Annotated in this window: 62 protein-coding genes and 5 pseudogenes; 34 read left to right on the top strand and 33 right to left on the bottom strand. The window is 49.2% G+C overall.

Annotated features, from left to right (window positions below):
- Positions 1–149: 149 nt before the first annotated feature.
- Positions 150–887, bottom strand: a complete 738-nt coding sequence (locus K5Y32_RS22420; protein ID WP_222185881.1) for a metallophosphoesterase — start codon at positions 885–887, stop codon at positions 150–152.
- Positions 888–1,406: 519 nt separating this feature from the next.
- On the opposite strand from K5Y32_RS22420, the gene umuD reads away from it, so the two are divergent.
- Together umuD and umuC are read left to right on the top strand one after the other, a co-directional pair.
- Positions 1,407–1,856, top strand: a complete 450-nt coding sequence (gene umuD / locus K5Y32_RS22425) for a translesion error-prone DNA polymerase V autoproteolytic subunit (RefSeq protein ID WP_222185882.1) — start codon at positions 1,407–1,409, stop codon at positions 1,854–1,856.
- A gap of 8 nt (positions 1,857–1,864) precedes the next feature.
- A complete protein-coding gene (gene umuC, locus K5Y32_RS22430; protein ID WP_222185943.1) occupies positions 1,865–3,136 on the top strand; it encodes a translesion error-prone DNA polymerase V subunit UmuC in 1,272 nt (423 codons plus the stop codon).
- Positions 3,137–3,651: 515 nt separating this feature from the next.
- Here the strand turns inward: umuC and K5Y32_RS22435 are convergent.
- Positions 3,652–4,527, bottom strand: coding sequence for an RHS repeat domain-containing protein (locus K5Y32_RS22435; protein ID WP_222185883.1), 876 nt, complete (start codon positions 4,525–4,527; stop codon positions 3,652–3,654).
- A gap of 574 nt (positions 4,528–5,101) precedes the next feature.
- Here K5Y32_RS22435 and K5Y32_RS22440 point away from each other — a divergent pair.
- The 4 genes from K5Y32_RS22440 to K5Y32_RS22455 all read left to right on the top strand — a co-directional run bounded on the left by K5Y32_RS22440 (position 5,102) and on the right by K5Y32_RS22455 (position 13,436).
- Positions 5,102–6,310 carry an AAA family ATPase gene (locus K5Y32_RS22440; protein WP_222185884.1) on the top strand — a complete coding sequence of 403 codons (1,209 nt, stop codon included), beginning with the start codon at positions 5,102–5,104 and terminating at the stop codon, positions 6,308–6,310.
- On the top strand, positions 6,307–7,290 hold the full coding sequence (locus K5Y32_RS22445; protein WP_222185885.1) for a ParB family protein: 984 nt from the start codon (positions 6,307–6,309) through the stop codon (positions 7,288–7,290). The genes K5Y32_RS22440 and K5Y32_RS22445 overlap by 4 nt, the downstream gene beginning before the upstream one ends.
- Positions 7,291–11,080: 3,790 nt before the next feature.
- On the top strand, positions 11,081–12,154 hold the full coding sequence (locus tag K5Y32_RS22450; RefSeq protein ID WP_222185886.1) for a RepB family plasmid replication initiator protein: 1,074 nt from the start codon (positions 11,081–11,083) through the stop codon (positions 12,152–12,154).
- Positions 12,155–13,187: 1,033 nt separating this feature from the next.
- Positions 13,188–13,436, top strand: a complete 249-nt coding sequence (locus tag K5Y32_RS22455; protein WP_222185887.1) for a hypothetical protein — start codon at positions 13,188–13,190, stop codon at positions 13,434–13,436.
- Positions 13,437–13,644: 208 nt separating this feature from the next.
- On the opposite strand, the gene K5Y32_RS22460 is transcribed toward K5Y32_RS22455, so the two are convergent.
- From K5Y32_RS22460 to K5Y32_RS22495, 8 genes are all read right to left on the bottom strand, one after another.
- On the bottom strand, positions 13,645–14,133 hold the full coding sequence (locus tag K5Y32_RS22460; RefSeq protein WP_222185888.1) for a DUF4174 domain-containing protein: 489 nt from the start codon (positions 14,131–14,133) through the stop codon (positions 13,645–13,647).
- Positions 14,134–14,284: 151 nt separating this feature from the next.
- Complete coding sequence (locus tag K5Y32_RS22465; protein WP_222185889.1) at positions 14,285–15,526, bottom strand: Zn-dependent hydrolase; 1,242 nt, start codon at positions 15,524–15,526, stop codon at positions 14,285–14,287.
- The gene (locus K5Y32_RS22470; protein WP_222185890.1) at positions 15,523–16,014 is read right to left on the bottom strand and encodes an L-2-amino-thiazoline-4-carboxylic acid hydrolase; all 492 of its coding nucleotides are present in this window, start codon (positions 16,012–16,014) and stop codon (positions 15,523–15,525) included. Before K5Y32_RS22470 ends, K5Y32_RS22465 begins: the two co-directional genes overlap by 4 nt.
- Before the next feature lie 15 nt (positions 16,015–16,029).
- The gene (locus K5Y32_RS22475; protein ID WP_222185891.1) at positions 16,030–17,187 is read right to left on the bottom strand and encodes a branched-chain amino acid ABC transporter substrate-binding protein; all 1,158 of its coding nucleotides are present in this window, start codon (positions 17,185–17,187) and stop codon (positions 16,030–16,032) included.
- A 25-nt stretch (positions 17,188–17,212) separates the two neighbouring features.
- Positions 17,213–17,935: an ABC transporter ATP-binding protein gene (locus K5Y32_RS22480; RefSeq protein WP_222185892.1), complete on the bottom strand. Its 723-nt coding sequence runs from the start codon at positions 17,933–17,935 to the stop codon at positions 17,213–17,215.
- A complete protein-coding gene (locus tag K5Y32_RS22485; RefSeq protein ID WP_222185893.1) occupies positions 17,928–18,695 on the bottom strand; it encodes an ABC transporter ATP-binding protein in 768 nt (255 codons plus the stop codon). Before K5Y32_RS22485 ends, K5Y32_RS22480 begins: the two co-directional genes overlap by 8 nt.
- Positions 18,692–19,795: a branched-chain amino acid ABC transporter permease gene (locus K5Y32_RS22490; RefSeq protein WP_222185894.1), complete on the bottom strand. Its 1,104-nt coding sequence runs from the start codon at positions 19,793–19,795 to the stop codon at positions 18,692–18,694. The genes K5Y32_RS22485 and K5Y32_RS22490 overlap by 4 nt, the downstream gene beginning before the upstream one ends.
- Positions 19,796–19,804: 9 nt before the next feature.
- Complete coding sequence (locus tag K5Y32_RS22495; protein WP_370635135.1) at positions 19,805–20,755, bottom strand: branched-chain amino acid ABC transporter permease; 951 nt, start codon at positions 20,753–20,755, stop codon at positions 19,805–19,807.
- A gap of 170 nt (positions 20,756–20,925) precedes the next feature.
- On the opposite strand from K5Y32_RS22495, the gene K5Y32_RS22500 reads away from it, so the two are divergent.
- From K5Y32_RS22500 to K5Y32_RS22535, 8 genes are all read left to right on the top strand, one after another.
- A complete protein-coding gene (locus tag K5Y32_RS22500; RefSeq protein WP_222185895.1) occupies positions 20,926–21,852 on the top strand; it encodes a LysR substrate-binding domain-containing protein in 927 nt (308 codons plus the stop codon).
- Positions 21,853–22,000: 148 nt separating this feature from the next.
- Positions 22,001–22,735, top strand: a complete 735-nt coding sequence (locus tag K5Y32_RS22505) for an amino acid ABC transporter ATP-binding protein (protein ID WP_222185945.1) — start codon at positions 22,001–22,003, stop codon at positions 22,733–22,735.
- 16 nt (positions 22,736–22,751) lie between these two features.
- Positions 22,752–23,420: an amino acid ABC transporter permease gene (locus K5Y32_RS22510; RefSeq protein ID WP_222185896.1), complete on the top strand. Its 669-nt coding sequence runs from the start codon at positions 22,752–22,754 to the stop codon at positions 23,418–23,420.
- Between the two features lie 13 nt (positions 23,421–23,433).
- Positions 23,434–24,225 carry an amino acid ABC transporter substrate-binding protein gene (locus K5Y32_RS22515; protein ID WP_222185897.1) on the top strand — a complete coding sequence of 264 codons (792 nt, stop codon included), beginning with the start codon at positions 23,434–23,436 and terminating at the stop codon, positions 24,223–24,225.
- Between the two features lie 2 nt (positions 24,226–24,227).
- On the top strand, positions 24,228–25,526 hold the full coding sequence (locus K5Y32_RS22520; RefSeq protein ID WP_222185898.1) for an NtaA/DmoA family FMN-dependent monooxygenase: 1,299 nt from the start codon (positions 24,228–24,230) through the stop codon (positions 25,524–25,526).
- Positions 25,527–25,729: 203 nt separating this feature from the next.
- Positions 25,730–26,002 (top strand): AbiEi antitoxin N-terminal domain-containing protein, encoded by a 273-nt coding sequence (locus K5Y32_RS22525; RefSeq protein ID WP_222185899.1) that lies wholly within the window; start codon positions 25,730–25,732, stop codon positions 26,000–26,002.
- 97 nt (positions 26,003–26,099) lie between these two features.
- Positions 26,100–26,360, top strand: a complete 261-nt coding sequence (locus K5Y32_RS22530; protein WP_370635131.1) for a DUF905 family protein — start codon at positions 26,100–26,102, stop codon at positions 26,358–26,360.
- Between the two features lie 307 nt (positions 26,361–26,667).
- Positions 26,668–27,381: an RES family NAD+ phosphorylase gene (locus K5Y32_RS22535; protein ID WP_222185900.1), complete on the top strand. Its 714-nt coding sequence runs from the start codon at positions 26,668–26,670 to the stop codon at positions 27,379–27,381.
- Between the two features lie 31 nt (positions 27,382–27,412).
- On the opposite strand, the gene K5Y32_RS22540 is transcribed toward K5Y32_RS22535, so the two are convergent.
- Both K5Y32_RS22540 and K5Y32_RS22545 read right to left on the bottom strand, forming a co-directional pair.
- The gene (locus tag K5Y32_RS22540) at positions 27,413–28,054 is read right to left on the bottom strand and encodes a DNA-binding protein (protein ID WP_222185901.1); all 642 of its coding nucleotides are present in this window, start codon (positions 28,052–28,054) and stop codon (positions 27,413–27,415) included.
- Between the two features lie 348 nt (positions 28,055–28,402).
- Positions 28,403–31,885: an autotransporter domain-containing protein gene (locus K5Y32_RS22545; RefSeq protein ID WP_255602795.1), complete on the bottom strand. Its 3,483-nt coding sequence runs from the start codon at positions 31,883–31,885 to the stop codon at positions 28,403–28,405.
- 361 nt (positions 31,886–32,246) lie between these two features.
- On the opposite strand from K5Y32_RS22545, the gene K5Y32_RS22550 reads away from it, so the two are divergent.
- The gene (locus K5Y32_RS22550) at positions 32,247–32,888 is read left to right on the top strand and encodes a glycoside hydrolase family 19 protein (RefSeq protein WP_222185902.1); all 642 of its coding nucleotides are present in this window, start codon (positions 32,247–32,249) and stop codon (positions 32,886–32,888) included.
- An 89-nt stretch (positions 32,889–32,977) separates the two neighbouring features.
- Entirely contained in the window at positions 32,978–33,697 is a 720-nt protein-coding gene (locus K5Y32_RS22555) for an FRG domain-containing protein (protein WP_222185903.1), read from the top strand.
- A 230-nt stretch (positions 33,698–33,927) separates the two neighbouring features.
- On the opposite strand, the pseudogene K5Y32_RS22560 reads toward K5Y32_RS22555, so the two are convergent.
- The 3 genes and pseudogenes from K5Y32_RS22560 to K5Y32_RS24970 form a co-directional block, all read right to left on the bottom strand.
- Positions 33,928–34,662, bottom strand: a pseudogene (locus K5Y32_RS22560) (tyrosine-type recombinase/integrase).
- 47 nt (positions 34,663–34,709) lie between these two features.
- Positions 34,710–35,003 carry a hypothetical protein gene (locus K5Y32_RS24965; protein WP_255602796.1) on the bottom strand — a complete coding sequence of 98 codons (294 nt, stop codon included), beginning with the start codon at positions 35,001–35,003 and terminating at the stop codon, positions 34,710–34,712.
- 52 nt (positions 35,004–35,055) lie between these two features.
- Complete coding sequence (locus K5Y32_RS24970; protein ID WP_255602797.1) at positions 35,056–35,256, bottom strand: hypothetical protein; 201 nt, start codon at positions 35,254–35,256, stop codon at positions 35,056–35,058.
- Between the two features lie 12 nt (positions 35,257–35,268).
- On the opposite strand from K5Y32_RS24970, the gene K5Y32_RS22570 reads away from it, so the two are divergent.
- Positions 35,269–35,490 (top strand): hypothetical protein, encoded by a 222-nt coding sequence (locus K5Y32_RS22570; protein ID WP_222185904.1) that lies wholly within the window; start codon positions 35,269–35,271, stop codon positions 35,488–35,490.
- A gap of 219 nt (positions 35,491–35,709) precedes the next feature.
- On the opposite strand, the gene K5Y32_RS22575 is transcribed toward K5Y32_RS22570, so the two are convergent.
- The 6 genes and pseudogenes from K5Y32_RS22575 to K5Y32_RS22600 all read right to left on the bottom strand — a co-directional run bounded on the left by K5Y32_RS22575 (position 35,710) and on the right by K5Y32_RS22600 (position 42,698).
- Complete coding sequence (locus K5Y32_RS22575) at positions 35,710–37,440, bottom strand: caspase family protein (RefSeq protein ID WP_222185905.1); 1,731 nt, start codon at positions 37,438–37,440, stop codon at positions 35,710–35,712.
- A gap of 29 nt (positions 37,441–37,469) precedes the next feature.
- Positions 37,470–38,465, bottom strand: a complete 996-nt coding sequence (locus K5Y32_RS22580; RefSeq protein ID WP_222185906.1) for a DUF2971 domain-containing protein — start codon at positions 38,463–38,465, stop codon at positions 37,470–37,472.
- 290 nt (positions 38,466–38,755) lie between these two features.
- Positions 38,756–38,981 (bottom strand): annotated as a pseudogene (locus K5Y32_RS22585) (IS3 family transposase); the annotation flags it as partial.
- Between the two features lie 28 nt (positions 38,982–39,009).
- Complete coding sequence (locus K5Y32_RS22590) at positions 39,010–40,992, bottom strand: DUF3732 domain-containing protein (protein WP_222185907.1); 1,983 nt, start codon at positions 40,990–40,992, stop codon at positions 39,010–39,012.
- The gene (locus tag K5Y32_RS22595) at positions 40,992–41,486 is read right to left on the bottom strand and encodes a three component ABC system middle component (protein WP_222185908.1); all 495 of its coding nucleotides are present in this window, start codon (positions 41,484–41,486) and stop codon (positions 40,992–40,994) included. Before K5Y32_RS22595 ends, K5Y32_RS22590 begins: the two co-directional genes overlap by 1 nt.
- On the bottom strand, positions 41,487–42,698 hold the full coding sequence (locus tag K5Y32_RS22600; RefSeq protein ID WP_222185909.1) for an ABC-three component system protein: 1,212 nt from the start codon (positions 42,696–42,698) through the stop codon (positions 41,487–41,489). It abuts the gene before it with no gap.
- Positions 42,699–43,624: 926 nt separating this feature from the next.
- Between K5Y32_RS22600 and K5Y32_RS22605 the strand changes: the two genes are divergently transcribed.
- Together K5Y32_RS22605 and K5Y32_RS22610 are read left to right on the top strand one after the other, a co-directional pair.
- Entirely contained in the window at positions 43,625–45,457 is a 1,833-nt protein-coding gene (locus K5Y32_RS22605) for a hypothetical protein (protein ID WP_222185910.1), read from the top strand.
- A gap of 306 nt (positions 45,458–45,763) precedes the next feature.
- On the top strand, positions 45,764–46,636 hold the full coding sequence (locus K5Y32_RS22610; protein ID WP_222185911.1) for a hypothetical protein: 873 nt from the start codon (positions 45,764–45,766) through the stop codon (positions 46,634–46,636).
- A gap of 183 nt (positions 46,637–46,819) precedes the next feature.
- Here the strand turns inward: K5Y32_RS22610 and K5Y32_RS22615 are convergent.
- Positions 46,820–47,560: pseudogene (locus K5Y32_RS22615) on the bottom strand (helix-turn-helix domain-containing protein).
- A 634-nt stretch (positions 47,561–48,194) separates the two neighbouring features.
- Here K5Y32_RS22615 and K5Y32_RS24980 point away from each other — a divergent pair.
- The 5 genes and pseudogenes from K5Y32_RS24980 (at position 48,195) to K5Y32_RS22635 (ending at position 51,911) form a co-directional block, all read left to right on the top strand.
- The gene (locus K5Y32_RS24980) at positions 48,195–48,326 is read left to right on the top strand and encodes a hypothetical protein (RefSeq protein WP_255602798.1); all 132 of its coding nucleotides are present in this window, start codon (positions 48,195–48,197) and stop codon (positions 48,324–48,326) included.
- Positions 48,325–48,586: pseudogene (locus tag K5Y32_RS22620) on the top strand (transposase); the annotation flags it as partial. The gene K5Y32_RS24980 and the pseudogene K5Y32_RS22620, both read left to right, overlap by 2 nt.
- A gap of 316 nt (positions 48,587–48,902) precedes the next feature.
- Positions 48,903–49,952: a hypothetical protein gene (locus tag K5Y32_RS22625; RefSeq protein ID WP_222185912.1), complete on the top strand. Its 1,050-nt coding sequence runs from the start codon at positions 48,903–48,905 to the stop codon at positions 49,950–49,952.
- Between the two features lie 14 nt (positions 49,953–49,966).
- Complete coding sequence (locus K5Y32_RS22630; protein ID WP_222185913.1) at positions 49,967–50,752, top strand: hypothetical protein; 786 nt, start codon at positions 49,967–49,969, stop codon at positions 50,750–50,752.
- A 103-nt stretch (positions 50,753–50,855) separates the two neighbouring features.
- Positions 50,856–51,911: a hypothetical protein gene (locus K5Y32_RS22635; RefSeq protein ID WP_222185914.1), complete on the top strand. Its 1,056-nt coding sequence runs from the start codon at positions 50,856–50,858 to the stop codon at positions 51,909–51,911.
- Positions 51,912–52,092: 181 nt separating this feature from the next.
- Here the strand turns inward: K5Y32_RS22635 and K5Y32_RS22640 are convergent, their stop codons facing one another.
- The 3 genes from K5Y32_RS22640 to K5Y32_RS22650 all read right to left on the bottom strand — a co-directional run bounded on the left by K5Y32_RS22640 (position 52,093) and on the right by K5Y32_RS22650 (position 56,951).
- Positions 52,093–56,181, bottom strand: coding sequence for a hypothetical protein (locus K5Y32_RS22640; RefSeq protein ID WP_222185915.1), 4,089 nt, complete (start codon positions 56,179–56,181; stop codon positions 52,093–52,095).
- Between the two features lie 93 nt (positions 56,182–56,274).
- Positions 56,275–56,571 (bottom strand): hypothetical protein, encoded by a 297-nt coding sequence (locus K5Y32_RS22645; RefSeq protein WP_222185916.1) that lies wholly within the window; start codon positions 56,569–56,571, stop codon positions 56,275–56,277.
- Positions 56,572–56,801: 230 nt separating this feature from the next.
- Positions 56,802–56,951, bottom strand: a complete 150-nt coding sequence (locus K5Y32_RS22650) for a DUF4236 domain-containing protein (protein WP_255602799.1) — start codon at positions 56,949–56,951, stop codon at positions 56,802–56,804.
- Between the two features lie 23 nt (positions 56,952–56,974).
- Here K5Y32_RS22650 and K5Y32_RS24985 point away from each other — a divergent pair, with 23 nt between their 5' ends.
- The 10 genes and pseudogenes from K5Y32_RS24985 to hxlB all read left to right on the top strand — a co-directional run bounded on the left by K5Y32_RS24985 (position 56,975) and on the right by hxlB (position 63,794).
- Positions 56,975–57,067 carry an ATP-binding cassette domain-containing protein gene (locus tag K5Y32_RS24985; RefSeq protein WP_370635132.1) on the top strand — a complete coding sequence of 31 codons (93 nt, stop codon included), beginning with the start codon at positions 56,975–56,977 and terminating at the stop codon, positions 57,065–57,067.
- A gap of 213 nt (positions 57,068–57,280) precedes the next feature.
- Positions 57,281–57,445 (top strand): annotated as a pseudogene (locus tag K5Y32_RS24990) (ATP-binding cassette domain-containing protein); the annotation flags it as partial.
- Between the two features lie 251 nt (positions 57,446–57,696).
- Positions 57,697–57,870 carry a hypothetical protein gene (locus K5Y32_RS22660; protein WP_222185917.1) on the top strand — a complete coding sequence of 58 codons (174 nt, stop codon included), beginning with the start codon at positions 57,697–57,699 and terminating at the stop codon, positions 57,868–57,870.
- A gap of 471 nt (positions 57,871–58,341) precedes the next feature.
- Positions 58,342–59,310, top strand: coding sequence for a sugar-binding transcriptional regulator (locus K5Y32_RS22665; protein WP_222185918.1), 969 nt, complete (start codon positions 58,342–58,344; stop codon positions 59,308–59,310).
- Between the two features lie 329 nt (positions 59,311–59,639).
- Positions 59,640–60,089, top strand: coding sequence for a PTS galactitol transporter subunit IIA (gatA, locus tag K5Y32_RS22670; RefSeq protein ID WP_222185919.1), 450 nt, complete (start codon positions 59,640–59,642; stop codon positions 60,087–60,089).
- Positions 60,090–60,107: 18 nt separating this feature from the next.
- Positions 60,108–60,401, top strand: a complete 294-nt coding sequence (locus tag K5Y32_RS22675) for a PTS sugar transporter subunit IIB (RefSeq protein WP_222185947.1) — start codon at positions 60,108–60,110, stop codon at positions 60,399–60,401.
- A 27-nt stretch (positions 60,402–60,428) separates the two neighbouring features.
- Positions 60,429–61,682: a PTS transporter subunit IIC gene (locus tag K5Y32_RS22680; RefSeq protein ID WP_222185920.1), complete on the top strand. Its 1,254-nt coding sequence runs from the start codon at positions 60,429–60,431 to the stop codon at positions 61,680–61,682.
- Between the two features lie 24 nt (positions 61,683–61,706).
- Positions 61,707–62,351: a ribulose-phosphate 3-epimerase gene (gene rpe, locus K5Y32_RS22685; protein WP_222185921.1), complete on the top strand. Its 645-nt coding sequence runs from the start codon at positions 61,707–61,709 to the stop codon at positions 62,349–62,351.
- 114 nt (positions 62,352–62,465) lie between these two features.
- Positions 62,466–63,218 carry an SDR family NAD(P)-dependent oxidoreductase gene (locus tag K5Y32_RS22690; RefSeq protein ID WP_222185922.1) on the top strand — a complete coding sequence of 251 codons (753 nt, stop codon included), beginning with the start codon at positions 62,466–62,468 and terminating at the stop codon, positions 63,216–63,218.
- Between the two features lie 15 nt (positions 63,219–63,233).
- Complete coding sequence (hxlB, locus tag K5Y32_RS22695; RefSeq protein ID WP_222185923.1) at positions 63,234–63,794, top strand: 6-phospho-3-hexuloisomerase; 561 nt, start codon at positions 63,234–63,236, stop codon at positions 63,792–63,794.
- Between the two features lie 191 nt (positions 63,795–63,985).
- Here hxlB and K5Y32_RS22700 read toward each other — a convergent pair whose 3' ends face one another.
- From K5Y32_RS22700 to K5Y32_RS22735, 8 genes are all read right to left on the bottom strand, one after another.
- Entirely contained in the window at positions 63,986–65,494 is a 1,509-nt protein-coding gene (locus K5Y32_RS22700) for a sugar ABC transporter ATP-binding protein (protein ID WP_222185924.1), read from the bottom strand.
- 20 nt (positions 65,495–65,514) lie between these two features.
- On the bottom strand, positions 65,515–66,495 hold the full coding sequence (locus K5Y32_RS22705; protein ID WP_222185925.1) for a substrate-binding domain-containing protein: 981 nt from the start codon (positions 66,493–66,495) through the stop codon (positions 65,515–65,517).
- A gap of 30 nt (positions 66,496–66,525) precedes the next feature.
- Positions 66,526–67,560 (bottom strand): ABC transporter permease, encoded by a 1,035-nt coding sequence (locus K5Y32_RS22710; protein WP_222185926.1) that lies wholly within the window; start codon positions 67,558–67,560, stop codon positions 66,526–66,528.
- On the bottom strand, positions 67,557–69,005 hold the full coding sequence (gene xylB, locus K5Y32_RS22715) for a xylulokinase (RefSeq protein WP_222185927.1): 1,449 nt from the start codon (positions 69,003–69,005) through the stop codon (positions 67,557–67,559). Before xylB ends, K5Y32_RS22710 begins: the two co-directional genes overlap by 4 nt.
- 917 nt (positions 69,006–69,922) lie before the next feature.
- On the bottom strand, positions 69,923–70,234 hold the full coding sequence (gene imm45 / locus K5Y32_RS22720; RefSeq protein ID WP_222185928.1) for an Imm45 family immunity protein: 312 nt from the start codon (positions 70,232–70,234) through the stop codon (positions 69,923–69,925).
- Between the two features lie 248 nt (positions 70,235–70,482).
- The gene (locus K5Y32_RS22725; protein ID WP_222185929.1) at positions 70,483–70,779 is read right to left on the bottom strand and encodes a barstar family protein; all 297 of its coding nucleotides are present in this window, start codon (positions 70,777–70,779) and stop codon (positions 70,483–70,485) included.
- A complete protein-coding gene (locus K5Y32_RS22730) occupies positions 70,776–83,267 on the bottom strand; it encodes a hemagglutinin repeat-containing protein (RefSeq protein ID WP_222185930.1) in 12,492 nt (4,163 codons plus the stop codon). The genes K5Y32_RS22725 and K5Y32_RS22730 overlap by 4 nt, the downstream gene beginning before the upstream one ends.
- 12 nt (positions 83,268–83,279) lie before the next feature.
- On the bottom strand, positions 83,280–83,716 hold a 437-nt coding region (locus K5Y32_RS22735; protein WP_222185931.1), incomplete at its 5' end, for a ShlB/FhaC/HecB family hemolysin secretion/activation protein.

An 83,716-nucleotide genomic window follows, 5' to 3' on the forward strand; every position in this document is an offset into this window, starting at 1 on the left:
CTGAAAGATTGGCAACTGTGAAATATCGTTAGTGAAGTAATTAAGCACTGTTTCAATCAAGTGGCAATTACTGGGTGATAAGAGACAGATGAATTCATTACGCCTTTCTCATTAGACATGTCCCCCCCACTCCCTATTCGGCTCTACAGTTAAACCGATACATGATGACTGGTAAGTTTATTGTCAGCAAACCTGTGCACCATTAGCGCCGGAGGATCGTAAACGGGTGGGACAGCATCTGTACCGAACCAAACGGGATTGGCCGGACAGACAGAGCCGCATATGTATGCTGGAATGCCCGCAAATAATCCCGCTACCGGTCGATGAACATGTCCTGAAGCGATGGCCATAATCCCACCAGGCATACGATTTATACGTTCAGTCAGCTCATTGAGCCCGTTGCACATTGTCTTATCAAGCGAGGGTATGCCCGAAGCAAAAACGGGGTGATGCAGAAATATTAAAGAGGGAATATCAGCAGCATCACAGAGTTGCGTCTCCAGCCATCCCAAGTTGCCGGATACGCTACCATAATCCTCATTATCAATTGTAGAATCGAGGCCAACTAATCGCAGACCGGCACCATGATGAGTAAAATTGAGCATGCCATCCGGAGCATCATCCGCCCACTGCCTCTCCCCCCAAACGGCTTTCATTTGTCGACGATCGTCGGAATTACCAGGAAGCAGTAGCGTAGGATAAGGTTGTTGCTTCAACCACGACGCTATTTGCAAATAACCCTCAAGCCAATGACCATCAGTAAGATCGCCAGTGAGGACTAATACATCGGGCCTGAGATGAGATAGCCACGTTAGTACTCTGTAAAATCGATGAAGATTGTCATTATCTGGCGAGGCATGAATATCTGAAACCTGAGCTATTAACATATATTCCTCATCAGGTAGGCAAAGGGGTACAGATGAAGAAGGCCTTGAAACGCCGAATCTGCGCAGTTGAAGCATACATTCTGCTACGTTGTTGGATCATGGTTCTCACTCGCGTGGCTCTGGCTCCGACGAAATTACCTTACAAACGCATACCGCTTTCAGCAACTCCCCTGCCCCAATCCTCATGCCCAGCAATTGCTCACCACCCTTCAAAAATAAACTTCTTAACTCCTGACACTTTCCAGATCCAACTCCGCTGTTCCTAAGCACTGTCCTGACTACTCTATAAGAGATAATCATTGGCCAGGCAGATACCACGTATCGAAATGTATAAAAAAAAGATCACTACCATCAGCGATCTGCGTACTCATGTGACTTACTACCGCATCGCTCCTCTTGCCAGATAAACGCCCATCCATAATACTGTACGTATAAACAGTATCAGTTCGGAGGGCCTTTTATGTATGACAAACACACATCAGCTATGATTTTTATGCCTTTATATCAGAGTGCCGAGCTATGAAACCGGCCACTTACGCGAGCGGATTAACGCTTCTCTGGGCACCAAATTATAGTCCACCCCTGAAAATCCCATTTTTTGCCGACGCTTGTTCAGCAGGATTCCCCTCCCCTGCTCAGGACTATGTTGAGTCGGAACTCGATCTCAATGAGTTGTGTATACGTCGGCGTGCTTCCACTTTCTTTGTACGTGCCAGTGGCAGTAGTATGGAAGATCTTGGATTATTTGATGGTGACGTCATGGTTGTCGATCGCGCCGAAGAAGCCAACCATAACGATATCGTTATTGCTGAAGTTGGTGGAGAGTTCACTGTAAAGCGTTTGCAATTACACCCTCGCCTCGCATTACTGCCGATGAACCCTGCGTACTCCGTGATTTATCCTGATGAACTGCAATTACTGGGAGTGGTTACCTGGTTTTTTAGCAGCACCCGAGCCCGCCGGAGGTAAACATGCCAATGTTTGGATTGGCGGATGTTAACTCATTCTATGCCAGCTGCGAGGCTCTCTTTCGTCCAGACTTACGCGGTAAACCCGTTGTCGTTCTTAGTAATAATGATGGATGTGTGATCGCCCGAAGTGCCACAGCAAAAAAATACGTCAAAATGGGCGCACCGTGGTTTCAGATTAAGGGGCAAGAATACCCCGAAAAGATTTATGTTTTCAGTAGCAACTATGCTCTTTACCACTCGATGTCTCAGCGTGTAATGACCGCTCTTGAAGAGATCACACCCAGGGTTGAGCAATACAGCATTGATGAAATGTTTCTGGATCTAACCGGCATAGACGGGTGCGAAAACTTTGAAGATTTCGGCCGACGTCTGCGTAAACACGTGCTTGATACTACGGGACTAACCGTAGGCGTGGGTATGGGCCCCACAAAAACACTGGCCAAATCGGCTCAATGGGCAAGTAAAGAGTGGAAACAATTCCGCGGAGTACTGGCGCTAACGCCCAGCAATCCAAAGCGCACCACTACTCTTTTAGAAAATCAGCCTGTTGAGGAGATTTGGGGAGTTGGCCGGCGAATTGCCAAAAGACTAAATCTGCTGGGGATTGAATCCGCGCTCCATCTCTCACGCGCTCATCCCAAATTCATCCGCGACAACTTCAGCGTTGTTCTGGAGCGGACTGTGCGAGAGCTTAACGGCGAATCCTGCATACCTTTGGAAGAGCTTCCTCCAGCCAAGCAGCAAATCGTTTGTAGTCGTAGTTTCGGTGAACGCATCACAACAAAGTCTGCCATGCAGCAAGCACTTTGCCAGTACGCAACGCGTGCAGCAGAAAAACTACGCGGTGAACGTCAGTACTGTCGCCATGTCAGCATGTTCATTCAAACGTCACCCCATGCACACAATGAGATCTATTATGGCAACACTGCAGGTATGAAGCTTTCGCTTCCTACGCAAGATACCAGAGAGATCATTGATGTTGCGATGAAGTCCCTTGATCAAATCTGGCTTGAAGGAAAAAGGTATATGAAAGCCGGCGTTATGCTCGATGATTTTACGCCTAATGGAGTGAGCCAGTTGAATCTGTTCGATGAAAATCAACCTCGGGCCAACAGCGAAAAGCTCATGAAGGTTCTGGATGGCATCAACCAGTCCGGACTTGGCAATGTGTGGTTTGCTGGTCAGGGTGTCGATACAGAGTGGAAAATGAAACGTGAATTGTTGAGTAACGCCTGGACTACGAATTGGAACGAGATCCCTGTAGCCAGAGTGTATTAGAGCCTGACAGCACCCTATAAGATGGGATGCCCATTGAGTGAAAATATCCGGTCGCCAGTTTAGGTGTACCTCCGCACTAGCAGATAACAATAAAGATTATTCACACTCCTGAACCCTATGACGCTGAAGGATATTCAATGCATCAGCGTCATGATGATAATCATTTTCATTGAGCGCTAAACATAACACCCGACCTCATTCGAGTTCCCAAGAAACAAAGGAAATCTAAATGTCGTAAAGTGGGTTCACACCATGAACTACATACCTGCAGTGTTTCCAATGTGAGAATCAATTCATCAACCACCATTGGCCTGGAATGACACTCATCTTCCAGGCCTGTTCAATCTGTTTGAAATTGTAAGAATGCTGAATGTTGGCGGGGCATTTTTATAGTCAGCTCCCTTAGCTACCTAGTGCTTTTGATTGGTTTCGAAACGAGCTAGTACTTTTACCTCCCAACGTGGCGCCATCACTCACATAACTCCATCTGAAATAGTTCTGTTCTACGTCTAAGATCACTCCCAATAGGTGATAGATGTTATAAGGGTCGCATCATGTTTCTGAACAGAACTAACACCAGACTTGGCATTTGGAGTTGTTATCGTTATACGCTGGTGTGCCAATATGCATTTACCCAATTCATTCCACTCCTGGCACGTGGTCACTGTTTTCTCAATGGTAAAATAGTTCGCTGTAGAAGTTAAACTGAACTCTCTACCTGATTGATCATAGGAATAAATGTCCAATACTGACGCTGAGCGTTTCTGAAGGAGGCGTCCACTGGCATCATACTCATAGATTGTTTTAGCATTATCTGAACGAAGATTACCTCTTCTATCCGTGCTAAGTAACCGCCCAGTCGCATCGAAACGGTAAGATGTCTTCGCTACTCCAATTTGATTTAGATTTCCTGTCATTGCCTCAAATCTTTCGCCTGACTTACTTATTACTCCATTTTTCCCTAATAAGATCACGCCCTCAACTTGCTGGCTAAAGAGTTCGGTTTTCTTTTTTGAGCCTGTATCAGTCATGGCGTTATCAAACTTCAAATTTGTTTTCCAGCCATACTCTTTTTTATTAATTTCTGCAGAGTAGGTCGCCGTTAGCACTCGACTTCCCGTTTGGTAGTTCTTTTCCTTAGCGAACTCTGCTTTTATCAATTCTCCGCAACGGCTGAAAATAGCTGAAACTGAACTGTGGGTGAAACCATCACGGCTTTCGATCGTTAGTTCCACTGATTTAGGAATGTTAGCTGAAGGCTGCTCATCAAAGAGAATGAAATTATTCATCTTGTTATTTTGAACTTGCTGAGGTGAACACTCAGCGCTGCTCGCGTCGAAAGCGAAAAAAGATAGAAGAGAAAGTTGAGCTGAAGCCTTTATCATTGCCATGAATCCATCCTGAACATTCCATTTAATAGGGCATTGTATCTGTAAATTAACTACTGCCAAGATTGGTTATAGGTTGTAGAAGCAGAAAAAAATATGGAAACCCGCGGTTTATTTGCCACCATACGATTGGACGAGTGAGTACAGCAATTACCTTGAATGTACATCATTCTGATGAAAGACTTTTAAGAAATCATATCCAAAGGTTTAATAGGATAACAAGGCATCTCTTCGCTTCAACGGGCGGGAGAAAGGCAGATGCTCAAGGGAATTTCAATCTGAAATAAAAAACAAAAACATATATTTTTCATCAACTTAACATTGAAATGTTCATGGGTAATTTTGCGATTTTTCATCACGTAGTCGGCGTTAAGTGAAGAGGGGGAGGGTGCAGCAAATCGCATCACCATTGTCTAATTGGGGTTAGCTTATAGAAGGAAGAAGGCTGCTAATTGAGCAACGATGAGTGAGAACAACATCTCATGCTCGGTACAACTTTTTAAAGAATGTCGTTAAAAGTTGCACGCATCATCATAAGCTGTACACTGGCTGCAAAAGTTACCAACGGAGCGGAGTAATGAAAAGTAATTATGGTGGGGTAGACGTAACAGCGCGTAGGGCAAATGCCATGCTTCGCAGCATGAGTGATGACATTACTGATAGACGTAATGAATACGGCCTCGATCAGTATTACCAGACATTCACGCGAAATTCGGTAGCTAATCTACCTAAGCTCAGCCGCCGTGCTGTCGAACAAGCGGTAGAAGAAATGGAATCTAAAGGGCATGTATTTGGCAAAAAGGACGCCGGTAATGCCAAGCACTATGCCTTAACCATCCAGGATGTGGTTGATATTTACGCTCATCGCAAAGTGCCAAAGTATCGCGATATTCATGCAGGCGAAGGTCCGTTTGTCGTGTTCGTGGTTAACCTTAAAGGTGGCGTGTCAAAAACAGTCACCACGGTCACCCTTGCTCATGGCCTGCGTGTTCACCCGGACCTATTACAATATGACCTGCGTACGCTGGTGATTGACCTCGATCCTCAGGCATCCAGCACCATGTTCCTTAATCATACGAATAGTATTGGCTCAATCGTCGAGACAGCAGCTCAGGCTATGTTGAACGATCTGGATGCTGAACAAATCAAAGAAGACATCATCAAGCCGACCATCATTCCCGGCGTTGATATCATCCCAGCTTCGATTGATGATGGCTTTATTGCCAGCCAATGGAATGACCTGGTTAATCAGCATTTACCGGGTGTTCTTCCCTCTGACGTATTGCGCCGGAATATTATTGATCGTGTTGGCCAGGACTATGACTTCATCTTTATTGATACGGGTCCGCATCTAGATGCCTTCATGCTTAACGCCATTGCCGCCAGCGATTTACTGTTAACGCCTACGCCGCCGGCACAAGTAGATTTTCACTCCACGCTGAAGTATCTGACGCGCCTGCCCGAGATGCTTGAGCAGCTTGAGGAGGAGGGCATCACTCCCCGTATCAAAGGTAATATAGGTTTTATGTCGAAAATGACGTCTAAGCGGGATCATGAAATGACGCATGGTCTGGCTCGTGATGTGTTTACTTCCTACATTCTCGACGCCTCACTACCGCGCCTTGATGGCTTTGAGCGTTGCGGTGAGAGTTTCGACACCATTGTCAGCGCAGATCCTCACTCTTATCCGGGTAGTGCTGAAGCCCTTAAGAATGCGAAACGCGAAGCTGAGCGTTTTACGCAAGCTGTATTTAAGCGAATTGAGTTTGTAAGAGGTATTAAGTGAAAAAAGAAATGGTAAAACTTGGCCGCCAATTCGGTAAAACAGGCTTCTCTAAAACGCTGAATGAAATCGATGGCGAGCGCGTTTTCACTTTAAAATCAGGTGCAGAAGCAAGCTTTACCCTTACAAGGGTGCTTCATGATGATATCGAGTCTAACACCTATGTGGATGCATCGATAAACGGTCGTGACCAAGCGTTTCTGACCCCGGAATCAGTTAGTGATATCGCGCGAACGATCAAGTTACAGCAGTTCTTCCCGGCTATTGGCCGCGAAATGAATGGACGAATTGAGGTTCTGGATGGTTCACGCCGACGTGCAGCCTGCATCTTTAATGGCACATCGTTTGAAGTGCTGGTTACACGTGACGAAATTAGCCTTGCAGATGCGCGTCAGCTTGCCATCGATATCCAGACAGCCAAGGAGCATACGCTTCGTGAACTTGGAAAGCGTCTTCAGCTGATGTATCCGGATGATATGAATAAGTCTGACATTGCTGAAGCTGAAGGGCTCTCAGCAGCCAAAGTGACTAGAGCATATCAAGCCGCAGCTGTACCAGACGAAATGATCGCCGTCTTTCCATCAGTTAGTGAATTGTCCATCAATGATTATCAGACATTACTGGATATTGCTGACAAAGCTAAGGCCCAGCATATAACCATCGATCAACTCACTGCAGCGGTGCAAGAACGCATAGATAATGATGTCTCTTATGCACCTGAAGACCCGAGTGTAAAAGCGAAAATCATCGCTTATTTCCGTGCAGAAAATGCCGGGGTGAAAAACAAACGCGGTCCCAAGCAAGTCGTTACGGAAAAAATAGCTGACTTTAAAGACAAGAAACAGTTCGCCCGCAAGAAAACCGACAGTGAAAAAAGATTGGTCACATATGAGTTTTCACGCCTCCCGGCGACCTATCAAGCAGAACTAGATGCTGCTGTTAAAGCTGTAATAGCACGTATGCAAGCTGAAGGTGATAGCTAACATCCATCCCAAGAGGCAAAGCTTTATGACTGAAGCTGTGCCTCTTTCAAACTTAACCAGTAAAATACCCCTCCCAAAAACAACCTAACTTATTGTCACACATAGGAAAACACAGAATATTTCACATTGAAATTCCCATAGAACTCATCTAAAAAACATTTAAGAAACAAGTTCAGAGTTATGTGAAAAGGATAGCGGGAAACATGGAGTGATCTGAGGAGTAACTTAAAATCTGCGCGTCATGGCCATCTCCCAAGCTTTAATTCCATATTCACTCAGCTATGTCGATCGACCCTTCATAAAAATTCCCGTTGTGCCTAACTGCGGCACATTTAGTCTGAGTCTGGCAATTCAGCGCTGCATACGGACGGCACTTGTTATAGTGCTGCCGTCACTTAACACGCGTGCTCTTATCGTAAGCATTCTCACTGATAACTTTGCTCACTCAGGCATTCACTTAATCTTCCATTTGAACTCACCTTAGATCCGTTCAATTTTGCCTGACCCTGCTGGATGAGCTTAAGTTACACGTCATGTTCAAAAAGCCAAGCAGGTGAATGACAGCCCCTGAGCAGTTCTTATCGTCACCAGATAGCCACCTAACAGCACGATACTGTCCGAAATATATGCGACCTGAAAACCTGAAATCCGTTAAGCAGCGGCGATAGTCCGGCTAGCATCCGTGTAATCATTTACACAGGCCAGGCAATTAATACGACGACAGCTGACGAGGGCTTTCATGATGGCCCTAATCAATCTAGCCAGGTTAAATACAAGAGGAAGCCATTTAGTCACCAGCCCATTATGGCGCCACCTAAGCTTCTTATTAAGCGTTAAAATAATCAGTGCGTTATCTCGCTTGTGAGTAGCCCATAGCTCTGAACTCATCAAAAGCCACCAAGTACAGCGAAAACCAAAGCGTCGGCATTCGAAATACATTTCATTCAAGTGTCTTCAAAAAGGTACAAGCAGCTGGACGCTATGACTTATAGCGGCAGTTGTACATGGACAAATCTTTGAGCCTGACGGTAAGTTACTGCGACAAACCGGTCACACATATAAACGCCACTGCTTACCGTGATTTATCTGTCGTGAGTGCTTTTGGACCAGAGCCATCTGAAACGCCTCTTTAGCTAGTATGACTTCGGCAAGCAGATTCATGAGCTGGGCATTGTTTTCTTAAAGTGACTTAATGCACTTCACTTAATAAATTCGATGGCGCCAAACTTCTTACACCGGATAGAGGAGGCACTGTCTGAAAAGGCGAGCTTACAGCTAGTTACTCTGGCTTCAGCCGCGTGGAAAATGCTTATGATCTGTTCGCTGGAAAAACATCTCTTCTTGGGGATAGCCTCACAATCCTGATGCCGATATGACTAACACAGGAAGGTATCAGTCAAAGTGCAGTAGGTCATGCATACCAAAGCCGATACGAACGACATAAGTTTTGCTGCTGTGAAATAAAATCGTCTGATTAAGCACCAGGAGTGGATAGTTTAGATGGGGTGGGGGGGAGTATCGTGGAAAAGAGCTGAAGGTTGATTTAAACACAATTCTGCCACATTTCTTGTTCTGGATTAGTATTTCGCTGTAAGAATCCCTTAAAAACAATAGTTTATTAGCGCTGACGTCGCTACGTGAATTTTAGCAGCTTCGCTGCACCAATCCTCTGCAGAATTCACCAGAACGCGACACAAATTAGTGTGTAAAATTGCCCCTAAACATCATTTTGTCATTTAAAGCTGTAGCAACATGTCAGGTTATGCTCAGTGCTACGGTCAACTTGAATTCACCAGTTTCCCGGCACAAGCGTTCATTTCACTCTTTGAGGTTGTCAGGGTACATCGTCTCAAGAACATATGATTTGGAACGGCTTCAATTCAGGGGATAGTAAAATCCCTGAGGTTTAAACAATGGGGAAGGTATGGAAGGCCATTACGGCTTCGCTAGAATTTTAAATCTTGGTTCTGTTGAGCATTGCCATCATGTGCCAGCCAGCACTTGATTGTGGTGATTAGGCTATAGACTCGGACAATCGTCTCAGGTTGATTTAGTGTTCACGAGGTTTAGTGCCTGGGGTTTTATTCAAACTAAAGGCCCTCAGCTCGCTGATTATCCATGAAAAACTTTACAGTCTGCTCTCCAATTGCATCATTTGACGTACTTAGATATGAGACTTTTAGTGGAAAATTCGTGTTTAATACCTTTGGAAATTAATTTTTAAACGGCCTATTACTACAGTCTTGCGGTACAACTGATGCTTTAAAGCCAGCAAGAAGAAGTGTTACTGAGTAAAATAATGTTGGGGATGTATAACAAAAAATGTTCCAATGTAGAGTTGGAAAGTTTTCTAACCCACTAAAAAGAGAAGTATATTATACTTTTTTTACGTATTTACATCAGTAAGTTACTGATTATTTCCTCTTGTTCTAACAGATCCAAGTCATTACTCATTTTCTGTTTCAACAGCCTTTCACTACGCTATTCTCTCAACAAATTCTGCTTCTACCAATTTGAAGATTTCACTCGATGCTTAATGGATTCCTCCATTAATGGCCGTTAATCTGATCGATGTGTAGCTGAGTATCTAAACAAGGGATCAATTGAAATTGGACATGGAATTGAGAAGGTATGAGAGGGCACTCAACACTATTAAATGCAGCCACTTGTTACTACTCACAGGGAATGTGAAAGGCTTGACGAGCTAGATTTTGTTGAAAACCGAAGTGTATGTCATGGGTAATCTTAATCCATATGACTACTATAGCGAGTAAGTTACTCACTATAGCGGTCTTTAGCGTTGCACGATCTACTCACACCTAAGCAAACCCATACCAACTCATTGGAATGAAGACGAATGTGGATACTCACTACAATAGTCATCTTCTCTCTATAGCAGTCATCATGAATTGCTGTTGAGAGTCAACAATACGTTTAAGATCCAGAAGCCAGGCATCAGTACTGTTATATGAGCTCTGTTTGAAGCGTTATTTAGTACAAGCTCAGTAGAAATCCTCAATCATTACAAGCACAAACCACAGTATTCCCCGTAGGTACTCACTGTATCAATGCGATGACCAGTCATCATTGAGGCCAGTTCTTACCCTTTGAGACGTATGACTGGATATGGCTTACAGGCTTATAGCGTTCCTTTATTTATTCCCATTATCCACAGGCCAGATCCAATAATTTGATCCTAATATGATCCCATTCAGATCCTAAACAGATCCCGACAACGCCACAGGCCTTGCTATCAGTGGGCTAAACGCCTGTCGATGACTGCTGTAGTGAGTGTAATGACCAGTATAACGAGCATCTTGACTGCTATAGAGAGCAGAGATGACCAATATAGAGAGAACATCATGACTGCTATAGTGAGTAACGAGCTGATTTGCTTGTTAATAAGCCAGATAGTCGAAATCATGGTCTAACATCTGCTGCTCTTAGGTTCGGTCAAACGACGACGTTTTCTGGGTTCTAAGTTTTAAATAGTTATGCACCGTAAACAGCACGCAAAATGGGCAATTTATTGGTTTTAAAGTTATCAACTGGATAGATCCAATAACAGATCCTAATAAGAACCTATATGTTCCAAATAGATCCCGGATCGCTCTGATGCCTTGCTGGACAAGGCTTTAGCGTAGATCGCTGACTGCTATAGAGAGTAGAAAGACTACTATAGAGAGTAATTAAACCGCTATAGTGAGTAGAATAACCGCTGTAGTGAGTGATAGTATCCACTGTAACGAGTAACGGCGACTATCGCTTGTTCAAATCACGGATTTTCCAAATGCCGAAAAAAGAACAAGAAATCAATCTGATAGCTGATGCATTCAGTGAAACAGACAAACGAACCGGTGAAGTTGTTCACCTGACACCCAACAGTAATAATACTGTTCAGCCTGTTGCATTGATGAGGCTGGGGCTATTTGTTCCCACGCTTAAATCCACTGCAAATGGTCGTAAAAATCAGATGTCTACAATGGACGTCACCGATGAGCTGAAACAGCTGACGATCGTAAAGGCTGAAGGATATGAAAATATCAAGATCACGGGTGCACGTCTTGATATGGATAACGACTTCAAAGCTTGGGTCGGGATCATTCATGCCTTTGCGAAGTATAAAGTGCTGGGAGATAGCGTAACGCTTCCCTTCGTTGATTTCGCCAAACTCTGTGGTATCCCATCATTACGCTCCTCTGCGAAGCTTAGAACGCGTCTGGAAGCCTCTCTGACGCGAATTGCAACGAATACCATCCACTTCGCCAACAAAGAGGGTGAGTACTACGTGACGCACTTGGTTCAGTCAGCAAAATACAGTGTCAAAAATGATACTGTGACCCTGCAAGCCGATCCTAAGATCTTTGAACTCTATCAATTTGATCGCAAGGTATTGCTTCAGCTACGCGCCATCAACGAATTAGCGCGTAAGGAGTCTGCACAGGCACTTTACACCTTTATCGAGAGCTTACCCCCAGATCCCGCTCCGGTGTCCATGCAGCGCCTCCAGGCTCGGTTAAATTTGACCTCTCGGCCTAATACTCAATACGCCACTGTAAGAAGGGCTATGGAGCAGCTTAAAGAGATCGGTTATCTCGATTACACAGAGTTCAAAAGAGGATCGACGATCTACTTTTCGATTCACTACCGTCAGCCGAAACTCAGACCTGCAAACATCCCAATCAGTCTTCCTGAACTTGAGGACGATGAACTGGACAGTGAAGTTGAAATCGTACCCGCTAAGAAGCCGGTGAAGGCGAGGGCGGCTCAAAAGGCCAAGAAGGAACCGGCCGGCAAAATGGTGATGTTGTCAGAAGAAGAACTGGCCATGTTGGAAACCATCAGGAAGGGCAAGAAGAACTAATCTCTAAAACGCATGAAAGGGCACTCCAAGGTGAACGCATTTTTTTCTGGTAACCAAGACCGCTATAGCGAGGTATATACTCGCTATAGCGGTCTTGTCGTTACTGTACAACCTCAGTGTGACCCAAGTCACACTCACTACAGCAGTCATTTAAGCGCATTAGTAGGTTTTAAAAATTCGATGATTCTCTCGCTATAGCAGTCATTAGTGTGAGAAATGATCTAAACCGCTGTAGTGAGAAAACTGCGATTTTTGTCTTATAGCAGATGACCACTGTAGTGAGAGAGAATGCATATTAGTGAATGAATTCACATACCGCCCTGGTGGTTGCTAACCTCGCAGGCCTTATATGATAAGGCGTTAGTGATCACTAACATTAAAATTAATTTTTTTGCTTAATCAGATTTCTTCATACCACTATCTAATTCTAAGTCCCTATACTCCTTTCATACTCTTTATAGCAGTCATTCATTCCACGTTAATTTTACTCTCTACAGCGGTCAACTGTGATTTTGGCCATTATTACTCACCATAGCGGTCATCACTCACTACAGTAGTCATTGCATACATTAGTGATCTTTTGACCATTACTTATCAATCTGCATGGATCAGCAAAGGAGATCAAAAGATCATGTCTCCTACTGGCAGTGCTATTTGTCGTTAAAGTCATGCTGAGGTTAAAGCCAAAATAGTAGTAACACTGTCACTTGTGTGTATATCATTCAGAGCCATCATGACGTTGCAGGGAGGTACCTTACTTCTGCTATGCGATTTCTAACAAGAGATGTTTGGCTGTTCCATCGCTCTCGAATCCGTGTGGTCAACAACGACTGACCAATGTTCAAACAATGAGAAAAGGCTCATTCGAATATTTAAATGCTGCTGGTTTGAGCATGGTCATTAGCCAGGTAATAATCCGATCTAAAGAGATTGAAAATGAACGGTTTCGTTAATAGTCTCGAACGGTAAGACTAAATGCAGGTTCCACTGCCATTACGTTTGTACCTTTCACACAGAAAAGGATTAAGCGCGTATGTCGAAAAACACAAAGCAGTCATCGAAGAGCGTTACTCACGTAGCTGCACAAACACTTAAAGATCCCAACGCTTCTGCTATCCAAAAAAGTCTCGCTGGCTCAGTACTATCACAATCACATACTCAGAAAGAAACGGGCGCTGACATGGAAGCAAAAGCTTCTCAGGCACTCAAAAATCCAAACTCAAGCGACATCACCAAAACGTTAGCTGGGTCGGTTATCTCGCAGTCCAATAAAAAGCGGTAATTTACTTTGGTTTGATTGGCTTATGGTCATGATAAAACGGTAATGGAAAAATCTTCAGTCAATCATCAAACCAACGGCAGAAAAAGCGCCACAGGAAAACCTTAAGTGGATATAACTCCAACCATCGCATTGCTGGGTTTGAGTGATATTTTCAATTTGCATATACACGCCGCAATCCAAAGCAAAGCGGTTATACAGCTTTGCTTTATTAATTAAGATTGGCTTTGCGCATCGGCATACTGTCGATAGTTGATAGCATCGTTTCCACACTTATAGGCATATCTCTCTGAAGTTTGGCACCGCCGTCTTTCCCGATGAGAACAACCTGGAAACTTCTGGCTTGAAACTGTGCCCGGAGTTTTCCTTGTGAAGAAGGCGATGTGTCACTGAGAACAATAATATCGCGATCCGCCAATGCCGCTTTAGCCTTTTCAAGCATCATAATCTGTTGGCGGTAACTGGAATCACCCTGAGAAGGTGCAAAGATCACAATAGGGCGCTTACGCCATTGATACTGATGTAAATCTGCTGTTTCCGGTGATAATAACTGGAAAATACTGTTTGCATCTGCATGAGAAGCACTGCTTAAAAACAGTGAGAGTGTGACCATCAACAAGCAAAACATTGATGGTGAATCGAAGAGGGTGCTAGCCTTAGTTTTTCCTTGGGCTGATATACAAGCCAAAAAACGCATCATTTAATCTCCCATTCACCAATATATTCGACGAAGCGTGTGAAACACCCAGACTCAACTTAAATTGAAGTTGCTGCTGCATCCTAAGCGTAGCAAGGCAACAGCAAAAACTTTACGCTCTTTAGTTAATCCTGGAAAAAACACATAGATATCGCTAGCAGGCTTTTTCGTTCGCGGCAGTCAACAGCGTGTGCAGCAGCACGTTTGCGCCTTTTTCAGACCATATGGGATAAATTTCTTCCGCTTCGTTATGGCTGATGCCTTTTACGCAGGGAATGAAAATCATTGCGGTGGGTGCAACCCGATTTATATAGCAAGCGTCATGACCCGCACCGGAAACCATTTTGCGATGCCTGTAGCCAAGTTCCTCTGTTGCCTGTGAAATACGCTCTAAACAAATGTCGTCGAATTTGATCGGCGCATAATCAAATATTTTATCAGCGATAAAGGTTAAATTGCGGACGCTTAACTTTGCCAGCGCATGGATAAGTGCCTGCTCCATTTCCTCCAGCATTGCACTGTCGGGATGACGAAACTCCACGCTACAGGTGACGCAACCCGGTACTACGTTGCGTGAGTTAGGGGTTACATTCACCATTCCGATGGTTGCGCGTCCGTCTTCCGCATAATCATTCCCGATGTTTTCTACGGCCAGCGTAAGTTCGGCAAAACCGCAGAGCGCATCATGACGCAGCGACATCGGCGTTGTTCCTGCATGTGCAGCAAAGCCGGTTAACGTGATATCAAACCAGCGTTGTCCCATAGCTGCATGCACGACACCGATGTCAGTTTGTTCTGCTTCGAGTACCGGGCCTTGTTCAATATGCAGCTCGTAACAGGCATGCAGTGGAAAGGACTTTGCAGGACGCGTGCCCTGATAACCAATTTCAGTAAGCGCACTGCCAAAGCTCACGTTCTGGCTATCTTTTCGACTCAGCGCAAAGTCAGTATCAAATACGCCGCTCCAGACGCCGGACGCCAACATAGCAGGTGCAAAGCGGGCACCCTCTTCATTGCTCCAGTTGACTAAAACCAGATCGCGCTCGGTTTCGATATTCAGATCGTTAAGCGTACGCAAAACTTCAAGCCCCGCCAGTACCCCGTAAATCCCGTCGTAGTTTCCGCCCAGCGGCTGCGAATCAGCATGAGATCCGGTCATTACAGGCAACAGCTCCGAATTCTTGCCCGGGCGACGAATGAACATGTTGCCCAGCTCATCGACCTCACAGCTGAAGCCATCTTTGACAGCCCACTCCCGTAAGGTATCACGGCCTGATTTGTCCTCCGGGCTCAAGGCCAAGCGGCTTACGCCGCCGCCTGGTGTTGCTCCGAAACTGGCAAAAGTCCTCAAGGACTGCCAGAGACGATCGCCATTGATGTGAATGGGCGCCGTCATGCCTTATCCTCTTTTTTGACCCGATAACGAAAATCACATCGAGGTGCGCCAGACATGATGGTAGTGGTGCGCGTTAGCGCTACTTCTGGCGCATAACCTACAATGAATTTGTCGTCACGCGCACAGGAGAGCAGGTGACCAATCTCACCCAACCCCATTTCGTGATACATCTCGGCATAACGACAGCGCGTCACGTCATAGTTGTATTGCTCGGCATCGTCATCAATGACCTTGACCTCCAGCGCATTGTCCTTTTCCCAGAGATATTGCAGGGCGACAAAACCGCGTAAGTCAGCCTTTACGGGCTCACTGGCAGCAAACTGCTGACCAGCCTGAATTGCCGCATTCTCAATGGCTTCGCCGATGATACCCTGCGCCCGATCTTTACCTATTTCACGCACCAGAATGTCATAAATGGGTTTGATAATTTCAGCTTCAATTTTTCGGCGGGCGAGGATGCCCAGCTCTTGTTTTTGATTACAACTCATCACATTGTCTCCGCTTTATTTCGCCGCGCCGCCCAACACGGTTTGTGGCTGCCATTTGCCATTGACTACTTTGTAAACCGTAAAGGATGGATTTTTCAGGTTACCTTGCTGGTCAAAAGCGATGTTGCCGGTTACTCCAGCGTAATTTATGGCGCGCAATGCCGGCAGATAATTACTGGCATCGGCTGAGTTGGCTTTTTGCATTGCGGCGATCAGCACGCGCGTAGCGTCATAGGCGAACGGCGCATGCAGTTCGATATGGGTGTGATAGCGATCCTGATAAGCTTGCTCAAACGCTTTGCCGCCTGGCATTTGTTCAACCGGCAGGCCCGGTTCAAGCGCGACAACGCCTTCACCCTCTTTTTGCGCCAGCGTCAGGAAGGTCTGGCTGACAAATCCACCCGCGCCCATCAATGTGGCACTCATACCCAGCTGTTTGATGCGGCGCGCCAGCGGAGCGGCTTGGCTATCCACACCACCAAAGAACACCAGATCGGCATTTTTACTGCGTATCGCCGTAAGCACGGCACTGAAATCAACGGTTTTATCGTCAACATACTGGCGATCGACAATTTTTACGCCCTGGCTCTCAAGTGACTTGATGAACTCATCAGCGAGGCCCTGACCAAATGCGGTGCGGTCATCAATCACCGCAATGCGTTTAGCTTTGAGGGTTTGAATAGCATATTGTCCGGCATAATCACCGCCATCATCATCATGCCCCATCACGCGAAAGCTGGTATCAAAGCCCTGCTGAGTATAAGCATGGCCAGTGGCGACGGGCGCGACCTGCGCGATACCTGCATCGTGGTAAATGCGGGCAGCGGGAATGCTGGTACCGGTGTTCCAGTGGCCGACAACACCCGCAGCACCGCTATCAACCAATCGCTGAGCAACGGCGACAGCAACGCGCGGGTCAGATTGGTCATCTTCCGATTGCAGCTTAAAGGTCACCGCTTTACCGCCGAGTGTGGGATGGGTTTTGTTCACATCATCAATGGCCAACCGGGCACCATTTTCCAGATCTTTACCGATTCGCGCAGAAGGGCCAGTTAAAGGGCCGGCAAGGCCGATCAGTACGGTTTCATCCGCATGCGCAGTTGAGAATGTTGAGACGGCAGCGCTGGCAAACATTACTGCTGCGCTCAATGTTTTGAGATGCATCATTTTCATTGTGGTTCCCTGATGTTGGTAGAAGCTAAACGGGTATCTCACCCAAGTAAATCTGTTGAATACGATCGTTCTGTAGCAGCTCAGCAGAGCGACCTTGATAAGGCAGGGTGCCGCTATCCATCACCCAAGCTTGATCAGTTACTTCAAGTGCTAAACGCGCATTTTGCTCAATCAATAAAAGCGTGATCCCGGAATCGCTTAGGGACCTAATCACCTGGAAAATGTTCTCAACCATAATCGGTGCCAGGCCCATTGAGGGTTCATCGAGTATGAGTAAACGGGGGCGGCTTAATAATGCACGGCTCAGCGCCAATAGCTGCTGTTCGCCGCCAGACAAGAGACCCGCTAACTGATGTTGCCGTTCGCCAAGGCGAGGAAAGCGTGAAAAGAGTTTGGCTATCTCATGCTTTACCTGTCGGGTATCCCGACGTAGCCAGGCGCCCATTTGCAGGTTTTCCAGTACAGTCAGCCGGCCAAAGATGCCGCGACCTTCCGGAACCAGCACAATGCCTTGTTTTAAAAGCGCTTCCGGGCGCAGGCCCTTAATCGATGTTCCATCCCAGAGGATGTCGCCATCGAATGCTTCTAAACCTGCAATGGCGCGAACGGTTGAGCTTTTACCTGCGCCATTTGCACCGATCAGCGTCCCATGCTCACCTTCGTTGAGGTCAAGACTCAGTTCACGTACGGCCTGAATCCCGCCGTAACGGACGTTTAAATTTTTGATCTGCAAAAGCGGTTCAGACATGGGCGTTCCCTTCCAGATAGGCACGGATCACCTCAGGATGGCGTCTGACATCCTCAGGTGGCCCTTCAGCAATGACTTTGCCGTAATCGAGTACCGCCAGACGATCGCACAGACTCATGATGAGTTTTACATCGTGCTCAATGATCAAAATGGTTTTGCCATCATCTCGAATACGGCGCAGCAGTTGTCCAAGCGCCATTTTTTCGGCTGCGTTCATGCCTGCTGCCGGTTCATCCAATGCGAGAAGTTTGGGATCGGTCGCCAGCGCCCGAGCGATTTCCAGCCGACGCTGGTGACCGTATGCAAGATCGCAGGCGCGGTAATGGGCATACTGTGCAATGCCGGTGTATTCCAGCCAGTGCCAGGCGAGCCGCTTTGTCTCGGCTTCTTCAGCTCTTGCCTTGCGGTGACGGCTAATGGCGGCCCATATGCCATTTCGGGTGCGAACGTGGCGGCCGATCATGACGTTTTCCAGTACGCTCATCTCTTTAAATAAGCGCAGATTCTGGAAAGTACGTGCAATGCCGGCAGCAGTGACTTTTTCAATCTTTTGTGGCGAGTACATCTGGCCATCAAGGGCAAACTCACCGCTGTCCGCGTTATAGAGTCCGGTAATCAGATTAAAGCAGGTGGTTTTGCCGGCACCGTTTGGCCCAATCAAACCGTAGATTTGATGAGCTTCAACCTGCAGACTGACATCATTGACGGCAATTACGCCGCCAAAGCGCTTTTTAAGATGGCGAACCGAGAGGAGACTCATTCTTTCCCTCCTACATGTCGTGCAGGCCAGAGTCCACCGGGTCTGAACAGCATCACCAGGACCAGAGCCAGACCATAAAACAACTGGCGCAAGATCTCGGGATCTACAATCACCGTACCAAACAATGCTTCCTGCAACGGCGTTGCCTGACTGCGTAAGATTTCCGGTAAGGCGGAGAGCAAAATCGCCCCCAGAATCACGCCAGGAACATGACCAATACCGCCTAAAACCACCATCGCCAGCACTACGATTGATTCCTGCAGGGTGAAAGATTCGGGTGACACAAATCCCTGGAAAGAGGCAAACATTACACCTGCCACACCACCGAAGGAGGCGCCTAGCGCGAAGGCCAGCAATTTGTAATTGCGAACGTTAATTCCCATGGCGCGGGCTACGTCTTCATCTTCACGAATAGCATGCCAGGCACGCCCAACACGGGAATGTTGCAGCCGCAGGCAGACAAAAATGATGGCAACAATGATTAATGCGAACAGGTAATACCAGAAAAATAGCGCCGGAACTTTGTAACCCAACAGGTGATAAATGCCGCTAAATTTCAAGCCAAACACACTGAGCGTGTCGATACCGGAAATACCTTTAGCCCCATTGGTGATATTGATCGGGCGATCAAGGTTGCGCATCAGGATGCGAATGATCTCGCCGAATCCCAACGTCACGATGGCCAGATAGTCGCCACGCAATCCGAGAGTCGGGGCACCCAGTAAAATTCCGCAAATACCCGCTATAAACGCGGCTAAGGGTACCAAGAGCCAGTAAGGTGTATGCAACCCCGTGCTAAAAAGCGACTGCAGCGCTGGAAAGGCTTCAAGCAAGTGCGGTGAAGCCAGCAGGGCGGCGAGATAAGCACCTACCGCATAAAAAGCAATAAATCCCATGTCGAGCAGGCCAGTAAATCCCACCACGATATTCAGTCCCAGCGCCAGCATGATATAGAGCAGGGTAAAATCAATCACGCGCACCCAGTAGTTTCCACCGGCTGCGGTTGCCAGCCATGGCGCAAGAAGTAATGCCACGATCAATAAAACCAGTCCGCTGTTAATGCGCCCTTTTGTCAGACGCTCTGAAGTTATAACTGTCATAAAAATGCCTTACGCTCGCTGCGCCACGCGTTCGCCCAGCAATCCTGCTGGACGGAACACCAAAACCAAAATCAGCACGATGAACGCGAAGATGTCCTGATAGTTGCTGCCAAAGACGCCGTCGGTCAATTGACCTAAGTAGCCTGCACCCAGTGATTCAATCAAACCGAGCAACATTCCTCCCAGCATCGCTCCACGTAAGTTGCCGATCCCGCCCAACACTGCGGCGGTAAAGGCCTTAATGCCGGGTAAAAAGCCCATTGAAAAACTAGCGCTGCCGTAATTACTCGCCATGATCACGCCAGCTAAAGCGGCAAATGCACCGCCAATGGCGAACGTGAGGGTAATGATACGGTTTGGACTTAGGCCCATCAGACTGGCAATTTGCGGGTTCTCAGCCACGGCACGCATGCCGCGCCCAAGCCGACTCTTCTCAACCATCAGCCATAATCCTCCCATAGCCCCAAAGGCAAGGAACAAGCTCACTATGCCGGTTACGGTAATGATGGCTGGTGGATGCTCTGCGCTTCCAGCCGTTACCGCGATGGGATCCATTGGCAGGATTTGTGGGAACATCAGCGGATTGCGGCTCCAGATAAGCATCGCAACGGTTTGCAGCAGCACCGAAATGCCAATACCGCTGATCAGAGGTGCCAAACGTGGTGCATGACGCAAACGGCGGTAGGCGAAACGTTCAACTGCCATCGCCAATACGGCACATACAGCCATGGCGAACAACGTGGCAAAGATCAGGGCGCTCAGCCCTGATATCTCTGGGAAGTGATGCGTTAGCAATTGCATGCCTGACAACGCAGTCAACGCTCCCGTCATTAAAATATCGCCGTGAGCAAAGTTGATGATGCGCAAAATGCCGTAGACCATCGTATAACCCAGGGCGATAAGGCCATAGATGCTGCCCAGCATCATGCCGTTAATCAGTTGCTGAATAAGTGTATCCACAGTACTTGTCCGGAAATTATGTTTTGCGTGCATAACATCCGTTAATTGATTTAAATTGTGAAATACAGATATATTCTTACTTATGGCAAAATTAAATCCGCGCAATTCATTGTTTTTATTGATTTTAAATATTAACCATTGAGCCGGATTATTGAGATAAATTCGGATATATGAAAAAAACAGAACAGTTGAACGATCGTGTCTCAATGGAAAGCAGCACATTATCGGACGATCCCCCTCTCAGAGCGGTCAGAGTTTTTGAGGCGATCGCCCGCTTAGGCAGCATCATGGCCGCGGCACAGGAGCTGGCAATTTCACCTTCAGCAATTAGCCATCAGCTTAAGGTTCTGGAAACCTACCTGCAGTTGCCTCTGACGCATCGACAGGGACGCAGACTCATTTTGAGCCAGGAAGGGCGAGACTATTATCGTTCCATACGCTCTGCTTTTACGGTCTTGCGGCAGGCGACAGGGCATCTGAAAGAAATGAATCGTTCACGACAAGTGACGATCAGTCTGATTCCGCTGTTTGGCATGGGCTGGTTTATTCCACGCCTGCCACGTTTTCTGCAGGCCAATTCAAACACGGAGATAAATGTTATTTATGCCAATCATCGTAACTACCTGAGTGATGCCTCAGACATGTCGATTCGATTTGGCAGCGGCCAATGGACGGGATATCAGGCAGAGAAATTGATTTCAGGAAAAATGGTGCCGGTATGCAGCCGTGAGTTTCACAAATTGCACGGTTATATCGACTCGCCGGAACAGCTGGCACAAACCTCACTTCTGCATGATGAAGAACGTACGACCTGGCAGCAGTGGTTTACCCAGCAAAACGTGAAAAAGGTTCGGCGAGATGGTCCAATGTTCGAGGATGGGCTACTAACGTTGGCTGCTGTTCGTGCAGGCATGGGCTGTGCGCTGATGCGTGAGCCGATGATTGCACCCTATCTTACGTCTGGGGAATTGGTGAAAATCTGCGATACACCGATTGATGATGGACGAGATTATTATCTATGCGTACGTCAGGATGTTGAAATGAGTCCTGAAGCGCTGCAATTACAGCAATGGCTGCGTTTGCAGGCGCAGCAATAAAAAATGTAAAAGAAGCGAGTCATATTTATCATGAAACTCGATAGTTCATATGTATTTGGCGCATATCCTTCGCGGTATTAAGCATTTTGTCTGTCCGAGTGAGATGCCGATAATCGGCATCTCACTCTCCGTATGTGCCGAAAACTTAATGATAACTGTGTCAGAATTAAGCAAAGCCTATCGTGGCTTCACTGCACTTGACGATATTAGCTTTACTATAAAGCCTCGTGAAGTTGTATCTATCATCGGCCCTTCCGGCTCCGGAAAATCCACTCTGCTGCGGACCTTAAATCTGCTGGTACTGCCTGACGCGGGGCAAATAACAATTGGCGATGAGTCGGTAAATGCAAAAAATCTGCATCGCATAAATATAAACCGTCTGCGTCGGAAAACTTCCATGGTCTTTCAGCATTACAACCTTTTCCGCAACAAAACGGCTTTGGAAAATATCACCGAGGTTCTGCGCTTTGCTAGAAAGTTAGGTCGTAAAGAGGCGGATGAAAAAGCGCTGGAATATCTTAATCGTGTGGGCCTGCATGACAAAGCCTCATCCTATCCTGCCATGTTATCGGGTGGGCAGCAGCAGCGCGTTGGTATTGCACGCGCACTCAGTCTTGAACCCGAAGTCATTCTTATGGATGAGCCTACATCCTCACTCGACCCAGAAATGCGGCGCGGCATTTTGAAACTTATTGCGGAAATAGCGTCGCAAAATATCACCATGGCTATCGTCACCCATGAGATGAATTTCGCGAGAGATATTTCAAACCGACTGTTTTTCATGGACCAGGGAAAACTTATTGCGCAAGGCACTCCGGATGAAATCATTCATGGTCATGCAGGTGGTCGCATTGATGCCTTTGTAAACGACTTCGAAATTTAAATCAGGGACCCAGATTATGAATTTTGACCTGATTTATATGTTCAAGCTTATACCTGCCATCCTGGGATATTTGCCTATCACACTGCTAATTTCGGGTGCCTCAATCATTGCTGCAACGTTGATAGGGCTGTTATTAGCAGTAATGTTACGCGGAGGGAAATTTCTACAAGCAGTAGCTCGCCTGTATATTTCCTTCTTCAGGGGTACGCCAGTTCTGGTGCAGCTATTGATCATCTACTTTGGTCTGCCACAACTCTTCCCGATACTGAATTCGGTAGGACCGGTCTATGCAGTGATCGCCGGGTTAAGCTTTAATACGGCCGCTTACCTTGCAGAAATATTCCGTGCTGGTATTGATTCAGTTGATCGTGGGCAGATTGAGGCTGCGTTAGCCAGTGGATTGAGTATGCCCGTGGCGTGCTGGCGCATTTTATTACCGCAAGTTTGCCGCAACGCCGTGCCGGCTACCGGCAACATGTATATCGGGCTTATCAAAAACTCTTCTCTGGCTTTCACTCTCGGTGTGACCGAACTGCTTTCTGCTGGAAAGCTGGAGGCGACATCCTCACTCAAGTTTTTCGAAGCTTATACCGCAGTGGCGTTGGTCTATTGGGGACTGACATTTTTGTTGTCGCTGCTGCAGAGGCAACTGGAAATCCATCTCGGCAAACCCTATCAACATTAATTCAGGAGCCACAATGAAGTTAAGCGGTTTAGTAATGTGCTTGTGTGCCACAGTGCTTTTAAGCGCCTGCGATCAAAACAAACAGGCAAATGATACTGCCGATGTATTGCGTGTAGGTGCAACACCTGATGGCTATCCGCACTACTTCAAAGAAGGCAACGAACTTAAGGGCTTCAGTGTCGATGTGCTCAACGCGGTAGCAAAGAAGGCCGGGCTCAAAGTCGAATGGGTCACATCCGACTGGGTGGGCGTGCTGGGCTCTCTGCAAACCGGCAAAGTAGACACCGTAGGTAACTTTGCGGACACCCCAGAGCGCAGGAAAGCCTACAACTTTTCCACACCTTATTATTACTCAGCTGCACAACTGGCGGTGAGTAAAAATAATAACAGCGTACATGGACTCAGCGACCTGACGGGTAAGACGGTTGCAGCAGAGCTGGGTTCTAATTATGCCAACGTGCTTAAAGAGTCTGATCCTGAGCATAAAATCAATCTGGTAACCTATGAAGGCCGGGACGTGGTGGTCAATGCCGTGGCGCAGGGAAAAGCTGACGCCTTTATCTCAGGGCAGGTGATTTTATTAGGGCAAATCAAGCAGAAAGGTTTACCACTGAAGGTGGTGGGAGAACCCTTTGGTGTCAGGCAGGTTGCTTTGCCATTCCGTAAAGATGCACAGGGAGACAAACTGCGCCAGAAGGTTGATACCGCATTAAGCCAATTGCGTGACGATGGTACGCTCAAGTCGATCTCGGAAAAATGGTTTGATCAGGATCTCAGTCATGCGCCATCTGAAGGAAAAAGCTGATCATGCGCTCTCTTCATCTGGCCTTATTTCTTGAAACGACCGGCTGCCACTATGCCGGATGGCGCATGCCTTCATCTGAGCCAGTGCCGCATCCGGCAGACTTCAATCTTCTCAAAGCGTTAGCTTTGAAAGCTGAACAAGCAAAGTTCGATCTTGTATTTATGGCTGATAAATTATCGATTGATGATATTTATGGCCAACGCTTCACTGAAGCCGTGACCCACAGGGTTACGGAACGGCCTGACCCTTTTGCCGTACTCTCGGCACTGAGCGCAGTGACGGAGAATATCGGGCTTGCTGGTACCGTCTCAAGTTCCTTCGCCAGCCCTTTTGCTGCAGCACGCACATTGGCGACACTTGATCATCTTTCTAATGGCAGAGCAGGGTGGAACGTTGTGACATCCACCAGCGGCGGTGAAGCACGCAATTTCGGTGTAACTCTGCTGAGCCATGAGCAGCGCTATCATAAAGCCGAAGCTTTTATCGAGACCGTATATCGCTTATGGGATAGCTGGGAGCCTGACGCTATTGTCGGCGATCGGCTGAACGGGATTTATGCCGATGCCACAAAAATCCATTACACCCACATTAGTAACGACTGGTTTAACGTACAAGGTCCACTGAACCTTTCACGCTCACCGCAAGGCCGTCCTGTAACTATCCAGGCTGGTGGATCCGGGGCATTTACCGAACTTGCTGCACATCGTGCTGACGCAATCTTTGCATCTGAAAAACCGAGCCTGGCGGCTGCGCAAGCCTATTATTCCCATATCAAGGACCGAGTAGTTGCGCATGGGCGCACAGCTGAGAGCCTGAAAGTGTTACCCGGTCTGCAACCGGTGCTTGGTGCATCACAAAAAGAAGCGGATGAGTTGCTGGCAGAACTGACTCAATTGCATCATCCGCTGGCAACCCTGACTCATCTCTCCAATACCATGGATTATGACTGGTCTCAGCATGCGCTGGATAAAGGCGTGCCAGATATCCTCTATCATCTAAGGCGGCGCGAACGTTTCGCCCCGATGCTCGAACATGCGCGTCAGCAGGGTATGACGCTGCGGCAGTTCACCAAATGGATAGCGCAAAGCGGATTCATCGTAGCAGGCACACCAGAGAGCATTGCAGAACGTATTGCACTTTGGTATCAGCAACGGGCAGTCGACGGGTTTGTAATTATGCCGCCATGGCCAGGCGCTGCGGATGTATTTTTCACTCAGGTGGTTCCCCTGTTGCAGGAGCGAGGCATTTTCAGAGAGGAGTATGCCAGTGACACGCTGCGCGGGCATTTAGGATTGGTGTGAGCAACGAGGTTCAGCTAAGCATTCGTCGTTGCACCCGAAAGGGATCTATCACTCTGAAATAATTGAATGATCCTCCCAATCCAACCCTCCGAACATCCCTACCTCTTAGGTTTAAAAAATTAGCTATAGAGTCACTAATAACTTCTTTAAATTGATATTTTTAAACCATTGGCGTGGTTTGAATTTAAAGATACAAAGGTATTATGACTACCGTAATATCTTCAATAATAAACCATCTGTTAAGTACCACTCCGGTTGGAGTGGTACTCACCTCTACATGGCTAACAGAGCAGGGATACAGCCTGGAGTTGCAAAATCAGTCCCGCAAAAGCCACTGGTTCAGGTCAATAGGGACGGGAGCAGTGATTCGCGAAGCCGATCAGGTGGACTATCTGAGGGCAATTTATGCACTTCAGACGCAGCTAGGGATGACATTACATCCCGGGGCCAAAACGGCGCTGGCGCTGGCGCTTTAGGGCAGGGCGCATTATCTGGGCCTGAACGATAAACGTAAGATGCTGTTCGGACCGCCAGCAGTGAAACCCGAACGGTAATAGTATTGTAACTAAATCAGTGAAGACATCAGATGGACAATTGAAACACCCAAAAGAAGCGATAAAGTTACCATCAGACACTTTCACGCGAGAGCAGGCCGAAGCCGTTCGCTCTGCATATCAGAATGTCAAAATTGAGGACGATAAGGGAATGCACTTCCGCATTGTCATTCGCCGTAGAGATGGTCAGCTGATTAAGCGGGTGTGGAGTTCCAACCAACAGGAGGCGATGGGTCTAATCGCTATCTGGAAACGGATGGCATCCCGTTGTAACCCATAGCGCCGATTATTAACAACTACAATAGAACCTCCACCTGCTGATCTTTGCCAGAGAGGGTAAAGGTCAGCATAGGTAATTTAGCCTTCACAAACACCACTTAATAAACATCCCCAGTTGTAACTCCGTCTATGAACCACAGCCCTCGCTAACTCGCTAACTCGCTGAGACGAAGAGACTTATTGGGATATAATCATTTCTGACCTAAGGGTCACCACTCTCTGAAGGGCAAGCACTCCAGAGAACAAACCTAAACCAATATGGAGTAAAGCCTATGGCTTGATCTGTTCGATAAGAAGGAGAAAGAAAGATGGATAAATGGATTTTCGAACCTGAAAAGGTTGCGAGTGGCATTGATGCACTAAAGGTGCAAGGTCGTAATGAGCTCATCATTGAACTTGAAGAAAGTTCGGTTGTTAAGCGACACCAGTGGAAGCGGTACGCAAGTGCTATCAATTTCACTGCGCCAAAGGATGTAAGTGACTGCGGTCGTTTTAACCCTCCCGGGGGAAAAATTGCCGTGTGGTATGCATCCGATGCAGCGTTGACAGGTATGGCAGAAAGCTATGGCCGCACGTTACAGTTGCACGGTACGGTGCAATATCCAGAGAGCCTTATGGATGTTCATGTCATCTGCTCTGTGGATTTAACGCGAAGAGTGCGGTTAATTGATGTGGTGAAGCTCTGTGAGCTCCTGCACATTCCGCTAGATAGTCTTGAAAGTGAGAGCTATACCTTTACGCAATGGCTGATGGAGCGTCTCTATACTGAATTTGGTGATGAATACGATGGGATTGCGTATGACAGCCGTCACAAACGCTATAAAAAGTGTTTCGCTTTTTGGTCACAACCAGGAAGTGAAGTGCCATTTAAAGACACACCCAATGGCATAGTGACCCTCTCAGCATACAAAGAGTATGACAAAGCCATATTCCCGTCAGACATGAAAAACAGGGAATACATTACTGGCGAAGAAATGCTGGAACTCATCTTAAACTTCGAAATTACGGCTGAGCCGCAGTAACTGAAAGAGGGGCAGTGCTTGCCCCTCTTTTTTAGCTTGCCATATCAGAACCGAACAGCTTGGCATTTCGAATCAAAATGTCCATTTCGGTCTTGTCGGCACCCCTTTTCAGGATTTCAATTGGCGCGAGACGCTCACCGTTGCCGTGTACATCAATAGGTGCTTTAAGTAGGTTTAAAATCATCATTGGATGAATGCCAGGTTTAAAAGCTCCCATCACTTCTTCCAGTCCCGGTAGCATACCTGAGTCAGTGAACTGAAAGCGTGGATAGATAAAGTCGCCATTTTGCTTAAAGGCAAGGAGCTTATTTTTCTTCACGCGCGCATTTACGCCCTGTCGCGTAATGCCCAGAATGTCGGCCACGTCATGTACTTTCAGCGTCCCGCCCATATCCTGTAATTGAGCATAAAATTTCTCAAGGCTCTCACGACGGCGGCGATTCTTGCGAAGTTGGCTGTCCGGAACACGTGTGTTCTGCTCCAGCATAGTTGTGTATAAACGCTGAAAAAGCGTCTTGTCATCCAGGCTGACTGCGTTCATTGCCTCTGATTTATCTTCAAACTCAGGCATGAGGCCTAACGCAATGTTGTTAATTCGTTTGAGAAGATTGAGCTGATATTCATTAAGGCCAGCAGTAGGAACCTGATCTTTATCGATAGTTGCATTGATCATGTTGCACCTCCATTTGACGAACATTATATGCTCAGTTTACCAGTGCGTCAATTTGATGTGGTTAACTGGTAAACTGATGTGGTAGTGAAGGAGCAACTTAGGCAGAATCGGTAAATTTGGAATAATAGACTTCTACACACAGAAGTTCATATGAACATCAAATGGCAGCTTTCGACCGCAGTGAATCGCCACGAATAATCTAGACACTTTTGAGCCGTTGTGGAGTGGCTCCGGGCCCATAGACAAATCTGCCTTATATTTGTAATGCGCCCGATCGTGCAATCACCCATGTGCCCTGAAGGAAAAGGACATCGTACAGAGGCGCAGATATGTCGTTTAATAGCACTCTCAGAAACCAATATTCACACGAATCATCACCATTTGATCGCGCGTACGCTGCGCATCAAGCCCCAGCATGCCCTGATAGGCAAACCCGGGTGTAATGTTGTAAGGCATTAGAAAATCAATGCCTGTGCTCACGGTCATGGTCTGTCGGCTCGCCTCCGTCAGCGCCAGGCGCCATGTATCGTCCGCAGTGTCAGCATAACCGACGCGCGCGGTACCGCTGTCGCTGAGCGTCTGTGCATACTCGACACGGCCCTGCAGGCGCAGCACGCCCCAGCGGGCTGGCACCGAGCGTTCGCCACGCAGGCCGGCGGCTGTCACGACTTGCGTAACCGACTGTGAGGCGTAGGCAAGGCTGTATGCGCCCGCGCCAGACTCACTGAAGCCGTCTAACCATGAGCGGGTGTACTGCAGACGGGCGTAGGGTGAAACGAGGCTGTCCGGCGTAAGGAATTCATAACCCGAGGTGAGGGACGAAAAGGCCTGACGGCCCGATCGGGAGCCACGCGCCACGGCATCGGTGCCCGCTACCGCCCGTCGGCTGTCAAAGTCCAGTACGCCGTGTCCCATCAGGCCATCGACAAAGAACGGTCCCGGGTGATAGCTGCCGTAAAGAGCTGCGCTGAACGCGCGGCCGTTGGTCCGTGTACTGCTGTCGCCAACATCGCTGACGTCCCGACCAAAGCCTACCCCCATGCCTCCGGTAAAGGACCCGTTGAAACGGTAGTCCGCGCCAGTGGTCACACCCACGGTAGTGTGGCTAAAGCGCACGCCATCAGCGTTGTCACCCCCGAAGTCAACATAGCCGCCGGTCCACCAGGAAAGCCGCCGAGGCTGTTGCGATGCAGAGAAAGGAAGGGCAGGAAAGGCCGGCCGGGCCTGAGCGTCGTCCTGGCCGGATTTCTGCTGCTGTTGCCAGGCCTGTCCCCACATGCTCTGGTCCGTATTGTGCTCCGGCCCGGATGATGGCATGGAAAATCGAACGCCGGTCATGTCAGTAGGAAGATCGACCCCGCGGTGTAGCTGTTCCAGACGTTCACTGAAGTTGCGCAGCTGCGCGCGGGCAAAATTCTGCGCAGCCTGGTACTGCGCGCTCACCATGCCGATGACGTCAGTATCTTTAGAGGGGTCGGGGCGCGCGGTAATGTTCAGGGTTACCCGGGCAGGTGACGTTACCCCGGCCACGCTGGTGAGGACATAGCGGAGGGTGACGGTGCCACTGGCCTGCGCGGCGGCAGTAAACAGCAGCTCATAGTCGGTATCGGAAGCACGAACTGAAGCCTTACCCAGGCTGCTCTCTGGCTGGTCCAGCAGTCGGGCGCCGGTAAATGGGCCTCCGATCGCCCCGCTGGTCAGGCCTACTGTGACCGACTGGCCAGCGGAAACCGTGGCGGCGTGGTCAGCCGCAGTCGGTGCCGCAGCGGCAATCACCAACTTATATACCTGCTCAAGTTTCAGGCCCGTCGCGTCGGTCACCTGCACGCTGAACGTGCTGGTTTCGGTGACCAGCGGCACTCCCGAAAGCTGGCCGTCAGCAAAGCTCAGGCCGCGCGGCAATGAACCGCTCAGCTGCCAGTGATATGGCGCTGTGCCGCCTGAGACGCTGAGTGCCTGAGAGTATGCCTGCCCGGCCTTACCCTCTGGCAACGATCCGCCCGCAGGCAGAAGCTGTAGAACCAACGTCGGCTCGATGGCACTTACTGTCAGCGAGTAGTTGGCCGTCCCGCTGGCGCCCAGACTGTCAGAAGCTGTGACCTGGAAACTGTAGCTGCCCGCAGCGGACGGCGTGCCGGTCAGGACACCCGTTGCCGCGTTCAGCGTGATCCCGGCTGGCAGGAGGGTTGCGCTAAAAGCATAGGGCGCGCTGCCGCCAGCGGCCGTCAGCGTCTGGCTCCAGCTGCTGCCAACCGTTGCCGGGGGAAATGCGCCACTGGCGGGTGACAGTGTCAGCAGTACTGGCGTCACGGTGAGCGACACGCGGGCGGAGGCGGAGGTTCCGCTGACGTTCGTGGCGGTATAGGTAAAGCTGTCGCTACCTGAATAGCCTGTGGCCGGTGTGTAGGAAACTGCGACCCCTGAGGTTGCAAGGCTGCCGTGAGCAGGTGGACTCACGATGCTGACCGACGTCGCCGCGCCGCCGGAAAGAATTAGCGGAATCGGATTATTGCTGCTGTTGGCGGCCACGGTGGCCACACTGTCGCTGACCACCGGCGAGGCGGCGGTGACGTTGAGGGTGTAGCTGAAGCTTCCGGTGGCGCCGTTTGCGTCCGTTACGGTGACCTGAAAGCTGTAGCTGCCGATGGAAGAAGGGGTGCCTGACAGCGTGCCCGCTGATGCATTTAGCGAGATCCCGGCGGGCAACGAGGTGGCCGACCAGGCATAGGGAGCAGTCCCTCCGCTGGCCGTCAGACTCTGCGACCAGGCGCTTCCGGCGATAGCTGCCGGCAGCGGGCCCGCCGCAGGTGTGACTGCCAGCAAAGGAGGGCTTACGGTTAATGACACGATGGCATCAGCAGAGGTGCCTCCACCGTTGGATGAATGCCAGGTAAAGCTGTCACTGCCGGAGTAACCAGCCGCAGGCGTATAGGTCACCGTGCTGCCGCTAACAGCGGCGCTGCCGTGGATCGGCAAAGAAACGATGGTCACAGCCGTTGCCGCGCCACCGCTCAGTGAGATTGGTATCACATTATTCGTACTGTTTGCGGTTACGGTGTGAGCGCTGTCAGACGAGACCGGCGGGGCATCTGCGCGTGTAACGCTGATCGTGTAAGCGCGGGTTGTACCGTCCTGGGCGGTGACAACCACCGGAATACTGGTCGTGCTGGCGGATGCCAAACTGACGGACGGAGAGGCCGAGCCGGACGCAACCGTCGTGCCGTTGACGGTGACGGTGGCATGGCTTTCGGTGACAACGGGCGTGACGGTTACCGATGAAATACTGCTGGCGACAGAGGCACTGTAACTGCTGGTTGATGCACTGAAAGACGGTGAAAGGGTGCCTGAAGAAAGCGAAAGCCCTGTAAGCGTCGCGTCTCCTGAGGCAGTAGAGACGCTGCTACAGCTGAATATTAGGTTGCTTATTTGACCGTGCGATGTCGTGGCCCGCACGGCCATGCCGTTGGTCTCCAGGCTGCCCGCCGGTACGGTAATTGTCACCGTCTCAGCGGTGCTACTGGTTGCGTCGGCGGCGTTATAAGTCTGGAAACTGCTGAGGTTGTATCTGGCAACACTAACGCTGTCGGCGTTAGTGGCATTTCCGGCATATGCCGAACCGCTATCGGTAAAGCTCAGGGTCAGGGCGTCACCGGGGGCAAAATCGGAAGCGGGGTAACGGTTCGAACCGAAGGACAGTGAGGTTGAACCCGACAGGGCGTTTACCGCGGCGCAGCCGTTGGAGAGCGCGAATGCCTCCGGTATTACGCAAAATAGCGCACATGCGGTCGTCAGGCCGACACATGCCCGCCGTAAAAAATCAGCACACCCCATAGTTCACCCGGAAAAGTTTTGAAAGTTTTTTTAAGATAATTCCTATAAGTGTAAATTAACATGACATTTTAATACCATAAATAGTGGCTGACGAATTTAAGCGTGCCGGGCGCAGTACAGCGGATAAACAGTGGAAACAGCCAGTTGTGACGGCTTTAGGATTAATAAGTTTTGTTAATGGGATTCTTGTTGGTTTTAAAAACTACGGATGCGGGTGCTGCTGAAGGCAACCTAATCAAATGACAGGTAAAATAGATCGGCATTCAACCGATAACAAATATGTACCGAATTCAACCTTCAGGCTTTAGTCGAGGGTGACTCTGCAGGCTTGGATAACACCAATTTCTGAGTACATACCCATTTGAATAAAGAAGATTTCAGCCGAGCCGCGAGTATTTCTGCCCAGCTGGCTGACAGATGTTTTGACCCTTTACAGGCTGCAATGAAAGAATTCAGCATCAGCACGCCCCTGCAGCAGGCTCATTTTATTGGCCAGCTTGGGCATGAATCGCTTAGTTTCAAACGGATAATCGAAAACCTGAACTATTGCGTCAAAAGGTTGGATAAATTTGGGTCGCGGCTTAGCATTACACAACGCGAGCAACTGCGCCGGAAGGATAATGCCCCAGCCCTGACACCTGAACAACAACGGGCTATTGCCAATATCGTTTATGGTGGGAGATACGGTAACTGCGGCGCAGATGATGGGTGGCGCTATCGTGGACGTGGGCTGATACAGATAACCTTCCTGGACAACTACCGGGCTTGCGGGCGCGCCATTGGTCTGGATCTTGTTAAAAACCCCGATCTACTTTTAAAAGATGTTAATGCTGCTCGTTCTGCTGGCTGGTTCTGGCATGCGCATAACTGCAACACTCTGGCCGATGCAGGCGATGTTAAAGCCATAACGAAGAAAGTGAACGGTGGTGATAGCGGCCTAAGAGAACGAGTGGCGTTTACAGTCACCGCTACAGGCATTCTTTGCGGAAGACAGACGCCTTAATATTTACCGAATTTTGTTTGTGTCAGAACTCCACAGGTATTGCATTTTTTAAGATGAGCAGCTGACAGCTGCCTTATAAGGATATTGAGATGAAATCAATTGCGGTAAAAAGTTTTTCAGCATTTATCAATGAAGTAGAGAAATTAGATAAAAATCAGAAAACCATACTATTTAGAGGACAGACCACCAAAGGTAATCTTCTGCCTAATATCTGCAGATCCCATCCTGACGAGGACAGCACGAGTCTGGAAATTAATACGCTCAAGGAGCTCAGAAGGATGGGTAATGCTTTCATCAATGATGCAGCAATCAGCGACTGGGATTTACTGATGATGGCTCAGCACTTCGGTATGAAAACCCGTCTTCTTGACTGGTCGACAAACCCACTTGCTGCCTTGTGGTTTGCCTGCTCTGACAGTAAAGACGGGACTGCCTACGTGTATATACTAATGGCGGATGAGTACATTTCCAATTCCACTAAAGGTCCTTTTGAAAACGGAACTACGCGTGTTGTCCGGCCAACTTTCAACAATGCTCGAGTAATGGCGCAGCATGGATGGTTTACCTGCCACAAATATTCAAATAAAAATAAACGGTTTATTCCACTTGAAAAAAATGCCGACATCCGTGATTCCGTCATTGAACTAAAGATCGAAGAAAGCCTGCGAGAATCAATGCTCATCTCGCTAAACCGTAACGGGATTAACAGCAGCACAATTTATCCGGATCTGACGGGGCTTTGTCGTTACCTGAACTGGATGCATGATTTATCGGGAGTGCGGGAGCGGGACGAACTGGCAGCGTTGTAATCATAAGCCTCCATGTAGAGTGTTTAGCCCGGAGGGGGTCCGCAGTGACTATCTTTATCGGGCCTGGCAGGGACATACCGGCTTTTTGAAATTTATATCTGTGTCGAAAGGTTGTTCAGTCGCCATCTAATGGCTGGTGTGTCCATGATCTTACTTCGTACCTTCAACCCTTGAGAAAGGCTTGCTACAAATGCGTCTGGAATGAGGTTACAGAATTCCTGCTACGGATGTTATGTTGAATCGTTGCGAATCGATTTCAACAAATTTACCGCTTCACTGCCCGGTATTAGAAACTGCACCCGGTGCCGGGCGGTCACATCCAGCGCAAACAAACGCGTGTAAATTTCCGTCTACTTCGCGCTCTTGTGCCCGAGCAGGCTCTGCAGCGCCTTGAGCGGCGTGCCGGCGTACAGCATGTGCATGGCGTAACTGTGACGGAAGGTGTGCAGGGTGACCGGAACGGAAAACGTCACGCCCCCTGACACCGCAGCTTCCACCGCCTCGTTCAGCCAGGTGCGCGCTGTGCGGTCGGTGATCTCCCAGAGGCGCACCTTTTCAATACGTCCCGTCTTTTCGCTGCGGCGCTCCAGCGGAATGCGCAGGGTGGCTGTCATCATTTCCAGCTGCGTCACGTACTGCGCATCGGACAACGGCACCAACCGGTGAGGCACAACACCGGCTGCCCGGCGTCCGGCTCGGTGCTCCGCCTTGTCCTCACGCTGCTTGAGCGTGGCCAGCTGCACGAACGGATACTGCTGGCGCAGCAGAAAGTCCCCCCGCGTGAGCGCCAGCGCCTCGCTGATGCGCGCGCTGGTGTTCCACAGCGTGGTGAATAGCATCTTGCGGCGCAGGTCGGGCATGAAGTGGAGCAGGGCGCTGACCTCCGGCGCAAGCAGATACTTGGGCAGGTCATCGACCAGCGCGGCCGGCGGGTGTGGCTGAGAATAGGTTATCAGGCTGCTCATTAAATATGTTCTCTGGGTTATTAACTCTGCGTGCATTAAAGGAATTGTTACGCGCGGTCGCTGGCGGCTCTGGCAGCCCGCCTTTTTCTTTCCCTTTTCCACACCCTCCAGAGCACGTTATAAGCCGACCAGTCAGTATCCTGTAAGCGGCATTCCGGAAGGCCGGTAGATTTCCGTAGCAGCATGGCCAGGATCACCGCCTTCATGCAGAGACGGGCAAACTGATACTGTCGTTCCCGGAAATAATCAGAATAATCCGGAGGATGGTTATATTCTCCGACGCCACGGACGGTTCTGATGGCATCATTCTGCAGCACCGGCAGCTGCCTGATGCAGTACATCAGCGCTCCCTTAAGTGAACGCCAGTCGCCGGACACGTCGGTCAGTGCAAGATCAGATAATCACCGTCGGTTCACGTTCAGTCTGAGGATTTTCGTCACCGGCGTCAGCTGCAACGCACGCGCTCTCTTTAGCATACTGTTCAAGCAGGAATACCAGCTCGGTAGCGATGAAAAACTGCTCTCTTGCTAGCTTTTCCTTTGACGCCCGCGTTTCATTGAGCAGGCTTTCGGCAGCAGCCGTTTCTTCACGCACACGCGCATAGCGGTGACTGAGACGGCTTACCAGAAGCGCGACGCCACTAGGGTAGAGTTTCTGTATATCCCGCGCGGCGAAGGCAGCAGTGCAGCTCTGGGAGTGGATGGCGCCCACATCACCATGACCCCGAAAGAGTATCTGGTGCTGGAGGCGGAGTTTCTGGCGGCTATGGAGGCGCCGGAAACGGCTCCCGTGCTGGCCGAGCTGCGCGCCCTTTATGGAAATCTCTGATGTTTGAGCTTGCAAGGACATAGTCAGCACGGATGAAACCGAGCCCGTAATGATGCCAAACGCTACGGTTGCACAGCCGTAGCGAACAGGTTAACTATTAAGCCGCTAGCCCGAGTGAAGGATCACCTTGTATATTTAAGGACAAAGCTGCCACGCAGTCATATACGCAACTAAACCTATCTTATAAAAAAAGCAGAAAATGAAGCATTTCATTCGTCCTTAGTCATACATATCGTCAATATACTTAATCGCCTGACATTGATCTGTTTGCCCTCTGGAATAATAATGAACATTTCCATCACCAGTTAATATTATAACAGTTCCTTTTTCATCGAACGATATGCCATTAATTCTATTATTAGAGGTGGTTATATTGATAGAATGATACATTTTAAAATCTCTTCTATCTATAAAGTAAACTACCCCCTCATCACTGGCAGCTAGTAATATTGGGTCTATTGGTGAAGATTTTATATACATAATATCATTGGCCGATAAATTTTCCATTAGTAAATCGAGACCTTCCTTGTCAATCAACCAAGGTTTATAGATAAAGTTATCCATAGTTTCACTATCGGTTATGAGGTTAAATACCGATCCTCTTCTTGCCGATATTGTTCGAACGGTTTTTCCTAAAAAAGTATTACCTATGACGTGGAAGTGATTTTTATCAATATATATAATATTACCACCAGAGCAAGATAAGGCTATGATTCCATCATTAATCTGCTCAATACTGTAAATATATAGAGCGCCCTCGATATTGATATCAGATACAGAATCAACCGTGTCACGAAAAGTTATGACCTTTAAACCATTTACTGCACCTACCCAAAGGATCTTATTATCGATAAAACGTGCAGAATAGAAATTGTCCTGATCAGAATTGATCACTGTAGATTTACGTCTGACATTGTCCAGTACAGCAATTTTATTCGGCCCTATTAAAGCAGTAAGCCTTCCATCCGGACTTATCTTAATACAGACTAAAGACTCATTATCAATAGGTGAATTAAAACTAAAACTTTCAGAAATGACGCCACCACCTATGGTAGCTAGTACATATGATGTTGAAGGTGAATAATCCAGATCGACAATATTTTCATCAAACCCTAATATAGGCTGACACAAGGAATCATTTAGTGAATAGACATTCACATGTTCGCCAAAAATAACCTGCTGCCCATTTAAACACTGAAGATTTGTATTTATGCCACTTATCGGTGTTATTACTGTGTTTATATAATGATACTCAGGCAGATCACTAAACGTTAGTGACTCATTCAGACTTGAGTAAAACCAAGGACGTTGATTATGAGGCGGGATTTTAGTAACTAATGCCCCCACATTCTTGAAAACATCGTCAATATTTATTCTATGCTGCAGCATCTGTTCGCTAAGGTTTCGTGCATAATGACTTATGCCGATGCCATCATAAGCTTTTTCTCCCGAACTGGTTGAATAAGCTATTGCAACGCCCTGGTAATTCATATTAGAATCAAGACTATTTTTAATAGCGCTTTCAAATTCATTTAATTGATTATCTGACCAGCCATCAATGCCATTACGGCAGGAATCTAAAACAATGATTTTATTTTTAGATGCATTTTCCAGTGATTTAATAATCTTATCGACACCGAAGACAAAGCTAGCAACTAAAAAAGGGTTCAAATCATAAAGATCAACCGGCAAGAGATAGCCTTTGCCTCTTATTTCAATGGCATGCCCAGAATAATAGACCAATATCAAGTCAAAATCATTACCCTTCGATAATATTTCAAATATTTTTTCAAAATCATCCGCATTAACATTGTAGTGTTTTTCTACTGTAAATCCACGACTAATTACTGAATGTTCAACACTGGCAATATCATTATCAGGCGTATCTAAATCATAATCTGAAAGTTTATATTTACTATTGCTTATTAAAATGGCATGTCTTTTACTCAATTAACCATCTCCTATTATAGTTAAAAAGTTTACTTAACAGCTTCACGAAAAACAATCCTTCTCGGTAAAAATTGATATAGGTTTTCACCCGGCGCCATAATGTGAACATTATCAAGATGTTTAAGCGAAGTATTATTAAGTATATTCGAAATTGATTGCTTAAAATTTGCTTTACAACCAAAATACACCGAAGCTATAGCTAGCGGGTTTATTCTGAAAAAAAACATCGCATCAGCATCGTTTATTCTCCTGAAAATTTCCATTTTTATGCTCTGATCGCCCATTTCCTCATGCATCTCATACTCATCCGGAAAAGTAATCTTTATGTTTTCATTATCATATTTTTCTAAAATAATTTCAGCATCATCCAAGCATGCAGACCGAATAAACTGATTATCTTTGCATATTATTACATCAGCATCATGTAAACGTACTACCGATCGCTGCTCTTGCTCATAAATCCAGTCAATGGATTTAGTAAAAAGAATAGTCTGGTAAAACTTATTCCAGTGAAATTCAATTGGTTTATCAGGGTTTGAAAATTCAGGCCTCTTAAAATCAGGCAAAACCCTCCGATAATCTACTTTTTCCGGCATTTCAAAACAAGTCGCCATAAAGTCTTTTTTAAATCGCATGGAACGACCATCAATATCTCGGATGGAAGATGAAAAAAAAGGAACACTAAAATCAAATTCAACAACCACGCCTTTGTGTTCATCTCCATAATGAGCCCACATTAATGTATTATTATAACTTTCTGTGAGGGAGATGACGCCAAGCTCATTAATGTCTGACTCGATTTGCCCCATACTATTTTCAATGGCATAATCATCAGAATCGTCGTATGAGTTTTTACATAGCAGGCCAAAATAATCCTGATGATTAAGATATGCATCACGGACTTGTTCTTGGTTGAAATATCCTTCAAATGGATCATTGAGATGCTTAGCCGGTGTAGCTCTAATCATCGGGTTGGAAAAAAAATCAGATCTTAACTTCATATATTTATATAAAAAACGGGTCATCCAGACACTCCTTTGAAATTTATAAGAATTAGACAAATCAAAACAACTGACGTATAGTTTTTAACACATATGAATCATCTTCAAATAAAAAGTTATTTCACTTTTTATAATTTTCGCGTGTGCCCCACCAAATCTTTTTCTTGCACTTACGTTACCTCTAGGGAGGATAGGTTAAACTCTATAACCACTTCTTACTGTTTACTGAGTGATATATGGAGTGCCCCCGTTCTCGTAGACATTCTCTGTCCTCAAGATGAGGCCTTTACGAAGGCCTATGGACTGACGCCTCACTAGTGGCTGTAGCGTCGGGTCCGGTTGTAGAAGACTTCGATATAATCAAATATATCAGCCCGGGCCATGTCCCGGGTTTTATAGATCCGCTTTCTGATGCGCTCTTTTTTTAGCGAGCTGAAGAAGGATTCTGCCACTGCATTATCCCATCAGTTGCCGCGTCGACTCATGCTGGCTGACAGGTTTTTTAACCTGGCAGAACCGTCGCCAGTCATCGCTGCCATGGCTCAACAGGCTGGCAGTCCGATATGAATTAGTCTTCTGTAATCCACGCAACGGGAACCAATTTGATCCCATCACGCCATTCAGGTAAACCAACAACCCCGTCAATGTCTCCCCATACTTCCCGTGAAGCATGATCGAGTACGATAAGCTGAAGACGCCCTTTTTCACCCAAGACGACACTACCCATCACTTCAAATGCCCGTCGAACGGCTTCCACATCTTCATCACGGATGCGTGGTTCATCAGGCAAAATCTGTCCCTGCTGCTGAGCAGGTTTAGGAAAATAAACCTGACTCGGTTGGTCAAGCACCAGAAACCCGGGTACAGGACTATAGGCCTGGCTCAGATAGAACTGGTGAAGAGATAGCAGAACAGCCAAATGATATGATAACCAGTTAGAACCACTGCCAATCTCAGAAAGAAAGTCATCACGGTCCGCATTTAGAACTTTGATTGTCAGATCGTTTATTTCCAGAGATATTGGAGCAGAGGGATTTTCTACATCCAACCCATGCAGGAGTTTACCGGCATTAGTATTGATTATCCGTAATGCACGATGTTTGCGGGCTTCTATATCTTTTTCTCGTAATTCGACTTCCAGCAGTTCAACCTGTTCTCGAAGATTTTCCACTTCTTCAGAAAGCTCGCTGTCACGGCCAAGGCTGCGATGTAACGTCAGGGAGGACTCAATATTACCAAGGAAACGTTCGGTACGTGATGTGGAAAATTGCAATTCGCGGGCTTCTCTGGACCTGCCTGACAATGCGCGTTTACGCATCTGAACCATCTTCAGACTCTCCGCTACGTTGTCAATATCACGGGTGACCCGTTGCAGTTCTCTGTCAAGCGCGCTGGTAACATCGCGATTATTTTCAACGCCTGAAGCGACTTCAGCCTCTGCAAGGCGGTTAACAAGCATGTTCAATCTACGCTTCGGCGAATCGGTGTGGGTGCCGCACATGGGGCAATCTGACTCATTACCGGTATAAGACAACAGCCATTCTGATAACCCAAGACGATCGCGCTGCAGATTTAAGGCTTCTCCGTATTGCTGAACCCCACCCTGCATTCTGTGCATTTCTTCCAGGCGATGACGCAAGGTATGCAGCTCAAGAGAAAATTGACGTTCTTCACTTTCTAATTGACGGAGTTCTTTCAGCGCATCGCTGATGGTTGATGCCGTGACACTTAAAGTGAGGTCTGTCCGGTTAATCATCTCTTCAAGATGGTCAATCATGTCATCACGTGAGATAAGCCCTTCGGGGCGGGAAATTAACCCGAGCTCGTGCGCGGCGCTGTATTTTGAATGCAGGTCAGCAAGCCATTGTCCAGATATACGCTGAACTTCCTTTAGCTCGCGCTCTTTGCGATGCAGATTCTGCCGCGTTCTGTTCAGCTCAAATTGTTTCGCCATCATGTCAGAAGTTATGGCGCCAAGGACATATGGAAAAATTTTTCTCAACTTTTCCCTATGTTCGTAGGTGTTTGTTTTGAAAAAAAGAACATCCGGATTAGCAACTACGTTTTGAGGCTGAAAAGTAAATGCTGCTAGATCGCGAAACGCGGGACGCCCGTCAAATCCGGCGTTTTCTTCTCCCCCTGAAAAATCAAGGTTGGATAAATTAGCAAGATCATCAAGCAATCTTTTTACCGCTACAACATTGGTATTCTTGGTCAGACGCCCGGGAATCTTGGTGATTTTCTCAGCCTCCAACAGAAACATGTCATTCGTGCTGCGCTGTGCGCCGGGCTCTTTTCTAGCGAGGAGTTTTTCACCTTGCTCAGTTGCGACTACAATCCCAAACCATTCGCAATACTTGCGGATGGTATTAACCGGAATGGAGCAGGTACTTGATCCCAGACAATAGTCAATGATGGGGATAACAGCCGATTTGCCAGTACGTGAAGCTCCACTGATGACGTTGACCTTACCGAGTTCGAAATGCAGCAAACGGGGCTTAAATATCTTATTCCTTGGCCACAGAACAATTCCCCGTATTTGAAAATACATCAGAGTTTCACCTTAAGTGTTGAGAGGACCTCATGCTCAGAGAGCTCACCAAACCACGCCCCCAGTTTTTCAGACATTCCTAGCAGCAGCTTGACCTCTGCAGATAAGCCCTGCGCTTTGGGCCGGGACAATGGGATAACATCTCCGTTTTCTTCCAGAAGAATGAGTTTTCCCGCCACAGCCAGTTCAATAGATTGCAGGCTGAGTTTACGCCATCGCACGGCACGTTCTTGTATCTGGAACAGAAGATCCTGCTTGGCAGCGGAGGCATCGCCAAACTTGGTAGCAAACGCCCTCAGACCAGAACTTTTATAGGTTCGTCTCACCAGCTCGGACGTTTCTTTATGCAGCAATACCGGTAGCACCAGAAATAGGTAGTGAAGAGGGAGTGGGGCAGGTATGCGTTGATTCTCTACATAACCCGTGCAAAAGCGCCATAACATCGCTGCACCTAGAGCCGGGTTCTGAATATTCTGAATCTCTCTGGCCAGCAATTAGGTCACCTTTTTATTCTTTAAATGTGTCACGTAGTCAGGATGCCAGCCAACCGTTAACTCATCAGCCAGCATGTGGTAACAGCCCGGGATAAAATGGCCCGGTGCTGACATGGCCTGAACTGGTGCATTGAACTGCATGCAGTCTGAATACAGCAGAAGTCCCTGAGCTTCAGCAGGTAGCCCCCTGTGCAATAATCCGCAGGTTCGTTGTTTATGCACCCACGACCGTTGCAGGACGTCATTCAGGTCATCAAGAGAAGATTCATCGATTTCACCCCGGAGTGCCCAGTCTGTCCGGTCGAAAGATGCCCGCAGATAATCGTTTATGGCACCCAGTTGTTCTTCAAAGGGGAGCTCAATTAATTCAAGTTGACGGATAAAGTTATCGGGTAAATGCCCGATAGAAACTTCCTCCGATGGAGCCTGAGCGCGGCTAGACAAAATCATCTTCCGATCGATCTTTTGGACATAAGAGGTATACCATGAGTGAAAATCATCGCGTCCTATAACAGCCGGCCTTCCTGATTCGAGCAACTTATCAATGTGACGCTTAACCTTGCCACAAAGATGGCTGCAGATATCGCTAACGCTGGAAGCCGAGACAGGGTGTCTGCGAACAGATGCCTCTAAATCCTCATGGGGACTGCCGCTGCCCAGGGTCAATTGAAAGTTACAAATTAGAGGAATGACAATCCTCTCTTCGGCTGCGAATACCTTTTCGACATACTGCGAAATCTCTTTAGCCACTTCGCCACGCAATGGAAAGTGGGGCGCATCTCCCCACAAAATAGTTCGGGCTTCGTTTAACGCGACACGGGCATCTTCAGCGGTCTTTGCTTTATTAAAACTCTCAACCACCCTTCCTCCCACGACACGGGAAACATAAAGCTCAAAGATTATTTTTTTTTCAGCGAAGTCTGGAGATGATGCGGCATCAAGCCAGTTGGAGAATGTTTTCCATAGTGACTTTGCACGATCGGCTGCGGGGTTTGCTGTGAGGGCACTTTTACTCTGAATAAGTGTGACTTCCCCTGTTTCATCTTCCTGAGCGACATCGTCCAGCAGTTCAAGGCTACAAAAACTGCCCGCAGGAGCCTGAAGCAGCAGATGAGTAAGCCGGGTAAACTGAAGGCTGTATCCTAAAGCCTGTCCCGGTACTTCGGTTCGACGTTTGGACTGAGAATCTCCCTGCGCACCAGATAACGTCATACAAATCCTCTTAATAACGATTAGTTTTCGAAATTTAATAAATTCATAAAGTAACAGGGGCTAATTTCGCCCTATCCAGAGTTAAGATTTATCTTACATCCAAGTGGTTCGATTTGAAGAAAAAAAAACCCTCTCGACGCGTATCAGAATCAGATCACCACTGCCCAGATAAATCTAATCGCCAGAAAATTTCGGGTCTGCAGGCTTGGGACGTATAAGGGAACTGAAATCAGATGCCATGCACAGGTCTTTAATGTCACTGCAGATAAGCCAAAATCGCATCTGGGACTTTTTTTTAGATGACGCGGATGAACCACCTGCAGATATCACCATGTACTACTGCTTGAACAGGGGGGGCCACCTATTCAGCGTTTTTATATTTACTACGTTAGCAGACTTAACACTCCTCCGATGTTGAGGGCATTTTTAGCATTTATGTAGGGACTAATTGAGAAGGGAGGAGGGTGCTGATGCTGAGCATTCGTATCGACAGCGATTAGGAACTAGCCCCTTGGACCAGTCCATACAATACGTAGATCACAATCAGTTCGCCCAGTCAGTCTTTGCGATAGTGTGCTTAAGACTTTTGCGAATAAAAGTTTGTATTTTCTTGCCGACCAGTTTGGTACGCTTGTCTATAAAAACATGTCAAAATCTTTCAGGGCACAATGACTACGGTAGAGTACTTGTAGAACCCACCACGCATTATCTCAGCCGGAGGGTAGGTCATAACGAAGGGTTGGCAACAGAAATGCAAAAGCCGCCCGTAGGCGGCTTTGCGAATATATGGCTCTGAGCCTCCCCGGGACGGGACCACAGGCAGAAGGGAGAGCCGTTTTTTCCGGTAGCACCTGCCTAGAAGCGGCAGATGGCTTAAAATCATCTTGTTCATATACTAACCCAGCGTAGGGAAGATATCTAGGCTTATGCGCATCGATAGACGCTTTAACAGGGAAGGGCTGAGTAAACGCCAACTATTTTTCACCGAATGCTGGTCTAATTTCTGCCATAAAAATAGCATCGATACTGACAGGGTTAGCTACAGCAATGCGCTGAGTGCCGTCAGGGAGCTGCTGTTTCTGTATGGCATGGAGGACAGATTTCAGGCAGATAAAAAGCGCAGCCGTGTAGCTGGAGAGCTGATAGACATCCTGGAACAGGATCCGGTGCTTAGCAGTGTGAAGTTTGACGCTATTCCCCGCCAGCTCATTGAACTTTGCCCGCGCGACATTTTGAGCGACCGGACCAAAAGCCAGATAGAGAAGCGCCCGCGCCTGATCCAGAGCCTGTGTAGCCAGCTTGGCAGCCTCATTGAACAATACTACGTGACCGAGGCGCTTGCACTGCTGGATTTGCAGCTTTTCTCTCCTGATGAAATGGGAGCGGCTGAAGCTCGGGCTATTCATGGGTTAACAAACAATATCATGAGTGTCCTGTTGACGCAGGGGATGACCCTTACGGAATGCTATCTTCTGTACGTCAATATTCTACGGAACGCTGCGGAGCCGGGAGCGGAGGGGTTTCGGCTGTCGTTCGATTCTTTCAGCCAAAAACTCGTCACTCCAATGGAAGAATTGACCGTGCGGATGTATATATTCAGTGAAAAACTGCACGATCTGCTGAATACCACCGGCCCCAGTCTGCAATTTAATGGCTGCCTGTTTAAACCGCTAGATGATGGGAGGAACAAATTCGTTATTTCTGTTGATATAGGCATCCGCGCAATGTCGGATACTTCAGCCCGAAACGGCGCAGAGCATCTCCTGCGCGAATCGCTGGACGTCATTGCCTATATGATAGGTAAAAGCGAAATCGGCTTTCAGAAGCCATTCGTGATCGTTCGTGGCGATACCGAAACGCAGGTTCCGCGTTTTGATAATGAAATTGAGGCCAATGCTGACAGGCTCACTGCCGATGAGTTTGCGCGTTTCATGGTGGCCATGAACGGGCTGTTCTCCTCAGCATCAGAAGAGTCCCGAAAAAAAATTAGTTCCGCATTCCGTTTTTTCCGCAACGGCATCGAAAACACAAGCAGGGAGAGTCGGTTCACGTCTTACTGGTCTGCGCTTGAATCCATCACGCTTGGCGTTGCTCCCGGGACGCCTTCTCACGATGAACACGTAATTAGTGTTGTGGCACCCTGCATGTTGCTCGATTATATGGTAAAGCAGCTGTTTGCACTTCGTCAGGTGCTTCGTTACCTCAATAAAAGCAATGCCGGTTCGATTACGGTTGCTGACGTCGTTACCGTCACTCTTGCTGAGCTTTATCTACTGCTCAAAGATGAGACCAAAACGCCCCAATTGCTGGCTGAGTTAGAGGCTTACCCTTATGTGACGTTCAGCGTTCAGAAGCTGATAGAAATCTGTTGTTCGCACGAAAAAATGGAAAAAAAGCTCGTACACCATCAGGAAAAAGTCACTAAACACATTCATCGGCTCTACCTGCTCAGGAATACCATCGTACACAATGCAGGGACCAGTCCGCATATTGAACTGCTGACCGTTAATCTGGAGCACTACCTACGCGGTACGATCAACGCCATGTTTTACACGGCCACCCTTAATCCAACGATCAATACGGCTGAAGAAGCATTTACGCGCTGCCAGTACATTGCCGAGTCAATCTGTCGAGAACTTAACCCCACATGGGGGATCCTTGAAAGAAAAACCAAAGAGAGTGTTGAATCAGATTTGAAAGCCGGCAAGATTACCAGAACTGATGCATGTTTACTGACATGGTTGAAGGCCCACCAGTAAATGTTTAGATATTTCAGTAAAATATACAATATAACGACGGATAATGTCGTCTACACTCGGAATTTCCCAGGAGAGTTATGTTGTACTGATCTTTATCTAAAAGTGTCATCATATGAATCACTTAAAAGAAGCGGTTCACATCACTTGATAAGCTTAGATTAGTCTTTTTATCCCGAACCATTATACACACACTGCGGCATCTCAATAATTTGAACGATTTACTACAGTCGCTGGTCGGCGATGAGATGTTCTACGTCAATGCGCTTGCTGTAACTTAACAATAAAGGGCTACACGGATATTTTTTTATGGTTCTGAAACTCTCTCTTCTTGAGAATGCACTGGACTCCGTGGAGACTGGGCTAGAACACCTTGATGCTGCGCATCGAGACGGCAGCTCGCGGCACTACAAGCAGTGCTTGCTTAACCTTTATCAAGGTGCCGAACTTCTTCTTAAGGCGGCGGTTACGCGATTTTGTATTGAAAAATTTTTTGTGGAATGGTCTCTTGAAAAGATCTGCAGTGACCCCCTCAACCCCTCAGAAAAAGAACTATACGCCTGCAAATCAGTTGATGTTGGCGGGCTTTGCGATCTGATTAAAAAATATTATCCAGAAGAGTTCAGTGATGAAAGTAGGAAGCTTCTTAAGGCAGTAGCCATTGAGCGTAACCGATTGCAGCACTTTGCTATTGAGATTGACCCGGGGATGCTGAAGCTGCAGTTGCGCTCATTATACGAACTGGTTTACCGGCCAGCGTTTCTCGTTATTCAGTACGACGAGGAAGATAATTCATGGAACTCTGAGCTGCGCCAGAGGATTATTGCCTTCGAAACTGCGTTCCTAAATACGACCATTCATGGCGAATATCACCACGCCATGTGCCCTGCATGTGAAAGTTGGTCACACTTTATCATTTATGAGGGAGAAAGTTTTCCCATACGGACAAGCTGCAGCTGCTGCGGATATGGGCTGAACGAGCTTAAAAGCTGGGACTATCATGAATGTCCGGAGTGCGGTGGTGCAGGTATTGTTTACGATTATTCGCGTGAAGCTGGTGTGTGCTTGTGGCACAAGTGTTATTACAGTAAGGAAGGGGGATTCGTAGATATGTTACCTTGTGAGTGTGGTGGATGGGAAATTGAAGACCGCTGCACAGAATGTAGCGAGGATGACGATTAATTACTCCATTAGAGAGTATGTTAATGGGCAAAGCCACGTCCCATCGCTGCAAGTAGTGATTGTATAAAGTTATTAAAATCAATGTGATGCATATGTCTATCCCTATTGATAATGTCACCCTGATTTACCATTTTTAAATGTCACTTTCTGCTGTTTTCCAATGAAGAGAAAAGGGCGGTGAGCTCATTTTTTCGGGCTAGATTTGAAAAGTGACGGGTCAGCCAGAACCGGATTGATTGCTCTGAGTTGTTCCTGAACCTGCGCCCGTCTATTAGGCATATGACGGCTGCGTTTTCTCTTTCCGGCGGCTTCCAGCTGCCAGCTTCAGCGCTGCGCCGAGCCTTTTATTGTCAACGATGCGCCCCTGACTGATACACTCCAGCTTATCGAACATCTGATATTCTAGGATTCTGCTGCCGTGGCGGAATGCGAGCGTACCATGTACACGAGCAGGCAGCACTTCGGCGCTCGTTCTTCAAACCAGCCATGATGTGAGCCGTCCAGTTGAACAAGTTCGCCGAGGCAGTCGCGCCGGTGTCGGGGCTGATAGATGTGAACCTGACGCCGTGAATGTGGCCGCCAGAGTTCGTCAGAGATCATCCAGTTACGGACTGTCTCAACGGAAACCGGAATGCCGTGTCGTTCAAGAAGCTTCTCTGTGGCCAGCGTCGGACCAAAATCCGCATAGTATTGCCGGATCAGTTGCAAAGCAGCGCAGCGTAAATCTTCGGGAATGCGGTTATTGCCGGGAAGACCGCGCCGGGCAGAAACAACCGACGCCGCGCCGTGTTCACGGTAACGCCGTAAAACACGTTGTACCTGACGAACGGTAAGTTCAAGAAGGCGAGCAGCTTCACGCTGCAGCAGAGTGTGGTTGTGAACGCGCTGGATGATGCCGAGCCGGTATAGATCTTTATCTGTCATAGTCACCAACATAAAGTCTGCATCCTGAGCTAAGCCTGAGGAGATCTAAGGTTAGTTCAGGGACGACATCTGTGAATTGTTCCGTACGACATTAGCGTTTTGGAGTAACAACCTAAGTGCGCATAATCATAGTTATGTTAAATTCGCTATCTGAACGCGCACTTAAATCACTCTCAGCTCATCACCTGTTTTCATACACCTCCAACAATCCGTAACCAGCTATAATCCTGGCAACGGACTGTTGAACTACGATGCCGTTATCTGCGCCCTTTGATCACTGACGCTTTCCAGTTGAAATCGCTAATTTCGCTCTCTTTCAGCGATTAAGGTTTCTTCCTGCGCGTTGGCGTTTTCTTTGCTTTATCAGCCAGCGCCTTCTCATTAGAAAGTTTTGTCGTCATGATCTGTTGGCGCGCTTCCGCCGTGAACTCTTTCTCTTTCTTTGCCGGTGCGCTGGCGATACTTCTCCATCAATCCTTTAAACGCTTCTTCAGTGAAATTTGCCTTAAGAACGCATCAAAACAGACTATCCTGATATACTACCGCTCCTAAATTATTAAGGAGATTTCAGAGGGCACGATGCCTCACTCTATTTCAATCCCCTGGAAGCGCTAGCTTCCTGCCGTTGACGCTCATGCGCGTCGCTTTCGGTTTGTTCTTCTTCGCATCCGGTTTTAACAAACTGTTTGTTGCGGCTAATCAGGCGCTGATGCTGGAAACCATCACTGTAGCCGGCATTTCCTTTCCAGAGTTCATGTCGGTGTGAGGCAGAAGTCGGGGTTTCGGCCTAGGACTCTGCCGTAAGCATACTATTTCAGACGCCACCTTCTACACCTGGCGCAAGAAGTTTGACGGCATGGAAGTACCCGAAGTGAAGCGGCTCAAGTCACTTGAAGAGGTGAATGCCCGCCAGTTAAGCTGGATGAGGAGGTGCTTCAGGTGGATCTGAGCCGAACGTTCTGACGACAGACCGTGGAAGTCATGTGTGAGACAATGAGTCTGTCGCAACGCCGTGCCAGCAAGCTGCCGGTCTGTCACTGAAGGTTGTATCTATTTTTGGGGGCAGGTCACCGCAGCGTTGGCCCTTCTGGCAAGCGCGTGAGTGACCGGCCAGTTGTAATTCTTTGAAATCTTTGCCATGTCTTCGAGAATCACACTAAGTAACTGACCAAAGTGAGTGGAGTAACGCATTGACTCAAGAAAAATTAACAGAGTTAACTAGCAACTTTAGAGGTACGTAAAAACATTATATTATTTATATATTTACATTAAGCCCGCGCGCGACTTTGTTTTAGTAACGCATATGCGTTACTATGGGCGTGGATATTGACGAGGTGATGAAATGAAGGGATTGCTGGCAAATGCATTGAAGTATATTGAGTCATCTTTTCTAATCGATGCAAATTTTCTTCAGGATATCGGCGAAAGCCTTCCTTTTCAGTTGAAGAAGAACGCAACGCTGAGCATTGCGAGCATAGAAGGCCGAGAGTTCATGATGCTTGTTGCTGAAGACCCTTATCAACTTGAATCAAACGACTTTATCCATCTGAAAAGGTTAGACAGCAGAACGGATCTGCCTTTGATCATCGTAGTTTCTGAACTAACCCCGGCCCTGAAGAAAATATCAAAACAGTTGAGGACTGGGATAATCGTGCCCGGCCGGTATGTTTCAATGCCATCACTGATGCTTCAGAGCGAATCCACTGATGCTGGGCAAGAGCGCTGGGTGGATACTGAAAGTAGCTATGGGATCATTCCGTCATATCTGGTGAGCTATTATCTCTCTGGTTATTTTGATAACGGCTTCAACAGCGCGGAGGTTTTAGATCTCCTGGACATATCGAAAATGGCCTTTTCGCGTGCAGTTAAAGAACTTTTGTCTCAGAGACTCATATCGGAAACCTCACAAGGACGTAGTTCGCACTTTCGGTTTACAGACTCTCGGAAAAGTATCTGGAACCATCACAGACAGAGAATTTCTCCACTTTCGACTGGTTTTGTAGCCGTAAAAAAAGAGGAATTAGCTTCAAAAAATATCTTTCTTTCAGGTGAGTCAGCTTTGTCAAAATATACTCTACTGGGTGCGCCCTCCAGACCATTTATCGGCATGTGTATGACGGACAGGGACAGGTACATGAGGCCGATTACACCCGCCACTATGAAAGGGGATTATTTTTTTAAGATCCTGAATGTAATAGATTCTGAGAAATACCATTACCATCTGTCTGATGGTAATGCGATGCTCCAGGTCTTCCCCTATCAACCTTTGCTTAAAAATGGTGTCTTGAACAAGGTGTTCCTTTTGTTTTCCCGATTCAGTAAAACGGACTTAAGGGTGAAATCATCATATTCTGAACTTGAAGAGCAAGTGTATGAAGAGCTTAATATTTAAATTTGAGGTTCAAAATGGATGGAAGTGAATTTTTAACAGGCTACATGCGTGATTATACCGGGGAGTACATTCTGATCGGGGGTAACGCGTGTGCTCTGAATTTCAGAAACATAGAGGCTAACTTTAGGGCGACAGTCGATTTGGATATTGTCCTGATAACTGAGAGCACTAATGATGGTTTTTATGCTCACTTTTGGGAGTACATCCGCGTACACGGCTATGAAGGAAAGGTGTTCAGAGGAAGTAATACAGGTGGCTGCTCATATCGTTTTATCTTGCCTGAGGAAAAACGGGAACCGGAGTTACCAGTTCAAATCGAACTTTTCTCAAGGAAGCCTGCGTATTATGACAGCAAGCTTTCAGAACCCGGAAAAGAGCACATTACGCTTCTGGAAGCAGGCGATAAAATTTCAAATTTATCGGCTATATTGCTCGACGATGAAGTGTATAGCTTTATTCGAGCGTCTAAAATAACTCTAGAGAACATCTCGACGGTCAATTTGGAGTGTCTGTTTGGTCTCAAATCAGTGGCATGGCACAGTAATCAAAAACTGTTTGATGAAAAGAAAATTACCGATATCAATACTGTCTTAAAACACCCACAAGACATGATCAGTATTGTAAACGTAATGGACGAACCGCGGGAGACAAAGTTCCCCCCACAAATCTATCAGAGTATTGCTGTCTCAAGAAAAGAACTCAGTGAAGGTGAAATCAGAACAAAAATTCAGTCAGATGATGCCGCCATCGAAACGACGGTACGATATATTGATGAGTTTGTCAGAGAACAAGTGCGCTAAAACTGCGGCAACAACATTGTTTTTTTGGCCGTAATTCGCGGCATTGCTGTATTTAGTCAGCATGGCACCCGCATACAAAGCGTGAAATCAGGCAGGTTACTCAATGAAATTGACCATAGAACCTATTCCCTCCAGCAAGCGCATACTTTTTGCATCCGGAGGAACTGCAATTGTATGGCCACTATTTAATGTCGAGAATGAAGCGACCCCCTGTGAACTTTTTCCTGATATCGAACAAATACGTGACACACACTGGCTGAGCTCTTTGCCCGAGCATTTTAAGCGCTCGGTCATACTAAATCCCCTCCTGATCTTGCTCGATAAAAGCGTCCGCAATGAGGCTTTCCAGCAAAACCCTCATACTGAGCTGCATAAAATAGTCGCGGAACTCAGGGGCACTGGTTTTGATTTTCCTGAACGGTATGTGGATAAAACCATCCGGCTTGTTATGAACAATATGGCCATATGGCGTTATCAATATGGAATGCTGTTTCCGTTCATCAGCATTGCAAAGGCCCTTCTTTCACCTGATTTTTCAGTGGTTCAGTCACAAAATGTGTTCCGGAAAATCATCGATGCGGACATTCCACGGTTCACCTCAATCCTGGCCCTAATTGCTTTAGGCATACTTCTGAAGCGTGATGCAACTGTGTGCGACGAAAAGCTGACGTCCGCCCTGACGCAGGTGCAGCATTTCTTCCGGTTCACACCGAATAAAAGCCCGTATTCAGGGCACGTCATGATGGGGGAATGGCTTGACAGGGCCATACCGCTTCAGACCTGGCTACTGGTTCCAATGCTAGCGGGCATGGGTTACCGCTTTGTTGGTGTGCCAGCCGTGGCAACGACGAGTCAGATTCTTCATCAGGTTGTGTTCAGGGCATTTGCCTCAACGATCGCGGCCCCCGGGGAACCGTGCCAAGCGAATCTGGCTTTTGATATCACGGCGTTTGGAGGAGAGTTGATGGCCGATGTGTATGCGATGATGACACAGACCCGGATAAGACCCAAGCCTGATGCTGCAATCGTCCGTCAGAGGCTCAAAACGCTGTGTGATATTGCCGCGTCGTTGAGTCATGACCCTTTGGAGAAAAAGGCGATGCGTATCGCCTGGGAAGAATGGATTGAGCCTGGCGCAGGACATCTCTTGCAGCTGTAAACCGATATTCACTTTTCGGGCAGATAAAAGCAGCGCACGCTGTACGCAACCCGGTTTTAAGACGGGCTACCATCCTCTTGTTGCGGCTCCACGCTGAAGAGGCTGCAGTGGTGACAGTTTTTAGTATCTATTTTCTCTGGATTCAGGTCAGGCGCAGACAGCACGCGTCTAACCTGCCGAATCATTCTTCTTCACGTTCCTGCCGGAAACACACGTTGCTTTTGATTTCACGGCCCTCAAGCCAGTGAAGCGCATGGAAATTTAGACGGCCCTTCATCAATGGGTGATTATCATCTGACAGCAATTTCTCCCCTTCGGTTATCCACACCAGGCACAAATCGTTGTGCGCAAGGTAGCGATTGAGCGCCTCTTCCCGAATTAAACCAGCTGAAGGGCCTTCTGCAACCTCGGATGGGTCATAAAACACCGTGACATCATTATACTGCCATGCCGACACCCGATCCGGATCTGGTACCAGATGTAGTCCGCTAATGAGGTCCTTTGCGGGAAGATACACTGATACGCTGTTGGTGAGGGCGTAATCCCCCTCGCCCGAATTCCTTATGTATTCGACAACCGTGGGGAGATGCCTGACGGGCACCGCTCCCGGATTAAAGCTCTTTTCAAGCCAGTGCGAGAGGTTACTCGCAGAAGGGTGCCAGGGGTACTCACGAATAAAACTGTGCCTTATCTCAGAGATAGTGATGCCCTCATAAGCTGCCGGAGCAGTGCTGTTTACCGTGCCCTGCAGCACAGATAAATCGGCCCGGTGAATAAGCATTGAACTGATACGCAGCCATGCGTCCAGACGAAGCGAGGCGGGATCATCACTGTCCACCGCCTGGTTAATGTGCAGGTATGTTCTGAGATTAAACCAAGCCTCACAATCATTATCAGCCGGCGCGCGTAAAAGTGAGTTTAAACGAATGATAAAATCCTCATCCCATAACCACGTTTCAGGTTCTCCTGCTAAACTTTCCGTCATCCCAAAGAATAGCGCTGCTTCACTGGCCTCGCTCTTTTCATGAGCTGGCGGCAATGCCCTTAAAGGAAGTGACGGGTCGATATCACGCTGATAGAGTTGCCACGGACCACAGTAGGTCTTGTTTGCATCATCTGAATAAACTGACCCAGCCCATGCGCAATTATCGGCAAGGTGAGCCAGGAATTCCTGCAAAGCAATACGCTGGTATTTCTTACCCATTCGTTCAATTCTGGGTTCTGCGCGATCACGATAACGCGCATGGTTCTGCTCGAACCGACTGAACCGTTCTTCACTCCAGCCAAAAGATAGAGCACGGGCGGCTACCCAGAGTTGTGCTAGCTTTTTATCAATGCGTGGAATATGAGTTGAACGTCCAAGATGTTCAATGCGCCGCCACTCTTCCAGTTGCTCATGCGTAAGCTTAGCTTCCAGAGTCTCCCGCAAATTAGTAACTGAGGAAGCAACTGACTGTTCAGACACCGTAAACGATAGCGTTGCAGCATCAAACATAATGTCATTGCTGTTATCTTCACGTTCAAAGATGGTAATGAGGTCATGCTGCAAAGGGGCATGGAGGCTCTCAGCAAATTCCCGCTTTAGTTCACCCACGGTTTTAGGTGTTCCCTCATGAATGCTCGCTGGGCTCCACTGCGTAACACACGCCATACTGTAATTACCAAAATCGCCGGGAAATCCCATGACAGAAGTTGTTATTGCGTTATAGTTTTTGTCCCCGGGGATCATTGCGATTACGGTATCCCTGTCAGGTATAGATAATGGCCACTGGGACGTATAAGGCGGGCGGCACCGTTCAATATTGATTTGTTCACTGAGGCAATTCTGAGACAGGGCTTTTTCAATGATCCCCCTGGCATAATCGCGCATCACCAGGTGAACGTCAGGCGTGCCCGCGGCAAAAAAATGATCGTATACGTCATCAGCTATATTCCTTATGACCGCCTTATTATTGATGCTTATCACCGTACCATAGAGGGCGCCATAGAGCCGCTCACGAATATAAGCGTCGTCTGCATCACGAAATGCCCTGTACACATCTCGAGTAAGTGCAGGAAAGCTGACCAGCAGGCGTAAAACAGATTTGGACGCCTGATCCCGGATGACCCTACTCGTGCAGGATGTCATCCACATTAGCGCTACTGCTGCCAGCCGGATCCGCTCTTCTTCTGTCTCGCTGATTTCGCCGAACTGCGCCCAATCAATCAGCGTTCGCAAGGGGGTGTCCTCCCCCTCTGCCCCTTCAGGGTTATCACTGACAGACAAGTGCGTTGACCAGAATGCGTCACGTTCTGCCAAAGAATATGACTTCAGGTTCATGTGGAGGCAGTCCGCGTTCCAGGGATGCAGCGGTTCCGTTGACAGACGTAACATAATGTCAAGACAGGGTGAGTGTGAACCTTTTGTATGCAGTGTAGTAAATAACTCAAGCGTTCTGTCGGTAAACGTTTTTCCACTGCGCCATATCAACGTGTCTGTAAACAACTGGCGGAACGCAAATGCCCCGGCGTTTACACGCTGGGGAATAAAGTCGATGAATTCGCGGTTAAAGTGCTCTGCAAAAATAATCGACGCCATATTCAGCATGCCTGAATAGCCTCGAAGATTGCGCGGATCCTGAGTGCATTCTAAACTTCCGCCCGGTGCAAACGCTGCAGGAATATCATCGGGATTAATCAGTGAAATCAGCTGACTGGCGATAAAGAAATCACTTAATCTCTCATAGGTAAACCGGATAATCGCCTGTGAGCGAGTTCCTGACGGACCGGGCTGAACGTCTTCAGCCAGCAATCCCTCGCTGATAAGCAACTCCAGCAAATTTTCGCCATAGTCAGGTCTGGGATCTCGCTGATTGAAAAAATGCCGAACATGACTGACTGCAAGACCAAACATATTGTCAGGGAACATCTCACCTGCAAGTTCATTCATCAGTGCGTGGAGATTCAGCTCCCCCCTGCGATATCCCTTAATTCTCTGCAGAATCTTTTCAACGCTTTCGATATAGAAGTCAAAAAGTCCACTGAGCCCCCCCAGACCTTTAGGAAAGGCATTGAGCCCCTGCTGTTTCAATGCCCGGCAGCAGGTTTTAAGGAATAAAGGATTTGAGAATTCTGGCGCCATGACCGGCGCACCGGGAAGTGTTATTCCCTGTCGTGAAAGATAAATCTTTGCTGCGCGATGTTCCCAACCGCTAAACCCTTTGTGCTCTGTGCCGTGAAGCATCTTTTTTGCCGCGTCATCAACGATAAGTTCAACAAAATTACTGCGGCAGCTGATGACAAGAGACAGTTTTTTAAAAGCAGATACCTGCACGATAAAATTAGATAATTGCCCATACCATTCATCACGGTAGATACCTTCGTTGATGGCATCAATTATTATCATAGCCTGCGCGTCATTCGCTTCGGCAGAGGCACTTAATGCGCCCAGAAACTGATCTGCTGAAAGGCTGCCAAGTCCCATTTCATTTTTAATCCAGTTCAGCGGATCGCCCCCGGGATAACGTTGCCCCAAACAAAAAACGACAGGATGATTTGCCTGCGTCAGGTTAATTGCGATATCACAAAGCAGGTGGGACTTTCCTATGCCCGCTTCACCATAAAGCAGAACATTGCCAGCTTGTGCAGCTTTGATCTCCTCGCTCATCAGGAACACCTTAAGCTCCTGGGTTAATGACTGGGTGGTGTTCAATAAACGCATGGCATTATGTGGTGCGGTGTTGAGCGCGTCATTATGGGATTGCTGAGCCCGCGCTAACTCCGTTTTGAGTGCATAAAACGTGCCTGTAACTTTTTGCAGTTGCAGCCCGATATCCATTGACTGTTCAGCCAGCAATTTATGCTTAAGTGCATGGATGGAAGATTTTTTCACTACGGCAATTTGCGTTTTAAGCGTATCAATTAACTGCTTGTCATCCACCAGAATGGAAAAATGGTATGTCAGTTCCATTGCGGCTTTGCTCCACTGTTCAAAAAGTGCAGCCGCATGGCGATACCAGTTGTGGGTCCTCCCCAGTGCCATCATGACGCGATTGAGCGGCAAATCAACATGGAATTCGGGTGAAAATCGCTCTCCCAGCGCACGCTCAGACCGGTTCGTCATTTGCTCACACTGCGCCTTTGACAGTACGGTCTCATTGAACCAGTACTGCACGCGTCCGGCTATCTCAGGGGTATCTCTTTGAAGAAACTGCGACAGCTCATGCTTTCCCCAGTAAACAAACTGCACCTGCATGTCGCTCAGTTTCGCCACTGTTTCCCATTTTTGCACGTAATCCTGCCAGATATCCCACGCTGATTGGACAAGGCTTCCCCCTTTTCCGATTTTACGGCTATCAGTCAGGTCGCGGGGAATACTGATATACTATCGTGTAAGCCGGGGGTGTTTTTTTAGTGCCGTGATGACCGATTCATTTACCTGCCCCCACTGAGAGTCAGTCAGTGCACCGGTAAAATATTTCGCCTGCCATCCGTACTCGCTGCCGTCTTTGAGCACCCAATAACATTCCACCCCTGCATCGCCGCCAGCGCCTTCTTTACGTATAAACGTGTCGTATCCGGCAGGAGGATATAAATGCGCCAGCTGACAAACCAGCTCTTCAAAGCCGTTGTCCTGGCTACCATCATGAATACGTATCCGGGTAAAATCAGGGGTGAGCATGGTATTTATCCTGAAAAGTTCTAATTTTTTGCGGCAGCTCTGCCTGAATTCACGAGCGCTTTATGCCCGGATGGGATCCGCATAATGTAAAAGGGGGAAGCTGAAAAAGATCGAGGTATACTGAATTATCTAGAGAATTCAGTAAAGAGTGCAAAGGTTGAACCTGTGTCTTTGCTACTTATTACGTTTTCTGCTTGCGGCATTTGCACGGTCAAGCCAGCTACGATAGCTCAATCCCGTGCCGGGAAGCCCCAGATTGGCATAGGTGCCGCGTTTAAAGAACCTCCCCGTGGCGCAACACTCATATTCGCACCAGAGGAGCTCTGGTTCACTTTGACGCCAGTCAAAATCCTAATCGATTTTCTAAATCTCAGTTCCATTTTACTAAAATAAGGTTACCGCGGTGAAAGATCTCTCTATGCAACTGGCCAAAGGCGAAACCCTGGCCGTTGTTGGGGAAAGCGGCTCAGGAAAAATTACGCTAGCGCGCATGTGAGTGGGACTCGAAACACCCTATTCGGGTGTAATCCACCTAATGGGCGAAGATATGCGCCAGCACAAGCGTAACAGCAAAGCGTTCGCACAGCTGATTCAGTACGTGTTTCAAGATCCGCGGGCTTATCTCTAACCACGTCATATCATCGGTGAAATCCCGGATGCACCACTCGAACATTTGCGCAACTAAACCGCATCAGAAAGACAACGGCGCAAGTTAGAGTTATTGGAAGCGGTACAGATGCCGGCTGATGCACTTCACGGCTACCCGCATGAATTCTCAGGCGGCCAGGCACAGCGAATGGTGATCGCGCGAGCTCTGGCAGCAGAAGCACAAATCCTCGTCCTGGACGAACCGGTCAGCGCACTGGATGTTTAGGTACAGGCGCAGGTTCTGATGTTATTGGAGCAGCTCCAAGGGTGAACAAGCTCCATAAGTTTGATGTCGTACTTTCTTTTACTTGTGAACTCTGAATTGCAAACATTTATGTCTTACGCAAGGCACTTGGACCCTTGATTGCGGTAAGCGCTATCGAACATATTGATGAATAGAGATTTGAATAGCTGCAACAATTAATCGCTACATACGATCATGAACCTGCAAACGATCATGAACGCAGGATTCAGAGCATGGCAGAGCTTGATTTCATGCTGTCGTCGCCAGTGACACCGATAACGTGCTACTGGCATTCATTTGCCATTTCCTACAGCGCCTACTCAAAGAACAAACCATATGTAAAAACATTTATCAGTGTCCAGCGCCTGTCGCGCGCGCCACAGGTAAAGATTCTCAATACAGGCTAATTTTAAGCAATGCGTCGAAAAGACACCGCACAAGTAGAAGACATCATGCGCCAGCATATGCATCACGCAGAGGATGCAATGCTCAAACTAGAAGCTTCACTTGAAGAGCGCTTCATGAATGAGTAAGTAGAGTCATGTCTATGAGTCTAAATAACCTTCTGATTTAATTGTCATAAATAGGTCAATACCGAACATACTTATCATGTTAAATTGCATGTTTGTGAGATTTCTACACCACAGCTCACCCACTAAGCTACTACCAGCTAAGCACAATCATTATTTCTTGCATCTAACAGGTGAGCTGTAATCTGAATCTGCATTAAATATAAGTGTTTGATATCACATATTTGTCAATCAGGCCTGAAATCCTCATATCAAAAGAGCAAGTTAAATAGTACTCTTTTGAGATATTTTTGCAGGGGATCAGTTTCCTGGAACTGGTGTTGTCTCTGATTAAAGATGGAATGTGTGATGTCGAAACGCAACAAGAACAGCCGCTGGTCGGGCTACGATCTCCGTTATATCTATTCTCTGGTCGTCAGACGTTATTTCGTTGAGATGAAAACGAAAACCGAAATCGCCGAAGAACTGGAGATTTCACGCTTCAAGGCTGCGCGTCTGATTGATGAAGCGATTGAGCAAGAGTATGTAAAGTTTCTCTTTCCAAAACAACAGATGCTGGATGAAGAGATCGCCTCTAATCTCTGTGAAAAATACGGACTGGAAAAGGCGGTGGTGCTTTCTGTTTCAGAATCGTGGGAGAGCCAGGAGCAGCTCAATGACAAACTCGGCGGTATCACAGCGAACTACCTCAGCGATAATCTGACTAAAGGGATGAAGGTGGGCATCGCCTGGGGGCGCGTGCTTTCCAGTACGGTCAGCCAGTTAACCAACCTGCCCCCGCTGGACGTAGTGCAATTATCCGGCGTACACCCCGGCATTGAGTTTAGCCAGGGGCCGATTGACCTCATTCATCGTTTATCCGCCATTTCACAAGGCAAAGCTCACCCGATGTATGTCCCGATGTGGGTAGACGATGAAAGCCTGGCTGAGAAACTGGCCAGCGACCCTGCGGTGGTGGATACCCAACAATTCTATTCGCAGCTGGATGTGGTGATCACCGGCATTGGTGCGTGGAAAACCGGATCGTCCAGCCTGTGCGATATCTTCCCCAAGTCCTGGCAAAAACCGCTGTTCGAGGACGATATAGCGGCAGATGTCTGTATCACACTGGTGAATAGCAAAGGTGAGATTTTGGACAGCCCAATGAATCGCCTGGGCTTTGGTATCTCAACGGAACAGCTGCGGAAGACGAAAACCGTGATTGGTGTAGCCGGTGGTGAGCAAAAATATGAAGGTATTGTTGCATCATTGAAATCCGGTCTGCTGGATGTGTTGATCACTGACTTTGATACAGCGGTGAAACTGGTTAACGCTTGATGCTCATACTGGTCTCAGGGGCGCATATGCGCCCTTTCTTTTTGCTCTGCTCATATGAAATTCTCTCCCCCTCATCGGCACACCTCTGAAATAAAACGTGCCATTTCTTCATCTCATTTAAAATCAGTAGGTTACATTTTTCTGCAGTGTACACCATGCACTAATCATGCTCATATGAGCAAAATAATAATTGCTCCATTGATATTTAGTGTGATCGAGATAAAACTTTTGCACGCTGCTCATTTGCAGCAAAAATCGCTGTGCTATAAATGCTCATATGATTTTTTAAATTGCTCATATGAGCAAAAAAATAAATTGAGGAGAAGTTGGTGAGTACAGTAACGATCAATGTTGCGGATGGCGCGGCGTTCCAGAATTACGATGACGTGCTTCAGCACATCCATGAAAAACTCAGCTCTGACGGAATTGTAAAAGCGTCCTATCTGGAAGCCCTGCGTGAACGTGAAGCTCTGTACCCAACCGGGATCCTGCTTGACGGTTATGCTGTGGCTATCCCACATTGTGATGCGAATCATGCCAATAGACCGTCCATTTATATCATCCGCTTACCACAGCCGGTGCTGGTTAATCAGGCAGACGGTGATGACCAGTTACCAGTGAGTCTGGTGATTAATTTAGTGGTGACCGATCCGTCTAATCAGCTGCAGTTGCTGAAAGCCTTATTCAACAATCTACAAAACGAAGCGTTTTACAATAATTTACTTGAGCTTCCTGCTGAAGAAGCAAAATCGTTGTTTATTTCTACCATCCTGCCATAAGCGTACCGGAGCAAAATGATGATTAATATTCTTGTAGCCTGCGGAAGTGGTGTCGCCACTTCAACTCTCGCCGCTGATGAAGTGAAATCGGTGTGTGCTGAATATGGCATCACCTCTTACAAAATCAACAAATGCAGCATGTCAGAACTGCCTTCTGAATTGCAGCATGCCGATGTGGTGCTGACCACCAATAACTACAAAGGCGAAATCGGAAAACCTCATATGAGCGTAGCGGGTTTTATCACCGGAATTAATGAAGGTGCGTTACGTAAAAAACTGGGGGATTTATTAACTGAGCTGGCTAAAAACTAATAATAAAAATACACAGGGGATGACAAGATGGACATGTTAAAACACATAATGCTAACGATAACAAGCATGGGGGCGACCGCCATCCTACCACTTGTCATCTTCATTCTAGGTCTGGTTTTCCGGATGAAAATCGGTGCGGCGATTAAATCCGGTATTATGGTCGGTATCGGTTTTATCGGCCTCGGCTTAGTGGTTAATTTGCTCAGCACCTCTTTGGCTCCGGCGATTGCCTATTACTCGAAAATGGGCAGCGGATTTACCGTAGCTGATATTGGCTGGCCAGCGGTGGGTGCTGCTGCGTGGGTTGCGCCTTTCGCTGCGCTAGTAGTGCCTGTCGGTATTATCCTTAACCTGCTGTTGGTGCGTCTGAAATTAACCAAAACCCTAAACGTGGATATCTGGAATTACATGCACTTCCTGGTGCCTGGCGCACTGGCTTATTTCATCTTTGACAGTTTCTGGATCGGTTTTGGTATTGCCGTGGCCCTGAGTGTGGTTGCCCTGTTTATTGGCGACTTAATTGCACCGCGTTGGCAGAAATATTACGGCCTGGAAGGCACCACCTGTACCACCATGATTCATATCGGCTGGACATTACCATTTGCCTGGCTGGTCAACAAAATCATTGATGTGATTCCCGGTCTCAACAAACTCGATGTTGATTTAGAGAGTGTACAGAAACGCCTCGGCGTATTCGGTGAGCCGGCCATCATTGGTGTGATTGTGGGTTGCCTACTGGGCTTGCTGACCAAACAACCGGTTACCACCATTGTTCCTATGGCAATGGGAGTGGCGGCGGTTATGGTACTGCTGCCTAAAGTAGTGGGCGTATTGATGGAAGGTCTCTCGCCGATTGGCAAGAGTGCTAAAGAGATCATGCAGCGTCAGATGGGTAAAGATGCAGAACTGAACATCGGGATGGACTGTGCACTGGCTTTGGGTGACCCGGCAACCGTCACCGTGACCGTGATTACTATCCCGCTGACCATGCTCTGCGCCTTGATCTTGCCAGGCGTGATGATCTTCCCGATTGGTGTGTTGATGTCAATTATCTACATGAGCACCATGACCGTGATGGCCAGCAACGGCAACGTTATCCGCTCGATTATCTCAACCTTACTGTTCACGATTGTCGTGATGTATTTAGGTGGCTACGTCGCACCTGGCGCCACACAATTCCTGCACGGTGCGGGCGTAGGTTTACAGGGCCAGGGTACTGACTTTGTGTTAACTGGACCTTGGGAAGTATTAACGTATTGGTTGAGCACAGTATTCCATTGATTTAAAAAATGAGGTTTGCTTACCATGGCACAAATATTACCTTCCATATTCGGAGCGAATATCTTACGTCTGCAAGATGAGATCCGTTTCTTAGAAGAGGAAAATACCGAAATACTCCATGTTGATTTAATGGATGGAACCTATGTGAGTAATATTGCATTTGGCCCCAACCAAATATCAGCCATGAAGAAAGCCAGTAAGATGATATTTGATGTGCATATGATGTTGGCTAACCCGGAACGTCATATTGACGATGTCATCAATACCGGTGCCGAAATGATTTCCGTGCATTATGAATCCACACCACATGTGCATTTTATTCTGCAGAAGATTAAACAGGCCGGGCGTAAGGCGGGTGTGGTGATCAACCCAGGTACACCAGAAAGTGTGCTGGAATATTTACTGGATGATATTGATTATATTCTGATTATGACTATTAATCCCGGCCAGCCTGGGCAGGCTTTTATCGAGAAGAGTCTGGAGAAAATCAGAAACACCAGGGAAATGATTGCGGGTCGTAATATTCAGATTGAAGTTGATGGCGGCGTTAATCTGGATATCGCGAAAAAAGTGCAGGAAGCGGGCGCGGATTTAATTGTGGTTGGCGGGGCGTTATTTAATGACAACCCTAAAACAAGCTATCAGGCACTAAAAGCCGCTATGCATTAATTCCATTCCTCTCGTTTAATGGCGCGCTCAACCATGAGCGCTCCAGGCAGTTACACATTTTCGATGCGGGAAGATCCCCTTCTCCATTTGTACGAAAATCAGGAGAACAAGCTCATGAGTCAATTTGAAGGCAAAGTGGCATTAATCACCGGTGGCGCACACGGCATTGGTAAAGGTATCGCGAAACAATTTGCGGAACGCGGTGCGCATACAGTGATAATTGATTACAACGAAGCAAACGGCACTAAAACTGCGCAAGAACTGACTTTTGGCAATGTAAAATCACTATTCGTGAAAACCGATGTTTCTGATCCTCAGGCGCTGGTTGATGCACGCAACAAAGTTTTCGAAACTTTTGGTCGTATTGATATCTTGGTATTAAACGCCGGTGTTGCCTTTGCCAATAAAGTTAAAGATATTAGCTTTGAAGAGTGGAACAAAACCATTTCCATCAACCTCACGGGTCTGTTTACCACGGTCAAAGCGTTTTACGACGACTTCCTGGCCAACCAGGGATCCATTGTCTATATCTCTTCTGGTTCTGCTCTGTCAGGCACCGGCGGCGGCGTCAGCTATCCAGCCAGTAAAGCCGGCGGTGAGGGCTTGATCCGTGGTCTGGCAAAAGAGCTGGGACCAAAAGGCGTGAACGTGAATGCGATTGCTCCACGATTGATCGACACCGGCGAAATGATGCGCGTCAACTACCCCACTCAGGCCGATTTAGATGCGGTGCTGGCAAAGATCCCGATGCGTCGTCTCGGCACCATTGAAGATGTGGCTAATCTGGCGGTGTTCCTGGCGGATAAATCCAACTCGTATATTCAGGGTCAAACCATCCTGATGGACGGCGGTCGTACCATCGCCTGACTGGGAGAGACGAAAATGGGTGTTCAGGAAAGTATCATCAGTATTCTCAGAGAGTTAGAGCAAAATGCGCTGAAGATGGATAACAGCCAGGCGCTGAAGCTGATTGCTCAGATCCGTCAGGCCAGACACATCTTTCTGCAGGGCGCAGGCCGCAGCGGCATTGCCATCCGTGCCTTTGCCAACCGTCTGTTGCACCTGGGTTTCTCGGTGAGCGTGGTGGGTGAGATCTCTTCACCGCATACCAAACCAGGAGATTTGTTGATCATTGGTTCCGGCAGCGGCGAAACCGGCAGCCTGAAAAGTCTGGCGCAAAAAGCCGTGGAAAGTGGCGTCGAGGTGGCGCTGGTGACCATGAATGAAGAGTCCACCATTGGCAAACTCGCCCGATGCGTGCTGGTGCTGCCAGGCATGGTTAAGACGGAAAACGATCGTAAGCTGGGTCAGTTTTCGCAGCCGATGGGCTCGGCCTTTGAGCAGTTGTGCTTCATCACCTATGATGCGTTAGTGCTGGAATTGATGAATCAGTTGGGTGAAACCAGCGAAAACATGTTTAAACGCCACGCTGACTTCGAGTAACGTACACGAGCGCTTCCCCGGAGGCGCTCTCTGCATTTGACCTCCCTTTTGTATGACCTCCCCTCACCTTTTTTTGATGCTATTGTCAGCCCGGCAATAAGGAATATCAACCTTGCGTCTGCGGCAACACTGACGCATAAAAAGGGGCTATTTCATACGAAACAGCCCCCGCAATACATTTCAGTGCTGAGTTAAACCGCCGCTTCGGTATGCTCCCATGCTGCTTTGCGCAGATCGGCGGGTTTCAGGTCACGAGCCGGGATCACCACGCCATCGCAGGTTCCGTGCCGGAAAACCGTGATGTTATCTGCGACGTCCAGCAGTTCTTCTTCTTCGCTGGATACCACGATCACGCAGCAGCCTTTATCCGCCAGCTGATGAATAATGCGGTAAATATCCGCTTTCGCACCAATATCGACCCCTTTAGTGGGTTCATCCAGTAGCACCAGATTGGCATGCTGCGCGATGACACGGGCGAGCAGCACCTTTTGTTGGTTGCCACCCGAGAGGGACTTAATTGGACCATTCAGCGAACCCAGCGTGTTCATCTTACTCAGCAATTCTGCCGCTGCCTGGCGAGCAGCGCGGTGGCTGACGAAAATCCCCGTCCGGAATTTTTTCAGCACGGGCAAGGTGGCATTGGCATAGCTGGTCATCAGCGGAATGAAACCGTCTTTCTTCCGCTCCTCCGTCAGATAAGCAATGCCCTGCTCAATGGCTTTCGCTGGGGAAACCGGATGGTACTCTTTATGAGCCAGCTTGATCGTGCCGCCGGTAACCTTTTCAAGCCCGAACAACGTTTGGCACAAACGAGTGCGGCCTGCACCTGCCAGACCATAAATGCCCAGAATTTCTCCTCGATAGGCTTCGAGGTTAACCCCTTTCAGTCGATCGGTTCGCAGATTGGTGACCGACAGCCAGGGTTTTCCCAACACACCCCGGATAATACTTCGTCTGTTGGATGCCGCCTGATAGGTACCGGCATCGCCGACAATCGCATCAATGATCGCGCTTTTACTGAGCGTTTGTTTGCCCTCGTTGTAAATTACGCGCCCGCCACACATCACGGTGGCTTCATCGCACACACCCAGCACTTCATCCAGTTTATGCGACACTAACACCACGCCGATCTGCTTTTCCTGGGCAATGCGCTGCACAGCAAGCAACAGCGCCTCGGCTTGAGCCCCTTCCAGCGCGGTAGTGGGTTCATCGAGGAACAGGAAACGTGCTTCGCGGTCAAGGTTAGACACCACTTCCAGCATCTGCTTATCAGGGTGTGACAGGTTGTTAACCTTTTCGCTCGCACTGAATGTTAGGTGGTACTCATGCAGCACTTTTTCCGTGTGCGCAATCATGCTGGCATCATCCATAAAACCGTTGCTTTTGCGCCGTTCGCGCCCAAGGAACAGGTTTTGCCAGACGCTCATGCCTGGAATCAGGCGCAGTTCCTGATAAACACAGGCAATACCACTTTTTAGTGCATCACGTGGCGAAGCGAGTTGTACTGGCGCTTCGCCAATCAGCAGCGTGCCGCTGTCGGGTTTGTTAACGCCAGCCAGTATTTTCAGCAATGTCGATTTGCCTGCACCGTTATGACCAAACAGACCATGGATCTCTCCTGGCCTGACGCTGAAGTCCACACCGTGCAACACCTGCACGCCCGAAAAACCAATTTTGATCTGCTCCGCCACATAGTTCATTTAATAGCCCTCTGTTTCCCTCAGTACGCCGAACCGATCACTGAGGCCGCACTCTCTTTGGTGACCAGCAGCGGTGGGTTATTGATCATGGCGGGCACCTGCTCACCATTCAGGCTCTTATTCGCATTTTCTACCAGCAGTTGTGCCAGCTTCACCGGCTCCTGAATGGCACCGGCTTTCATGACGCTGTTATCCTGCACGGCTTTCACGCCCTCTTTATCGACGAAGGCGTAAAGCTTCACTTTGTCACTGACGCCCAGCTGCTGGATAGCGGCCAGCGATCCCAACGCAGCGGGCTCGGTGTCGGAATACACCACATTAATTTCCGGTCGGCCTTGCAGCATTTCGGTCGTCACTTTTAACGAGGTGGTCTCTTCCACTTTCCCGTTGACCAGCGCAACGAATTTGATGTTCTTGTTGCTGGCCACTGCCTCTTTGAAACCGTCATCGCGCGCATTGGCGGCAATGGAGGTCGGTTCACCAACAATGCCTACCGTGGCTGAACCGTGTTCACCGATATCTTTCAGCAGTTGCTGACCAATCAGTTTGCCGCCTTCGCGCTGGTCGGTCTGAACCCCCTGCACCAGCGTGACGTTCTGCTGCTTCATCCCATCGTTATCGGGCAAAATATTGATGGCAAACGCCGGGATTTTGGCTTGATTGAGCTGGCTGATAATCGAGACGCACGGTCCAGAGGAGACGCAGTTGACCGCCACGGCGTCGACCTTCTGTTCGATAAAGTTCTGTACCTGCGACAGTTGCTTGGCGTCGTCATTATCGGCGATAGCGATTTTGACGTTCATGCCCTGCGCGGCAGCATTATCTTCAAAACTCTTTTTCATCGCGACGTAATAGGGGTTAGTCAAATTCGGCAGCGTCACGCCCAGCGTTTTTTTGGCTACGCCCACGGTGCCTTCTGGGGCATCACGATTACAGCCCGCCAGCGTGAGGGACAGCGCGACGACTACCGCACCGGCGGTGAGTGTTGTACGGAGTGGCATTTGTATCTCCTGAAGAGGTGTAGGTCAGGGTTAAGAAGTAGGTGTTGTTGTTTTTCGTGGTTTGCGGACTTTGAGCCACGGGATCACGATTTTTTTCGAGGTGCGCAACGTATCAAAGGTCACGCCAAACAAGATGATCAGACCTATAACCAGTGGCTGCCAGTAAGCACTGACGTTCAATACGTTCATCAGATTTGAGATGGCGGCAATCAGCATCGCGCCGATCATGGCACCGATGATACTGCCGGTGCCGCCAAACAGGCTGACGCCCCCCACCACGGCGCCTGCAATGGAGAAAAACAGTTCATCACCGCGCCCGGCGGTGGGATAGCCCGTCATCAGACGTGAGCCGTAAATCAGACCGCCACAGGCGGCGCAGAGTCCGGAAATGGCATACACCAGTAAGGTAATGCGGGGGATGCTGATGCCCGATAAGTGTGCGGCATCAGCGTTTCCGCCCACCGCATAAATATGTGTACCGGTAATGGTGCGGCGCAGGAAAATCACCGCGATAACAATCGCCAGCAGCAGCGCGATCACCGGGAACGGAATGCCCAGCGGTTTAGATTGTCCAATCAGGCTGTAGCCGATTTGCGTCACGCGAATTGATTCCGCACCGGTGATGATCTGGGGTATGGAGGCCGCTACGCCCATCATGGCAAAGGTCACGATAAATGGCGGAACGCCGGTGCGCTCAATGATCACGCCATTAATTAGTCCGCTGAAGGCGCCGATAGCAAGTACCATCGGCACCGCCAGTTGCCAGGGAATACCAAATTTTTCCATCAGCAGTGCGGCGACCACACAGGTCATCGCCACGATAGAACCACAAGAAAGATCGATACCTCCGGTCAGCAAGACAAACGATTGGCCCAGACAGAGAAAGCCGATCACTGCACCATTAAGCAACAGCACCATCATATTGGAGACGGTGAGGAAGTTAGGCGTGGCGATAAACCCGCCCAGCATAACCAGCATGAATACAACGGCGATACCTGCTTCAGCCGGTACTTTCAGTGGCTGTTTCGGCGGCTTTATTTTGGTGGGGGTGGTCATGGAACTCATTGCAGTTCTCCTGATAATGCCTGGGAATAGGTTACGTAGGCGTCCAGTACATGACGCGCGTCTTGCTGAGGTTCAGCCACGGGTACAAAAGGGACGCTCCAGCGATCGGCCATTTCGGCATTGGTGCATCCCAGCACCGCTGCAGCAGCCTGAATAGCGGCCCCAGCAGACGCGGTTTCGCCTACCGGCGAGATCCAGACGGTTTTGCCGGTAAGATCGGCCAGAATCTGGCAGTAAGCGCGTGACTTCGCACCGCCCCCGGTGACCACGATGCGGCCATCGTCTTTAAAACCCTGTTGTTTAAGGATTAACCCGCCCGCCAGTAATCCGCACAGCACGCCTTCAACCGCGGCACGCGCCATGTCCTCTGGCGTAGTGGTGGTGCGCAGTCCACGCAGGTGTCCGGTGGCATTCGGCAGATTAGGTGTGCGCTCGCCGTCCAGCCAGGGAACCAGTTGCAGTCCGTTGGCACCCGGCGATGAACGCAGGGCAAAATCATCAAATTCATCGGTGGTGACGCGCAGCAGTTTGCGAAACGCATCCGTCACTTTGGCGGCGTTCAGGGTGGTGATCATCGGGACAAACCGATCGGCAGCATCGGCATAGCCGTTGATCATCCCGCTGCTGTCGACTATGCCGGTGGTCGATATGCCGTACAGTGTCCCGCTGGTGCCAATCGAGATACCGGTGTCACCCGCTTTCAGGTTCATACCTAATGCGGCGGACATATTATCGCCGGTGCCGACACCGACAATCGCCCCCGCCAGCCCTGCCAGTTCAGGGATCAGCTTCACCACGCCTGCTGGCTGATGCGAAGGAATAATTGCTGGCCAGAGGGAGACCCAATCAATGCGATCGTTAATCACTGCCGCGAGTTGAGGTTCCCAGCTGTTGGTAAAGGGATTGAAGTAACCGGTACCGGATGCGCCACCGCGCTCGCAGACAAAGCTGCCGCTCAGGCGATAGACCAGATAATCAAAAGGCAGCATTATGCGGTGGCATTGCTCCAGCATCCCTGGATGATGCTGTTGCGTCCAGGCCAGTTTGGAAATCGTCATGGCCGGTCCCGGCACGGAACCGGTGAGACGCGCCCACTCTCCTGGCGCTATTTGGTTGCATAACGTGCGTGCCTGGGGAGCGGACTCGGTGTCATTCCACAGTTTTGCCGGGCGCAACGGACGATCTTGCTTATCCAGCATCACCAGGCCGTGCCCTTGCCCGCCTACTGCTAAACCGGCGATACGCGGCCACCAGGCTTTTAGTTCAGTGAGCGCGCCCACCAACGCCTCCCACCAGGCTTCTGGATCCTGCTCACTGCAGGGTGGAGTGGTCGGTGGATGCAGTGTGCGCGCATGCGCCACCACCTCGCCGTTTTTCAGACTGCGCAGCATGACAGTACAAGACTGGGTAGATGAGTCTATACCGGCAACAAGGTCCCGCTTCATTGAATACCCCTAAGACGTACTTCTTAATGGTTGAGACAACAGCACTGATCGGCGTGATGTAAGTCGGGGGAAATCCCGCCTTAGATTTTGCTCATATGATCAATTTGTTTTGCTCATTTGTTAGGTGTAGAAAATACCCACGGCAAATCAATCGTCAATTGACGATTTTAAGGAACGTTACCGATGTCTCATTTTTGCGACGTTTCTAAAGGTTCTTTAGGTGCGGTGGAGAGTGAAGCGGTGCAGTTTGTGCGAACTGGTATGGTTAGAGCTTGCGCAGGTTTCAAGAAAAAACACGTAGTACTGGATACCTCCTTAAAAAGATCTTCTGAATGTAAGAAAAAAAAATGCGCCAATCGATGCGTTTTTAGCAGTCACTTGCCATAATATTATCTGGAATATGAAGGTAGATTTGACTGAATTGAAAAAACATATTCATATATTTGATTTAGACGCGGAACTATAATTGCAATACGAACTGAGGTGCTTTGATAATCCAGATATCGATGTTGTAAATCACAACCGCCTTCTTTACCCTAATGGGGGTGGAGAAAAGTCTGTTGTGTAGAATGAGGAGCATCATAATTATGTTAAATAAAACATCACATTAACCCTTCACCGCATCAATCCCCCCATTTTCTTCCCCTCCCGATCCTCATGATCACCCTCCATATAACTTCTATCTGTTTATCAATGGATTGTCAGACCCATGCTTGCATGTTTTCCAGTGAACCGACCACCTTGCATCTCCCTTTAAATTAATTATCACTGAGTTGCTTTCATTTGCAGCATCCTTAAGAATTGTGACAAAGGGTTCATCAGATTTTTCTCACAATTACATAGGCTATAAAATAATTTTTTCCAATTTATTATGATGGACTTCAATATACCTCTCTGGCAGAGGCATTATTTTAAAGTTAACAAAGTTCAACGGAGTCATAATTTTCAATGATATGTACATCTTCCACTTTGCACTCAGGATAAATCCACTCCTCCCAGTTGTTTTTCATCCATTCTGTACTAAGTGCTCTGCCTTCTGAAGAAAAGCTGATGTCTGGCAAAGTAACTAATACCAAACCTGCGTTATGACCAGTTGTAATAACTAATGCATGACTGTCAAATAAATCAACAACCATAAAGTCAACCCAAGCTTCATAAGGCCAGGTAGCAGGCAATCTTAAAATCAGGCCTCTTTTAATTGAAGTATATGGATAATCTATTAATTTCATTATTTAACCTTTAAATCATGACCACCAGATTTATCAATGCTGTTTGGGATTTTTTGCATTGAAAAATCAATTTCACCTAAATTCTTTCCTTTAGAACTAACGAGTTCAAAACGACCGTGTTGAGGATCTTATACATAAAGGTTACCGTCAACACCTCGATAAACATCCCTATTTTTATTTAAAGCGGATTCTAATGAGGAGGCCTAACTTCATATGAAAGCAATGCCCTCATTAATTAAGGCGTTTGATTATCTCAATTCGTAATCAAATCTTTCATCCCAACCGAAATCAATATCTTGTTTTTTTGTACGTTCGAATATTTTTAAAATCTTTTCAAAACGATCTCCAAGGCGGTTTTTTGACAATTCTGAATCTAGCCAAATTATTTTAACTGGCCTTTCAGTATCTGTGCTCAATCGATCCCATAATGCATCCAGATTCCGCCCGTAATAGGGTCCAAAGTTTAGTGCCTCTGCAAGTAAACGATGAACATCCGATTCTTCAGATATATCAGTACCTTCTAGAATAATTTCGTTATTTTTCATTTCCATTTACCTATAGAGGTGGCCGTCTTGTAATGATCTGTCGTGATGTAGAGTAGACCGTCGTCTGAGTATAGTAATCTTGTACCTGCTTGATTGCTTCTCGACATAGTATTGTCTAACCCAATGTCTGCTTCACGCCATATTCTTCCTGATGAGGATGGTAGTAAATCGTTGGAGTTGTCAAAGATATCACCTCCTATCTGCTTTCCTGGAGAGGTATTATTTAATGCTTTACCGGCTTTCCAACCGTTTTGTATAGCTTGAGCTTTATTTACATAAATGTCAGGTAGTTTCCCTGTGTTTCGTAAGCTATCCACAACCTCATTTGCTGATTCAGTGGTTTTTAGATCCAGCTTAAGGCCGGCATATTTAGCAGCGTTGTGCGCTGCATTAGCTGCTAAAGCTTCGCCTCTAGCAGCTGTAGCCTGTGCAGCGGTCTTACCAATACCTATAGCCCCTCCAGCCCCAACGCCACCGGGTACCGCTATCTCAGAGACCTGAATACCAATATTATTAAGGCAAATGGCAAAATAGCTTGTACAAGTTTGCAAAGCTCCTTTAGCCAGTGCCGCGATTTCAGGAGTTGCGGCTGCCAAGACTCCACCTCCAAGACCTGCTGGCAATGCGACCATCAGGGCATCTTGCATTGCCAGACCTTTCTGGCATGAGGCCGAGCTTGGATCTGTACTGCATGACAATATATTGTTGCCATGCTCCTGCACAAATTTCGCTTGACCATCTTCTGTACCACCTAGAAGGTTGTTCTCAACCTCTGTTCTTCCTGTTACGGCTCCACTTCCTGCACCATTACTCCCATCAACAGCGGCACCAGATACTGCACCTGCAAGCGTCCCTAGGTTGGCCAGTAGCTCTTTCTGGTCTTCTGTTAGTTCATTTATGGTTTTGCCAAAAATAAACTTACTGAGCTCATCATTGTGACCCAGCATCGCCGCCGTAAAGCCGCCGGCTGCACCGCCAGCCACGCTACCGCCCTGTGCTTTGGCAATCAGACCTGAAACCAGCGTGTGCAGCAGCACGCGCATCGGTTCACCACCGGCAGAATGATCCGAGGCATACTTAACCAACTGCGCAACCAGCGGAGAAGCCCCGGCAGCTACCGAACCTGAGACGTTACCACCTGCCAGCGCGGAGAAGAGGCCTACGACCGCCTGTGCGGCTGACTGGTTGAGCGATCCTACACCGTACTGCGCTTCAACCTTTTTATCGGAATCTGCAATCGCCTGCTGCTTCTCAGCGTCTGTTTTACCTTTATACGTCGGGTCGTTTTCCAGTTCCTTTTGCGCTTCCTTCTTACGCTGTGCCTTTAATTTTTCATACGAGGTTTCGATAACCTGCTGGCCCAGCACGGTCATTTCACGCTGCACATCCAGACTGCTCTGCAGCTTTTCTGCATCAAACTTGTCTTTCAGCGCGTTTTCGGCGGATGCCGTATCACGGCTTATCTGTGATACATCCTGCTTCTGCGCATCAGGATTGCGGATCTCAATGGTGCCGGGTGAGATAGCGCTGAAGGTGGAAGAACTGGCGCTGTCTTTATTCTGCTGCAGCGAGGCAACTGGCAGGGAGTTGCGGTCAGATGTCGGATCCTTGCTATCTTCCTTATTCTTACCGTTAGCGGTACTGGACTGCTGCGTTTTATCCTTATCGCCGCTGGCCGTATTACCGTAGCTGCCGCTGACAGAGAAGCCATAGCCGTTACCACCGGAGTTGGCGTGGTTGTCGATATCCGTCCAGCCCAGCGTACCGGTGCTGAGGTGATTTTTATCTGCGCTGGCAGCTGAACCGATAATGGCACCGTCCAGTTGCGTGTGATTCCCAACGTAGATGTCGTAGCCACCTTCGCCAGCAACGATGCCGCTCTGCTGCTGAACAGAGGCAAAGTCATTATAGAGGTTGCTCCCGCTCATATTGGCGCTGCCTTCCACGACAGACCCCGCACAGATAGGCGGTACGCAGATGCTGACGTTCGCGCCCGATGAGCTTTGCTGACTTTTGAAGCTGGCGCTGTCCTGCTCGCTGCGTATTAACAGGTTTCGCCCTGCATCCACATCGACGTGCTTACCGCTGAGGTTGGCACCCTGCAGCACCACATCCTGACCTGAGCTGACGCTCAGGTTATTACCCGCCGTGACTTCACTGTTGTGATGAGTGACGGAACTGCCGTTGGCATTCGCGCTGTTCTGGCTGGCCGAAACGGAAATGGAGAAGCCATTCTGAGAGCCACCCAGCCCAAAGCCAACGCCCACGCCATACTGGCTGCCGCCGCTGGACGATTTCATGGATGACGTGTCAGTGGCGCTGTTAAGCTTCACATCGCCACCGGCAGCGAGCGACACATTGTTGCCGGTTATCTTCACGCCCTGCGCGGTAATGTCTCTCTCTGCGTTAAGATCGACATTGTTGAGCGCGCCCAGCACCGTACCGTTTTCCTGAGTGCTGCTCTGGGTCTGTGACTGGTGGCTGCTGCCTGCCGTTGCGGACACGCTGACCTTGATGGCTGCGTTACTTTGTGCCGAGGATGAGAGCGCCGTCATGGCCGCCTGGGCCGCATAGATGGCCTGCAGGCGGGGATCGTCATGGTTACGGTTAGCCTCCCGCGCCTTATCCACTGCCTGCGCAATGCTGACCGCATAACCCGAGACCGAACCGGTGATCCCGTATTTTGTGGATTCACTGCTGCTGCTGGCTTTATGCGTATCTTTGGCAGGATCGAGGTGGATGTTTTCACCGTTGACGCTCAGTGAATCACCGGCGAACACGTCCGCCCCCTGCAGGTTAACGTCTTTAGCCGCATTAACCGTCACGTCACCCAGCGTACTGACGATACCGCTGCGCACGGTATTCTGCTGCGTGCCTGTGCTGGCGTTTTTCCAGCTGTTGTGGCCCACGCCCACCGTGCCGCTGTAGCCGTCGCCGCCCAGATCGCCAATGGCGTGATCCGAGCCGCTGGCCGATGTCTGCTGGCGATCTTCGCCCGCGACGACGCTGACGTTACCCTGCTCCGCGTTCAGTGCGACGCCGGTGGTGCCGGTCAGCGTTGAGCCCGTTATACCGATATCACCTGTGTGGCTGGTCACGTCAACGCTGCCAGCGGTAATCGATGAGGTGTGCTGCGTCAGGATGCTGCTGTCGCCGCTCATCTGGCTGTTTTTCGAGCCGTAGTTGGTGCCCGCCGAGCCGTTGTTCGGCGACCCGCCGCCGCTGCGTGCCAGCGCACCAATTGAGGCGGAGGTCGTCGCCGACCAGTTCTTACTGCTGCTACTGCTGGCCGCTTTCTGACTGTCGGCGGCGCTGGTGATGTCGATATTACGCGTGGCATCCAGCGCCGCTTTACCACCGGCGTTTAGGCTGCTGCCTTCGACCAGAATGTGGCCGGTGGACGTATCCGCATCGCCGAGCGCCTTCAGGGTCAGGTTGCCCGACGCGTTAAGTGCACTTCCACTCTGATAGACGCTCTCGATGTTCTGGCTACCCTTGCTTGCTGAGCGGCCATAGGTCAGGCCCGGCGCAGGGGAATCCAGCGCGCTGGCGCCGAACTCGTTGCCCACCTGCTTGACCTGGTCGTACACCGAACTGGTGTTGTTCATGATGTCGCGCAGGTTGCGCACCGTGTCCAGCGGCCCCAGGTTGAGGCTCAGGCCAAACCCGCTGCTCTTCGACTCCTGTTTTTCGGTTTCGCGTACCTGATCCTGACCCGCCACGATAGCGATGTTCTTCGCCGTTACGCTGATGTCGCCGTTCTGACCGCCCGCGACCACGTCACTGCCCTTAATCAGCGCATTGTTGCCTGCCGTCAGGGTCACCGCACCGTTGCCTGCGCCCACCAGGCTGCGCGCATCGCTCTGCGTGACCTGCTCGCCGTTGCGTTCACTCTTCGCCGACTGTTTGCCGTAGCTGAGACCGAGTCCGCCGCCCATCAGCCCGCTTTTCTTCACCTCTTTGAGGCTGTAGGTCGATTCAGTGTTGGTGGCGGTGACGATATTCAGGTCATGGCCTGCGCTGAGGGCGACGCCCTTGTCACCGGCCACGGAGGAACCCTGAACGGTGAGGTCATTGCCCGCGATCACGGAGACCGTGTTGCCGCTTAGCTGTGAGGTTTTTTCACGGGCGGTGCTGTTTTCCTGAATGGTGTGGGTGGAGGTCTTTTTCAGGAAACCTTTCTTGGTTTTGGTTTCCTCGCGGTAGGCATAATCGCTTTCTGTGGAGGTCGTGATATTAACATCACGTCCCGCTTTCATCGCCAGATCCTGATCTGTGCTGATGTCGCTGGCGTGACTGGTGATGTCACGTCCGGCAGCCAGTGATGTGTTGCCCTTGCTGGTGATTTCCGTTCCCTGCTGGCGCACAGTTTCATTAATGATGATTTTGTTGCTACCGTGCTCACTGTTACCGGACGCAGAGGCTTCTGCGTTGAGATTAATGTCGCGACCCGCCTGTAGTGAGGCATCGCCGCCAGCGTCCAGCGCTGCCGCCTGGCTGGTAATATCCTGTCCGGCTGTCAGCGTCAGGTTGCCGCCGCTGGAAATGCTGGTACGGTCGGATCCGGATGCATGCGTTTCCCTGGTACCCTTACTGTTGTTATCAAGGGTTGCCATGCTGTTCAGGTCAAGGTCATGGCCCGCCGCAAGTGTCGTATCCGCACCGGAATGCACGTTACTGGCCGTCAAGGAAAGGTCTTTACCTGCCTGAATATTCAGACTGCCGCCTGCATCAATGATGCTGCCCTGGGAGTGAACAACACTGCTGGTGGTGTTTGTCTGCCCTCTGAAGCCGGTAGAAGAAGAATTGTCATTTACCTGGTTTGCATTGACGGCGATGTTGCCCCATGCGTTCATCAGCAAATCATTACCGGCTGTCAGCTTAGAACCTGACAGAGTGATATCTTTCCCTGCATTTAACGACAGTGAGATATCTGCTGAGATCGAAGCTGTATTACCCAGACTGGTTTGTTGCAGTGACACCCGGCCAGACTTGCCGCCCGTATCGAGGCTGAACCGATCGGCCTGAGTGATGTTGCTGATGCTGCCATCCATGCTTTCCAGCGCCACGGCCTTGCCGCTGATTGTCGAACTGACGTTGCTGATGTCGCCTGAAGCGCTGAGACTAAGGTCGCCGCCTGCTTTGATCAGCGCCTGATTGAGGTTGGCAACGCTGTTCTGACTGCTGAGGGTAAGAGCATTGCCCGCCTGCAGGGTGCTGCCGTCATTGCTGACAGTGTTACCCTGCATGTCAACGTTGTTTGCCGCAATCACGCTGCCGCTGTTAAGTGTGACATCATTCAGCACCAGGTAGAGCTTAGGCACCATGACCTGCTCGCCGTTTATCGTGGTGCTTTCCCACCAGAGGATGCTGTGATCCAGTCCGGCAACCTGATCAGCTGACAGCGATACCCCAAACTGAAGGCCCAGTGACCGCTGAGCGGCAGCGGCGTTATCCATCAGCACCTGCATTTGCTGAAGATCGGATCCCACGCCGTTTAAGTAGCGGCTGCCGGTTTCGTTCAGAATGGCATTGCTGACGTAGCGGGTATCGAACGCTGCATCGCCCAGAAAGCGATAATCCTGATCAGGCTTAAGATTCAGTCTGCCAAGAAGATATGATGAGCCCAGAAACTGACTGACGTCAGTGTACTGGCTGCGCGTCTCCTGAGGGGCAACAGCGGGTTGGTTGCCCAGTAATCTATTCAGATCACTAAACAGCGCAGGATCAAGCTTGCCCAGCCCATCTAATTTAGGGTTGAGCGTGATCAGGTAAGGGCTGTTTTTATCATCCGAAACCACGAAGTAGCCGTTATTACCTGACGGGATTGGATAGGCGCTGGTATCCACGCTGTGGCGTTGATAGGTCACGGGTTGACCTGTTGTTGTCTGCTTCAGTGCGGCGCTACTGATACCGGCACCATTCAGTGACGTGAGCTTGCCGAGGTCTGTGGGGGCAGCATGATTTACCGTGACGGTAGAAAGCGACTCGCTGTTCTGAGCGCCGCTATCCAGTGCGTCTCCACCGTTGACCTGTTGTAAAGCATCCTGGAGCTGGTCACGCCATGCCGGTGAATTGACTGCAACGGGCGTAAAATCATTAAGTCCCTGTTTTTGAGTTTCGCCACCGATTGCGCGATTGCTAATCCTGTTCAGTGAAGGCGTCGCAATAGTGTTGCTGACACGTCCCGCATTAGCGCTGATGGTCGAATTGCTGATGTCACTCGCAAAGCTTGCACTGATGTTCCCCCCCGCCTGAATGACTGAGCGATACAGCTCTCCCGGTGTGAAGTCCGTTTCATGACCAGTCAGCTTGAAGAAAACGGTGTTGCTTTTTGGCTTAGTGGGAACGACGGTATCGGCATTCAGAGTGGCAACAGGCGGTGTGCCATCGGTTGACTCATAGGCGTATTGGTAAAGCAGATAGTCATAATTAGTGCCTGCCTGCCAGCTCTGATTGTTCAGCTGTGACCCCGACAGAAAGATGTTCTGGTTTGCCAGAATATTACTTGCTTGGTTATCTAACGTACCGGCCTGAAGCGTCAGGTTACGACCAGAGGCAATGCGGGCAGCACCGCCACTGGCGACTACGTTGACTTCAGTTTGTGAGCTGGCAAATTTCTGCGTGACGTAATCTGCAAAGGGGGCGTAATAGTAATTGGTCACTTTGTTATAGCTACATGCGCCATGCCCATTACAAGGTCCTACCTGATGCGTACCGGTTCTGGAGTAATAGCCCCATGTCCCGTCAGCCATTTGTGAATAAGGCAGTTTGAGCGTAGCGTTCCCCAGTCCTGCAATGCTGGTATTCTGCGTGGTGCTTTGCTGCACGTTCAACCCATCCCGGGTATTCAGCAAATGTCCGGTTTTAATGACGATGTCGCCGTTCTGTGTCTCAATAGAGCCGGAGGTGTTGATAACCTCGCTGTTTGCGTTGCCTGCTGCATCGCGTTGCAATTGCAGATTGTTGCCTGCCAGCATGTCACCACGCTGGTTGGAGATGATGTTTGCATAAAGGGCCAGATTGTTCGCCGCATAGAGCAGCGCCGTATTCACAATTGTGCCCGGTGCGCTGAGTGTCAGGTTGCCCAGGGTTCCTGCAAACCCGTTCAGCGTGAGGTCCCCGAGGCTTGTCAACGCAACATCACCGCCAGCCTGCAGAGAGCCCGATCCATTCATCAACACGCTTCTGCCGGAGAGCGCGCTGCTGCCGTTACCGATAGAAATCTGCCCACTGTTCGTCAGCTGTGCTCCAGCACTGATCGTGACGGCATTGCCCTGCATAGTGCTCTGATTGTCTATCGCCCCATTGCTACTGATGTTGAGTGCACTGCCCGCGGCTATAACCGCCTTGCCCGTGAACGCATTGTTAAGCTGCAGGGTAAGATTTTTCAGCGCCACAAGCTGGCCGGACGCATCCACACCTCCACTGATCAGCTGGAGATCACCACCGCTGAAGAGTTTTCCCGAGGTATTCTGTATGACCTGACTTGCCTTCACGTTGAGCCGGTTTGTGCCCAGGACCGTGCCGGTATTGTTTAGCTGGTCATAATTTACGGCCAAGTCTCCGGCCTGTGCGGTACCCTGATTGAGCATCGACGTACCTGAAAGCGTGCCGTTGTCTGCCAGGAGAGTGCCGTTGTTTGTTGCATTCGCAACCTGAAACAGAAGCGTAGACGCTTGAACCAGTCCGGAACCGGTATACTGTGGCGCAATCGCCGTCAGCGTCGCGCCTGATAGTAGTCGCCCGTCATTCCGTATCTGAGTCTGGGACGTCAGGTTACTGTCGGATGCAGACTGAATCAGACCGTAATTCATGAGCGACGGGGTGACGACCGTCAGGGTCTTACCGCTGATAACCCGACCGCTGGCGTTATTGATTACCTGCCCTGTCAGTTTCAGCGAGGCGTCGCTGTCTCCCTGAAGCAGACCATTGTTGGTCAGATTGCCTGCTGACAGACTGAGGGTGTTACCCTGCATATTCCCGTCATTACGTACATCAGCGGCGTTGAGTAACAGCTCGCCGCCGGTCAGCAGTGCTCCCCCGGTCTGCTGCAGCACATCCCCGCTCAGTGCCAGATTGAGGCTGTTAACGCCACTCATCGTGCCCGCATTCGTCAGGGTATCGCCCTGGAGAATGAGTGATTTGGCCGACCATTCTCCCTGATTCTGGAGAACAGGAGCCTGAAGGAGCGCACTGCCCAGCGCGATGATTTTGCTGCCCGTTTGTGAAGATAGGGAATCGGAGAGCACAACCTGCAGACTGTCTGCACTTTTAAGCGTGCCGTTGTTAATCAGCTGACGGGCATCTATGCTGACGTCATGCCCCTGCAGGGTGCCACTGTTCGTGATACTGTCGGCCCCCAGCGTTAACGTACCATTAGTCAACAGGGAACCCGTGTTGATCAGCTCTTTTGGCGGAGAGACAGCGGCCACGCGTGCTCTCATCAGCGGAAGCGTGCTGCTGCTCATCGCCAGGCCGTTTACGCCCGTCAGCGTGCCAGCGTTGTTCACGCTGGTCTGATTAAGCTCGAGGGTCTGCCCCTGCAAAATCCCCTGATTATTCAGGCTCTGACCGTTCAAAGTGACGTCAGCGGCGCTGAGGATCTGGCCCTGATTTTTAAGCGTCTCTGCGGAAATGAAGAGTGCTCCCAGGCTACTGATGTCGCCGGAAGAGGTCAGGGAATGGCTGATGCTGCCTGTCAGGCTGCCGAGGCTGAGGAACGTTCCGGTGTTTTGCCAATCATCGGCTGTGATATCCGCCTGCGTGCTCTGCCACGTACCAGCGGTCGCCAGTTGTCCTGTCAGAAGAGAGAGCGCACCGCCACTGAGGGTTCGCGATCCCCCTAGAGTACTCAGCGTGTCAGCCGTCAGCGACAGGCCTTTTTCTCCTTGCCATAAACCCGAGTTAGTCAGTCTGGAGCCCGTTATGGAGAGCGTAGTGCCGGCGATGCGACCGCTGTTTGTGATGCCGTCAGCCATCAGGTCCAGCACGCCGTTGCTCTGGGCGGTGCCGCTGTTAAGCAACTCGGTACTGAACCGAGCTGTCAGCCCGTTAAGCCCGTACAGGGTGCCCTGATTGGATACGTGGTCGGAGGTCATTTTCAGGGACCCGCCCTGTACAACCCCGTCATTTTGCAGGCTGCTGATGTTAAGGGACATACCCTCCCCGGACAGCAATTTCCCCCCCGCGCTGTTCGTTATATTGTTCACACTAATGTCAGCTGCGGCTTGGGCCTGAATGCGTCCGCTATTAGTAAACGCAGTGCCCGCCAGGGTCAGCGCATCCGACCCCACATCACCTGCGTTGTTTATCTGCGCGCCTGATAGGTCAGCCTGATGGCTTGCAAAGAGCGAACCCCGGTTATCGAGGGAATGGGACAGCCTGAACTTCAGAGAGTCTGCCTGTATCGAGCCGTTGTTTAGCAGATCGTTTCCACTGAGTGTGAACGCACCATCGGCCTGGATGGCGCCATCGTTTTCCAGACGGTCGGGTGAAAGGCTGAGATCGCTCTGGGTAATGATATGCCCCAGATTGCTGTTGATCAGTATGGGAGTCGTAAGGGTCAGCGCATCATTGCCCTGAAGAATGCCGTTGTTATAGAGCGTTCCGGTCGAGAGGGTCAGGTTGCCTGCGGCAAGCTTACCCTGGGTATCTACCTGATCGGCGTTTACCGTCATCACACCCTGGCTGACGATGGTGGCCGTACTGTCCAGCTTGCCCGTTAAGGCTGCAGTCAGGCCCTCTCTGGCCTGAATTTCCCCTGCATTGGTAAGGCTTTCTGCGCTCAGCGCGACATCATTTCCCTGTAGCGCCCCCTCATTCTCAAGCGTTGCCCCTTTAAGGCTAAGTGTATTACCTGCCAGGGTTTTGCCTGAATCTGTGTTCGTGAATGACTCACCCTGCCAGTTCAGATCGCTGCTCGCCTGTATCAGGCCACTGTTTTGCAGGTCGCTACGCAGTGTCAGCACTCTGGCCAGCAGATTTCCGCTGTTTACTGCTGATGCGGACTGAAGCGTGACAGATTGCTGGCCAAGAATATTTCCATGATTCGTCACTGAACCCGTTACGGTGGCTTTCACCGAAGACTGAGCCAGTGCATTTCCTGCATTGTCCCAGTTGTCTGCGGTGACGCCCAGTGTGTCTCCCTGAATCAGCCCTGCGTTACTCAGAGCAGAGTGCTGCAACATCAGTTGTCCGCCGCTGAGCACCTGCCCATTCTGTAAGTTACTAAATGACATTCCTGCTAAGGCCGCTGACTGGGTACCCTGGAGGGTGCCACTGTTGGTGAGCGTATCTGCTGTCAGGTAAAGATCGCTCGCGGCAAACAATCCAAAATTTTTCAGCACGGGTGCATTAAATGTCAGGTAATTGTCCGAGACCAGTCGCCCGGATGAACTGTTTTCCATCTCCTGACGAAGATTAAGCGTCAGTGCATGGCCGTTCAGGCTCCCACTATTGCTTAATATGTCTCCCAGAATGCTGAGTTCATTTCCGCTGGTCAGGGTGCCGGCGTTACTGATGTGGTTTACCCCGACGCTGAGGCGTGTGTCGGCTTGCAGCGTGCCCTGATTATCAAGAGTATCCGAATTCAGTGAGAGTTCGCCTGCATCCAGCACGCCGCTGTTATGAAAATCACTGCCCGAAAGTACCAGGGCGTCTTTTGCCAGAAGATGACCCGATGCATTCTCAAGTGAGTGAAGATGGCTGTTGATTGACTGTGCGTTTATTTCGCCGCTGTTGGTTAACTGATCGGCCGTGATATCCAGTGCAGAATCCGTGGTAATAAGACCGGCATTGAACAGTTGTGGGATATTCAGCGAGAAATCGCCGGAGGTTGTCAGCGAGGCACCTACCAGATTATCAAGTCCTGAGCTGTATAGAATGAGGGACTTTTCGCCCTGAATCAGGCCACGGTTCGTGATGTGCGAGGACTTAAGCGACAGCTCAGGCGAATTGAGTGTGCCGGAGTTATCAAGAGAAAGGCTGCTTACTATCAGTGAGTGGTTGCCGCTGATGCTGTTCTGGTTAGTCACTGCGCCGGTTGCGTGGATATTCAAATCACCCTGCGCATTCAGTGTGCCGCTCTGGTTAAGCTTATCGGTGATGATGTCACCACGATCGCCTGCGAGTATTTCACCGCTGTTGTCGAACGTATTCCCCGTAATGGAAAGCGTGGTTGCCACCATCTTTCCGATATTATTAAGGGATGAAGCCTGAGCGTTCAGCGCATTCTTTCCCGCCAGGTTGCCGCCGTTAGCCAGAGAGGCGGCATTGACGTTTAGAGTATTGCCTGCTGTCACCTCTCCAGCAATGGTTGCACTTCCTTGGGTTGTGAGTGCAATATTTCCACTGGCACCGATCTGGCTTCTGCCATCGATATCGAGGGTCTGACTTTGCAGTGTCAGGTCCTGCCCGGCGGTGAGCATGGCGCTACTGAGGCCTGCCTTGCCTCCAGACTTGATGCTGATGCCCCTATCACTGACCAGAGAACCTTTCCCCAGAGCGATATCCTGCTGCGCGCTGACGTTAACATCCCCTGTGGCTTTGTTGTCACCGTTCAGCGCGACCGATGCGCCTTTCACCGTCAGGGCCCCGCTGCTCAGGCTGTTGCCCAGCGTCAGCTTACCGTTCGCATCCAGCTGAATGTCACCCTGTTTCGCAGCAAGATTGCCGAGGTTGACCCCCACGCCCTGCTCGCTCGACACCAGGTGAATACGATTGGCATACATGCCGCCGAGCGCGCCGGTATCCACCGCCACCGACGGCGCCGAGCCTTCACCGGCAATCGGCGTTACGGAACCATCCGCACCGACACGATTAGCCCCCAACGTCACCGACAGATCTTTCGCATGGATCCCGGCGTTGATCTCCGTTGCGCGCGCAACGATCGACACCGCATCGGCGTTGCTGCCGTCCAGTCCCTGACCTTCGACGATCACCGATCCTTTCGTCACCTCCAGCGCAGCCAGATTGCCGCTGGCATCCAGCTGCGGCTTACCGGTGGTCAGCGTGACGTTCGGCGTGTTGATAAAGCCGCAGCCGTTACAGGTAATACCGTACGGGTTGGCCACCATCACGTTAGCGGCTCTACCCGCCACTTCGGTGTAGCCCTGCAACTGCGAACGGTTGGCGCCAACCACTTCGTTGATGATCGCCTGCGCCTCGTGTCCGGCTTTCAGGTTGGGGTTGTTCTGGATCAGGCCGCCGAGCTGCGTTTGATTGAGCTGGCCGGTGGCGTTATTGAGGATTAAACCTTCTTTGCCAACGCTGTACTGCTGGTACTGGTTATGCGAAATCCCGGCGCCGTTGGGCGTGGCGATGTTCACCACCGGCACGCCGTTGCCGGCAGCATCCATTTTCGTTCCTGGCGTTACCGGCGTAATTTGCGCGGCGACAGCAGGCAGCATCGGCTGGACCGCCACCAGATAGCAAATCAGATAGCTCAGCGCGCGACGGGCGAGGGAAACGGGTTGACGATCGTCCATAATCTTTGCCTCTTAGAAAACCAGCCCGACGCGGGCGTAAATGCTGAGGTGATCCGGCTGGAGATGGCCGGGATAGCTAAGCGGAATGCCGACGGTGTACTGGGTGTAGAAGTTACGGCCGCGCGTGCTGAGACCTACCGCGCTGCCCCACAAGGTGCCGGTGGACTCGCGGTTCTGCGCGTCGCTCTTTAACCAGCCGCCGTCGATGGCGGCCAGCGCGCTGACGTCGCCGAGAACGGGTAGCGTGAACAGGCTGTAGCTCAGCTCGTTGCGCAGATAGCCACCGGCATCTCCGGAAAGATACTGCTCCTTAAAACCGCGCACCGAGCTTTCGCCACCCAGCGTCAGGCGTTCGCTGCCGTACAGCCGATCGGGCGACCACTGGCCGTAAATGCTGCTCAGCAGCCACAGTTTGTCAGCCAGCGGGCGCTGGAAACTGCCGCTGATGC

Origin of the sequence: Pantoea sp. DY-15, from assembly GCF_019795935.1 — a bacterium.
GTDB lineage: Bacteria > Pseudomonadota > Gammaproteobacteria > Enterobacterales > Enterobacteriaceae > Pantoea > Pantoea leporis.

Coding starts and splice junctions, on each gene's coding strand:
- K5Y32_RS22420 (WP_222185881.1), bottom strand. CDS start 887: ATGTTAATAGCTCAGGTTTCAGATATTCATGCCTCGCCAGATAATGAC.
- umuD (WP_222185882.1), top strand. CDS start 1,407: ATGAAACCGGCCACTTACGCGAGCGGATTAACGCTTCTCTGGGCACCA.
- umuC (WP_222185943.1), top strand. CDS start 1,865: ATGTTTGGATTGGCGGATGTTAACTCATTCTATGCCAGCTGCGAGGCT.
- K5Y32_RS22435 (WP_222185883.1), bottom strand. CDS start 4,527: ATGGCAATGATAAAGGCTTCAGCTCAACTTTCTCTTCTATCTTTTTTC.
- K5Y32_RS22440 (WP_222185884.1), top strand. CDS start 5,102: ATGAAAAGTAATTATGGTGGGGTAGACGTAACAGCGCGTAGGGCAAAT.
- K5Y32_RS22450 (WP_222185886.1), top strand. CDS start 11,081: ATGCCGAAAAAAGAACAAGAAATCAATCTGATAGCTGATGCATTCAGT.
- K5Y32_RS22455 (WP_222185887.1), top strand. CDS start 13,188: ATGTCGAAAAACACAAAGCAGTCATCGAAGAGCGTTACTCACGTAGCT.
- K5Y32_RS22460 (WP_222185888.1), bottom strand. CDS start 14,133: ATGATGCGTTTTTTGGCTTGTATATCAGCCCAAGGAAAAACTAAGGCT.
- K5Y32_RS22465 (WP_222185889.1), bottom strand. CDS start 15,526: ATGACGGCGCCCATTCACATCAATGGCGATCGTCTCTGGCAGTCCTTG.
- K5Y32_RS22470 (WP_222185890.1), bottom strand. CDS start 16,014: ATGAGTTGTAATCAAAAACAAGAGCTGGGCATCCTCGCCCGCCGAAAA.
- K5Y32_RS22475 (WP_222185891.1), bottom strand. CDS start 17,187: ATGAAAATGATGCATCTCAAAACATTGAGCGCAGCAGTAATGTTTGCC.
- K5Y32_RS22480 (WP_222185892.1), bottom strand. CDS start 17,935: ATGTCTGAACCGCTTTTGCAGATCAAAAATTTAAACGTCCGTTACGGC.
- K5Y32_RS22485 (WP_222185893.1), bottom strand. CDS start 18,695: ATGAGTCTCCTCTCGGTTCGCCATCTTAAAAAGCGCTTTGGCGGCGTA.
- K5Y32_RS22490 (WP_222185894.1), bottom strand. CDS start 19,795: ATGACAGTTATAACTTCAGAGCGTCTGACAAAAGGGCGCATTAACAGC.
- K5Y32_RS22500 (WP_222185895.1), top strand. CDS start 20,926: ATGAAAAAAACAGAACAGTTGAACGATCGTGTCTCAATGGAAAGCAGC.
- K5Y32_RS22505 (WP_222185945.1), top strand. CDS start 22,001: ATGATAACTGTGTCAGAATTAAGCAAAGCCTATCGTGGCTTCACTGCA.
- K5Y32_RS22510 (WP_222185896.1), top strand. CDS start 22,752: ATGAATTTTGACCTGATTTATATGTTCAAGCTTATACCTGCCATCCTG.
- K5Y32_RS22515 (WP_222185897.1), top strand. CDS start 23,434: ATGAAGTTAAGCGGTTTAGTAATGTGCTTGTGTGCCACAGTGCTTTTA.
- K5Y32_RS22520 (WP_222185898.1), top strand. CDS start 24,228: ATGCGCTCTCTTCATCTGGCCTTATTTCTTGAAACGACCGGCTGCCAC.
- K5Y32_RS22525 (WP_222185899.1), top strand. CDS start 25,730: ATGACTACCGTAATATCTTCAATAATAAACCATCTGTTAAGTACCACT.
- K5Y32_RS22535 (WP_222185900.1), top strand. CDS start 26,668: ATGGATAAATGGATTTTCGAACCTGAAAAGGTTGCGAGTGGCATTGAT.
- K5Y32_RS22540 (WP_222185901.1), bottom strand. CDS start 28,054: ATGATCAATGCAACTATCGATAAAGATCAGGTTCCTACTGCTGGCCTT.
- K5Y32_RS22545 (WP_255602795.1), bottom strand. CDS start 31,885: ATGGGGTGTGCTGATTTTTTACGGCGGGCATGTGTCGGCCTGACGACC.
- K5Y32_RS22555 (WP_222185903.1), top strand. CDS start 32,978: ATGAAATCAATTGCGGTAAAAAGTTTTTCAGCATTTATCAATGAAGTA.
- K5Y32_RS24965 (WP_255602796.1), bottom strand. CDS start 35,003: ATGTACTGCATCAGGCAGCTGCCGGTGCTGCAGAATGATGCCATCAGA.
- K5Y32_RS22580 (WP_222185906.1), bottom strand. CDS start 38,465: ATGACCCGTTTTTTATATAAATATATGAAGTTAAGATCTGATTTTTTT.
- K5Y32_RS22590 (WP_222185907.1), bottom strand. CDS start 40,992: ATGTATTTTCAAATACGGGGAATTGTTCTGTGGCCAAGGAATAAGATA.
- K5Y32_RS22600 (WP_222185909.1), bottom strand. CDS start 42,698: ATGACGTTATCTGGTGCGCAGGGAGATTCTCAGTCCAAACGTCGAACC.
- K5Y32_RS22605 (WP_222185910.1), top strand. CDS start 43,625: ATGCGCATCGATAGACGCTTTAACAGGGAAGGGCTGAGTAAACGCCAA.
- K5Y32_RS22610 (WP_222185911.1), top strand. CDS start 45,764: ATGGTTCTGAAACTCTCTCTTCTTGAGAATGCACTGGACTCCGTGGAG.
- K5Y32_RS24980 (WP_255602798.1), top strand. CDS start 48,195: ATGCGCGTCGCTTTCGGTTTGTTCTTCTTCGCATCCGGTTTTAACAAA.
- K5Y32_RS22625 (WP_222185912.1), top strand. CDS start 48,903: ATGAAGGGATTGCTGGCAAATGCATTGAAGTATATTGAGTCATCTTTT.
- K5Y32_RS22630 (WP_222185913.1), top strand. CDS start 49,967: ATGGATGGAAGTGAATTTTTAACAGGCTACATGCGTGATTATACCGGG.
- K5Y32_RS22635 (WP_222185914.1), top strand. CDS start 50,856: ATGAAATTGACCATAGAACCTATTCCCTCCAGCAAGCGCATACTTTTT.
- K5Y32_RS22645 (WP_222185916.1), bottom strand. CDS start 56,571: ATGCTCACCCCTGATTTTACCCGGATACGTATTCATGATGGTAGCCAG.
- K5Y32_RS22650 (WP_255602799.1), bottom strand. CDS start 56,951: ATGGAACTGAGATTTAGAAAATCGATTAGGATTTTGACTGGCGTCAAA.
- K5Y32_RS22660 (WP_222185917.1), top strand. CDS start 57,697: ATGGCAGAGCTTGATTTCATGCTGTCGTCGCCAGTGACACCGATAACG.
- K5Y32_RS22665 (WP_222185918.1), top strand. CDS start 58,342: ATGTCGAAACGCAACAAGAACAGCCGCTGGTCGGGCTACGATCTCCGT.
- K5Y32_RS22675 (WP_222185947.1), top strand. CDS start 60,108: ATGATTAATATTCTTGTAGCCTGCGGAAGTGGTGTCGCCACTTCAACT.
- K5Y32_RS22680 (WP_222185920.1), top strand. CDS start 60,429: ATGGACATGTTAAAACACATAATGCTAACGATAACAAGCATGGGGGCG.
- rpe (WP_222185921.1), top strand. CDS start 61,707: ATGGCACAAATATTACCTTCCATATTCGGAGCGAATATCTTACGTCTG.
- K5Y32_RS22690 (WP_222185922.1), top strand. CDS start 62,466: ATGAGTCAATTTGAAGGCAAAGTGGCATTAATCACCGGTGGCGCACAC.
- hxlB (WP_222185923.1), top strand. CDS start 63,234: ATGGGTGTTCAGGAAAGTATCATCAGTATTCTCAGAGAGTTAGAGCAA.
- K5Y32_RS22700 (WP_222185924.1), bottom strand. CDS start 65,494: ATGAACTATGTGGCGGAGCAGATCAAAATTGGTTTTTCGGGCGTGCAG.
- K5Y32_RS22705 (WP_222185925.1), bottom strand. CDS start 66,495: ATGCCACTCCGTACAACACTCACCGCCGGTGCGGTAGTCGTCGCGCTG.
- K5Y32_RS22710 (WP_222185926.1), bottom strand. CDS start 67,560: ATGAGTTCCATGACCACCCCCACCAAAATAAAGCCGCCGAAACAGCCA.
- xylB (WP_222185927.1), bottom strand. CDS start 69,005: ATGAAGCGGGACCTTGTTGCCGGTATAGACTCATCTACCCAGTCTTGT.
- imm45 (WP_222185928.1), bottom strand. CDS start 70,234: ATGAAATTAATAGATTATCCATATACTTCAATTAAAAGAGGCCTGATT.
- K5Y32_RS22725 (WP_222185929.1), bottom strand. CDS start 70,779: ATGAAAAATAACGAAATTATTCTAGAAGGTACTGATATATCTGAAGAA.
- K5Y32_RS22730 (WP_222185930.1), bottom strand. CDS start 83,267: ATGGACGATCGTCAACCCGTTTCCCTCGCCCGTCGCGCGCTGAGCTAT.